General features: G+C 68.2%; 105 protein-coding genes, 5 tRNA genes and 1 rRNA gene. 62 read left to right on the top strand and 49 right to left on the bottom strand.

What is annotated here, in order from left to right:
* Nucleotides 1-230 precede the first annotated feature (230 nt).
* The gene (locus KQ304_RS13715; protein WP_399228650.1) at nucleotides 231-521 is read left to right on the top strand and encodes a PAS domain-containing protein; all 291 of its coding nucleotides are present in this window, start codon (nucleotides 231-233) and stop codon (nucleotides 519-521) included.
* Nucleotides 522-1,107: 586 nt separating this feature from the next.
* Complete coding sequence (locus KQ304_RS06225) at nucleotides 1,108-2,208, top strand: glycosyltransferase family 2 protein (protein WP_259736247.1); 1,101 nt, start codon at nucleotides 1,108-1,110, stop codon at nucleotides 2,206-2,208.
* A 361-nt stretch (nucleotides 2,209-2,569) separates the two neighbouring features.
* On the opposite strand, the gene KQ304_RS06230 is transcribed toward KQ304_RS06225, so the two are convergent.
* Both KQ304_RS06230 and KQ304_RS06235 read right to left on the bottom strand, forming a co-directional pair.
* Complete coding sequence (locus tag KQ304_RS06230) at nucleotides 2,570-3,796, bottom strand: IS256 family transposase (protein WP_259736248.1); 1,227 nt, start codon at nucleotides 3,794-3,796, stop codon at nucleotides 2,570-2,572.
* A gap of 61 nt (nucleotides 3,797-3,857) precedes the next feature.
* A complete protein-coding gene (locus tag KQ304_RS06235) occupies nucleotides 3,858-4,127 on the bottom strand; it encodes a hypothetical protein (protein ID WP_259736249.1) in 270 nt (89 codons plus the stop codon).
* A 52-nt stretch (nucleotides 4,128-4,179) separates the two neighbouring features.
* On the opposite strand from KQ304_RS06235, the gene pdxH reads away from it, so the two are divergent.
* Nucleotides 4,180-4,857 (top strand): pyridoxamine 5'-phosphate oxidase, encoded by a 678-nt coding sequence (gene pdxH, locus KQ304_RS06240; protein WP_259736250.1) that lies wholly within the window; start codon nucleotides 4,180-4,182, stop codon nucleotides 4,855-4,857.
* A gap of 26 nt (nucleotides 4,858-4,883) precedes the next feature.
* On the top strand, nucleotides 4,884-5,372 hold the full coding sequence (locus tag KQ304_RS06245; protein ID WP_259736251.1) for a rhodanese-like domain-containing protein: 489 nt from the start codon (nucleotides 4,884-4,886) through the stop codon (nucleotides 5,370-5,372).
* A gap of 3 nt (nucleotides 5,373-5,375) precedes the next feature.
* On the opposite strand, the gene KQ304_RS06250 is transcribed toward KQ304_RS06245, so the two are convergent.
* Nucleotides 5,376-5,882 carry a DUF3122 domain-containing protein gene (locus KQ304_RS06250; protein WP_259736252.1) on the bottom strand — a complete coding sequence of 169 codons (507 nt, stop codon included), beginning with the start codon at nucleotides 5,880-5,882 and terminating at the stop codon, nucleotides 5,376-5,378.
* 195 nt (nucleotides 5,883-6,077) lie between these two features.
* On the opposite strand from KQ304_RS06250, the gene KQ304_RS06255 reads away from it, so the two are divergent.
* The 5 genes from KQ304_RS06255 to KQ304_RS06275 all read left to right on the top strand — a co-directional run bounded on the left by KQ304_RS06255 (nucleotide 6,078) and on the right by KQ304_RS06275 (nucleotide 10,438).
* Entirely contained in the window at nucleotides 6,078-7,370 is a 1,293-nt protein-coding gene (locus KQ304_RS06255) for an FAD/NAD(P)-binding oxidoreductase (protein ID WP_259736253.1), read from the top strand.
* 82 nt (nucleotides 7,371-7,452) lie between these two features.
* Complete coding sequence (locus KQ304_RS06260; RefSeq protein WP_259736254.1) at nucleotides 7,453-8,580, top strand: rhodanese-like domain-containing protein; 1,128 nt, start codon at nucleotides 7,453-7,455, stop codon at nucleotides 8,578-8,580.
* 3 nt (nucleotides 8,581-8,583) lie between these two features.
* Nucleotides 8,584-9,147 carry a rhodanese-like domain-containing protein gene (locus KQ304_RS06265; protein ID WP_259736255.1) on the top strand — a complete coding sequence of 188 codons (564 nt, stop codon included), beginning with the start codon at nucleotides 8,584-8,586 and terminating at the stop codon, nucleotides 9,145-9,147.
* Nucleotides 9,144-9,995 carry a sulfite exporter TauE/SafE family protein gene (locus KQ304_RS06270; protein WP_259736256.1) on the top strand — a complete coding sequence of 284 codons (852 nt, stop codon included), beginning with the start codon at nucleotides 9,144-9,146 and terminating at the stop codon, nucleotides 9,993-9,995. The genes KQ304_RS06265 and KQ304_RS06270 overlap by 4 nt, the downstream gene beginning before the upstream one ends.
* A complete protein-coding gene (locus KQ304_RS06275) occupies nucleotides 9,992-10,438 on the top strand; it encodes a hypothetical protein (protein ID WP_259736257.1) in 447 nt (148 codons plus the stop codon). Before KQ304_RS06270 ends, KQ304_RS06275 begins: the two co-directional genes overlap by 4 nt.
* 3 nt (nucleotides 10,439-10,441) lie before the next feature.
* Here KQ304_RS06275 and KQ304_RS06280 read toward each other — a convergent pair whose 3' ends face one another.
* The 4 genes from KQ304_RS06280 to KQ304_RS06295 all read right to left on the bottom strand — a co-directional run bounded on the left by KQ304_RS06280 (nucleotide 10,442) and on the right by KQ304_RS06295 (nucleotide 13,906).
* A complete protein-coding gene (locus KQ304_RS06280; RefSeq protein WP_259736258.1) occupies nucleotides 10,442-11,005 on the bottom strand; it encodes an isoprenylcysteine carboxylmethyltransferase family protein in 564 nt (187 codons plus the stop codon).
* A 72-nt stretch (nucleotides 11,006-11,077) separates the two neighbouring features.
* The gene (locus KQ304_RS06285; protein ID WP_259736259.1) at nucleotides 11,078-11,422 is read right to left on the bottom strand and encodes a metalloregulator ArsR/SmtB family transcription factor; all 345 of its coding nucleotides are present in this window, start codon (nucleotides 11,420-11,422) and stop codon (nucleotides 11,078-11,080) included.
* Between the two features lie 69 nt (nucleotides 11,423-11,491).
* On the bottom strand, nucleotides 11,492-13,627 hold the full coding sequence (locus KQ304_RS06290) for a PhoX family phosphatase (RefSeq protein WP_259736260.1): 2,136 nt from the start codon (nucleotides 13,625-13,627) through the stop codon (nucleotides 11,492-11,494).
* 24 nt (nucleotides 13,628-13,651) lie between these two features.
* Nucleotides 13,652-13,906: a Nif11-like leader peptide family natural product precursor gene (locus KQ304_RS06295; protein WP_259736261.1), complete on the bottom strand. Its 255-nt coding sequence runs from the start codon at nucleotides 13,904-13,906 to the stop codon at nucleotides 13,652-13,654.
* A gap of 324 nt (nucleotides 13,907-14,230) precedes the next feature.
* Here KQ304_RS06295 and KQ304_RS06300 point away from each other — a divergent pair, with 324 nt between their 5' ends.
* Both KQ304_RS06300 and KQ304_RS06305 read left to right on the top strand, forming a co-directional pair.
* Nucleotides 14,231-14,752 (top strand): hypothetical protein, encoded by a 522-nt coding sequence (locus KQ304_RS06300; RefSeq protein ID WP_259736262.1) that lies wholly within the window; start codon nucleotides 14,231-14,233, stop codon nucleotides 14,750-14,752.
* 55 nt (nucleotides 14,753-14,807) lie between these two features.
* Nucleotides 14,808-16,538: a potassium/proton antiporter gene (locus tag KQ304_RS06305; RefSeq protein ID WP_259736263.1), complete on the top strand. Its 1,731-nt coding sequence runs from the start codon at nucleotides 14,808-14,810 to the stop codon at nucleotides 16,536-16,538.
* 15 nt (nucleotides 16,539-16,553) lie between these two features.
* On the opposite strand, the gene KQ304_RS06310 is transcribed toward KQ304_RS06305, so the two are convergent.
* The gene (locus tag KQ304_RS06310; protein ID WP_259736264.1) at nucleotides 16,554-17,615 is read right to left on the bottom strand and encodes a YbaY family lipoprotein; all 1,062 of its coding nucleotides are present in this window, start codon (nucleotides 17,613-17,615) and stop codon (nucleotides 16,554-16,556) included.
* 162 nt (nucleotides 17,616-17,777) lie between these two features.
* Nucleotides 17,778-17,862 (bottom strand) — tRNA-Ser (locus KQ304_RS06315).
* A gap of 401 nt (nucleotides 17,863-18,263) precedes the next feature.
* Here KQ304_RS06315 and KQ304_RS06320 point away from each other — a divergent pair.
* The 3 genes from KQ304_RS06320 to KQ304_RS06330 all read left to right on the top strand — a co-directional run bounded on the left by KQ304_RS06320 (nucleotide 18,264) and on the right by KQ304_RS06330 (nucleotide 21,553).
* On the top strand, nucleotides 18,264-18,518 hold the full coding sequence (locus tag KQ304_RS06320; protein ID WP_259736265.1) for a CsbD family protein: 255 nt from the start codon (nucleotides 18,264-18,266) through the stop codon (nucleotides 18,516-18,518).
* 122 nt (nucleotides 18,519-18,640) lie between these two features.
* Nucleotides 18,641-19,042, top strand: a complete 402-nt coding sequence (locus KQ304_RS06325; protein WP_259736266.1) for a DUF302 domain-containing protein — start codon at nucleotides 18,641-18,643, stop codon at nucleotides 19,040-19,042.
* Between the two features lie 81 nt (nucleotides 19,043-19,123).
* Nucleotides 19,124-21,553 (top strand): plasma-membrane proton-efflux P-type ATPase, encoded by a 2,430-nt coding sequence (locus tag KQ304_RS06330; protein WP_259736267.1) that lies wholly within the window; start codon nucleotides 19,124-19,126, stop codon nucleotides 21,551-21,553.
* On the opposite strand, the gene KQ304_RS06335 is transcribed toward KQ304_RS06330, so the two are convergent.
* The 6 genes from KQ304_RS06335 to hisF all read right to left on the bottom strand — a co-directional run bounded on the left by KQ304_RS06335 (nucleotide 21,550) and on the right by hisF (nucleotide 26,793).
* Entirely contained in the window at nucleotides 21,550-23,622 is a 2,073-nt protein-coding gene (locus KQ304_RS06335; protein WP_259736268.1) for a ComEC/Rec2 family competence protein, read from the bottom strand. The two genes, KQ304_RS06330 and KQ304_RS06335, sit on opposite strands and share 4 nt — an antisense overlap.
* A gap of 50 nt (nucleotides 23,623-23,672) precedes the next feature.
* Nucleotides 23,673-23,852 carry a hypothetical protein gene (locus KQ304_RS06340; protein WP_259736269.1) on the bottom strand — a complete coding sequence of 60 codons (180 nt, stop codon included), beginning with the start codon at nucleotides 23,850-23,852 and terminating at the stop codon, nucleotides 23,673-23,675.
* The gene (gene glyQ, locus KQ304_RS06345; RefSeq protein ID WP_259736270.1) at nucleotides 23,849-24,727 is read right to left on the bottom strand and encodes a glycine--tRNA ligase subunit alpha; all 879 of its coding nucleotides are present in this window, start codon (nucleotides 24,725-24,727) and stop codon (nucleotides 23,849-23,851) included. Before glyQ ends, KQ304_RS06340 begins: the two co-directional genes overlap by 4 nt.
* A gap of 79 nt (nucleotides 24,728-24,806) precedes the next feature.
* On the bottom strand, nucleotides 24,807-25,520 hold the full coding sequence (gene ubiE, locus KQ304_RS06350) for a bifunctional demethylmenaquinone methyltransferase/2-methoxy-6-polyprenyl-1,4-benzoquinol methylase UbiE (RefSeq protein WP_259736271.1): 714 nt from the start codon (nucleotides 25,518-25,520) through the stop codon (nucleotides 24,807-24,809).
* 24 nt (nucleotides 25,521-25,544) lie between these two features.
* On the bottom strand, nucleotides 25,545-25,889 hold the full coding sequence (locus KQ304_RS06355) for a hypothetical protein (protein WP_259736272.1): 345 nt from the start codon (nucleotides 25,887-25,889) through the stop codon (nucleotides 25,545-25,547).
* Between the two features lie 115 nt (nucleotides 25,890-26,004).
* On the bottom strand, nucleotides 26,005-26,793 hold the full coding sequence (gene hisF / locus KQ304_RS06360; protein ID WP_259736273.1) for an imidazole glycerol phosphate synthase subunit HisF: 789 nt from the start codon (nucleotides 26,791-26,793) through the stop codon (nucleotides 26,005-26,007).
* A gap of 45 nt (nucleotides 26,794-26,838) precedes the next feature.
* Here hisF and KQ304_RS06365 point away from each other — a divergent pair, with 45 nt between their 5' ends.
* Genes KQ304_RS06365 through KQ304_RS06375 form a run of 3 tightly spaced genes read left to right on the top strand, consistent with a single transcriptional unit; the run spans nucleotide 26,839 to nucleotide 30,240 of the window.
* Nucleotides 26,839-27,072, top strand: a complete 234-nt coding sequence (locus KQ304_RS06365) for a DUF2862 domain-containing protein (protein WP_259736274.1) — start codon at nucleotides 26,839-26,841, stop codon at nucleotides 27,070-27,072.
* 2 nt (nucleotides 27,073-27,074) lie between these two features.
* The gene (gene chlG / locus KQ304_RS06370; RefSeq protein ID WP_259736275.1) at nucleotides 27,075-28,058 is read left to right on the top strand and encodes a chlorophyll synthase ChlG; all 984 of its coding nucleotides are present in this window, start codon (nucleotides 27,075-27,077) and stop codon (nucleotides 28,056-28,058) included.
* Nucleotides 28,059-28,065: 7 nt separating this feature from the next.
* Nucleotides 28,066-30,240 (top strand): transglycosylase domain-containing protein, encoded by a 2,175-nt coding sequence (locus KQ304_RS06375; protein ID WP_259736276.1) that lies wholly within the window; start codon nucleotides 28,066-28,068, stop codon nucleotides 30,238-30,240.
* A 21-nt stretch (nucleotides 30,241-30,261) separates the two neighbouring features.
* On the opposite strand, the gene KQ304_RS06380 is transcribed toward KQ304_RS06375, so the two are convergent.
* A complete protein-coding gene (locus KQ304_RS06380; RefSeq protein ID WP_259736277.1) occupies nucleotides 30,262-31,644 on the bottom strand; it encodes a 16S rRNA (cytosine(967)-C(5))-methyltransferase in 1,383 nt (460 codons plus the stop codon).
* Nucleotides 31,641-31,979, bottom strand: coding sequence for an MGMT family protein (locus KQ304_RS06385; RefSeq protein ID WP_259736278.1), 339 nt, complete (start codon nucleotides 31,977-31,979; stop codon nucleotides 31,641-31,643). The genes KQ304_RS06380 and KQ304_RS06385 overlap by 4 nt, the downstream gene beginning before the upstream one ends.
* A gap of 129 nt (nucleotides 31,980-32,108) precedes the next feature.
* Here KQ304_RS06385 and KQ304_RS06390 point away from each other — a divergent pair, with 129 nt between their 5' ends.
* Entirely contained in the window at nucleotides 32,109-33,209 is a 1,101-nt protein-coding gene (locus tag KQ304_RS06390; protein ID WP_259736279.1) for a S1C family serine protease, read from the top strand.
* Between the two features lie 24 nt (nucleotides 33,210-33,233).
* Complete coding sequence (gene trmH / locus KQ304_RS06395; RefSeq protein WP_259736280.1) at nucleotides 33,234-33,923, top strand: tRNA (guanosine(18)-2'-O)-methyltransferase TrmH; 690 nt, start codon at nucleotides 33,234-33,236, stop codon at nucleotides 33,921-33,923.
* Nucleotides 33,924-33,951: 28 nt separating this feature from the next.
* Here trmH and KQ304_RS06400 read toward each other — a convergent pair whose 3' ends face one another.
* Nucleotides 33,952-34,212 carry a hypothetical protein gene (locus KQ304_RS06400; protein WP_259736281.1) on the bottom strand — a complete coding sequence of 87 codons (261 nt, stop codon included), beginning with the start codon at nucleotides 34,210-34,212 and terminating at the stop codon, nucleotides 33,952-33,954.
* A gap of 469 nt (nucleotides 34,213-34,681) precedes the next feature.
* On the opposite strand from KQ304_RS06400, the gene KQ304_RS13680 reads away from it, so the two are divergent.
* Complete coding sequence (locus tag KQ304_RS13680; RefSeq protein WP_311133888.1) at nucleotides 34,682-35,125, top strand: type II secretion system protein; 444 nt, start codon at nucleotides 34,682-34,684, stop codon at nucleotides 35,123-35,125.
* A gap of 16 nt (nucleotides 35,126-35,141) precedes the next feature.
* Here the strand turns inward: KQ304_RS13680 and KQ304_RS06410 are convergent, their stop codons facing one another.
* Nucleotides 35,142-35,960 (bottom strand): ABC transporter permease, encoded by an 819-nt coding sequence (locus KQ304_RS06410; RefSeq protein WP_399228652.1) that lies wholly within the window; start codon nucleotides 35,958-35,960, stop codon nucleotides 35,142-35,144.
* Nucleotides 35,961-36,304: 344 nt separating this feature from the next.
* Between KQ304_RS06410 and KQ304_RS06415 the strand changes: the two genes are divergently transcribed.
* The gene (locus tag KQ304_RS06415; protein WP_259736283.1) at nucleotides 36,305-36,988 is read left to right on the top strand and encodes a response regulator transcription factor; all 684 of its coding nucleotides are present in this window, start codon (nucleotides 36,305-36,307) and stop codon (nucleotides 36,986-36,988) included.
* Here KQ304_RS06415 and KQ304_RS06420 read toward each other — a convergent pair.
* From KQ304_RS06420 to KQ304_RS06440, 5 genes are all read right to left on the bottom strand, one after another.
* On the bottom strand, nucleotides 36,963-38,384 hold the full coding sequence (locus tag KQ304_RS06420) for a sensor histidine kinase KdpD (RefSeq protein WP_259736284.1): 1,422 nt from the start codon (nucleotides 38,382-38,384) through the stop codon (nucleotides 36,963-36,965). The genes KQ304_RS06415 and KQ304_RS06420 overlap by 26 nt on opposite strands.
* 172 nt (nucleotides 38,385-38,556) lie before the next feature.
* Complete coding sequence (locus KQ304_RS06425) at nucleotides 38,557-39,300, bottom strand: type II secretion system protein J (RefSeq protein ID WP_259736285.1); 744 nt, start codon at nucleotides 39,298-39,300, stop codon at nucleotides 38,557-38,559.
* Nucleotides 39,239-39,775, bottom strand: coding sequence for a GspH/FimT family protein (locus KQ304_RS06430; protein WP_259736286.1), 537 nt, complete (start codon nucleotides 39,773-39,775; stop codon nucleotides 39,239-39,241). The genes KQ304_RS06425 and KQ304_RS06430 overlap by 62 nt, the downstream gene beginning before the upstream one ends.
* Nucleotides 39,772-40,227 (bottom strand): hypothetical protein, encoded by a 456-nt coding sequence (locus tag KQ304_RS06435; RefSeq protein ID WP_259736287.1) that lies wholly within the window; start codon nucleotides 40,225-40,227, stop codon nucleotides 39,772-39,774. Before KQ304_RS06435 ends, KQ304_RS06430 begins: the two co-directional genes overlap by 4 nt.
* Complete coding sequence (locus KQ304_RS06440; RefSeq protein WP_259736288.1) at nucleotides 40,224-40,727, bottom strand: hypothetical protein; 504 nt, start codon at nucleotides 40,725-40,727, stop codon at nucleotides 40,224-40,226. Before KQ304_RS06440 ends, KQ304_RS06435 begins: the two co-directional genes overlap by 4 nt.
* A 184-nt stretch (nucleotides 40,728-40,911) precedes the next feature.
* Between KQ304_RS06440 and KQ304_RS06445 the strand changes: the two genes are divergently transcribed.
* Nucleotides 40,912-41,106, top strand: a complete 195-nt coding sequence (locus tag KQ304_RS06445; protein WP_259736289.1) for a type II toxin-antitoxin system VapB family antitoxin — start codon at nucleotides 40,912-40,914, stop codon at nucleotides 41,104-41,106.
* On the opposite strand, the gene lepA is transcribed toward KQ304_RS06445, so the two are convergent.
* On the bottom strand, nucleotides 41,100-42,908 hold the full coding sequence (gene lepA / locus KQ304_RS06450) for a translation elongation factor 4 (RefSeq protein WP_259736290.1): 1,809 nt from the start codon (nucleotides 42,906-42,908) through the stop codon (nucleotides 41,100-41,102). The genes KQ304_RS06445 and lepA overlap by 7 nt on opposite strands.
* 125 nt (nucleotides 42,909-43,033) lie before the next feature.
* Here lepA and KQ304_RS06455 point away from each other — a divergent pair, with 125 nt between their 5' ends.
* From KQ304_RS06455 to KQ304_RS06480, 6 genes are all read left to right on the top strand, one after another.
* Nucleotides 43,034-43,333 (top strand): NifU family protein, encoded by a 300-nt coding sequence (locus KQ304_RS06455; RefSeq protein ID WP_259736291.1) that lies wholly within the window; start codon nucleotides 43,034-43,036, stop codon nucleotides 43,331-43,333.
* A gap of 65 nt (nucleotides 43,334-43,398) precedes the next feature.
* On the top strand, nucleotides 43,399-44,691 hold the full coding sequence (gene serS / locus KQ304_RS06460) for a serine--tRNA ligase (protein ID WP_259736292.1): 1,293 nt from the start codon (nucleotides 43,399-43,401) through the stop codon (nucleotides 44,689-44,691).
* 57 nt (nucleotides 44,692-44,748) lie between these two features.
* On the top strand, nucleotides 44,749-45,837 hold the full coding sequence (gene rseP, locus KQ304_RS06465; protein WP_259736293.1) for an RIP metalloprotease RseP: 1,089 nt from the start codon (nucleotides 44,749-44,751) through the stop codon (nucleotides 45,835-45,837).
* Between the two features lies 1 nt (nucleotide 45,838).
* Nucleotides 45,839-46,525 (top strand): endonuclease III, encoded by a 687-nt coding sequence (gene nth / locus KQ304_RS06470; protein ID WP_259736294.1) that lies wholly within the window; start codon nucleotides 45,839-45,841, stop codon nucleotides 46,523-46,525.
* 34 nt (nucleotides 46,526-46,559) lie between these two features.
* Complete coding sequence (gene rpsN, locus KQ304_RS06475; RefSeq protein WP_255108342.1) at nucleotides 46,560-46,862, top strand: 30S ribosomal protein S14; 303 nt, start codon at nucleotides 46,560-46,562, stop codon at nucleotides 46,860-46,862.
* Nucleotides 46,863-47,008: 146 nt separating this feature from the next.
* Nucleotides 47,009-49,132: a polyribonucleotide nucleotidyltransferase gene (locus tag KQ304_RS06480; RefSeq protein ID WP_259736295.1), complete on the top strand. Its 2,124-nt coding sequence runs from the start codon at nucleotides 47,009-47,011 to the stop codon at nucleotides 49,130-49,132.
* Between the two features lie 140 nt (nucleotides 49,133-49,272).
* Here KQ304_RS06480 and KQ304_RS06485 read toward each other — a convergent pair whose 3' ends face one another.
* The gene (locus KQ304_RS06485) at nucleotides 49,273-50,208 is read right to left on the bottom strand and encodes a 3'(2'),5'-bisphosphate nucleotidase CysQ (RefSeq protein WP_259736296.1); all 936 of its coding nucleotides are present in this window, start codon (nucleotides 50,206-50,208) and stop codon (nucleotides 49,273-49,275) included.
* Between KQ304_RS06485 and rsmI the strand changes: the two genes are divergently transcribed.
* Both rsmI and KQ304_RS06495 read left to right on the top strand, forming a co-directional pair.
* Nucleotides 50,207-51,091 (top strand): 16S rRNA (cytidine(1402)-2'-O)-methyltransferase, encoded by an 885-nt coding sequence (rsmI, locus tag KQ304_RS06490; protein ID WP_259736297.1) that lies wholly within the window; start codon nucleotides 50,207-50,209, stop codon nucleotides 51,089-51,091. The two genes, KQ304_RS06485 and rsmI, sit on opposite strands and share 2 nt — an antisense overlap.
* A gap of 64 nt (nucleotides 51,092-51,155) precedes the next feature.
* Nucleotides 51,156-51,380: a hypothetical protein gene (locus KQ304_RS06495; protein WP_259736340.1), complete on the top strand. Its 225-nt coding sequence runs from the start codon at nucleotides 51,156-51,158 to the stop codon at nucleotides 51,378-51,380.
* A gap of 9 nt (nucleotides 51,381-51,389) precedes the next feature.
* Here the strand turns inward: KQ304_RS06495 and KQ304_RS06500 are convergent, their stop codons facing one another.
* Complete coding sequence (locus KQ304_RS06500; protein WP_259736298.1) at nucleotides 51,390-52,265, bottom strand: helix-turn-helix domain-containing protein; 876 nt, start codon at nucleotides 52,263-52,265, stop codon at nucleotides 51,390-51,392.
* 40 nt (nucleotides 52,266-52,305) lie between these two features.
* Between KQ304_RS06500 and KQ304_RS06505 the strand changes: the two genes are divergently transcribed.
* Together KQ304_RS06505 and KQ304_RS06510 are read left to right on the top strand one after the other, a co-directional pair.
* Nucleotides 52,306-52,379 (top strand) — tRNA-Arg (locus tag KQ304_RS06505).
* Nucleotides 52,380-52,521: 142 nt separating this feature from the next.
* Nucleotides 52,522-53,010 carry a cupin domain-containing protein gene (locus KQ304_RS06510; protein WP_259736299.1) on the top strand — a complete coding sequence of 163 codons (489 nt, stop codon included), beginning with the start codon at nucleotides 52,522-52,524 and terminating at the stop codon, nucleotides 53,008-53,010.
* Here KQ304_RS06510 and KQ304_RS06515 read toward each other — a convergent pair.
* On the bottom strand, nucleotides 52,925-53,803 hold the full coding sequence (locus tag KQ304_RS06515) for an acyl-CoA desaturase (protein ID WP_259736300.1): 879 nt from the start codon (nucleotides 53,801-53,803) through the stop codon (nucleotides 52,925-52,927). The genes KQ304_RS06510 and KQ304_RS06515 overlap by 86 nt on opposite strands.
* A 66-nt stretch (nucleotides 53,804-53,869) precedes the next feature.
* On the opposite strand from KQ304_RS06515, the gene KQ304_RS06520 reads away from it, so the two are divergent.
* The 7 genes from KQ304_RS06520 to hypA are packed head-to-tail and all read left to right on the top strand — an operon-like array spanning nucleotide 53,870 to nucleotide 59,500.
* Nucleotides 53,870-54,340 carry an NAD(P)H-dependent oxidoreductase subunit E gene (locus tag KQ304_RS06520; RefSeq protein ID WP_259736301.1) on the top strand — a complete coding sequence of 157 codons (471 nt, stop codon included), beginning with the start codon at nucleotides 53,870-53,872 and terminating at the stop codon, nucleotides 54,338-54,340.
* Nucleotides 54,337-55,917, top strand: coding sequence for a NuoF family protein (locus tag KQ304_RS06525; protein ID WP_259736302.1), 1,581 nt, complete (start codon nucleotides 54,337-54,339; stop codon nucleotides 55,915-55,917). Before KQ304_RS06520 ends, KQ304_RS06525 begins: the two co-directional genes overlap by 4 nt.
* A complete protein-coding gene (gene hoxU / locus KQ304_RS06530) occupies nucleotides 55,914-56,630 on the top strand; it encodes a bidirectional hydrogenase complex protein HoxU (RefSeq protein ID WP_259736303.1) in 717 nt (238 codons plus the stop codon). The genes KQ304_RS06525 and hoxU overlap by 4 nt, the downstream gene beginning before the upstream one ends.
* Nucleotides 56,627-57,193 carry an oxidoreductase gene (locus tag KQ304_RS06535; RefSeq protein ID WP_259736304.1) on the top strand — a complete coding sequence of 189 codons (567 nt, stop codon included), beginning with the start codon at nucleotides 56,627-56,629 and terminating at the stop codon, nucleotides 57,191-57,193. Before hoxU ends, KQ304_RS06535 begins: the two co-directional genes overlap by 4 nt.
* A gap of 3 nt (nucleotides 57,194-57,196) precedes the next feature.
* The gene (locus KQ304_RS06540; RefSeq protein WP_259736305.1) at nucleotides 57,197-58,675 is read left to right on the top strand and encodes a Ni/Fe hydrogenase subunit alpha; all 1,479 of its coding nucleotides are present in this window, start codon (nucleotides 57,197-57,199) and stop codon (nucleotides 58,673-58,675) included.
* Nucleotides 58,672-59,166, top strand: a complete 495-nt coding sequence (locus KQ304_RS06545; protein WP_259736306.1) for a hydrogenase maturation protease — start codon at nucleotides 58,672-58,674, stop codon at nucleotides 59,164-59,166. Before KQ304_RS06540 ends, KQ304_RS06545 begins: the two co-directional genes overlap by 4 nt.
* Nucleotides 59,159-59,500, top strand: coding sequence for a hydrogenase maturation nickel metallochaperone HypA (gene hypA / locus KQ304_RS06550; RefSeq protein ID WP_259736307.1), 342 nt, complete (start codon nucleotides 59,159-59,161; stop codon nucleotides 59,498-59,500). The genes KQ304_RS06545 and hypA overlap by 8 nt, the downstream gene beginning before the upstream one ends.
* Before the next feature lie 114 nt (nucleotides 59,501-59,614).
* On the opposite strand, the gene KQ304_RS06555 is transcribed toward hypA, so the two are convergent.
* Both KQ304_RS06555 and KQ304_RS06560 read right to left on the bottom strand, forming a co-directional pair.
* Nucleotides 59,615-60,370, bottom strand: coding sequence for an STAS/SEC14 domain-containing protein (locus KQ304_RS06555; protein WP_259736308.1), 756 nt, complete (start codon nucleotides 60,368-60,370; stop codon nucleotides 59,615-59,617).
* Nucleotides 60,371-60,662: 292 nt separating this feature from the next.
* A complete protein-coding gene (locus KQ304_RS06560) occupies nucleotides 60,663-61,193 on the bottom strand; it encodes a cytochrome b/b6 domain-containing protein (RefSeq protein ID WP_259736309.1) in 531 nt (176 codons plus the stop codon).
* An 89-nt stretch (nucleotides 61,194-61,282) separates the two neighbouring features.
* Between KQ304_RS06560 and hypB the strand changes: the two genes are divergently transcribed.
* The 7 genes from hypB to hypE are packed head-to-tail and all read left to right on the top strand — an operon-like array spanning nucleotide 61,283 to nucleotide 71,394.
* On the top strand, nucleotides 61,283-61,969 hold the full coding sequence (hypB, locus tag KQ304_RS06565) for a hydrogenase nickel incorporation protein HypB (RefSeq protein WP_259736310.1): 687 nt from the start codon (nucleotides 61,283-61,285) through the stop codon (nucleotides 61,967-61,969).
* Entirely contained in the window at nucleotides 61,966-64,329 is a 2,364-nt protein-coding gene (hypF, locus tag KQ304_RS06570) for a carbamoyltransferase HypF (RefSeq protein WP_259736311.1), read from the top strand. The genes hypB and hypF overlap by 4 nt, the downstream gene beginning before the upstream one ends.
* Before the next feature lie 59 nt (nucleotides 64,330-64,388).
* Nucleotides 64,389-64,586 (top strand): HypC/HybG/HupF family hydrogenase formation chaperone, encoded by a 198-nt coding sequence (locus tag KQ304_RS06575; RefSeq protein ID WP_259736312.1) that lies wholly within the window; start codon nucleotides 64,389-64,391, stop codon nucleotides 64,584-64,586.
* A gap of 30 nt (nucleotides 64,587-64,616) precedes the next feature.
* Nucleotides 64,617-68,237 (top strand): pyruvate:ferredoxin (flavodoxin) oxidoreductase, encoded by a 3,621-nt coding sequence (nifJ, locus tag KQ304_RS06580; RefSeq protein WP_259736313.1) that lies wholly within the window; start codon nucleotides 64,617-64,619, stop codon nucleotides 68,235-68,237.
* The gene (locus KQ304_RS06585; protein ID WP_259736314.1) at nucleotides 68,234-69,256 is read left to right on the top strand and encodes a dihydroorotate dehydrogenase-like protein; all 1,023 of its coding nucleotides are present in this window, start codon (nucleotides 68,234-68,236) and stop codon (nucleotides 69,254-69,256) included. Before nifJ ends, KQ304_RS06585 begins: the two co-directional genes overlap by 4 nt.
* Complete coding sequence (gene hypD, locus KQ304_RS06590; RefSeq protein WP_259736315.1) at nucleotides 69,253-70,359, top strand: hydrogenase formation protein HypD; 1,107 nt, start codon at nucleotides 69,253-69,255, stop codon at nucleotides 70,357-70,359. Before KQ304_RS06585 ends, hypD begins: the two co-directional genes overlap by 4 nt.
* A 3-nt stretch (nucleotides 70,360-70,362) precedes the next feature.
* Nucleotides 70,363-71,394, top strand: a complete 1,032-nt coding sequence (gene hypE, locus KQ304_RS06595; RefSeq protein ID WP_259736316.1) for a hydrogenase expression/formation protein HypE — start codon at nucleotides 70,363-70,365, stop codon at nucleotides 71,392-71,394.
* Nucleotides 71,395-71,550: 156 nt separating this feature from the next.
* Here the strand turns inward: hypE and KQ304_RS06600 are convergent, their stop codons facing one another.
* The 4 genes from KQ304_RS06600 to KQ304_RS06615 all read right to left on the bottom strand — a co-directional run bounded on the left by KQ304_RS06600 (nucleotide 71,551) and on the right by KQ304_RS06615 (nucleotide 74,113).
* Nucleotides 71,551-71,712 carry a hypothetical protein gene (locus KQ304_RS06600; protein WP_259736317.1) on the bottom strand — a complete coding sequence of 54 codons (162 nt, stop codon included), beginning with the start codon at nucleotides 71,710-71,712 and terminating at the stop codon, nucleotides 71,551-71,553.
* A gap of 273 nt (nucleotides 71,713-71,985) precedes the next feature.
* Entirely contained in the window at nucleotides 71,986-72,945 is a 960-nt protein-coding gene (gluQRS, locus tag KQ304_RS06605; RefSeq protein ID WP_399228655.1) for a tRNA glutamyl-Q(34) synthetase GluQRS, read from the bottom strand.
* 3 nt (nucleotides 72,946-72,948) lie between these two features.
* Nucleotides 72,949-73,224 (bottom strand): HU family DNA-binding protein, encoded by a 276-nt coding sequence (locus tag KQ304_RS06610; RefSeq protein ID WP_006170026.1) that lies wholly within the window; start codon nucleotides 73,222-73,224, stop codon nucleotides 72,949-72,951.
* A 193-nt stretch (nucleotides 73,225-73,417) separates the two neighbouring features.
* Nucleotides 73,418-74,113 (bottom strand): MBL fold metallo-hydrolase, encoded by a 696-nt coding sequence (locus KQ304_RS06615; protein ID WP_259736319.1) that lies wholly within the window; start codon nucleotides 74,111-74,113, stop codon nucleotides 73,418-73,420.
* 65 nt (nucleotides 74,114-74,178) lie between these two features.
* Between KQ304_RS06615 and KQ304_RS06620 the strand changes: the two genes are divergently transcribed.
* Complete coding sequence (locus KQ304_RS06620) at nucleotides 74,179-76,257, top strand: glycogen-debranching protein (RefSeq protein WP_259736320.1); 2,079 nt, start codon at nucleotides 74,179-74,181, stop codon at nucleotides 76,255-76,257.
* A gap of 7 nt (nucleotides 76,258-76,264) precedes the next feature.
* Here KQ304_RS06620 and KQ304_RS06625 read toward each other — a convergent pair.
* Nucleotides 76,265-76,335: transfer RNA gene (locus tag KQ304_RS06625), tRNA-Gly, on the bottom strand.
* Between the two features lie 110 nt (nucleotides 76,336-76,445).
* On the opposite strand from KQ304_RS06625, the gene KQ304_RS06630 reads away from it, so the two are divergent.
* From KQ304_RS06630 to plsY, 5 genes are read left to right on the top strand one after another with little or no spacing between them, the layout of a single operon-like run.
* Complete coding sequence (locus KQ304_RS06630; protein WP_259736321.1) at nucleotides 76,446-77,852, top strand: MFS transporter; 1,407 nt, start codon at nucleotides 76,446-76,448, stop codon at nucleotides 77,850-77,852.
* Nucleotides 77,849-78,598, top strand: a complete 750-nt coding sequence (locus tag KQ304_RS06635) for an ABC transporter permease (protein ID WP_259736322.1) — start codon at nucleotides 77,849-77,851, stop codon at nucleotides 78,596-78,598. The genes KQ304_RS06630 and KQ304_RS06635 overlap by 4 nt, the downstream gene beginning before the upstream one ends.
* A gap of 38 nt (nucleotides 78,599-78,636) precedes the next feature.
* Nucleotides 78,637-79,059, top strand: a complete 423-nt coding sequence (locus KQ304_RS06640; RefSeq protein ID WP_259736323.1) for a DUF3119 family protein — start codon at nucleotides 78,637-78,639, stop codon at nucleotides 79,057-79,059.
* Nucleotides 79,056-80,018, top strand: a complete 963-nt coding sequence (locus KQ304_RS06645; RefSeq protein WP_259736324.1) for a DUF3086 domain-containing protein — start codon at nucleotides 79,056-79,058, stop codon at nucleotides 80,016-80,018. Before KQ304_RS06640 ends, KQ304_RS06645 begins: the two co-directional genes overlap by 4 nt.
* Nucleotides 80,015-80,662: a glycerol-3-phosphate 1-O-acyltransferase PlsY gene (plsY, locus tag KQ304_RS06650; RefSeq protein ID WP_259736325.1), complete on the top strand. Its 648-nt coding sequence runs from the start codon at nucleotides 80,015-80,017 to the stop codon at nucleotides 80,660-80,662. The genes KQ304_RS06645 and plsY overlap by 4 nt, the downstream gene beginning before the upstream one ends.
* 6 nt (nucleotides 80,663-80,668) lie before the next feature.
* Here plsY and proC read toward each other — a convergent pair whose 3' ends face one another.
* From proC to KQ304_RS06685, 7 genes are all read right to left on the bottom strand, one after another.
* Nucleotides 80,669-81,481, bottom strand: a complete 813-nt coding sequence (proC, locus tag KQ304_RS06655; protein WP_259736341.1) for a pyrroline-5-carboxylate reductase — start codon at nucleotides 81,479-81,481, stop codon at nucleotides 80,669-80,671.
* Nucleotides 81,478-82,077: a cell division protein SepF gene (locus KQ304_RS06660; RefSeq protein WP_259736326.1), complete on the bottom strand. Its 600-nt coding sequence runs from the start codon at nucleotides 82,075-82,077 to the stop codon at nucleotides 81,478-81,480. Before KQ304_RS06660 ends, proC begins: the two co-directional genes overlap by 4 nt.
* Nucleotides 82,078-82,171: 94 nt before the next feature.
* The gene (locus tag KQ304_RS06665) at nucleotides 82,172-82,819 is read right to left on the bottom strand and encodes a YggS family pyridoxal phosphate-dependent enzyme (RefSeq protein ID WP_259736327.1); all 648 of its coding nucleotides are present in this window, start codon (nucleotides 82,817-82,819) and stop codon (nucleotides 82,172-82,174) included.
* Between the two features lie 15 nt (nucleotides 82,820-82,834).
* Nucleotides 82,835-83,113, bottom strand: coding sequence for a PipX family protein (locus KQ304_RS06670; RefSeq protein ID WP_197162320.1), 279 nt, complete (start codon nucleotides 83,111-83,113; stop codon nucleotides 82,835-82,837).
* A gap of 22 nt (nucleotides 83,114-83,135) precedes the next feature.
* Nucleotides 83,136-84,068, bottom strand: coding sequence for a CbiQ family ECF transporter T component (locus tag KQ304_RS06675; protein ID WP_259736328.1), 933 nt, complete (start codon nucleotides 84,066-84,068; stop codon nucleotides 83,136-83,138).
* Nucleotides 84,069-84,096: 28 nt separating this feature from the next.
* On the bottom strand, nucleotides 84,097-85,464 hold the full coding sequence (gene der / locus KQ304_RS06680; protein WP_259736329.1) for a ribosome biogenesis GTPase Der: 1,368 nt from the start codon (nucleotides 85,462-85,464) through the stop codon (nucleotides 84,097-84,099).
* A gap of 58 nt (nucleotides 85,465-85,522) precedes the next feature.
* Entirely contained in the window at nucleotides 85,523-86,014 is a 492-nt protein-coding gene (locus KQ304_RS06685; protein ID WP_259736342.1) for a DUF1823 family protein, read from the bottom strand.
* A 4-nt stretch (nucleotides 86,015-86,018) separates the two neighbouring features.
* On the opposite strand from KQ304_RS06685, the gene dusB reads away from it, so the two are divergent.
* Entirely contained in the window at nucleotides 86,019-87,038 is a 1,020-nt protein-coding gene (dusB, locus tag KQ304_RS06690; RefSeq protein ID WP_259736330.1) for a tRNA dihydrouridine synthase DusB, read from the top strand.
* On the opposite strand, the gene KQ304_RS06695 is transcribed toward dusB, so the two are convergent.
* Both KQ304_RS06695 and KQ304_RS06700 read right to left on the bottom strand, forming a co-directional pair.
* Nucleotides 86,951-87,694 carry a DUF4079 domain-containing protein gene (locus tag KQ304_RS06695; RefSeq protein WP_259736331.1) on the bottom strand — a complete coding sequence of 248 codons (744 nt, stop codon included), beginning with the start codon at nucleotides 87,692-87,694 and terminating at the stop codon, nucleotides 86,951-86,953. The genes dusB and KQ304_RS06695 overlap by 88 nt on opposite strands.
* A complete protein-coding gene (locus tag KQ304_RS06700) occupies nucleotides 87,691-88,488 on the bottom strand; it encodes a precorrin-2 C(20)-methyltransferase (protein ID WP_259736343.1) in 798 nt (265 codons plus the stop codon). Before KQ304_RS06700 ends, KQ304_RS06695 begins: the two co-directional genes overlap by 4 nt.
* A 135-nt stretch (nucleotides 88,489-88,623) precedes the next feature.
* Here KQ304_RS06700 and KQ304_RS06705 point away from each other — a divergent pair, with 135 nt between their 5' ends.
* Nucleotides 88,624-89,271: a 1,2-dihydroxy-3-keto-5-methylthiopentene dioxygenase gene (locus KQ304_RS06705; RefSeq protein ID WP_399228639.1), complete on the top strand. Its 648-nt coding sequence runs from the start codon at nucleotides 88,624-88,626 to the stop codon at nucleotides 89,269-89,271.
* Here KQ304_RS06705 and KQ304_RS06710 read toward each other — a convergent pair.
* Nucleotides 89,189-89,785 carry a tRNA-(ms[2]io[6]A)-hydroxylase gene (locus tag KQ304_RS06710; RefSeq protein WP_259736345.1) on the bottom strand — a complete coding sequence of 199 codons (597 nt, stop codon included), beginning with the start codon at nucleotides 89,783-89,785 and terminating at the stop codon, nucleotides 89,189-89,191. The two genes, KQ304_RS06705 and KQ304_RS06710, sit on opposite strands and share 83 nt — an antisense overlap.
* Nucleotides 89,786-89,802: 17 nt before the next feature.
* Entirely contained in the window at nucleotides 89,803-90,243 is a 441-nt protein-coding gene (aroQ, locus tag KQ304_RS06715; RefSeq protein WP_259736332.1) for a type II 3-dehydroquinate dehydratase, read from the bottom strand.
* 37 nt (nucleotides 90,244-90,280) lie between these two features.
* Here aroQ and KQ304_RS06720 point away from each other — a divergent pair.
* The 4 genes from KQ304_RS06720 (at nucleotide 90,281) to KQ304_RS06735 (ending at nucleotide 93,250) form a co-directional block, all read left to right on the top strand.
* Nucleotides 90,281-90,362: transfer RNA gene (locus KQ304_RS06720), tRNA-Tyr, on the top strand.
* An 11-nt stretch (nucleotides 90,363-90,373) separates the two neighbouring features.
* Nucleotides 90,374-90,445, top strand: a tRNA-Thr gene (locus KQ304_RS06725).
* 226 nt (nucleotides 90,446-90,671) lie between these two features.
* The gene (locus KQ304_RS06730; protein ID WP_259736333.1) at nucleotides 90,672-92,078 is read left to right on the top strand and encodes an aldehyde dehydrogenase family protein; all 1,407 of its coding nucleotides are present in this window, start codon (nucleotides 90,672-90,674) and stop codon (nucleotides 92,076-92,078) included.
* An 83-nt stretch (nucleotides 92,079-92,161) separates the two neighbouring features.
* Nucleotides 92,162-93,250 (top strand): LysM peptidoglycan-binding domain-containing protein, encoded by a 1,089-nt coding sequence (locus KQ304_RS06735; RefSeq protein WP_259736334.1) that lies wholly within the window; start codon nucleotides 92,162-92,164, stop codon nucleotides 93,248-93,250.
* A gap of 19 nt (nucleotides 93,251-93,269) precedes the next feature.
* Here the strand turns inward: KQ304_RS06735 and KQ304_RS06740 are convergent, their stop codons facing one another.
* Nucleotides 93,270-94,763: an ATP-dependent DNA helicase RecQ gene (locus KQ304_RS06740; protein WP_259736335.1), complete on the bottom strand. Its 1,494-nt coding sequence runs from the start codon at nucleotides 94,761-94,763 to the stop codon at nucleotides 93,270-93,272.
* A gap of 5 nt (nucleotides 94,764-94,768) precedes the next feature.
* The gene (locus tag KQ304_RS06745; protein ID WP_259736336.1) at nucleotides 94,769-95,791 is read right to left on the bottom strand and encodes a hypothetical protein; all 1,023 of its coding nucleotides are present in this window, start codon (nucleotides 95,789-95,791) and stop codon (nucleotides 94,769-94,771) included.
* 135 nt (nucleotides 95,792-95,926) lie between these two features.
* On the opposite strand from KQ304_RS06745, the gene KQ304_RS06750 reads away from it, so the two are divergent.
* The 4 genes from KQ304_RS06750 to mtnC all read left to right on the top strand — a co-directional run bounded on the left by KQ304_RS06750 (nucleotide 95,927) and on the right by mtnC (nucleotide 98,739).
* Nucleotides 95,927-96,136 carry a photosystem I reaction center subunit IV gene (locus KQ304_RS06750; RefSeq protein ID WP_259736337.1) on the top strand — a complete coding sequence of 70 codons (210 nt, stop codon included), beginning with the start codon at nucleotides 95,927-95,929 and terminating at the stop codon, nucleotides 96,134-96,136.
* A 162-nt stretch (nucleotides 96,137-96,298) separates the two neighbouring features.
* A complete protein-coding gene (locus KQ304_RS06755) occupies nucleotides 96,299-97,144 on the top strand; it encodes a DNA-formamidopyrimidine glycosylase (protein WP_259736338.1) in 846 nt (281 codons plus the stop codon).
* Nucleotides 97,145-97,261: 117 nt separating this feature from the next.
* On the top strand, nucleotides 97,262-97,927 hold the full coding sequence (mtnB, locus tag KQ304_RS06760; protein WP_399228646.1) for a methylthioribulose 1-phosphate dehydratase: 666 nt from the start codon (nucleotides 97,262-97,264) through the stop codon (nucleotides 97,925-97,927).
* Nucleotides 97,924-98,739, top strand: a complete 816-nt coding sequence (mtnC, locus tag KQ304_RS06765) for an acireductone synthase (RefSeq protein WP_259736339.1) — start codon at nucleotides 97,924-97,926, stop codon at nucleotides 98,737-98,739. Before mtnB ends, mtnC begins: the two co-directional genes overlap by 4 nt.
* Nucleotides 98,740-98,897: 158 nt before the next feature.
* Here mtnC and rrf read toward each other — a convergent pair.
* A 5S ribosomal RNA gene (gene rrf / locus KQ304_RS06770) occupies nucleotides 98,898-99,014 on the bottom strand.
* Between the last annotated feature and the right edge of the window lie 84 nt (nucleotides 99,015-99,098).

The following is a 99,098-nucleotide window of genomic DNA, read 5'->3' on the forward strand; positions in this document are numbered from 1 at the left end:
CTCACGATGCAGTCGGGTCTGGGGATCCACGGGGGATTGGATTGGTTTCGCAGCCCCAAGCTCCCATGGCTCCCCGCCCACCCAATGAGCTGAGACCCATGCTGTTGCAAGGGCTCTCAGAGATGTGTCGGTCAGTCAGCGCTTTGCGTCGTGCTGCCGAAGCATCGTTGCGGGAGTTCACCAGCCTTGCCGAAGGACTGGAACAGGCTGCTTGGAAGCGGGATCACACCATGGAGCAGATCCTCTACATAAGCCCTCAGGTCGAAAACTTGACAGGCTGGTCCCCAGCTGAGCACTTGCAGAATCCTGATCTCTTAGATGGCGCCATCCTTGCTGCGGATCGCGACGTTGTGACTGCGGCGCGCCATGCAGGCGTAGCCGGCTGGTCTGTGACCTACCGGCTAATAAGGCGTGATGGGCAGGAGCGGACTCTCAGGGAGATTGGCAGAATCGTTGAGGAGAACGACGACCACTACTTCGTGGGTACTCTTAGAGATGTAACGGAGGCCCCCCTGCATTAGAAAATATCCTGTTGCTCTGGTTAACGAATCCCTATCAAAGATGCCAGTTGGCACAGTACTCTTCCCAGTATTAGGGTTAACTGGCTAAGGCTTCTGCTCCAGCCGCTCAGCATGCTTGAACTTAAAGCTGATCAGTCTGTTATCAAATAGTTCAGGGTAAGATTGCTTGGTTTTCCCTACACTATATTCTGCTTTCCTGTGATCTTGAGATTGACCAGTGTTCGCTTTCTTTTTGAGAATAATTGAGAGTTTTTTGAGGTTCAGGGGTATACGCAGGCGCGCAGTGGGCCGCTGTATTCTATCCTGGAAATTCTTGCGTCCGGTGAAACGATCACCATAGTCTCAAGAGTTGCCTTCTCTCGCCGTCTCGACCAGCGCGTAGGAGTCGATCCCCTTACAGCGGAAGCGGCGACATCCAGGGGTGGTGCCATTAACGCCTACTCCCTCAGCAACTCTGAGATGTCTGTATGGTTTTAATCGGAAAAAATGGGATTGAGCTTTCCAGGGCAATATGCTGCAAATCTGAGCTAATAAGTGTTATTTTTACCCAGCCTTCCTATCCTAAAACTTCGCCTCAGGTCATCGAGTGTTAATTGGATGGCTGGAGGTCTCGCTGCTGGTGCGCTGGTTTCTGGGCTGGATTTTGGCCCTAAGTCTGCCTTCCCTTCCCGCCTGCATGCCGCTACGGCAGCGGACGGTGTCAGTGCTGATCCCTGCCCGTAATGAGGCCGCCACCCTGCCCAATCTGTTGGCAGCCCTCACCCGCCAGCTTCTCAGGCCGGATGAAGTGATCGTGGTCGACGATGACTCAAGCGACGGCACCGCCGCCATCGCCCGGGAGGTAGCCGGCACGCTTGCGATCAAGGTCATCCAGCCACCTCCCCTTCCCGAAGGTTGGTGCGGCAAGACCTGGGCTCTCCACCACGGTGTGCAGGCCAGCATGGGTGACGTGTTGGTCTTTCTTGACGCCGACACAGAGCCTGCTCCGCAGTTTCTGCAGCGGCTTCTCGCTCAACACGAGCAGCGAGGGGGGCTGGTTTCTGTACAGCCTTATCACCGAACCGAGAAGCCCTACGAGCAGCTCTCACTGCTCTTCAGCCTGTTGGGGCTGCTGGCGGTAAGGCTTGGGCCCGGCTGTGGGGTTGCCTTTGGGCCGGCGATGGTGAGCAGTCGGGCCGACTATCTGCGGGCTGGCGGCCATGAGGCAGTGGCTGACAAAGTGTTAGAGGATTGGTTCATGGCCCATCGCTACGAACAGGTCGGCCTGCCCGTGAGCGCTTGGCTTGGCACCAATTCGATCGCTTATCGCATGTATCCCGGCGGGTTGGCCGACTTGGTGGCAGGCTTCGATAAGAACTTTGCGACTGCCGCCGGAGAAGTGCGCTGGCCCTGGATGCTGGCGGTGCTGTTGTGGCTGTCAGGTCTTTTCTGGGCTGCCTGGTGCCTGCCTGCCGCCTTGCTGGGCTGGCCCCTGGTGGGGACTCACGCGATCGGCCCGAATGCATTGATTTATGGCGCCTTTGCCTTGCAGTTGCTGTTGCTCAGCCGCAGGGTAGGGCGCTTCCATTGGATCAACTTGATCTTTCCGATCCCGGTGCTTTTCTTTCTAGGGGTGTTCATCCTCGCGATCTTTAAGCTCGAGCACGGCCATGTTTACTGGAAGGGGCGGCGCTTCAAAACCCGCTAAGTGTGCGGGGTTGACGCGACCAGCCCTGTTGGGAGTAATGCTATGGCTCGTTACCAACTACATTCCGCTGGGCCGCGTCCCTTTGCGTGGTGTAAAACCCGAGGCCCGAATACCCTGATCAGAGGGTGAACAGGGTGGAATGACGGACTGTCATTCCGGAGGCACAGATGCACCTCGCTTATCCACCATGAATTGGGGCGATTGACTTGTCAAGTCTTTCGCCCAATCGCGGATGTGTTGTGATCTGGAGTAGCTGGCACCAGCCACAGGTTGTTGCCCCGGCCCCCAGGCGGCGATCAAGGCCGCTGCGCCCTGTGGAGCGCTGCAGCCTCGATCCCCTGGGGCCTGCGTTCTGCCTCTCTCAGGCGCTGAGGGTCTGCAGGCTGGGGATGTCGCCCAGTTCGGGGATGGTCGCCATGCTCTCGGCGGAGAACATGCGACGGCCCTCCAGCTGCCAGTGCTCGTGCTGCTCCAGCAGCACCGCCCCCACCAGGCGTGTGATCGAGGCGTCGTTGGAGAAGATTCCAACGACGCGAGTGCGGCGTTTGATCTCCTCGTTCACCCGCTCCAGCAGATTGGTGCTCCAGATCTTGCGCCAGTGGTCCTTGGGGAAGTGGCGGAAGGCCAGCACGTCCTCCTTGGCCTCGTGCATGAGTGCAGTGGCCTTGGAGAAGCGCTCGGCCAGCGAGGCCGCCAGATCATCCCAGCGCGACTCGATCTCCTCAGCGGTTTCTTGGGCGAACACGCTGCGCAGGGCAGCGGTGACCATGCCCTGGTGGGCTTTGGGAACGCACTGCAGCAGGTTGCGCGCAAAGTGGACCCGGCAGCGCTGCCACACGCTGCCCTGCAATTGCCTGCGGATCGCCTTGGTGAGGCCGCTGTGAGCGTCGGAGATAACCAGCTTGACGCCACTCAGGCCCCGCTCTTTGAGGTGGGCGATGAACTCCGCCCAGAAGGGCTCGCTCTCACTGTCGCCCACCTTGAGGCCCAGCAACTCCCGGCGGCCGTCCTCGTTCACCCCCATGGCGACGACGACAGCGCGGGAGCATACCTGCTGAGCCTTGCCCAGCCGGCCTTTGAGGTAGGTGGCATCCAGGTAGACGTAGGCGTAGCTGTTGCTCTCCAGAGACCGGCCCAGGAATGCCTGCACCTGCTGGTCGATCTCCTGACAGATACGGCTCACCTGGGACTTGGAGATGCCGCTCTGGGAGCCCAGCGCCGCCACCAGGGCATCCACCTTGCGGGTGGAGACGCCACCGATGTAGGCCTCCATGATCACCGCATACAGGGCCTGATCGACGCGGCGGCGGGGCTCAAGGATCGAGGGCAGGAAGCTGCCGGCCCGCAGTTTTGGGATCTGCAGCGCGAGATCCCCCACCTGGGTGGTCAGGGTGCGGGGCCGGTAACCGTTGCGGTGGCCGAGACGCTCTTCCGTGCGCTCGTGCCAGTCCGCACCGAGGAAGGCGGCAAGCTCCAGCTCGATCAGCTGCTGCAGGCCGCGTGTGGCCAGTTCAGGGATCAGTTCACCTGCACTGCTGCCATCAAGTAGCGGCGCCAGGGAAGACGCGTCAAACTGTTGCTTGGGCATGGTTCGTCTGGTTGAGGTGGTTCTCAAACCAGGGAAACGGGCCTGCCCACCCCTTGCAACGTCAGCCGTGGAGCCGATCGCCTGAGATGCGCGGCCCACCCCGGCTACGCCGGGGTGGGGATGCCGGGGGAATTACACCACTGCTGGGGACGCAGGCTCGCTGGCGGCCCCTTCCTCGCACCACGATTCCCTTGGCCACCAGCTCGGCCTTCACCCCCTCGTAGAGGGCCTCATCCCAGCCCAGCGCGTCACGCAGCGCGGGGTTCTTGGCGGGGCTGCCGGCCGATTCCAGGGCTTCAAGAAAGTCGTCCAGTTGCTCCTGATCGGGCATGGAGGAGCAAGATCGTCGACGCTTGGGCGAGTCTGCCTCAACTGTTCTGCCGATGCCGCTCCCGTCCCCGGCCGATCCCGCCCAGCTGCGCCGTAACTACCGCCAGGCGGCCCTGCGGCGCTCTGATCTGGCAGCCGATCCGCTGGAGCAGTTCCGCCACTGGTTCGATCAGGCCGTGGCGGCAGAGCTGAGCGAGCCCAACGCCATGGTGCTGGGCACCAGCAATGGCCGCCGTCCCAGCGCCCGCACCGTGCTGCTCAAGGCCTTCGATGCCCGGGGTTTCGTCTTCTTCACCCACTACCAGAGCCGCAAGGCCAGCGAGATCGCCACCCACCCCCAGGTGAGCCTGCTCTTTCCCTGGTATGGGCTGGAGCGCCAGGTGATGGTCCTGGGGCGGGCGGAGCGGATCAGCGCCGCCGAATCGCTGGCCTACTTCCTCTCGCGCCCCATCGGCAGCCGCCTGGGGGCCTGGGTGTCGCAGCAGAGTGCCGTGATCGGCTCGCGCTCGATCCTCGAAGCGCAGTGGCAGGCGATGCAGCGCCGCTTCGCCGGCGGTGAGGTGCCGCTGCCACCGGCCTGGGGCGGCTTCCGGGTGGTGCCGGCGGAATTCGAGTTCTGGCAGGGCCGCGAGAATCGCCTGCACGATCGCTTCCGTTACCGGCCCGGCGGTGAAGCTGCCGGGGGTAGTGCCGAGGCCCCAGGCTGGAGCATCGAGCGGCTGGCGCCCTGACCCTGACCCCACAACATAGCAGAACGATGAACAAGCTTGCCAAGGATCGCTTCGGTGCTCATCAGCTCTGGGCTTCGATCGCCTCAACCCTCGCTGGCCTCACGCTGGCGGCCTGCATCCTGCTGGGCCTCGGCTTCCTGCCGGTGGCAGGGGCCGCCGCTGCAGCCTCAGTGCAGACGGCCGTGGCTGACTACCTCGTGTCCATGCCGGGGGACTACTACGCGATCGGCTCTGTAGCCGCCCTGAAGGACCTGATCGCCAGCCAGAATCCCCTTCTGATTGATGTGCGCAGCCCGAAGGAGTATCAGCAGGGCCACATCCCGGCCGCCATCAACCTCCCCCTCAACACACTTGAGCAACACCTCAAGACCCTTTCAACCGAGCAGGACATCGTTGTCTATTGCTCGACCGGCTACAGGTCAGCCATGGCCGTGATGGCCCTGCGGCTGCAGGGATTCGAGCATGTCAAGGGCTTCCCGCCAGGCTTTGCCGGCTGGACAGCGGCGCAGCGCTGAAGCTCAGGCCTGGTCGCTGCGGGGCTGAGCCATGCCCAGGGCATGCAGCTCCATCACCTGCTCGGGCCTGAGATCGAAGTCCAGAACCCCCTTGCTGCTGGCGATGGACAGGTGCAGGGGCAGGGCCTCGCTGGGCCTTGGCAGCAGGGCATCGAGATCAAACTGGGCCGATGCGCCCGGAACAGGTTTGCCATCCCTGGGCACCAGCTCCTCACTGCGATTGGGCAACGACCACTCCTGACCCATCGAATCGCTCAGCAGCAGATCAGCCCCGTGATCGAGGCTCAAGTCGGCCTCCAGGGCGTTCAGGCGGATGCGCTGACCGGAGGGGTACTCCGGGAAGGGCTGCTCGAAAACCTGGGCGTTGAGGCGATGGCCGGCCCGATCACCGAGCGACCAGGGGTCTGCCGCCAAGGCCGGTGCGGCGGCCAGCAGGAACGCCAGCAGCAGCGGCAGCGCCCCAAGCAGGGATCGCCTCAGAAGCGCCGGAGGAGACTGATGGGATGACATGGCTAAATTGGCATTATGTCTTTTCAATACTAACGTGTCCATACGGCCATGGGGCGGGACGCGCCCGCTCTGACCGGATCCGCTGAGGTTGCTCGGCCTATTGGCCTATGGGTTTTCACGCATCAACAAATGTCGTGTTCGCTACCGAGCAGCGGCCAACAGACCCAGAGTGGGCTCTGAGACTGCGGGGGAGAGATGGGCGCAGACGCCTCCAGCGCAAGACATCACCAGGTGCTGATCGTGGGCGGAGGCTCCGCGGGGCTCACCGTGGCCGCCCAGCTGCTGCGGGCTCGCCCGGGCCTGGATGTGGCGATCCTCGAGCCCTCCAGCGTGCATGAGTACCAATCCGGCTGGATTCCGGCCGGCGCCGGGCTGCTGCCGATCGAGCAGACCCACCGCCCCGAGGCCAGCGTGATCCCGGCAGGCGCCCGCTGGATCCAGGACAGCGCCGCCCGCTTCGATCCAGCGGCCCAGCGGCTGATCACCGCCGCCGGTGACCAGCTCAGCTACGACGCGCTGGTGGTGGCCATGGGGCTCCAGCTCAACTGGAGCCGGATCAAGGGCCTGCCGGAGGCGCTCGGCAGCCACGGCATCGTCAGCAACTATTCCCATGCCCACATCGCCGCCACCTGGGCAGCGATCCGCGGCTTTCAAGGGGGGACCGCCCTGTTCACCCATCCCGCCACGCCGATCAAATGTGGCGGCGCGCCTCAGAAGGTGATGTACCTCGCCGACGACATCTTCCAGGCCACCAGCGGCGTGGGCGTGAACACCCGGGTGATCTTCTGCACCGCCATGGCTCAGCTCTATCCGGTCAAGGCCTACAACGCCACGGTCAAGCGCGTCGCGTCGCGCCGGGGGATCGAAACTCGGCTGCTCCACAACCTGATCGAGGTGCGCCCCGAGGAGCAGGTGGCGGTGTTTGAGGTCAGCGCCGAAGGTCAGCCGCCTCACACCGAGGAGATCCCCTTCGACCTGCTGCACGTGGTGCCGCCGATGGCAGCACCGGACGTGGTGGCCCGCAGCCCCCTGGCGATTGAGGGTCAGGGCGGCTGGGTGGAGGTGAACAAGCTCACCTGCCAGCACAAGCGTTTCGCTGATGTGTTCGCCCTCGGGGATGTGAGTTCTCTGCCCACCTCCAAAAGCCTGGCCGCCGTGCGTGGCCAGGCGCCGGTGCTAGTGGCCAACCTGCTGGCGAAGTTGGATGGACAACCGCTGCTGTCCCGCTACGACGGCTACACGGCCTGCCCGCTGATCACCGGCTTCGGCAGCGTGGTGATGGCGGAGTTCGACTACGACCTCAAGCCGGTCAGCTCATTCCTGGTGGATCCCACCAAGGAGCGCTGGAGCATGTGGCTGGTGGAAACCCGTGTGTTCCCCTGGATCTACTGGCACCGGGTGCTCAAGGGGCGGTTGCACGAAGCGCCCGCACTGAAACCGTTCGCGCCGCTGGTGCGCTGGCTGGGGCTGGCGCTCAGGCAGGAGTGATCAGGCCCGCGCCCGGCCTGATCACCCGTTGCCGATCCTCCCTATGCGGCTATGCTCATAGCAGTTATCGATCGAGGCCCCCATGGTCGTCGCTCCTGCCAGTTCCTTCTGCCTCGCCGCCGCCGCCGGCGGAGCGCCGCTGCTCTTCCGCCAGCTCTTCGATGCCGACACCGGCACCTTCACCTACCTGATCGCCGAGGTGAGCAGCGGCCAGGCCCTGCTGATCGATTCGGTCTATGAGCAGCACGAGCGTGATCTCGCCCTGATCCAGGAACTGGGCCTCCAGCTGGTGGCCTGCCTCGACACCCACGCCCACGCCGACCACGTCACCGGCAGCTGGCTGATGCATGCCGCCAGCGGCAGTGCCATCGCCCTGGCCGCCAGCGTCGGCGCCGAGAACGTGACCCTGCCCCTGCGGCACGGCGATCGGGTGGACTTCGGCGGCCGGGCGCTGGAGGTGCGCGCCACCCCCGGCCACACCGATGGCTGCCTCACCTTTGTGCTCGACGACCACAGCCTCGCCTTCAGCGGTGATGCCCTGCTGGTGCGGGGCTGCGGCCGCTGCGACTTCCAGCAGGGCAATGCCCGGACCCTCTACCACTCGATCACCGAGCAGATCCTGTCGCTGCCCGAGGGCTGCCTGCTCTATCCCGGCCACGACTACACCGGCCGCAGCGTCACCTCCGTGACCGAAGAGAAGGCCTACAACGCCCGCCTCGGCGGCCGCGCCATCGAACGCGATTTCGTGATCTACATGCAGACCATGAAGCTGCCCCACCCCCACCGGATCGCCGAGGCCCTGCCGGCCAACATGCGCAGCGGCAAGCCCCGGGAGGGCGATGGCCATGGGGGGGCGGCCTGGGCACCCACCCGCCGCAGCTACGCCGGTCTGCCGGAGCTGGCCCCGGCCTGGGTGGCCGCCCACCGCGAGGAGATCAACCTGGTGGATGTGCGCTCGCCCCAGGAGTTTCAGGGACCCGATGGCCACATCCCCGGCAGCCTGCTGATTCCGCTGCCCGAGCTGGAGCAGCGGGCCGGCGAGATCCCATCAGACAGGCCCACCGTGGTGCTCTGCCATTCGGGCAGCCGCTCAGCCCTGGCCACCCAGCAACTGCTGCGGGCGGGTCACCGGCAGGTGGCCAACCTCCACGGCGGGCTGCTGAGCTGGCAGGCCGCCGGATATCCCCTGGTCAGCGTCACCCCCCTCTGAGCCATGACATCCACCACCAACACCGGCCCCAGCAACACCAGCCTCACCAGTGCCGGCCTCAGCCTCAGCCCTGAGCAACTCGCCGCCGAAATCGAGAGCGGCCGCATCAGCGTCATCGATGTGCGGGAGCCGATGGAATACGTGGGCGGCCACATTGCCGGCAGCCACAACATTCCCCTCTCCCGCCTGGGCAGCAGCAGCCTCCCCGAGGGGCCCCTGGTGCTGGTCTGCCAGAGCGGCAACCGCAGCGAGCGGGGCCTGGCCACCCTGCTGCGTGGAGGCCACCCCCATCCCCTCGCCGACCTCGAAGGCGGCATGGGCGCCTGGCAGCAGGCGGGCCTGCCGATGAAGCGCCGCCAGGGCGCCCCCCTGCCGCTGATGCGTCAGGTGCAGATCGCCGCCGGCAGCCTGGTGCTGCTCGGGGTCTTCCTCAGCCAAACCGTGGCCCCGGGCTGGATCTGGCTGGCCGGCTTCGTGGGGGCCGGCCTCACCTTTGCCGGTGTCAGTGGCTTCTGCGGCATGGCCCGCCTCCTGGCGGTGATGCCCTGGAACCGGGTGCGGGCGTGATCATCGGCCTCAGCCTCGGCACGGCGGTGCTGCTGCTGGTCGGCGGTCTCCTGATCGGCGCTCTGCTGGCGGTGCTGGGGGCCGGTGGCTCGATCCTGCTGTTGCCCCTGCTGGTGAGCGGAGCGGGTCTGCCCACCCGCGAGGCCGTGCCGCTCTCTCTGCTGGTGGTGACCCTGCTGGCCCTGGGCAATGTGGGGCCCTACGTCCGCCGGGGCCAGGTGGCCCTGCGACCGGCGCTGATCCTGGGGGTGCCGGCCCTGGCGGGCGCCTGGGTGGGCGGCAGCCTGGTGAAGGCCGATCTGATCCCTGAGGCGATGCAGCTGGGGGTGTTCACCGTGGCGGCCCTGGTGGCCTCCTGGCTGCTGACGCGGCCGCCGCAGCCGGCCCAGAGCCACCAGGCTCAGCCCAGCCCAAAGCCGGCTGGATCGCCCCAGGCCCTCGCAGCCCAGGGGGTGCTGGTGGGCCTGCTCACCGGCATTGCCGGCGTGGGCGGCGGCTTTGCGATCGTGCCCGCCCTGGTGCTGCTGGCCGGCCTGCCGATGCACCTGGCCAGCGGCACCAGCCTGCTGCTGATCAGCACCAACAGCCTGGTGGCCCTGCTGGCGCTGGGCCACTGGCCCGCCGCCAGCCTCGAGTTGATGCTGCCCCTGGTGGCCGGCGGCGCGGCCGGTGCCGTGCTGGGTCAGCGGCTGGCCCCCCACCTGAGCGAACGCCACCTGCGGCGCGGCTTCGCCGGCCTGCTGATCGGCTCGGCGCTGCTCACCGGCTTCGAGGGTCTGCGGCGCCAGCACCCAACCCCCATCAACCAGCACTCACCCCGTCCCCTGAGCAGCGAGCAGCAGCAATGAGCCAACGCAGCTTCCAGTTCCGGCTGCACAGCAGCCACGCCGATCCCGACCGCGCCACCGGGGCCCTGGTGGTGGAGTTCCTGGCTGAATCAGGCCAGTGGCAGCCCCAGCATCCCAGCCTCAGCACGCCGGGGTTCCGGCTCTACCTGCTGTCGTTGCTGCTCTGTCAGCACACCTATCTGGTGGCCAATGCTCTGGAGCGCTCCATTCCTCTCCAGCGGGTGGAGGGATCCTTCACCGTGCTCACCAGCACTGAGTGGATCATCGAGCAGCTCGAGGGCACCTTCGTGATGCACCTGGATCCGGCCGCAGCGGTGGCCGAGCGCTCGCGGGCCGACGCGGACGCCATCGCGTTCATCAGCGAGCGGATGAAGCTCTGTCCGGTGTCACGCAACCTGCCGGCCACGGTGATCAAAACGATCGGTCTGCGCCTGGGCGCCTGAGCCTCAGAGCGGCTCTGGATCGCTGGGGCCGCGGCGCCAGTCGAGCCAGATCAGGTGGGGCACGATCGCCGACGTCACCCTGCGGTAGGCGGGGTAATCGGAGTGGGCGGCGCAGAGGCGCACCTCCTCGCGGCGGGCCTTGCCGCCCAGCACCAGCGCCAGGGCCAGCAGCAGGGCCAGGTGCAGCAGGCTGCCCCGCGCCAGGGCCACCCCCAGGGAGCAGATCAGCAGCGATTGATAGAGAGGGTGACGGCAGCGGCCGTAGGCCCCGGCCGTCACCAGGGGCGCACCGGGCATGGGCTCAGGCAGGGGGCTGAGGCTGCCGCCCAGGTTGAGCGCGCCCTGGCCGGCCAGCAGCAGACCGGCGGCGAAGAGGCTCAGGCCCAGCACCCGACACAGGGGCGGCCAGCTGAGACCAAAAGCGGCGGGACTGGGGAAGGCCGGCAGCAGATGGGCGCTGATCAGGACCATCTGGGCCATCAGCCACCATTCGCCATGGCGGTTGTCGAGCAGACCAGCCCAGCTGAAACCCCAGGCCTGAAGGCGTTGCGGCAACGACCTGTCCATGGGCTGCGGTGCGATGGATGGGCCCAGTCTGGCCACGGCAGAGCACGGCGACCGCCGACCACGATCAGCGGCTCAGGCGGCCTGCAGCTGCAGAAGCTGGGCTTCGAGCCGCTGCCTCAGGCGCCCCTGCACCAGGGTGCAGAGCTCCTCCACCAGCTCGTCATCGGCGGTGTAGATCAGGCGGGAGCCTTCGCGCTGGCAGTGCACCAGACCGGCCCGCTGCAGCTGCCCCAGCTGGCGGCTGATGTGCGACTGGCTGAACCCGGTGGCCTGAATCAGGCTGGTGACATCAAGGGGCTCCGAGCGCAGCAGGCAGAGCAGCTGCAACCGGGCCGGTTCGCTCAGCAGCCGGAAGAAGCGACTGATTTCCTCCATCAGCTCAGGGCTAGGCCTGGCCCCATCTGCGGAAGCGCCCATGTCAGACCTTGAACAATCCTGTAATTATGCCGCCTCACGCATGACCCTGGGGCGGCCCTGGCGGCGGGCTCAGAGCAGTGGGGCGCCCGAGCTGCGGCGGATCGCCACCACGGCCGGGCGGGGGCTGCGGCCGGGCACGCCCGAGGGCCAGTTCGAGCCCAGCGGCACCCAGCGCCGCTGCTCGAAGGCCTGGCCCCTGCGGTCACGCAGGGGGATGGTCTGCCATTCACCGGCCTGATCAGAACGGGTGCCGTTGCTCTCGCCGGGATGCTGCACCGCCAGGAACAGGCTGGTTTCGGCGGCATCGAAGCAGGGGCCGGTGAGCTCACACTCCATCGGCCCAGTGGCGAAGCAGTAGGCCCCACCCGCCCCGGGCCCCTGGCTGGGCAGCACCCAGCAGGAGTTGTTGCCGAACAGGTTGAGATCAGAGCTGCCGCCGCCCCGGTCGGTCACCATCCAGACGTTGCCGGAGCGATCGACGGCGAGGTTGTCGGGACCGGAGAAACCCAGGCCTCCCTGCCAGGGGGCGCCGCCGCTGGCCAGCATCCGCCAGCGAAAACCGCCGGCCCTGGCTGGGCCTTGGTCGCTCAGGCGCATGATCCAGCCGTGGGGCCAGCGGCTTTCGCCGTTGGGGCCATGAAAGATCGCCGGATCGGACCGCCCGCCGCCATCGGAGCCAGCGGCGGTGAAGGCCACCAGCAGATCCCCACTGCTGGGATCGATCACCGTGTCCTCCGGCCTGGCGGCGGCAGTGGCACCCACGGCATTGGCGGCCAGGTGGGCGTCGATCAGGATCGCGCCGAGTCGCTCCTCGCCCGCGCCGGGATAGAGGTCAGCGAGGGTGCTGTAGCGCTGGCGGTAGGCCTCCACCGCCTCGTCGCTGGCGAGGGCCTCAGCGCCGGCCTGACTGCGGTCGCTGTGGGGCACCAGGGTGGGTTGCTGCAGGCCAAAAGCCGCGTAGTGGCTGGGCCGTTGCGGGTTCAGCCGAGTGCTGGGATCGAGCGGGATCCAGCGGCCGCTGCCATCGGGCTCGAAGCGGGCCACCTCCAGGCGACCGGCCTCCAGCAGCACTGAATTGGCCGGATCGGTCGGATCCGTGATCCGCCCCTCACTGACGAAGCGGTAGAGGTGTCCGCCATGGCGATCGCAGCCGGAGTACACCAGCAGCGGCTCGCCGGCCCGGGCCGCCACCGCCACGGCCTCATGGCGATAGCGACCCAGCCAGCTGTGCTTGATCGCCGGTCGCTGGGGCTGACGCGGATCGATCTCCACCATCCAGCCGTACTTGTTGCCCGCCAGGGCAAAGGCATTGCCGAGACCATCGAGCCTGCGGCCATCGCAGCGCAGGGGCAGCGCGGCCGGCGCCGGCGAGGAGCCATCGGCATAAACCGCCTCCACCACCTGGCTCTGGACGTTTTCCTCAGCCGAGAGCACCGTTCCCCAGGGGGTCTCGCCGCCGGCGCAGTTGGCGAAGGTGCCGATCACCCGGTCCCCGAGGCCATCGTTGCTGCCGAGACGCACTGGATTGCGGAACACGGCGGCCGCCGGACCGCTCACCCGCAGGCGCCTGGCGGGATCGTCGAGGCCTTCGAGGCCGCTGAGGCGTCGATCGAAGCGCCCCCGAAGCCGACGCCACTGCCCCGAGGGCTCCTGGCGCAGCTCGATCACACCGATGCCCTGATCACGCAGGGCGGCGCCGGCCACGGCGCGGGCCAGGGCCCGCAGGGGATCAGCGGCCTCGAGGGCCGTGACATCCACCACACCGGAGCGGGGCCTGATGGCTTCGATCAGCTCATCCCAGGGCAGCGTTTCGCCGGTGGCCTCGCTGTAACCCTCGCTCCAGGGCCTGGGGCTGATGTACTCGAAGTTGACCGTGAGCAGGGCCCTGCCCTCACCCAGATCCGTGAAAGAAAGGTGATCGTTGTTGTAGCCGAAGCGGCCATCGGCCAGCGGCTCTCCCCAGACCGCCAGCAGATCAAACCGGTACCCCGGAGGCAGCACCAAGCGATCGAGCACGGACACTCGCCGTTGCGCGCGCTGTTGTTCAGCGGCACTCAGGCCATCCCCGGGCAGCGGCAGGGGCACCGGCACAGGGATGAAGGGTGCACTGGCTGATCGCAGCGGCAGGGCCTTCAGGGGCAGCCCCGAAGCAAGCGCCACCGACCCCCCAAGACCGAAGAGGGCAAAGAGATCGCGGCGGTGCATTGTTCAGAGCAGCCCCGCCGGAGATTAGCCGCGCCAGGCGGGCAGGCCGTGGCGACCGCGGTTGCGCCAGAGGGCTTCAGCGCTCACCTGCAGACCATGGCGGCGCGCCAGGCTGGCGGCGGCCTGGGTGGAGCCGGTGCGCTTCAGCGCCTGGGCGAAGGAAGGATCACGGCTGGCCAGGTCCTGCAGGGCATGGAGCGCATCCATCGCCCCCTGAACCGTTCCTGATGCGACCGTCATGGTGACGGCCCCGGCGGCAATCATGGAGGTGGCATTCATGGTGGTGACCTGAATCTGAAACTGCCTAAAGCCTAACCAGAAAGGAATGCAATCTGCGCAGTATTTATACCTAAAATCAGGAGAAAGTGCGGCGCCTCGGGCAGCATCGACCCAAGGCCACAGACCTGAATCAAGCCATCGCCCTCTCGGCTTGATTCAGGCAAATCTGACGAGCCAGATTTTCCACTTAAACATTAATCGAAACCATTGTGATCATCTCCTGAAAGCCTCATTTCTTGACCTCTCACCACGCCGAAACCACGGCCTGCTGGCCGCTGCCCCAGGGATGCAGCAAACTGGATCTCACTGGATCAGACCGCCGCGATGACCCGCGAACGCGACCCCTTCCGCATTCCCCGCGCCGGCTGGGAAGCCGCTCCCTTGGCGGGGCTGGCCTCGATCGACCTCAACCAGAACGGTGGGGCCTTCACGGGCCGTGAGTTCTTCTCCGAATCCACCGTGGGTGGGGTGGTCTGTTTTGCGGCCTACCAGGCGCTGCTCACGGCCCTGCGCACCGAAGCCCTGCGCAAGCGCGGCGAACTGGACCGGGCCACCCAGGTGCGGCTGGTGCTCAGCACCAGCCTGGAATCCGCCAAGACCGGCGTGGCTGTGGGCGCCGTGCTCTCCGTAGTGCTGCTGGTGTTCCCCTGGCTGACGCTGCCCCTGTCCGTGCTGGGGGTGGTGGGCAGCGCCAAGGCCTCCCTCGATCTCTTCCATGCCTTCTGGGATGGCCTCGACGACGAGCAGAAACTGGCGGTCACCGTGGCCGCCCACGAAGCCGGCGTGAACCTGAGCGCCTTCTTCCGCAACGACGGCGAGGGACTGGGCCGCTCGGCGCTGGGCTGAGCCGCTCAGGGCTGGGCCATCCTCGTAGGGGCTCTGTTCTGCCGGGAGACCGATCGTGTCGATCAACGCCGCTGTGCTGCTGGCCGGCGTGCTCCTGTTGCTGGGCATCGCCTCAAGCAAGTTCTCGGCCCGGCTCGGGGTGCCGGTGCTGGTGTTGTTTCTCAGCGTGGGGATGCTGGCGGGATCGGAGGGCCTGGGCCGCATCTCCTTTGGCAGCTATGGCCTGGCCAGCAGCATCGGCAGCGTGGCCCTGGCCCTGATCCTCTTCGACGGCGGCCTGCGCACATCGATGGAGGCGGTGCGCCTGGTCTGGCGTCCAGCCCTGGCGCTCTCCACGATCGGCGTGCTGCTCACCTCACTGCTCACGGGACTGGCGGCGGCCTGGGTGCTGCAGATGCCCCTGCTGCAGGGCTTGCTGCTGGGCAGCATCGTTGGCTCAACCGATGCTGCGGCCGTGTTTTCGGTGCTGCGCACCAGCGGCCTCAAGTTGCCGGAGCGGCTCACGGCCACCCTCGAGGTGGAGAGCGGCTCGAACGATCCCATGGCGATCTTCCTCACGCTCAGCTTGATCGGTGTGATCACGGGCACCACCGAGTCAGCCCAGGAGATGGCGCTGCTGCTGCTGATGCAGATCGGTATCGGCGGCCTGGTGGGGGTCGGTGTGGGCCGGCTGGCCCCCTGGGCTGTGAACCGGATCAACCTCGACTACCCCGGCCTCTATCCGCTGCTGGTTCTCGCCTTTGGCCTGGTGGCCTTTGGCCTGGTGGCCTTTGGTCTGGCGGCGGTGCTGGGGGGCAGTGGCTTTCTGGCGGTGTACATCGCCGGCATCGTGCTGGGCAGCAGTTCGATCGTGTTTCGTCGTGGGATCTTCTCCTTCCACGACGCCACCGCCTGGCTGGGCCAGATCGTGCTGTTCGTGATGCTCGGGCTGCTGAGTTTTCCCAGCCGGCTGCTGGCGGTGGCGGGCCAGGGGTTGTTGATCGCCCTGGTGCTGATCGTGGTGGCGCGACCGATGGCGGTGGCCCTGACGACACTGCCCTTTCACTTTCGCCGGCGCGAACTCACCTTTCTCTCCTGGGTGGGCCTCAAGGGCGCCGTACCGATCACCCTGGCCATCTTCCCACTGCTGGCCGGAGTTCCACAGAGCCAGCTGATCTTCGATGCCGTGTTTTTTGTGGTGCTGATTTCAGCGATCAGCCAGGGCTGGTCACTGCCGCTGGTGGCCCGCTGGCTGCACATCGGCCGCCCGGCGGATCCCACTCCGGCGCTGTCGATGGAAATCAACGCCCTGCGTCAGATCGACGGCGAAGTCGTCGACTACACCCTCAAGGCCAAGGCCCAGGTGGCGGGCCGGCAGCTGCGCGACCTGGCCCTGCCTGACGGCGTGCTGGTCACGTTGATCCTGCGCGGCAAGCACGTGGTGATGCCGAAAGGGAGCACAGCGCTGGAACCTGGCGACCATGTGTTTGTGGCAATGCGAACCAGTCTTCAGCCCTTGATCGATCGGCTGTTCGATCCCGACCCAGAGCCGCCCTCGCTGCCGGCGAATCTGCTGCTGGCGTTTAACGCGACCATCAGCGTGGAGCAGCTGCACCAGTTTTTCGGCTTACCCCTGCCAGGGGAAAGCGGCCCGTCCACCACCAGGCAGAGCCTCGGCTCCCTCCTGGCCGATGCCGCCCCCTCCCGAGAGGTTCACGTGGGCGCCTTTGACATCCAGGCCGGAGACGATGACGACCATGTGAACGTGCGCTGTCACACCGAGTGGGCAGCCCTGAAACCCGGCTGATGCGGGGGTTGGGGATCAGCCCTGAGGCGATTGTGGCGGCGGCAGCTCGCAGCTCTTCTTCGGCCAGGCCGCCACGAACCGCTCCACCACCAGGCTGGCCTGGGCAGGCTGACCGGGCTCCAGCGACGGCCGGGTGGTGATCAGGCCCTCCACGCCCACCAGCATCGGTTCACCGGGTTGGCGCCGGGTTCTGAGGTACTGGGCTTCCAAGGCCTTGTAGTCAGCCTCCATCGCCACCGGCAGCCGCTGACCGGTGAGGCAGAGGCTGATGGAGGCTGAGTCGGCCAGATAGGTGAACAGGCCATTGAGGAAGAGGCGGGGCTCAATCGGCTCGGGCTGACTCAGGCGCGTGATCCGGTCGTTGTGGTTCGAGCGGATCGGCTCACCCTTGAGATCCAGTTTGCGCAGCGCTCTGCCCCCATCCACCACCTGCAGGAACACCGGCGCCTCGCGTCCACCGCGCAGCACCAGGCGGCCACTGCCGCGCTCCAGCCTCCAGAGGCCGATGTCGTCGAAGCGGTTGGGTTCCGCCTGGTTCAGATCGGTGAGCCGCAGCTGGTAGCGGGAGCCGGAGAGCAGATCGAGCTGCCAGCGGATCGGTCCGCCCGCACCGGGCAGATCACCCCGATAGCTGGCGGGCAGTGAGAAGCCGGCGGGCAGCGAGCTGAGGCGAGGGGCCGGAACGGCCACGAGCTGGAGCTGCAGAGGACCGGTGCTGCCGGCACCGGTGAGCACCGGCACCATCTGATCCGTCGTGAACAGCAACCGGCCCTGATGGTGGATGGTGGCCCTCACGGTGTAGCGGCGTCCGGGCCGAATGGCGGCATCGTCATAGGTGAGAGCAAAGGGCAGGGGCACCTGTCCCGCAGGCGACACGACCGTGCGAGCCAGCACCTCAGCGGCGGCATCGGCACGCGACACGTCCTGCAGTTCCACCTTGAGGCTGGCGCCAGCCGGCAGGGCAATACGTTCGCGATAGCTCGCCGTGCCCTCGATCACTCCGGCCTGGGCCGAAGCCCATGGCCACCAGCCGAGCGGCACCAGAGCCAGCGCCATCACCACCTTGGACCATCCCATCGGGACCCCCTCAACGACCGGTCTCGACCCATGCTGACAGCCGTAGAAGCAGCGACGAATCAACCCGTCAGCAGGGCCGTGGATCTTCAGCTGTAGTCCGTAGCGATCCAGAGCTCCAGCAAGGCCGGGATCAGCCTGGGCTCTCCGGGGATGTGCCAGAAACGGAGAGGGTGGGATTCGAACCCACGGAAGGTTTCCCTTCAAACGATTTCGAGTCGTTCGCTTTCGACCACTCAGCCACCTCTCCAGGGTCAACCACCGGTGCCCGCGGACATCGAGGGTTCAGCCAACCGCCACTTTACGGAGCCGCCGGTCGGGGCCGAAGCCTGGAGACCCGAAGATCTCAGCGGCCAGACGATCAGCGTCGATATGGGCGGGACGAGTGACGGTTGCAGGTGGACGTGGAGATGACACCCGCGTCCCAACGGTCGGGCAAGCGAACAAAGGCCCGGCAGAAGCCAGCCACAGCATGACGGGAAATCTTCATGAATCGTTATTGCAAGGACATGCCCAGTGACGATAGGCCAATCCGCAGGGCGAAGACGTGAAAAACGCAAACGGACAATCACCCAGATTCCCTATCTGAACGCGTGACTAGCCTTGACTCAGAGAGGTGCCGGTACAGATGCCACGAACTTTCACCCAAACATGTCGATTGCCTCGCTGATGGCGCTGGCCGTCATGCGCTTCACCATGCTGATTCCATTGACTGGCCCAGCCATGGCCATCACACCTCTTCCTCACCCCATCGCATTCGCCACCATGTCAAGCAAAATGGACGCCGCCTCCAAAGACGCAGAAGGCAAGGCCAAGCAGGTTCAAGCTTCTGCCATGAACACAGCAGAGAGCTTGAAGAAAGGCGCACAATCGGTCGCCAAGGATATTCGTGATGCCGCCGGATAGGTGGCAGATGATCTCAGCTGAATCACATTCCTCCAACCCTCCTGCTGATCAGTACACTGAGTGCTATCTTGGTACGCATGATCAGCGGGCGTCGACTCTGATCATTCGATGAATCTGATCCCATGAGTCCATACTTCGTTGTTGACACAGAGAAATCGTTCGAGCAGGCAAGCAACGATCTTCAAGTCGCTGTAGCAGCCCATGGGTTCGGCGTTCTGACGGTGCTTGATCTTGGCGAGAGCCTGCGAAGCAAGGGCATCAACTTCTCCGATAACTGTCGAGTCTTTGAGGTCTGCAACCCGAAGCAAGCCGCCAAGGTGCTGATGACCGACATGAAGCTGACTATGGCCCTGCCCTGCCGGATCTCCGTCTATACCGAGGCTGGCCAGACCCGGATCGGCATGATCCGGCCCGAGGGCATGTTGCTCAACCTCTCCTCGGAACCAGACCTGGCGGAGGTGGCACGGGAGGTCGAATCCTCCGCCACAGCCATCATCCAGGCAGCAGCGTCCCACAGCACCTGAGGATGCTGTGGGACGCTGCTGCCGTAGCCCCAGGGAAGGACCATGAATCCAGCAGATCAACGCCCTGGGCTGAATGGGATATTGGACGATCTGAACATTCAGCAACTGCAGGACAAGCTGAAGTCTTCAGCGGAAGGGCTCAGCCAGAGTGAGGCTGTGCGGCGCTTGACAGAGTATGGCAGAAACGAGCTTGCCGACAAGAAGACGAATCAGATTCTGAAGTTTTTTACCTATTTCTGGGGTCCAATTCCCTGGATGATTGAAGCAGCCGTAATTCTTTCTGCGCTGGCCCAGCATTGGCCCGACTTCGCCATCATCCTGGTGCTGCTGCTTGCCAACGCCGTGGTTGGTTTCTGGGAAGAGCACCAGGCTGGCAATGCCATCGCTGCACTGAAAGCCAAGCTAGCCATGAAGGCACAGGTCAAACGCGATGGCCAGTGGACCACTGTGGAGTCACGCGAACTGGTGCCCGGCGACGTGATCCATGTCCGCCTCGGTGACATCGTGCCGGCGGATGCGCGGCTGCTGGATGGTGATCCGCTGCAAGTGGATCAGTCGGCCCTGACGGGTGAATCGTTGCCGGCCACGCGCCGATGCGGTGAAGCACTGTTCTCGGGATCGATCATTCGCCGGGGTGAGATCGATGCGATGGTCTATGCCACAGGCGCGAACACGTTCTTCGGCAAAACAGCGGAGTTGGTGCAGGTTGCTCACAGCGTCAGCCATTTCCAACAAGCCGTTCTGAAGATCGGAAATGTGCTGATCCTCCTGGCGCTTGCGTTAGTCACGGTGATCATTGCCGTGGCGCTGCTGCGCGGCGACCCCCTGCTCACCACTCTTCAGTTTGCCCTGGTGTTGACCGTTGCCGCGATTCCCGTGGCGATGCCCACGGTGCTCTCAGTGACCATGGCTGTGGGGGCACGCCAGTTGACGAGAAAAGGGGCCATCGTGACGCGGTTGGCGGCGATCGAGGAATTGGCTGGAGTGGATGTGCTCTGCTCGGACAAAACCGGCACACTGACCCAAAACACTCTGACACTTGGCGATCCCTTCAGCGTGGATTCATCGGGCGATGACAGTGGTCAGGGTCGGGTGATCTTTGCTGCAGCCCTGGCGTCGCGAGCTGACAACAAGGATCCGATCGACCGGGCTGTGCTTGACGGCCTGAGTGATGGCCAGAGCCTTGATGGCTACCAAGTGGTTCATTTCCAGCCCTTTGACCCGGTGCATAAGCGAACCGAAGCCACCGTCAGGGGACTGGACGGACTGGACTTCAAGGTCACTAAGGGTGCTCCGCAAGTGATTGTGGCGTTGTCGGCCAATGGTGCCCAGGTGAAGACCGCCGTCGAGAGCGCGATCAACGGGTTTGCTGCCCGGGGCTTTCGCTCCCTGGGAGTGGCCCGCATGGATGCAGAAGACCACTGGCAGTTTCTTGGTGTCTTGCCCCTGTTTGATCCTCCCCGCGAGGAAGCCAAAACGACCATCGCAACAGCTCGCGAGATGGGCGTGAAGGTCAAGATGGTGACAGGTGATCAATTACCGATCGCTCAGGAAACAGCCAAGAAACTGGGGATGGGCTCTTTGATCCTCGATGCCAGTGGCTTCGGGACCACGACGACCCAGCCGTCGGAGCTGTTGGCGGAGTCCATCGAGAAGGCGGATGGCTTTGCCCAGGTGTTTCCTGAGCACAAGTATCAGATTGTGGATGTCCTCCAGCGGCACGGCCACATCGTCGGCATGACCGGGGATGGGGTCAATGATGCTCCAGCGCTGAAAAAGGCAGACTGCGGCATCGCCGTTGCGGAGGCAACGGATGCGGCGCGTAGCGCGGCCTCCATCGTCTTGATGGAGCCGGGTCTATCCGTGATCATTCATGCGATCAAGACAAGTCGCAAAATCTTCCAACGAATGAACAGCTATGCGATCTATCGCATAGCTGAAACGCTGCGCGTCTTACTGTTCATGGCAGGGTCGATTCTGGCCTTCAACTTCTACCCGGTGACAGCGGCCATGATCGTGATGCTGGCGCTGCTCAATGATGGCGCCATCCTATCAATCGCTTATGACAATGTGCATTATAACAACGAACCAGAGCGCTGGAACATGCGTGTCGTAATGGGAGTTGCCGGCGTACTGGGCGTCATCGGAGTTATCTCAGCATTTGGCTTGTTTCTTCTCGGAGAACGCATCTTCCAGCTGGACCGCTCTCATATTCAGACATTGATGTATCTGAAGCTCTCCGTGGCAGGCCATCTGACCATCTTCCTGACACGGACCCGTGGGCCCTTCTGGTCGATACGGCCATCACGGGTTCTGCTGTTGGCGGTCTGCGGAACGCAACTGCTGGCGACCTTGATCGCGGTCTACGGGTGGTTCATGCCCCCGCTGGGATGGGGTTGGGCCCTATTTGTCTGGGGTTATGCCCTGGCCTGGTTCCTGATCAACGACCGACTGAAAGTCTTGACCTACTGGATCCTGCAGCCGAAGCGAGCCGATGGCGGGAATCCCTAGCCGGCAGCCCCCTGCAGCGAACCATTGGTACCGCTGGCGCTCCAGCCCGGGGGCAACCCGGGGGGTGGACCACCGCTGAGCCACACCCGCCGGGGCGCAGAAGCCTTGAGGATCTCCTGCTGCCGGCGGCTGGGGGAGAAGCCCAGCCAGATCCCCCCCACCGGTTCACGGTGGGTTGGGCCCTGGTGGCTCCAGGCCTCAAGCGACTGGGGGTCGGGCAGCAGCCACCAGCGGTGGCGGCCGATGCCGAGGGCCAGGGCCTGGCTGTCGCCGCTGAGGGGAGCAAGGCTGAGGCCGGGGCTTTCCAGGCGCTGGCCCGGCTGCAGGCTGCTCCGGCCATCGCTGCTGGAAACCAGCAAGGAAGTCTGGGCGCTCCAGCAGGCCGGATCATCCGGGGCGACCGGATCGAGCAGGGTGATCCAGTCGTAACGCTCCAGGCCCAGGCCGCTCGCGAGCCTGCGGGCATCGGAGCAGCTGAGGCCATCGCCCTTGCCACTGACCAGCCCACCGCGGCCCCCGTGGCGAGCCACCAGCAGATCGCCGCTCCAGCGGTGCACCAGCAGCAGCGCATCGCCGCTCAGCAGGGCCAGGTGCAGGGCCAGCACCAGCGCCAGCCCCGCCGCCCCCAGCCGCCGCGGCCAGGCCCCCGTGCCCGGCAACAACCAGGGCAGCAGCGAGAGACCGAAGAGCAGCACCAGCAGAGGGACGGGCCGCCCCAGCTGCCACTGGGCCATGGGCAGGGCCGCGATGGTGCGGGTGATCGCCAGCAGCAGACCGCTCAGGGGCAGCAGCGGCCAGGCCAGCAGGGGCACCAGCGGCGGCAGCAGCACCGTCGAGAGGGCCAGCGCCATGGCACCGAGGGTGAGCGGGCTGAGCAGCGGCGCCACCAGCAGATTGGCCGGCACCGCATAGAGGGGCACGATGCCGAAGTGGTGCAACTGCAGCGGCAGGGTCCAGAGCGAGGCGGCCACCGGCACCGCCAGCCCCGCCGCCGCCCAGCCCGGCAAACGCCCCGCCAGGGTCGACTCCAGGGGGCGGGCGGTGAGGATCAGCCCGGCGGTGGCCGCCACCGAGAGCTGGAAGCCCACGTCCTGGAGCCACCAGGGCTGCACCAGCAGCATCAGCAACACGCTCAGCAGCAGCACCCCCAGGGGCCGGCTGCGGCCACCGCTCTCCAGCACCGCGAAGGCCACGCCACCCATCAGCACCGCCCGCACCACCGAGGGCTGGGGGCCCGCCAGCAGCAGGAACAGCAGCATCGCCCCCAGGGCCAGGCCGCAGCGGGGCAGTCGCGGCAGCCGCCGCCCCAGGGCCATCACGGCACCGAGCAGCACCGAGAGGTGGAAGCCGGAGGCGGCCAGGGCATGGGAGAGCCCGGCGGCGCGGAAGCTGGCGCCCACATCCGCCGGCAGGGGCACCACGGCACTGCCGAGCACGAGGGCCGCCAGGATTCCTCCCCGGCGCTCGCCGCCCTGCTGGATCAGGCTGGCGGCCATGCGGCGGCGCAGGTCGGCGATGGGGGTGGCCGGGCGCGCCAGCACCGTCAGGTCGGTGCTGGCCGCCAGGCGCAGCTGGCTCCAGATGCCGCGGCGGGCCAGCCGCTCCGCCGCACCACTCAGCAGCGGATGGGGCCCTGTGGCCGGCCGCCGCAGGGTTCCGCGGGCCTCCACCAGCCAGCCCTGGCGCAGGGGCGGGCAGGGCTCCATCAACAGCTCCGTGGTGCCGCCCGCCGTGCGCAGGGGCACCGAGCAGCCCCCCGCATCGCCGCGCAGGCGGGGATCACGGCTGAGCTCACCGCGCAGCACCAGCTCCTGCCCGCCCGCGCCCTGCAGCTGCCGCACCGGATCCAGGGGGCCAGGCTGGGGCTGACGCCAGAGCGCCCAGAGCAGCAGCGACGGGGCGATCAGCAGCAGCGTCAGCGCCGGCAGCGGCCGTGCCCCCAGCCGCCGTGCCCGCCACCAGCCGGCGGCGCCCAGCAGCAGCAGCAGAGCCAGGCGGGGCGCGGCGGCCAGGGGCACGGTGCCCAGGGCCAGCCCCGCCAGGGCCAACGACACCACCAGAAAGGGCATGGAACCACCACCAACCCCGCCAGGGTTCCCCCCTCAGGGGCCCCTGGTCGTCAGCCGGGCAGGTGGAGCATCAGCTCACAGAGCTGGGGGCTGGGCAACTCCTGACCCAGCAAAGGCGCCATCAGGGCCGCCAGCGGCCGCAGCCGGCAGGGCCAGATCGCCCGTTCGGTGAGCCGGCCCGCCTGGAAGCTGCCGGCGATCAACACCGCCGCCAGCAGGGTGCGTTTCACCCGAGGGGCGCCGCCAGCAGGGGAAAGCCCAGGGCGCGGCGCTCCTCCAGCCAGGCCTCAGCCACCTGCCGCGCCAGATGGCGGATGCGGCCGATGGTGGCGGTGCGCTCGGTCACGGAGATCACGCCGCGGGCCTCCAGCAGATTGAAGGTGTGGCTGCACTTGAGCACGTAATCGAGGGCCGGCGCCGGCAGGCCCGCCTGCACCAGATCAGCGGCTTCCGCTTCGTAGAGGGCGAAGAGCTGCTGCAGGCGCTCCGGGTTGGAGGCCTCGAAGTTGTAGGTGCAGTGGCCCTTCTCGGAGGCCAGCCAGAGATCGCCGTAGCTGCGCTCGCCGTTCCAGCTCAGGTCCCAGATGCTCTCCACGTCCTGGAGATACATGGCCAGGCGCTCGAGGCCGTAGGTGATCTCGATCGACACCGGCCGGCAGTCGAGGCCGCCGCACTGCTGGAAATAGGTGAACTGGGTGACCTCCATGCCGTCGAGCCACACCTCCCAGCCCACCCCCCAGGCGCCGAGGGTGGGCGATTCCCAGTTGTCTTCGACGAAACGGATGTCGTGATCACGCTGGCGGATGCCCAGGGCTTCGAGCGAGGCCAGGTAGGTCTCCTGAATGCCGTCGGGAGAGGGCTTGATCAGCACCTGGTACTGGAAGTAGTGCTGGGCGCGGTTGGGGTTGTCGCCGTAGCGGCCGTCGCTGGGGCGGCGGCAGGGTTCGGGATAGGCCACGGCCCAGGGCTCGGGGCCGATCGCCCGCAGCACCGTGTGCGGACTCATCGTGCCGGCGCCCTTTTCGGTGTCGTAGGGCTGCAGCAGCAGGCAGCCCTGGTGAGCCCAGAAGCTGTTCAAGGTGGCGATGATGTCCTGAAAATGCATGGGGGAGGAGGAGTCGCCACCGTCGGCGGGCATTCTCCCGTGTGGCAGTTCCAGCTGACGGCGCCGTGGGCCACTGCCCTCAGGCCAGCAGCTGCAGCAGACCCATCTGGCCGACGGCCAGTGTCCGGTGGCGCGCCCAGCCGAAGCCCGCCCGGCGCGCCAGCTGCTCCTGCTCGGCGCCGGTGGGGAAGCGCTCCAAGCTGGCTTCCAGATAGGCGTATTGCTCGGGCAGATCGAACAGTCGGGCGGTGGGCACCACCAGCCGGCGCAGGTAGAGGCGCTGGAAGGACGCAGCCAGCGCACCGGCCGGAGCGCTGGGGTCGGGGCGGTTGAAATCCAGCACCGCCGCCCGGCCGCCGGGGCGCAGCAGGCGGTGCAACTCCCTCAGCCCCTCAGCCGGATCAGCCAGGTTGCGCAGCCCGTAGGCCATCACCGCCGCATCGAACGACTGGGACGGCAGCCCGGTGGAAAGGGCATCCCCCTGGCGCCACTGCAGCGGCAGCCAGGGCTGGCGGGCGGCGCGGGCCGCCGCCACCTGCAGGGGAGCCGCGGCGGCATCGAGGCCGAGCACCTGGCCGCCGGGTCGCACCTTTGCAGCCAGCACCAGGGCCAGATCACCGGTGCCGCAGCAGAGATCGATCAGGCGCTGGCCCGGCCGGGGCCGCAACCACAGGACCGCCTGGCGCTTCCAGAGGCGGTGCAGGCCGAAGGAGAGCCAGTCGTTGAGCTGGTCGTAGCGGGGGGCGATGGCCTCGAACAGCTCACGCACCGCCTGGGGATCACCGGGCTTCAACGGCGGGAAGGGAGCGGGGAACGCTCAGGACAATCGCAGGTCGGGGCAGCGAGTGGGATCCACCAGACAATCGAGGGAGCCCTCCCAGGGCAGGTTGATCGCATCGAGGCTCACGCCCGGTTCCTCGATCGGCTGGGGCAACCAGAGGGCGCGGCTGGCGATGCGATTGGGGCCGGTGAGGGTGAGCACCATCACGGTGGCCAGGCCCACGGCAGCGGAGCAGACCATGCAGCCGGCCAGCATCAACGAGAACTCGCGGCGGTCGTTGGCGGCCTGCATCAGCTGCAGGGCCCAGGCCACCAGCGCCACCACGAAAACCACCATCAACAGGCCAAGGGCAGTGGAGAGAGGCGGCTGCAGGGCCGGCACGGCGGGGGAGAGCGGTGGGAAGCCCGATGAAGGCCTGGCAATCAATGTAACGAGCCGTTGCGAACTGTCGCGATCAGGGGCCGGCCCCAGGCAACCATCGGCCTGCCAGCAACCCTCAGGCCGCGAGCAACGATTCAGCCTCCAGGGGCCGCAGCTCCAGGCCCCGCGCCAGCAGATCCGCCTTGATGGCCTGCACCGTCAGCACACCGTCGTGGAGCAGGGAGGCCAGCAGCGCCGCTGAAGCCTGGCCCTGGCCGAGGGCGGCGGCGATGTGGTCGATGCTGCCGGCACCGCCGGAGGCGATCACGGGCACCTCCACCGCCTCGGCCACGGCGCGGGTGAGCTCCAGGTCGTAGCCGGCCTGGGTGCCGTCGCCATCCATGGAGGTGAGCAGGATCTCGCCGCAACCGAGGGCCACCGCCTGCTTGGCCCAGGCCACGGCATCGAGGCCGGTGTTCTGGCGGCCTCCTTTGACGAACACGTCCCAGCCGGAACCATCGGCGCGGCGGCGGGCGTCGATGGCCACGACGATGCACTGGCAGCCGAAGCGGCGGGCACCCTCACCGATCAGCTCCGGCCGCGCCACCGCCGAAGAGTTGAGGCTCACCTTGTCGGCACCGGCCCGCAGCAGCTCGGTGACACCCTCCACGGCACTGATGCCGCCGCCCACGGTGAAGGGGATGGTGACGGCCTCGGCGGTGCGACGCACCAGGTGCACCAGGGTGCCGCGCCCCTGGTGGCTGGCGGCGATGTCGAGGAAGACCAGCTCATCGGCGCCGGCGGCGTCGTAGCGGCAGGCGAGCTCCACGGGATCACCGGCATCACGCAGGCCAACGAAATTGACCCCCTTGACCACCCGGCCGTCGGCCACGTCGAGGCAGGGAATGATGCGCCTGGCCACCATGGTCTCGCTGTTAAGGTTGCGCTACCCGATCCAGTCGCGCCGGTCATGTCCCAGGCTGCCACCTCAGGCCCCTCGAGCGCCGTAACGATCGGTTCGAAGGTGCGGATCACGCGGGTGCGTGATCAGATTCCAGCTGAACTGGTCGAAACGCTGCAGAGCGATGCCATCGGCACCGTTCGCGACTTCAAGATGACCGACGGCAGCGGCATCGGTGTGGTGGTGGAACTGGCGAACGGCAGCACCGGCTGGTTCTTCGACGACGAAATCGCCGCAGTCTGAATTTGAGCGACGCTCCCGACCCCAGCACCAGCGGCGGCGGCGCCCGTCAGCTGCTTGGCATGAAGGGTGCCAGCGGCACCTCCTCCATCTGGAAGCTGCGCCTGCAGCTGATGAAGCCTGTCACCTGGATCCCTCTGATCTGGGGCGTGATCTGCGGGGCTGCGGCGTCCGGCAACTTCCAATGGACCCTGCCCCAGGTGGGCGCCTCACTGGCCTGCATGGTGATGAGTGGTCCGCTGCTGGCCGGCTACACCCAGACCATCAACGACTACTACGACCGCGAGATCGACGCGATCAACGAGCCGTATCGACCGATCCCCTCCGGTGCCATCTCCCTGCCCCAGGTGAAGGTGCAGATCTGGGTGCTGCTGATCGCCGGCCTGGCGGTGGCCTGGGGGCTCGACCTCTGGGCGGGCCACAGCACACCGGTGCTGCTGCTGCTGGCCCTGGGGGGGTCGTTCGTGAGCTTCATCTATTCAGCACCGCCGCTGAAGCTGAAGCAGAACGGCTGGCTGGGCAACTACGCCCTCGGCGCCAGCTACATCGCCCTGCCCTGGTGGGCCGGTCAGGCCCTGTTCGGCCAGCTCACCTGGATCACCGCCCTGCTCACCCTGGCCTACAGCCTGGCGGGCCTGGGCATCGCCGTGGTCAATGATTTCAAGAGCGTGGAAGGCGATCGGGCCCTGGGGCTGCAGAGCCTGCCGGTGGTGTTCGGGATCCAGAGAGCCAGCTGGATCAGTGCCGGCATGATCGACCTGTTTCAGCTGGCGATGGTGGCCGTGCTGATCGCCATCGGCCAGAACTTCGCGGCGGTGCTGCTGGTGCTGCTGATCATTCCCCAGATCACCTTCCAGGACATCTGGCTGCTGCGCGATCCGGTGGCCTTTGATGTGAAGTACCAAGCGAGTGCTCAGCCCTTCCTGGTGCTGGGCATGCTGGTCACGGCGCTGGCGATCGGTCACAGCAGCCTGACCGTGGGCATGTGAGGGCGCTGTGAGCAAACGCCGGCTGCGGTTGCTGCTGGTCGTGGGCGTCGCCCTGGCCGCGGGAGGGGGAGCAGCCCTTGGAGTCAACACCCTGGTGAAGGGGGTGGACAGCCTGCTGCCGGATGCCCGCCGGATCACCACCTTCAACCGACCAGGCACGGTGACGATCCTCTCCGCCGACGGGGAAGTGCTCCAGAAGCTGGGCCCGGCCACCCGCGAAAAAGTGGCAAGCGGCGAGATGCCGGAGCTGGTGAAAGAGGCCTTCGTGGCCGCCGAAGACCGCCGCTTCTATCAGCACAGCGGCGTGGATCCCACCGGCATCGCCCGGGCCATGGTGCGCAACCTCAGCCGGGGCTCGGTGGAGGAGGGGGCGAGCACGATCACCCAGCAGCTGGCGCGCACGGTGTTCCTCAGCCAGGACCGCACGCTGATCCGCAAACTCAAGGAAGCGGCCCTGGCCGGAAAGCTCGAGCGCCAGCTGAGCAAGCAGCAGATCCTTGAGCAATACCTCAATTACGTGTACCTGGGCTCCAGCGCCTACGGCGTGGCCGATGCCGCCTGGATCTACTTCTCCAAGACCCCTGACCAGCTGACCGTGCCGGAAGCGGCTCTGATCGCAGGGTTGCCGCCGGCCCCTTCGGTCTATTCACCGCTGGTGAACCCGGAGCTGGCGCTGCAGCGGCGCGGCATCGTGCTGGAGCGCATGGCCCAGGCCGGGTTCATCGATTCCGGGGAGCTGGCTGACGCCAAGGCCTCGCCGCTGCAGCTCAAACCCGCCCTGCCGAAGTTCTGGAACAGCCGCGCTCCCTACTTCACCGGTTGGGTGGCGCAGGAGCTACCGAAGGTGCTGAGCGCGGAGCAGCTGGAAGTGGGTGGTCTGACGATCCGCAGCAGCCTCAATCAGGCCTGGCAGGACGAGGGCCAGAAGGTGATCGCCGCCAGCGCCTCCGGCGGGCTGGAGGGGGCCCTGGTGACGGTGGAGCCTGGCACCGGTCTGGTGCGGACGATGGTCGGCGGCAAGGACTACAGCAAGAGCCAGTTCAACCGCGCCACCCAGGCCCTGCGCTCCCCCGGCTCCACCTTCAAGCTTTTTGTCTATCTGGCCGCCCTGAAGGCCGGCATGAAGCCAGAAGACACAGTCCTGGATGCCAAGCGCTGCTTCGCGGGCTACTGCCCCAAAAACTTTGGTGATCGCTACCTGGGGCGGGTGTCGCTGGCCACAGCCCTGCAGAACTCGCTCAACATCGTGGCGGTGAGCCTGCTGCAGCAGGTGGGCTTCGACAAGGTGATCGCCATGGCCCGCAGCCTGGGGATCACGCGGGAGCTGGGGCGCTTCTACCCCATGGCCCTCGGCGCCTACGAGCAGACGGTGCTGGACATGACCACGGCCTATGCGGGGGTGATCAACCGCGGGGTGTTTGTACCGGCCACGCCATTCGAGGAGATCAGCGGGCCGAATGGCGAGCTGCTCTGGAGCCGGCGTGTGGATGGAGACAAGGGTCGTCGCGTGGTGGACAGTGCCATCGCCGATGCCATGGTCTGGATGCTGCAGCGGGTGGTGAGCGGCGGCACCGGCGGTGCCGCCTCCCTGGCCAACCGGCCGGTGGCAGGGAAAACGGGCACCTCGGAGGGGGCACGGGACCTCTGGTTCATCGGCGGCATTCCCCAGCTCACCACCGGCGTCTGGCTGGGTTACGACAACAACCGCAAAACCGGCAGCGACAGCGGTGCCGCCGCCGCCGCCTGGGGGCGCTACATGGCGGTGGTGGTGAAGGATCTGCCGGTGCGTCAGTTCCCGCCCAAACCGGTTCTCACCGGCACCTTCAAGCCCACCAAGCAGGCCAACACCACCGTTCAACCAGGGCGACCGAGCACCCTCCCCAACCCTGGCGAAGACCGCAACCGGCCGGAGCCATCGCAGGAGCCGCCCCCGAGCGATCGCGGACAGGATCTGCCTCCGCTGCCCGATCTGCCCGATCTGCCCGATCTGCCCGATCTGCCGCCCCCAAGCGCTCCTCCCCGTGGCGGTGGCAGCCGCCCTGAGCCTCCCCCGCGCCGGCCGGCTCCCCCCCAACCGGCACGAGCCCCGGTGGCGCCTCCACCACAGGTGAATCCCTCGTTCCCGGTGGCCCCGCCGCCTCTGACTCCCCCACCACCGGTGGCACCGCCGCCCGTTCCCTGAGCCGCGCGGTTCCCGCCAGGGTCAGGTGGGGGCTTGCAGCACCGCCGCATAGAAGCCATCACCGCTGTGGGCGGCCGGCCAGTGCTGCTGCTGCGATAACAACCGCCAGCCCGGATGCTGCGCCAGAACAGCCGCGATCAGGGCGCTGTTCTCGCTGGGGTGCACGGTGCAGGTGGCATACACCAGGCGGCCACCTGGGGCCAGCAGCGGCAGCATCGCCTCCAGCAGGGAGCGCTGCAGGGCCACCAGCTCCGTGATGCTGGACGGGTTGATGCGCCAGCGGGCATCGGGGTGGCGGGCCAGGGTGCCAAGGCCCGAGCAGGGGGCATCCAGCAGGATGCGATCAAAGGGCGGGCCAGCGGTGGCGCCGGCGAGGGCGCCAGGGATAGCGGCATCGGCGGTGAGGGGCTCGATGGCCTGCAGCCCCAGGCGCTGGGCGTTGTCGCGCAGACGGCGCAGGCGGCCTTCGGAGCGATCCACCGCCAGCACGCTGCCGGCATCCCCGATCAGCTCCGCCAGATGGGTGCTCTTGCCACCGGGGGCGGCACAGGCATCGAGCAGGCGCTCGCCGGGCTGGGGATCGAGCAGGGGGGCGATCGATTGGGCGGTGCGGTCCTGCACGCTCCAGTGACCTTCGGCGTAGCCGGGCAGGGCGCGCAGATCACCGCTGCGGCCGGTGAGGCTGAGGGCCCAGGGCAGGTCCGGCAGCGCTGTGGCGCTGATGCCGGCGGCGGCGAGGGCCTCGATCACCCCCTCGCGGCTGGCGCGCAGGCGGTTCACGCGCAGATCCAGGGCGGGGGGCTGGTTGGCCGCCACAGCAAAGGCCTCGGCCCCCTCCTGGGGCAGCCACTCCAGCAGGCCGGCGGCCAGCCAGGCGGGCAGGGAGCCGCGCAGGGCCAGTGAGGCGACGGGATCGACGGGCAGCGGCAGCGGCTCCCAGGGGGCGGCGCCCGCCGCCAGGGGTTGGCGGCGCCGCAGGCAGGCCCGCAGCAGGCCATTGACCACCGGCGCCAGGCGGGCGAGACCATCGCGCTTGGCGATTTCAACGGTGGTGCTCACCGCCGCCGAGGGGGGCACCCGGGCGGTGAACAGCAGCTGGTAAAGGCCGAGGTGCAGCAGCCAGCGGAGCGGCGGCGGCTGGCGCTCGGCGCTCACCTTGCCTAGGGCATCGATCCAGCCATCCAGCAGGGCCCGCTGGCGGATGGCGCCGCAGGCCAGCTCCGTGGCCAGGCCGCGATCGGCGGCGGCCAGGGGGGAGCGGCGCAGCTCCCGCTCCAGGGCCAGGTCGGTGTAGGCGCCGGCGGCCACGGCCTGCAGCACCCGCCAGGCCACGCGCCGGGCGTCGAGTCCGATGGCGGCGGGATCTGGAGACGGCGGGGCGGGGGCAGCTGAGGTGGCGCTCAAACGGCGAGGGGCGGCGGCCTCCAGAGATAGCGCCGCAGGGGCAGACGGCCCTGTTCATCCACAGGAATGCCTTCGTTGATCAGCAGCTCCCGCTGCATCCAGTCGCTGCCTTGGCGGGAGAGGCTGAGGCTGATGCAGCCGCGGGCATTGACGATCCGGTGCCAGGGCACCTCAGAGGGCAGCGACAGGCGGCGCAGGGCCCAACCCACCTGGCGGGCGCAGCCGTAGGCACCGATCCACTCGGCGATCTGGCCGTAGGTGGCGAGCCGGCCGGCGGGCACCAGGGCCACGGCCGCCCACACCCGCTGATCAAAGCCCGGGGAGTCATCAACCATGACAAGGGCTGACCGGGATGAGCGACGGGAAGATCCTGTCATCAGCGACGGCGGGCGGGCGCTTGGTGCGCACGGCCAGCGGCCATAGAACGGAATCCAAGCGTTCTCCAGCCCCCACGAGTCACCACGATGCAGAGCAACAGCAGGATCCGCCGCAGCGCCTGGGGGCTGCAGTTGGGGGCCGCCGGTCTGGCCTTCGCGCTCTCGGGCTGCGGCCTGATGCGTGCCACCGCCGAGGTGCCGGCGGCGCGGGCGGCAGCGGCCTCACGGCCTGCAGCCGCCGCAAAAGCCCCCCCAGCGGCGGGGATTGAAGCCAGCAGCTGTGCCACGGGCCGCCAGAGCGCCGAGGAGGTGTTCCGCTCGGCCCGGGAGGGCGTGGCGGTGGTGTCGAGCGGCAACAGCCTGGGCAGTGCCTTCGTGGTGGCCCAACAGGACGGCATGACCTACCTGGCCACCAATGCCCATGTGGTGGGCGGCAGCGAGGTGATGCGACTCAAGTGGGTGGATGGCAGCAGCGACCGGGCGCGGGTGGTGGCGCGCGGATCGGGCAAGGCGCCCACCAGCGACCTGGCCCTGCTGGCGGTGGAGGGCCAGCGCGGCAAGGTGCTGCGCCTGCGTGATCAGACCTCGGCGGTGGGCCAGGAGGTGTTCGTGATCGGCGCCCCGAAGGGGCTGGAATTCAGCCTCAGCCGTGGGGTGGTGAGCAGCCTGCGCGGCAATGAGCAGATCCTGCAGATCGATGCGGCGGTGAACCCGGGCAATTCCGGCGGCCCGGTGCTGGATGCGGGCAACTGTGTGGCGGGCATCGCCACCTTCAAATACGGCGACAGCGAGGGGCTGAACTTCGCGGTGTCGTCGAAGGTGGTGCGCGAGTTCCTGGCGCAGCTGCCCACTGGCGGCAGCACAACGCGCCAGCCTGAGACCGCCAGCAACGACGACACCCTGTGCCTGTTCCGCGCCTCCGGCGGCGAAGAGGAGCAGATCCCCTGCCGCATCAGCCGGGTGAGCGCCCGCAACGGCGGCACCCTCTACGACCTGGCCTGGGCCGATGGCTCCCGCAACGCCTATGCCTTCTTCCGTGATGGGCGGGTGGCGATCCGCGCCAACGACGGCAGCGGCCGGGCCCAAAGCGACGAGGGCACCTTCCGCCGCCTCCAGGGTGGTGTGGCGGTGCGCGGCAGTGGCGACAGCCTCGCCTTCATTCCCGGGTTGGATCCGGTGCTGAACTGAGCGCAGTCAGTCTGCGCTGTGCCCATGCCCCTGCTGCCCCGCCGCTTCGAGCGGATCCGCGCCGTGCTCGACCGGCGCATGGCCGATCTCACCGTGGTGCTGGAGGCGGTGGACAAGCCCCACAACCTCTCGGCGATCCTGCGCAGCTGCGATGCGGTGGGGGTGCTGGAGGCCCATGTGGTGAGCCTGAAGGGCCGGCCGCGCACGTTCAACAGCACCGCCCAGGGCAGCCAGAAGTGGGTGCCCCTGCGCCCGCACGAACGGGTGGAGGAGGTGCTGGGGCAACTGAAGCAGCAGGGCTTCCGCCTCTACGGCACCCAGCTGGGCACCAACGCCGTGGACTACCGCCAGTGCGACTTCCGTGGCCCCACGGCCTTCCTGCTGGGGGCGGAGAAGTGGGGCCTGAGCGAAGCCGCGGCGGCGATGGTGGATCAGCCGCTGTTCATCCCCACCGGCGGCATGGTGCAGTCGCTGAATGTGTCAGTGGCGGCGGCGGTGCTGCTGTTCGAAGCGCTGCGGCAGCGCCAGGCGGCGGGCCTGGTGCCCGAGGCCGGCGAAGGGCTGCCGCCTGGGGCGCGCCAGGATCTGCTGTTCGAGTGGGCCTACCCCCAGGTGGCGGAGTGGTGCCGGCGCCAGGGGCGCCCCTACCCCCCGCTCACGCCAGATGGTGAGATCAGCGAGCAGCTGCCCCGCACCCTGAAGCTGCGCCACTGACGTTGATCCTGCGCAGCCTGGGGACAGATCAGAGGAACGGGATCAGCACGTCGTTGTGATCGGGCGGTGGTGGGGCCGCCTGACCGCTGTGGGCCCTGGGCAGCCACAGGGCCACGGCCACACCGACGATCTCCAGCAGCAGCGGCCGCGCCACAAACAGAACCACCGCCAGGGCACCGAGGGCGAGCAGACGCTCCAGCAAGCCGATGACGTCGTCGCCGTTGGCCGTGCCCAGCAACCAGAGCAGCGCCGAGGCGGCCAGCAGGCCGAGGGTGACCCAGAGGGGCATCAACACAGTGGCCAACACATCGCTGTTTTACTCGGCTGCAGCCGCCCATGTCTGTCGATGCTGAGCGCAGGCCGGCCCAATCGCCGCTGGAGCGCACTTTGCCCTGGGACCTGGACGTAGCTGAGGCCGCCCTCAACGCCAGGGCACAACGAGCCTGGGGCAACCAGGAGGCCATGAACGGGAGACAACAAGCCACAAGCCCCTGCCAGAGGACTGGTTTTCCTGAAGAAAAGCTGAGAAGTAGCCAATAACTTGCCGTAAGAGTCATGAAAGTCTTGATCAATCCGCCATCGATTTCAGGAAGCGGCTCTTCTCCCCCGCCAGGCGCCAGCAGCCCAACCGATGGCCCTGAGCGGAGTTGGCCATCAAGCCCACGGCCTGGATTCGCTCAGGCCATCAGTGGCATCCCGATGGCCCAGGCCCCTCGAGGTGGGGAACTCTGATCGGCGTCCCCTTGAGACCTGCCACCATGCGCACCCACACGAGCCTCGCCGTTCTCCGTCAACTCCAGCAACGCCGGGCCAGTTCCAACCCGCTCACCAAGGGATTCACCCTGGTGGAGCTGATGATTGTGGTGGCCGTCATCGGCATTCTCTCCGCTGCGGCTCTGCCGCAATATCTGCAGGCCCGCAATGCGGCCCAGGCCGGTGCGGCCATCGGTGAAGCCCTTGGCCTCGCCAAGGAATGCGCGACGTTTGCCGCCTCTGACATCGGCGGAGCTCCCACAGCGCCGACCACTGGCCCCGTGCAGAATCCAACCCCCTGTACTACCGATGCAGGCGGCACCTACACCGCCACCTGGACAGAAGGTCCAGTCGGTGTTCGCTGTCTCACGCAAACTTCAAACGCAGGGAACAAAACAGCCACGATCACGATCGATGGCAATGGCTCCATGAGCTGTGCCCTGTCCTGATTCGATCACGTCAGCATCACGTTCCCCGCCCTCCATCCCCCCCGCTCACCCAGGCCTCCAGGCCCTCGCCGAGGAACGAGAGACCGAGCACCAGCACGAACATCGCCAGGCCGGGGTAGAGGGCGGTCCACCAGATGCCGGTGGGCAGAGCGGTGAGGGCCTGCTGGAGATCACCACCCCACTCGGGAATGGTTTCCGGCAGGCCGAGGCCCAGAAACCCCAGACCGCCCAGCACCAGCACCGCATCGGCGGCGTTGAGGGTGAGCAGCACCGGCACCGAGGTGATCACGTTGCGGAACAGATAGCGGCGCAGGATCCAGACCGGACCGGCCCCCAGGGTGCGGGCGGCCTCCACGTAGAGCTCGGCCTTCACCTGGGCCGTCTGGTTGCGCACCACACGGAAATACTGCGGGATATAGACCACGCACAGGGCGGCGGCCGCATTGGGCAGGCCCCGGCCCAGCAGGAAGGCCAGCACCACTGAGAGCAGCAGCACCGGCAGGGTGTAGAGCGTGTCCATCAGCAGCACCAGCACCCGGTCGAACCAGCCGCCCAGGTAACCGCTGAGCATCCCCAGGGGCACACCGATCACCAGGGCCACCACCAGCGCCAGCAGCACCACCTGCAGGGCCACGGCGGCACCGGAGAGCGTGCGCACGCAGACGTCGCGACCGAGCCGGTCGGTGCCGCACCAGTGCTGCAGCGACGGGGTGGCATAGATGGGATTGTCGAGGCCGGCATTGGGATCCGCCAGCACCCCCAGGTGGATCATCAGCGGCGTCAGCAGCGCGATCAGCCCGTAGATCAGCACGATCACCAGGCCCCAGCGGGCCATCCGGCCGGAGAGATCGCGCGGCCGCCAGCGGCGCAGCAGAGCGGTGCTCGGCGGGGTGGTCATCGGGCAACGGTCCGGGGCAGGGCCAGTCTGGGGCAGGGGCAGGAGGCTGACCCCTGATGCTCTGCGGCCGAGCACCAGCGGAGCGGAGAGGAGCCTGGCCAGGGCCTCAACAGTGGTGATCCTGTCGTCTGCCGGCCTGTTGCCGGCCCCTGGCCAGCAGATGAAGCTCTCAATCGCCAGCGTGAGGGATGACGGCCAGGCTGCGATCGAAGCCCAGAGCTGTGCTGTGTTCAGGCATTCTGGAATCGGCCCAAGGAAGTTCCATATCCCACCAGCAGCGGGTGCTGATCGTTGACGACGACCCCGAGCAGCGCCGGTTTCTCGCCGCTGAACTGGCCGTGGAGAGCTATGCGGTGGAGGCGGTGGGCACGGGCCAGCAGGCACTGATCCGCCTGCGCGAAGCCCGCTGGGATCTGGTGCTGCTCGACTGGACCCTGCCCGATTTCAGCGGTGTGGAGGTGTGCCGGCGCTTGAGGGCCACGGAGATCACCACGCCGGTGCTGATGCTCACAGCCCGAGATGCGGTGACCGAGCGGGTGGAAGCCCTCGATGCCGGGGCCGACGACTACCTCACCAAACCCTTTTCGATCGAGGAGCTGCTGGCGCGGGTGCGGGCCCGGCTGCGTCGCAGTGGATCCAGCAACGGCGACGAGACGGTGCTGAGCTTCGCTGACCTGCAGGTGAACATGGCCAGCCATGAAGTAAGCCGTGGCGGAGAAGAGATCCAGCTCACGGTGAGGGAGTACGGCCTGCTGCTGGCCCTGCTCAGAGAACCCAACAGGGTGCAGGAACGCCAGACGTTGCTGCACAACGTCTGGGGTGAGCACTTCGTGGGCGATGCCAACCTGCTCGATGTCTACATTCGCTATCTGCGTAAGAAGATCGAACGCCCCGGGTTGCCTACCTTGATCCAGACCGTACGCGGCGTGGGCTTCATCCTCAAAGCGGGGGAATCGAAGACCTGAGCCCTACCCGCTCCAGCACCAGCTGAAAATCAGCACCGCCGCCTGGAGCGGAGGCCACCCGCACATCACCGCCCATGCGCCGCATCAGCAAGCGCACCATCGCCAGGCCGATGCCGCTCCCACTGGTGTCGGCCTGGGAGGTTCCGCGCACAAAGCGCTCAAAGATACGCTCCTGTTCCGCCAGCGGCACCCCTGGCCCGTTGTCGCGCACATGCAGAACCACCTCAGTAGCACCAGCTGAGCTGTAGAGCTCAATGGGGGACCCTTTGGGCGTGTATTTGAGAGCATTTTCCACCAGGTTGGTCAGACACTGCTGAAGGCGCTCCCCATCGCCCAGACCCCAGGGCGGCGAACCTTCCTGGGGCAAGCGCAGCCGCAGACGATCGGGGGCCAGAGGCTGAAGCCTTTCGAAAGCCACGAGCAGGGCATCATCGAGATCGAGGGGATCCCGGCCCAGCCGCAGGCGGCCGGCCTCCTCCCGGGCAATGTCCAGCAACTCACTGACCATCCGTCCCATCCGTTCGGCCTCCCTGGTGATGCCCTGCACTGCTTTATTGGCAGCGCATGCACCGGATTGGCGTTTCAAGCTCTGGGAGTAGCCACTGATCAAGGTGATCGGCGTGCGCAATTCGTGGGCCACTCCATCCACAAAAGTTTGCTGGCGCCCGCGGGCAGCCGCCAGACGATCCAGCAAGGCATTGAAGGAGGCCACGATCATCTCAATCTCCGGCGGCTGGTTCTGGATCGACAGACGCATCTGCTCGAGGCTCTCGGAGTCGATCTGACCCAGTTCGGTACAGAGCCGAGTCAGCGGGCGCAGCGTCCACCGAAACAACAGCCAGAGTGCGCCTGTGGTGAGAAGGCAGGCCGCAGAAGCATGCGCCAGCAGCAGCAGAAACAGCAGACGACGGCGCTCCACATCGCTGCTGATGTCCTCAACGACCCGCAACACAGCTGGCCTGCCAGAGAAGTTGATCTGCTTGCTGCTGCAGAGATAACGTCGCTCTGCTATCGCGAACCCCACCAGATGATCGTCACCGACACAGCGGCGCTCGACGGTGGCCACCAGCTGGGGAAATGGCACCGGTAGCGGCAGCGCGCCGCTCAGGCGAGGTTGGCGGTAGGGGCGGCCTGGCTCCAGCTCCAGCCACAACAATCGGCCTGGGGAGAGGATCTGATCCAGTTTGGAGTGGAACTCAGTGGGAGTGGCACTGGAGGAACGGGCCAGCAGCTCCCGAACCACCAGATCCGTGGCCTGGCGATGACGTCTGGCGCGGGAGAGATCGAGCAGATTCTGATTCGCCAGGATCAGCAACCCGAACCCGGCGAGTACGGCCAGCAGGCTGTAGGGCCGGAGGCGGCGATACAACGACAGGCAAGCCAACGCTGGCTTCATCGGCTCAGAAACCGCATCAATGCTCCAGCCAATCCGTCCATCACCCAACCGAGAACCATTGTGCCGCCAACAGGCCAGTGTGGGGTCATGGCCGGGCCGGGGATTGCATCCCTTGAGTTCAGTGACCCAGCAGCTGTCGTCCTCGTCAGCTGAGCGGCCAGATCCCCTTCATTCAGCCCGCCCCGGCAACCCCTTCACTGCTCACCCACTGCAGCGGGCCGCCGCCAGCGCTGAAGCTCTGCACCAGGCGCAGGCTCACCAGCTGGGTCGCCGGATCCAGGCAGGCGGAGAACGGTGCGCTCTCGGACCTGTTCAACACCCTGGCAGCGCTCAAACCGCCGCAGGTGGCCCAGGTGGGGGGCTTGGCGGCCAGGCCATCGAGCACCACATGGCTCTGGGCGTTGGTGCCGGGGTTGACGCGTCCCTCCAGTCCATAGGCAGGTCCGCAGCGCGCCAGCACCTGGCCGCGCCAGATCCCGCTCGGGGCGGCCCCAACCGAATAGGTGATCAGCCCGTCACCCCTCCTGATCTGCAGCACCACCTTGCGGCTGGACACTCCACAGCTCACGGCGAGGGGCGTGGCGGCATCCACCACCTCGCTGGCCCCCTCCAGATCAGCCCGGATCAGCGCCAGGGCCCGCCGCTGGTGGGCACGCTCCCGCACCAGCCGAGAGAAGTTCTGTGCCGAGCGGCCCTCCCCCAGCAGCGCCTGCACCACCACACCGCACACCATCAGGCCCAGACCCATGGCCACCAGCAGCTCCACCAGGCCAAAGCCAGCGCTGGCCAGGCGGCCCCTGGTCTGGACTTTGAGGATCGGTGCTGTCTTCATCACGTTGGTGGCCTGCTCGGGCTCAGAGGGTCGGATCAGGGCGGCAGGCGGCGCTGTCGGGGTGGCCCCCGGGCGCGCCGCCATAGCGGCCGAGGCGCACCACCCCCAGCGGCGGGGCCATCACCAGACAGCGACGCAGCTCGGTGCCAGCGCTGCTGAGCACCACCGTGCCGCCATCCAGCACCAGACCATTGCTGCTGAAGCGCAGGGTGTCGGGCAGGTTGTGGCTCAGCTGGATCGAGCCGTTCTCCACCCCTTCAGCCAAGGGCAGCGCCGCCCGCTCACAGCCGGCCAGCGAGCCCTTCAACGGCTCCTGCCATCCGGCGGGCGCCAGGCTCAGGCCACAGGGCCGGCCCAGTCGCTCCGCCGCGGCACGGCCCCGCTCCAGGCCCAGCACCAGCCGCCGAGTGGCCACCTCCAGCCGCTGTCTGGCCATCGACTCGGCACCCACCTGGACCGCCAGGCCCGCAAGCAGCAACAGCACCGACACCCCCACCAGCAGCTCGGTGAGCGAAGAGCCCTGGGAGGACTCGCGGGGCCTGGCGAGGGAGCGGATCACGGTCGGCACAGCCCATGGGCCGCCGGGGCGAACAGCCGCCGGCGCTCGATCCCCTCCCCTGAAGCTGTCAACCAGAGGGCGGGAGGGTCTTCTGCGCTGGCGGCCTCCGAAACCGCCTCCAGGGCAGGGGCCGGGGGAAGAGCCGTGGCCAGGCTCACCTCCTGCGGCAACGGCGAGCGGGCGATGGCCAACTGCTCGTCCATCCATGCCAGCGCCTCGTCGCAGCTCATCGGTACCTCCGCTCCCGCGTCCCCTGCCGCCTTCACCTGGGCGGCGGCCGCCAGCCGCAGAGCCCGCTCCCGCTGCAGCAGTTCCAGGTCGATGCGGTGCAACGCCTCCTGGCGCTGCTCAGCGCGCTGGTTCCAGCTGAGGGCCGATCCCCACAGCTGCGCCGAGGAATTCGCCGCCAGGGCGAACACCAGCGTCGACATCAGCACTTCCGCCAGTGTCATCGGCCGATCCCGCGCAGGCCCACCACACGCAGGGGCCAGGGGGCAGCGCCGGCCACGTCAAGGGCAAACAGCCGTTGCACCTTGCCTTGGCTCAGTTCCAGCCGCAGTTCACCCGGGCGGGCGGCCGCGCCCGGCACCCCAGGCGTCCAGGACACCAGCCGCCAGGCGGCCGCATCCACCTGCCCGCTCAGCACAGGCGCCGCGCTCAGGCCTGGCGCACACCCCCCAGCGGCCGACTCCCAGAGCTCGGAAGCCAGCGGCAACAGGCAGGCATGGGAGCCACTGAGCCTTGCAGCCACCTGCTCCGCCGCCGAAGCCAGAGCATCATCCAGCCGGCGCTGCTCCAGCTCCGCCGCCGCCAGCCGACTGCCCTGCAGCGCCATCGTCTGCACCGAGAGCGCGCTCAGCAGCAGCACCAGGGACACGCCAAACGACAGTGGCAGCAGAAACCCGGCTTCAGCGCCTCGGCTGGGCACAGGCAGAACACGTGGCAGCGCCATCGGCGGCCTCCTTTGCAATCACGCCCCCAGGGTTCCCAGCCAGCGAGGGGTCGGCCTTCCCTTGAGCGGAAGCGGCCCGCGAGCTTCAACAACCGTTGCAGATGCAGCCTCTGGAGCCAGAACCAGCAGACCCCCCCAGCACCTGAGAGAGTGGCCGTCAACCCACACCCGGGCCGAATCGGGCATGCGCACCACCCTCAACCTCGACGACGATCTGCTCGCTCAGGCCGGAGAACTCAGCGGCATCAAGGAGCGCAGCCGGCTGATCCGCGAGGCTCTACAGGCGCTGATCGAGCGGGAACGCTCCCGCCGGGTGGTCAGCATGGGAAGCTCCGAACCCCAGCTCGGACCGGCCCCCCGCCACCGCCAGCCCTACTGATTCAGCTTGAGCACGGCCATGAAGGCTTCCTGGGGCACGTCCACCTTGCCCATGGCCTTCATGCGCTTCTTGCCCTTGGCCTGCTTTTTGAGCAGCTTCTTCTTGCGGGAGATATCACCGCCGTAGCACTTGGCGAGCACATCCTTGCGGATAGCGCTGATGCTTTCGCTGGCGATGATGCGGCTGCCGATCGAGGCCTGGATCGGAATCTTGAACTGCTGCCTGGGGATCAATTCCTTGAGCTTCTCCACCAGGCCCTTACCGACGTTGTAGGCCTTGTCGCGGTGCACGATCGTGGTGAGCGGATCGGCTTTTTCGCTGTTGATCAGCACATCCAGGCGCACCAGTTCGTTGCGGCGGTAGCCGATCAGGCTGTACTCCATCGAGGCGTAGCCTTTGGTGCGGCTCTTCATCTGATCGAAGAAATCCGTCACCACTTCCGCCAGAGGCATCTCGTAGTGCAGCGTTACCCGATCGGTGGTGATGAACTTCATGTCAATGAACTCCCCGCGCCGCTCCTGGCACAGCTCCATCAGGGCACCATTGTAGGTGTTGGGGGTATAAATCTCCAGCTTTACATAGGGCTCTTCGATTGATTCGCGCTTCTGCGGATCCGGCAGCGTGGCTGGATTATCCACCATCTCCGTGCTGCCATCGACCATGTTCACCCGGTAGATCACCGAGGGGGCGGTCACGATCAGATCGAGATCGTATTCACGCTCCAGCCGCTCCTGCACGATCTCCATGTGCAGCAGGCCCAGGAAGCCGCAGCGGAAGCCGAAACCCATGGCGCTGCTGGTTTCCGGCTCGTATTTGAGGGCCGCATCGGAGAGCTTGAGCTTGTCGAGGGCATCGCGCAGATCGGGATACTGATCGGCATCGGTGGGGAACAGCCCGCAGAACACCATCGGCTTGGCCTCGGTGTAGCCCGGCAGGGGCTCACTCACCGGATCGGCCATCAGCGTGACCGTGTCGCCCACCCGCGCATCGGCCACGGCCTTGATCGAGGCGGAGAAATAGCCCACCTCACCGGCATGGAGGCTGTCCACCTGGCGCTGATCCGGCGCCATCACCCCCACTTCATCGAGCTCGTAGCTGGTCTTGCTGGCCATCAGCAGCACTTTGTCTTTGCGCGCCACCCGGCCGCTGATCACCCGGAAATAGACGATCACGCCCCGGTAGGGGTCGTAGTACGAGTCGAAGATCAGGGCGCGCAGCTGCTCGGCCACCCGATCCGGCGGCGGCGGCACCCGCTCCACGATCGCCTCGAGGATTTCGGGGATGCCCAGGCCAGTCTTGGCGGAGCAATCGATCGCCTTGGAGGTGTCGAGCCCGATGATCGCCTCGATCTCCTCCTTGATGCGCTCGGGATCAGCGCCGGGCAGATCGATCTTGTTGAGCACCGGAATGATCTCCAGATCATTCTCCAGAGCCAGATACACATTCGCCAGCGTCTGCGCCTCCACCCCCTGGCTGGCATCCACCACCAGCAGCGCCCCCTCACAGGCCTGCAGGCTGCGGCTCACCTCATAGGAGAAGTCCACATGACCTGGGGTGTCGATCAGGTTGAGGATGTAGGTCTCGCCGTCGGCCGCGGTGTACTCCATCCGCGCGGCCTGGAGCTTGATCGTGATCCCCCGCTCCCGCTCCAGCTCCATGTTGTCGAGGAACTGGGCCTGCATGTCGCGCACCGCGACCGTTCCGGTGTCCTGCAGCAGCCGGTCCGCCAGGGTCGACTTGCCGTGGTCGATGTGGGCAATGATGCAGAAATTACGGATCCGCTGAACGGGAACGTCGGTCATGGTCCCGTTCAAAGGGCAATCTTCAGAGCCAATCCTAGGGAAGGAGCGGTGGAACCTCGCCAGCGACGAGGCAGCCTTCCAGCCCGGTTCCTAAGCTCAGCCCAGACCCCGAACGCCGCTGAGCCATGACCACCGACACCGTCAGCCCGGACACCAGCACCACCGCCAGTGCCGAAGCCGCCGTCAACGATCCCCGCGCCCTCACCGTCGAGAATGTGGAGCGCGTGCTCGATGAGCTCCGTCCTTATCTGATGGCCGATGGCGGCAACGTCGAGATCGTCGAGATCGATGGCCCCACCGTGAAGGTGCGCCTGCAGGGCGCCTGCGGCAGCTGCCCCAGCAGCACCATGACCCTGAAGATGGGCATCGAGCGTAAGCTGCGTGAGGCGATCCCCGAGGTCAACGAAGTGGTGCAGGTGCTCTGAGGCCCTCCCAGGCGGCCTACTCCAGCACCGGCCCGTAGGCTTCACCTGCCTTTGCTTCTGTTGCCGTGCTGGATCAGCGCCTGCTGCGCGACAACCCCGAGCTGATCGTCGAGCAGCTCGGGCGTCGGGGCATGACGCTCGATCTCACGGCCCTGCAGCTGATCGCCCGCCAGGAGCGTGATCTTGAGCAGCAACGCAGTGATCTGCAGGCCGAGGGCAACCGCATCGGCCGCCAGGTGGGCGAGCTGATCCGTGGCGGCGCAGCGCCCCACAGCCCCGAGGTGCAGGCCCTGCGCGATCGGGGCAACACCGTCAAGCAGCAGGTGGCAGTGCTGGAGGAGGAGGAGAAAGCCCTCGAGGCCCGCCTGCGCGATCAGCTGCTGGCCTTCCCCAACCTGCCCTCGCCCCACTGCCCCGATGGGGCCGGCGAAGCGCAGAACGTGGAGCGGCGCCGCTGGGGCACACCGCGCCAACCTCTGGCAGGCGAAGCCCCCCTCGAAGAGCACTGGCAGATCGCCGAACGCCTCGGCCTGATCGACAGCGAGCGCTCGGTGCGCATCGCCCAGAGCCGCTTCGTCACCCTGCTCGGAGCGGGTGCCCGCCTGGAGCGGGCCCTGATCAGCTTCATGCTCGATCAGCACGCCAGCCGTGGCTACCGCGAGGTGCTGCCGCCGATCCTGGTGAACAGCGCCAGCCTCACCGCCTCCGGCCAGCTGCCCAAATTCGCCGAGGAGAGCTTTCGCTGCGCCGACGACGACCTCTGGCTCACCCCCACCGCGGAGGTGCCGATCACCTCGTTCCACCGCGACGAGATTCTTGCGGCCGAGCAACTGCCGCTCAAGTACGCCGCCTACACCCCCTGCTTCCGCCGCGAGGCCGGCTCCTACGGCCGCGACACCCGCGGCCTGATCCGCCTGCACCAGTTCAACAAAGTCGAGTTGTACTGGTTCTGCCATCCGGAGGAGTCCGAAGCAGCCCACGCCCAGCTCACCGCCGACGCCGAAGCGGTGCTGCAGGCCCTCGACCTGCCCTACCGGGTGCTGGATCTCTGCACCGGTGACCTCGGCTTCTCCGCCGCCCGCACCTTTGATCTGGAGGTGTGGCTGCCTGGCGCCGGGGCGTACCGCGAGATCTCCAGCTGCAGCACCTGCTCTGAGTTCCAGGCCCGGCGCGCCTCGATCCGCTTCAAGGACGGCAAGAAAACCCGCCTGCTGCACACCCTCAACGGCAGTGGCCTGGCGGTGGGGCGCACCATGGCCGCCCTGCTGGAAACAGGCCAGCACGCCGATGGCAGCGTGCGCCTGCCCCCGGCCCTGGTGCCCTACATGGGCTGCGATCGCCTGCTGCCGGAAGCCTGAAGGGAACGCCCCAGGTCTGAAACCCCCAGAATGGCTGTCTTGCGCAACACAGCCTGAATGGGCGTTCTCACAGCACTGGCGATTCTGGCGGGCCTGATCGTGGTGCATGAAGCCGGCCATTTCTTTGCCGCCACCTGGCAGGGCATCCGCGTCAGCGGCTTCTCGATCGGCTTCGGTCCGGCCCTGCTGCAGCGGCAGCGCCGCGGCGTGCAGTTCGCCCTGCGGGCCATCCCTCTGGGCGGCTACGTCGCCTTCCCCGACGACGAGGACGACAGCGAGATCCCCAGCGATGATCCCGACCTGCTGCGCAACCGCCCCCTGCCCCAGCGGGCCTTGGTGATCGCCGCCGGCGTGATCGCCAACCTGCTGCTGGCCTGGGTCGTGCTCTTCGGCCAGGGGGTGATGGTGGGCGTACCCGCCGGCTTCAGTGCCACCCCTGGTGTGCTGGTGGCGGCGGTGCAGCCGGGCCAGCCCGCGGCCGCCTCGGGTCTGATGGCCGGAGATCGCATCCTCAGCCTGGGCGGTGTGGCCGTGGGTGGTGGCTCCAAGGCCGTGGTCGATCTGGTGGCCGACATCCAGGGGGCCCCCGAGCGCACCCTGCAGATCGAAGCGGTGCGCGCCGGTGAAACCGTCAGCCTGCGGCTCACCCCCAGCGATCGCGATGGCATCGGCCGCATCGGCGCCCAGCTCCAGCCCAACGGCAGCGAGGTGTTCCGCCCCGCCAAGGGTCCGCTGGAGCTGATCGGCCAGACCAACCGCGTCTTCGTGCAGCTGATCCGCCGCACGGTCGATGGCTTCGTGGCTCTAGTCACCCACTTCGGTGAAACCGCTCCGCAGGTGTCGGGCCCGGTGAAGATCGTCGAGATGGGCGCCAGCCTGGCCCGCCAGGGCGGCGGCAGCCTGTTTGTGTTCGCCGCGCTGATTTCGATCAACCTGGCGGTGCTCAACGCCCTGCCCCTGCCCCTGCTCGATGGCGGTCAGTTCGCCCTGCTGCTGCTGGAGGGCCTGCGCGGCAAGCCCCTGCCCGATCGGCTGCAGATGGCCTTCATGCAGTCGGGCTTCCTGCTGCTGGTGGGACTGAGCGTGGTGCTGATCGTCAAGGACACCAGCCAGCTCTCGGTGGTGCAGCAACTGCTCGGCCGCTGAGGTGCCCCGCTTTGCCACGGCCCGGCAGCGGGCGCCGCTGATCCAGGAGCGCCTGGCGCTCCACTACCCCCACGCCACCTGCTCCCTCGATTGGCGCACGCCCTGGGAGCTGCTGGTGGCCACCATGCTCTCGGCCCAGTGCACCGACGAGAGGGTGAACCTGGTCACCCCGGCCCTGTTCGAGCGCTTCGCCGATGCTGCCGCCGCGGCTGCGGTGAGCTCCAGCGAGGTGGAGCCCTACGTGAAGTCCACCGGCTTCTTTCGCAACAAGGCCAAGAACATCGTGGCCGCCTCCCAGCTGCTGATGGAGCGCCATGGCGGTGCGGTGCCGGCCTCGATGGAGGAGTTGCTGGAGCTGCCGGGGGTGGCGCGCAAGACCGCCAACGTGGTGCTGGCCCATGCCTTCGGCATCAATGCCGGTTTCACCGTCGACACCCACGTGCGGCGGCTGAGCAACCGGCTCGGGCTCACGCGCCAGAGCGAACCGCCACGGATCGAGCCCGATCTGATGAAGCTCTTCCCCCAGCCGGAATGGGAGAACCTCTCGATCCGGCTGATCTTCCATGGCCGCGCCGTCTGCAACGCCCGCAAGCCCCTCTGCGCCGGCTGCCCCCTCGCCGATCTCTGCCCCAGCCACCCCGACCACGGCCCCAGCGGCCGCAGGGTTCAGCAGCAGGCCACGCGCTAGGCTCGGCCTCCACTGAACGAATTGCAGCAGCCGCATGGCGAAGAAGTCGATGATTGCGCGCGACGTCAAGCGCAAGAAAATTGTGGAACGCTTCGCCGTCAAGCGCGCCGAGCTGAAGGCTTCGTTCGAGGCCGCCGCTGATCCGATGCAGCGCCTGGAGATCCACCGCAAGATCCAGAACCTGCCCCGCAACAGCGCCCCCAACCGGGTGCGCAACCGCTGCTGGGCCACCGGCAAACCCCGCGGTTACTACCGCGATTTCGGTCTCTGCCGCAACCAGCTGCGCGAGCGCGCCCACAAGGGTCTGCTGCCCGGCGTGGTCAAGTCAAGCTGGTAAGCGGCTTCAGGCCCTGGCTGCGCATCAGCGGCGGGCCGCCAATCAAGGGCGTGAGGGTGGCCAGGTGCCACCCTTTTTTGCGCCGTCAGGCCCTCGCGGGCCCGAATGCGAGAATGGGACGTGAATAAAAACGGACATAAGACGACGTGCCAGCAAAGATTCAGACGGTCTCCTTCGATGGTCGGGAGATCCGGCTGACCACGGGCTTGTATGCCCCCCAGGCCGGGGGTTCTGTGTTGATCGAATGCGGGGACACCGCCGTGCTGGTCACGGCCACCCGCGCCAAGGGCCGCGAAGGGATCGATTTTCTCCCACTCACCTGTGACTACGAAGAGCGCCTCTACGCCGCCGGCCGCATCCCCGGCAGCTTCTTCCGCCGTGAAGGCCGCCCCCCCGAGCGGGCGATCCTCACCACCCGCCTGATCGATCGGCCCCTGCGGCCCCTCTTCCCCTCCTGGCTGCGCGACGACCTGCAGGTGGTCGCCACCACCCTCTCGCTTGATGAGCGGGTCCCGCCCGATGTGCTGGCGGTCACCGGCGCTTCAATCGCCACCCTGCTGGCGAAAATCCCCTTCAACGGCCCCATGGCCGCCGTGCGCGTCGGCCTGCTCGGCGACGACTTCGTGCTCAACCCCAGCTACCGCGAGATCGAGCGCAGCGAGCTGGATCTGATCGTGGCCGGCACCCCCTCCGGTGTGGTGATGGTGGAAGCGGGCGCCAACCAGCTGCCCGAACAAGACGTGATCGAGGCGATCGACTTCGGCTACGAAGCCGTGGGTGAATTGATCAAGGCCCAGCAGACCCTGCTGGCCGAACTCGGCATCGAGCAGGTGTTCCCCGAAGCCCAGGTCCAGGACCCCGCCCTGCCGGCGTTCCTGGAGCAGGAATGCGGCGCCGGCATCGGTGAGGTGCTCAAACAGTTCAGCCTCACCAAGGCCGAGCGCGACGCCCAGCTTGATGGCATCAAGGCGGGCGTGGCCCAGAAGATCGCCGGCCTCTCCGACGACGATCCGATCCGCGTGGCCGCTGCGGGCAAGGCCCTCGGCAACACCTACAAGGGCATCACCAAGAAGCTGATGCGCGCCCAGATCCTCAGCGAGGGCAAGCGGGTGGATGGCCGCAACCTCGATGAGGTGCGTCCGATCAGCGCCGCCGTGGGTGTGCTGCCCAAGCGGGTCCACGGCTCGGGCCTGTTCCAGCGCGGGCTCACCCAGGTGCTCTCCACCGCCACCCTCGGCACCCCCAGCGATGCCCAGGAGATGGACGACCTCAACCCCATGGGTGAGAAGACCTACCTGCACCACTACAACTTCCCGCCCTATTCGGTGGGCGAAACCCGGCCGATGCGCTCCCCCGGCCGCCGCGAGGTGGGCCACGGCGCCCTGGCCGAGCGGGCGATCATGCCCGTGCTTCCCCCCAAGGAGAGCTTTCCCTACGTGCTGCGGGTGGTCTCGGAGTGCCTCAGCTCCAACGGCTCCACCTCCATGGGCTCGGTCTGCGGCAGCACCCTCGCCCTGATGGATGCCGGCGTGCCCCTCAAGGCGCCCGTGAGCGGCGCCGCCATGGGCCTGATCAAGGAGGGCGATGAGGTGCGCATCCTCACCGACATCCAGGGCATCGAGGATTTCCTCGGCGACATGGACTTCAAGGTGGCTGGCACCGAGAAGGGCATCACCGCCCTGCAGATGGACATGAAGATCAGCGGTCTGGCGGTGAGCACCATCGCTGAGGCCGTCAACCAGGCCCGCCCGGCCCGGCTGCACATCCTCGAGAAGATGCTCGAAGCGATCGCCAAGCCCCGCGATGTGCTCTCCCCCCATGCCCCTCGCCTGCTCAGCTTCCGCATCGACCCGGAACTGATCGGCACCGTGATCGGCCCCGGCGGCCGCACGATCAAGGGCATCACCGAGCGCACCAACACCAAGATCGACATCGAAGACGGTGGCATCGTCACGATCGCCAGCCACGACGGCGCCGCCGCCGAGGAAGCCCAGCGGATCATCGAGGGGCTCACCCGTCGCGTCAGCGAAGGGGAGATGTTCAACGGCTCCGTCACGCGGATCATCCCGATCGGTGCCTTCGTGGAGATCCTCCCGGGCAAGGAAGGCATGATCCATATCTCCCAGCTCTCCGAAGCACGGGTGGAGAAAGTGGAAGATGTGATCAAGGTGGGCGATGCCGTCACCGTGCGGGTGCGCGAAATCGACAACCGCGGCCGCATCAACCTCACCCTCCGCGGTGTGGCCCAGGAAGCTGTGCCGGTGGCTTGATCGAGCCCCCGATCTCAACTGTCAGCTCTCTGATCAGCCTGGCCTGATCAAACCCCAGAGCTTCTGATCACTGAAGACCTCTCAACCGCTTTCACCCCAGGGTGGAGGCGGTTTTTTCTGGATCTCCGCCAGCCCCCGGATCAGAGCGCGAAGCCTGGATCGATTCGCGCCATGGCGGCGGCGGCCCGCTCACACAGTTCGGCATGGGCCAGGCCATGGCTGGCGATCAGACAACCGGCCTGCAGTCCGTCGCCGTTGTTGTAGCTGAGGGGGCGGCCATCGGCGTGGCTGAAGGCCCCGCCCGCCGCCCGCAGCACCGCCTCCGGCGCCGCCATGTCCCAATCCTTGGGGGCACTGCGGCCCGAGAGGGAGAGGTAAAGGTCGGTTTCGCCGCGCAGGATCGTGGCCACCTTGCAGCCCACGCTGCCCACCGCCAGCGACGATCCCAGCCCCAGAGCCCCCACCAGCTGCTCCAGCCGCTGGTCGCGGTGGTTGCGGCTGGCCACCAGCACCAGCTCCGCCGGCGCGCGGCGCCCGCTCAGCTGGGGCGCAAAACGCTCGCCGGCCGGATTCTCCCGCCAGGCGCCCCCGATCAAGTCCTCAGCCGCAGGCCCCACCAGACCGAACCAGAGCTCCTGCTTCTCCGGCAACAGCACCACCCCGAGCACCGGCTGGCCCCTGTGAACCAAAGCCAGATGCACCGCGTACTCACCGGTGCCCTGGAGGAAATCCTTGGTGCCATCGAGCGGATCGAGGATCCAGAGCCAGTCGGCCTCCAGGGGCACGCCGGCGCTGAGCTGCTCCTTGGCGGTCTCCTCGCTGAGCAGGGTCCAGGGGGCGTCGGGGAAGGCCCCAGCGAGGCCCTCCAGCAGGTGCTGGTTCACCGCCAGATCAGCCGCCGTCACCGGTCCCTCGCCACCCTCATCGACGCTCAGGGCGGCCCCATAGCCGAAGGGAGGCTGCTCGCCGCGGGCATAGGCCCTCAGAATCGCCGCCGACTCCCAGCACAGGCGCCGCAACAGCGCCAGCAGCTCCTCGAGATCCAGGTCGGCTGGCAGGCAGGGGGACGCCATCATGGGCAGGGCCAGGGTCGAGCAGAGCCTCATTGTGGAGCAAGCCAGCGAACCCGCCGCCGGGGTGCTGTATCTGGTGGGAACACCGATCGGCAACCTGGGCGATCTCTCCCCCCGGGCCCGGCGGGTGCTGGAGGGAGTGGATCGCATCGCCTGCGAGGACACCCGCCACAGCGGCCAGCTGCTGGCCGGCCTGGGCATCCGCAGCCGTCTGCTCAGCTTTCACCAGCACAACCAGACCGCCCGCATCCCGGAACTGCTCGCGGCCCTGGCGGCGGGCGAAAGCCTGGCGGTGATCAGCGACGCGGGCCTGCCGGGCATCTCCGACCCCGGCGAGGCGCTGGTGGCGGCCGCCCGCGCCGGCGACCATCCAGTGATCTGCGTGCCCGGCCCCTGCGCCGTGACCACAGCCCTGGTGAGCAGCGGTCTGCCCTGTGGTCGCTTCTGCTTCGAGGGGTTCCTGCCGGCCAAGGCCAGCCTGCGCCGCCAGCGGCTGCAGGAGCTGGCCACCGAGGAGCGCACCCTGGTGCTCTTCGAGGCCCCCCACCGGCTGATCGAGCTGCTCGACGACCTGCTCACCACCCTCGGTGAGCGGCCGCTGCAGGTGATGCGGGAGCTGACCAAACGCCATGAGCAGCAGATCGGCCCCAGCGTGGGCGCCGCCCTGGAGCACTTCCGGCGGGTGCCGCCCCGGGGGGAGTTCACCCTGGTGCTCGGCGGGGCCACACCGGAGCAGGCCCCCCTGCGCAGTGACGCTGATCTGACCGTGGAACTGCGCCAGAAGGTGGCCTCAGGTCTGAGCGCCAGTGATGCGGCCCGCCAGCTGGCGGCCGAGACCGGCCTCTCCCGCCGCAGCCTCTACGCCCTGCTGCACCAGGCGGAGTGAGGGCCGCCCGCGCTGGATGGGCCATGCTGAGGGCTGAGCTGCTCCACTCCCCTCCGCCTTGGCCATGCTGCTGCGCCTGCGCCTGTTGCTCACCAGCTTCGGCGGCGGCCTGCTGCTGCTGGTGATCCTCTGCCTCGGTGCCCAGAACCTGGAGGATCGTCCCAGCCTGCGGCTGGGCTTCGGCCGCAGTGCGCCCCTGCCCAGCGGCTTCCTGGTGGGGCTGGCCCTGGCGGCGGGGGTGATCAGCGGCGGCAGCGCCACGGCTCTGCTGCTGCCCCGCCGGGACTGACCGGCGGGATCAGCCGCCGGGGAGGGCGTAGAGCGCCCCCTCCAGCACCACGCGGGTGATGCCCTGGCCCACCAGATAGGTGGCGGTGCGCTGGATCACCTGGCTGTCGGGCATCTTGATCACCCGCTGGGTGCGGCCGCACTGGCGCTTGGCCTGACGCGGATTGGCGAACACCACCAGGGCCTGACGCGCCTGCTCATCGTCGGGGAGGGCACCGAGTTCGGGGAAATCACTCAGGGGCCTGGCCTGCAGCTCCACCGTCTTATCCACCAGCATGTAGAGGCTGGCGGGCAGGGGAGCGCTCTCCAGCGGCTGACAGACCACCGCCGAGCGCTCCTGGAGCCCCGCCGCCGCAGCGCTGAAGTGGGCACCCGCCACCACGGGCACCATCGTGAAGACATTGCCCTCAGCGTCGGTGTCATCACCGTCATCACCGTCGTCGCCTTCACCGTCGTCGCTGTCGCTGTCGTCGCCGAAGTCATCGGCGTCATCAATCGCCAGCACACCGGGGCCGGAGCCGTCCTCGTCGCTGTCGGCATCGAGCTCGCTGACCGCCTCGAGATTGAGATTGAGATCGAGATCGCCGGCGGGACTGGCCGCAGAGGCGGATTCGGGTTGGGGATCGGCCGGGCCGGGATCTGATGCCGGTGGTGCGAGTGCGGCCGCAAGGGCCACCTCCAGGGGGGCTTCCAGCTGAGCCACGGGGCGGCCGCGCTCCTTCTTGAGCTGCTCGTAAAGCTCGGGGTCGAGGGCGACTTTCACCACCCGCGTCACCGTGTTGGGGCTGCAGCCATAGCTGTCAGCGAGGGCCGCGCTGGATTCACCGGCCCGCCACCGCTGCACCAGCTCCTGTTTCTGGGCATCACTGAGCCGGGAGGCCACCATGGAACAAGTCGCGCAGCGGACCAATCTAGGCTGATGCGATGGGCCGTTAGCTCAGCTGGATAGAGCATGCGACTTCTAATCGCACGGTCGCTGGTTCGAATCCAGCACGGCCCGTTCCCCCATCCCCGGCTGCTGGTGCGCCAGCAGCCCCACCAGCATTCCCTGACTGGAGCCTTATTCGGTAGCAGAAGCGCCGCCCGCTCTGGTGATTTGCCAACAGCGTTGATAAATCTTTTAACTCCGAGTGGCCCATTCCATGGCCCTGACACGACGCGTCGAACTGGTGCCGCTGGAGCGCACCGCCTCAGGCAATGCCCTCTTCAGCCTCGCCCAGCCCAGCGACGAAACCCTGATCGCTGATCTTGCCCCCCATCAGCCCGCCTCGATCTTCTGCCACCGCCGCCAGACCGACCAACTCATCCTGCTGCGCGGTTCGCTCGAACTGGTGGTGCTGGAGGACGGCCGGCTGCTGCGCATCCCCCTGCGCGAAGACGAACCAATGCTGGTGCGCATCCCTCCCGGCGTTCCCCACGGGGCGATCAACACCAGCCGCCACTACGCCACGGTGGTGAATGCCGTGTTGCGCCATGGCCCCCCTGACCCCCGCGATTACAAGCCGCGGCCCCTGCCCCACAGCCTGAGGGCCCAGTGGCAGGAGCTCATGGGCGAGCCCGCTCCAGCAGGTCCTCCGCGGCCGGCAGACGCAGACGATCGGCCCAGCCACAGCGCTCCAGGCCGCGGATGAAGAGATAGGTGGGGTCGGGCAACCGGCGCAGGCGCCCCCCGCGCACGCTGTAGCCCTGCCGCACCGACCACTGGAAGGCGTGGTGCAGGTTATGCCAGCCCTCGCCGAGGGTGATCAGCGCCACCCAGCCGTTGTTGCGGCTCATGTCGTCGGTGAGGAACGGCCGCTCACCGGAGAGGTGGGCCACGGAATTCACCGTGGCCACCCCGTGGAAAAGCAGGGTGGTGCTGAGGAAGAAGGCCGCCAGCCACTCCAGACCACCCAGCGCATACGACAGGCCGCCCAGGGCCACCAGCGGCAGGAAATGCAGCCGATCGATCAGGCGCATCACCGGATCGGCCTCCACATCGGCGGGCAGCCGCTCGGGGAAAAACGACGGCACCAGCAGCCAGCCCACCTGCGAGTGCCAGAACCCGCTCAGGCCCGACCGGGGCGCCAGGGGGGAGTGGGGGTCAAGGCCGGTGTCGACATGGCGGTGGTGGGCCAGGTGGTGGGCCTTCCACCAGCTCGGACCCATCTGCCCCGACGAAGCCCCCACCAATGAGCCGATCCAGTGCACCGCCCTGGGGGCCCTGTAGCTGCCATGAGTGATCAGGCGGTGATAGATCGCGGTGGTGGCCAGCATCCGGATCAGGTAGAGGGCCAGAGCCCAACCGGCGGCCGCCAGGCTCAGCCCGGTGACCAGCAGCAGCAGGCAACCGATGTGCGACACCAGGATGAAGACCGGACCCAGCGAGTAGAGAAATCGAGTGAGACCGGTGTTCAGGGCGAAGCTCTGTGAAGAGAAGTTCACGTTAGGTGCTGGTCCTGGGGGGGCGAGCCCGCCCTTCCTAGTCTTGAAGTCTGGGTTCGGGTCCCCATGGCCACCGCCAGTGCCCCCTTTGCGGCCCTCGAGCCCCTGCTGCGGCGTCACCACGGCCGCGCCGATGCCCTGATCGAGGTGCTCCACGGCGCCCAGCAGTGCTACGGCCACCTCAGCGATCCGCTGCTGCGTCACGTGGCGGCGCGTCTGCAGCTGCCCCTCAGCCGGGTGAAGGGAACCGCCAGCTTTTACCACCTCTTCCGCTTCCAGCCGCCGGCCCGCCACCGCTGCGTGGTCTGCACCGGTACCGCCTGCCAGATCCAAGGGGCCCCGGCCCTGGTCGCCGCCATGGAGGAGGGCCTGGGGCTGAAGCTGGGCGCCAGGCGCGGGGATGGCTGGGCGAGCCTCTCGGAGGTGCGCTGCCTGGGCACCTGCAGCGACGCGCCCCTGGTGCAGATCGATGACAGCATCGGCCGCCAGCAGACCGTCGCCGGCCTGCGCCGCTGGCTGCAGGAGCTGGAGCCATGACCGGCCTGCGCTGCTGCGCTTCAGCGGGCTGCCTGGCCCGAGGCTCCGGCGCCTTGATGGGGGTCCTCGAAACGGCCATCTCCAGAGGCGAACTGGGGGACCAGATCCAGCTGCGACCGGTGGGCTGCCTGGGCCCCTGCAGCCAGGGCCCCCTGCTTGCCCTCGATCCCGATGGCGATCTCTATGCCGGTGTGGACCCGCAGGACGCCGAAACCCTGGTGGCCGCTCTGGCCCGGCGGCTGCATCAGAGCTCTGACCAGGCGACGCCCCTGGAGTGGGCCCCCGCCAGAGGCGAGCGCCTGGATCTCAGAGCGCCGTTCTTCCAGCGGCAACGGCGAATCGTGCTGGAGCACTGCGGTCTGATCGATCCCACCGACCTGGAGCAGGCGATCGCCGTGGGGGCCTACGGCCAGCTGGAGCGGGTGCTGCAGAGCTGGAGCCCGGAGCAGGTGGTGACGGAACTGCAGCGCAGCGGCCTGCGCGGCCGTGGCGGCGCCGGCTATCCCACCGGTCTGAAATGGGCCACCGTGGCCCGCATGCCCGGGGCCCGCAAGGTGGTGGTCTGCAACGCCGATGAAGGCGATCCCGGCGCCTTCATGGACCGCGCCGTGCTGGAAGGCGATCCCCATCGGGTGCTGGAGGGAATGGCGATCGCCGCTTATGCGGTGGGGGCCGACCACGGGTTCATCTACATCCGCGCCGAATACGAGCTGGCGATCGAGAGGCTGCGCCTGGCGATCGAGCAGGCCGTAGACCGGGGCCGGCTCGGGGCGGCGCTGTTCGGCACGGGTTTCGGCTTCACGCTGGAGCTGCGGGTGGGGGCCGGCGCCTATGTCTGCGGCGAGGAAACGGCACTGATCGCCTCGATCGAGGGCAAACGTGGCACGCCGCGCCCCAGGCCCCCCTATCCCGCTGAGCTCGGCGTGGGCGGGAGACCCACCCTGATCAACAACGTCGAGACCTTCGCCAACGTGGCGCCGATCCTGCGGGAAGGCGCCGACTGGTTCGCCGCCATCGGCACCGCCGGCAGCAGCGGCACCAAGGTGTTCAGCCTCACCGGCCACGTGCGCCGCGGCGGCCTGGTGGAAGTGCCGATGGGCACCAGCCTGGCCACGGTCGTGCTGGAGATGGGCGAGGGCAGCCCGCACGGCTCCGCCGTCAAAGCGGTGCAGACCGGCGGACCGTCCGGGGGCTGCGTGCCGGCCGATCGGCTCGACACCCGACTCGACTACGAAAGCCTCCAGTCCCTGGGCACGATCATGGGTTCCGGCGGCATGGTGGTGCTGGATCAGAACACCGACATGGTGGCTCTGGCCGCCTATTTCATGGCCTTCTGCCGTGAGGAGTCGTGCGGCAAGTGCGTGCCGTGCCGCGCCGGCACCGTGCAGCTCCACGGGCTGCTGGAGAAGATCCTGGCTGGCCAAGCCAGCCAGGCCGACCTCGATCAGCTCGAAACCCTCGGGGCGATGGTGATGGACACCAGCCTCTGCGGCCTGGGCCAGAGCGCTCCCAAGCCGATGCTGAGCACCCTGCGCTACTTCCGTGGCGACTACCTCGCCCGGCTGGGGGCGCCATGAGCGTGCGCACCCTGCGCATCGACGGCCGCGACGTGGCCAGCGCCGATGGCGCCACGGTGCTGGAGGCCGCGCGCGTCGCCGGCGTGGCCATCCCCACCCTCTGCCACCTGGAGGGGCTCTCGCCCGTGGCCGCCTGCCGCCTCTGCCTGGTGGAGATCGAGGGCAGCCCCAAACTCCAGCCGGCCTGCATCACCCCGGTGAGCGAGGGCCTGGTGGTGCACACCGCCACTCCCCGCCTCAGGGAGATCCGGCGGACCGTGATCGAGCTGCTGTTCACCGAGGGCAACCATGTCTGCTCGGTCTGCGTAGCCAACGGCCATTGCGAACTGCAGGACCGCGCCGTGGAAGTGGGCATGGACCACGCCCGCCTGCCCTACCGCTTCCCTGATCGCCCCGTCGACCTCTCCCACCCGCGCTTCGGGCTCGACCACAACCGCTGCATCCTCTGCAGCCGCTGCGTGCGCGTCTGCGACGAGGTGGAGGGAGCCCACGTCTGGGACGTGGCCTGGCGGGGGGAGCACTGCCGGATCATCGCCGGACTCGATCAGCCCTGGGGCTCCGTGGATGCCTGCACCGACTGCGGCAAGTGCGTCATGGTCTGCCCCACCGGCGCCCTGTTCCACAAGGGCGACAGCGAGGGGGAGAAGCACGAGGATCCCAGCCGGCTGGCGGCCCTGCAGAGGGCCCGCCATGCCCGCCAGGAGGCCCCATGAGCCAACCCGCGAAGCTGCCGAAGCTGCGTCTGGCCACGGTCTGGCTGGCGGGTTGCTCCGGCTGCCACATGTCGTTCCTGGATCTCGACGAGTGGCTGATCGAGCTGGCGCCGCGCATCGAGATGGTCTTCTCGCCGATCGCCTCCGACACCAAGACCTACCCCGAAGACGTGGATGTGGCCCTGGTGGAGGGGGGCGTGGGCAACAGCGACAACCTGGCCCTGATCCACCAGGTGCGCCAGCGCACCCGCCTGCTGGTGTCCTTCGGCGACTGCGCCATCACCGCCAACGTGCCGGGCCTGCGCAACCCGCTCGCAGGTCCGGCCGCCGTACTGGATCGCTCCTACCTGGAGCTGGCCGACGGCAGCGCCCAGTGGCCCCACGCTCCGGGCCTGGTGCCCGAGCTGCTGGAGCGGGTGCTGCCGGTGCACGAGCTGGTGCCGGTGGATCTGTTTCTGCCGGGTTGCCCCCCGCCGGCCGAGCGCATCCGCGCCGTGCTGGAGGCCCTGCTGCGGGGCGAGCAGCCGCTGATGGAGGGGGCGGAGATGATCCGCTTCGGCTGAACCATGACCCGCACGATCCTGATCGATCCGGTCACCCGCATCGAAGGCCACGCCAAGATCTCCATCCACCTCGATGCCGGCGGCGCTGTGACCGGCGCCCACTTCCATGTGGGTGAATTCCGCGGCTTCGAGGCCTTTTGCGTCGGGCGGCCCTTCAGCGAGATGGCCGCGATCACGGCGCGCATCTGTGGCATCTGCCCGGTGAGCCACCTGCTGGCCGCGGCCAAGACCGGCGACCAGCTGCTGGTGGTCACGATTCCGCCGGCGGCGGAGCGGCTGCGGAGGCTGATGAACCTGGCCCAGATCATCCAGTCGCACGCGCTCTCCTTCTTTCACCTCAGCAGCCCCGATTTCCTGCTGGGCTGGGACAGCGACCCGGCCCAGCACAATGTCTTCGGGCTGATCGCCGCCAATCCCGAGCTGGCCCGCGGCGGCATCCGTCTGCGCCAGTTCGGCCAGGCGGTGATCGAGCGGCTGGGGGGGCGCAAGATCCATCCGGCCTGGGCGGTGCCCGGAGGCGTGCGCAGCCCGCTGCAGCCCGATGACCGCGACTGGATCCGCTCACGCCTGAGCGAGGCCGTCGCCACCACCCGCGGCGCCCTCGATCTGTTCAAACGCCTGCTGGATGGGCCGCTGGCGGCGGAAGCCTCTGTGTTCGGCGACTTTCCCTCCCTGTTCATGGGGCTGGTGGGGCCGGATGGCCTGTGGGAGCATTACGGCGGCCGCCTGCGCCTGATCGACAGCACAGGCGCACTGGTGACGGCCGAGCTGCCGGCCGATGGTCTCAGCGCCGAGCAGCTGGGCGGCCTGCTGGCCGAAGCGGTGGACCCCTCCACCTACCTGAAGTTCCCCTATTACAAACCGCTGGGCCCTGAAGCGGGCAGCTACCGGGTGGGGCCGCTGGCCCGCCTCAACGTCTGCGAGCGCATCGGCCACGAGCAGGCCGACCGGGAGCTGCTGGAGCTGCGCCAGCGCGGCGGCCGGGTGGTCACCAGCTCATTTCTGTATCACCAGGCCCGGCTGATCGAGATCCTCGCCGCCCTCGAAGCGATCGAAGCCCTGCTCGACGATCCCGCCCTGTGCGACCCCCATGTGCGCGCCCACGCCGGGGTGAATGCCCGCGAAGCGGTGGGCGTGAGCGAAGCGCCGCGCGGCACGCTTTTTCACCACTACCGCGTCGATTCAGACGGCCTGATCGAAGCGGTGAACCTGATCATCGCCACCGGCCAGAACAACCGGGCGATGAACCGCACGATCACCCAGATCGCCCGCCACTTCATCCAGGCGGGTCCTGCCGAAGGCAGGGGCGCCGCAGCCGATCTGCCGGAGATCAGCGAGGGTCTGCTCAACCGGGTGGAGGCGGGCATCCGCTGCTTCGATCCCTGCCTGTCGTGCTCCACCCATGCCGCCGGCCAGATGCCCTTGCATGTGCAGTTGATCGGCCCTGAGGGGGAGCTGCTGCGCGAGCGCTGGCGGGATTGAGCCCTTCAGCGCGGCAGCGGCGGCAGCGGCACCTCGATCTGCTGATCGGCTGGGGCAACAGCCTCAGGCAGGACGACGGAGTGGGCCTCGCCATTGCCGAGCAGGTGCAGGGTTGGGGCCGGCCAGGGCTCAAAGTGCTGGCCATCCCCCAGCTCACGCCGGAGCTGGCACCACAGCTGGCGGCCGCGGACAGGGTCCTGTTCGTGGACGCGGTCCTGGCACCGGCCTGCCCGTCCCCAGGCTGGCGGCTGGAGCCGCTGGACACCTCAACGCAGGCCGTCAGGGCTGCTGGCGCCGGGCCTCTGAGCCACCACGCCAGCCCCGGCGCCCTGCTGCAGCTGAGCGGCTGCCTCTACGGCCGCACTCCTCCCGCCTGGCAGCTGCTGGTGCGCGCCCACTGCTGTGAGCTGGGGACGGAGCTCAGTGCCGCCACTGCCGCCCTGCTGCCCGAGGTGCTGGTGGCGGTGGGGCTCTGGTGCGGTGATGCATGAGCTGGCGCTGATGCAGGAGCTGCAGCGCATCGCCCTGGAGGCGGCGGCGGCCGAGGGAGCCCAGCGGATTCACAGCCTGCGGCTGCGGCTGGGGCGGCTCTGCGGAGTGGACCCGGACGCCCTGCGCTTCGCCTTTGAGGTGGTGATGGCCGATGAAGTGGCCGCAGGCGCCCGCCTGGAGCTGGAGTTGGTGCCCACCCTCTGCAGATGCGGGCCCTGCGGGGCGCCATTTGAACCGGAGGATGTGATCCTGGCCTGCCCGCGCTGCGGCTCCCTGGCGGCAGAGGTGCTGGCGGGGCGGGAACTGGAGCTGATCGCGCTGGAGGTGTCGTGATGGCAACGTTCCCAGCCATGAGGCAGTGCAGCTGGCGACTGGAGCCTGAGGGCACAGATTCAGTTTCTGTTCCCCCGCTGATTCTGCACTTTCAAGGGACTGCAACCAAGCACGTCAGGACTTCAGCCAGGCCCAAGCTTCGCCCTCAGCTTCTTCGTCATAAAAACGAATGGCGATTAGCAGTAGTGAACCAACTACCCCAAACATCTGCTTCATCCAGGCTGGTGCACCCACGACGGCGTATCGCCGTACGTGGGTGATCGCCGAGAGTTTCACCGAAAGCAGTGAGCTGTCCGTCAGGATTACTGGATCAAAACCAGCAAAGTTCTTGATTCTTGCGAACAGATCAATCGTTTCATTGCGCTCAAATGCAGCCTCAAGCAAGGGAACCACCGCCTCGACATCTCGCTCCATGAGGGTGCCATCGATCTCGTAGGCAATCAGAGCGGGACGACCCGTGTCGATGAACTTCAAGCTGGGTTGTGGAGCGGGCTTGGGCGCGGGTAGCTCCGAGGCGAAGGCAAGAGCCTGGTCGTAGTTCTCTGGGGCGAATGCCTTGATCTCGATCATGGGCATCGCCGTGCGCACCATCGTGGCTATGGCAAGCATGAATTGCTTCTCTGAAATGAAGGCCACACGTGACACCTGGCTCAACCTCCTCAGCTGAGCCAACTCGAACTTTGCATCCTCAATCATTGCCGGGCCTGTGATATCAGCCCAAGAGCTCATGTCCACGACAAGATTGACGCGGTCATTGTCCAGGACTTTCTGCTCGAACGCCCCAGCCAGGACTTTTATATCGTTCTGCTCCACCGTTCCCGCAAGGCGCATTGCCAGAACGTGCTGAGGGCTGGCTTCAATGGTGATCATTTTCTGCTCTCCGCATCATTGTGATTATGTCGAGCAACAACAGTGAACCAAGCGATGGATCGGCGCTGTGCCTACCGCTCCGCTGACGCGAACCTGACTACCCCATCAGGCGGCTTCAGCGGAGCTTACTACCATGAAAGCATAGATTCGTGCTCAGTGGCCGCAACAGTTCAAGATTCGATAGAGCGATACGAACTGAGATGAATTGGCGCGGTCACCAGCACAAAAAAGACGTACTCAATCAGTGAGTTCGACCTCGCATCACTGCGGATGAACAACAACGGGCTGGGGATCAGCTGCTGCTGCGGAAATGGCGTCGAATCTGGCCCGGCCAGTCGCGCGGCTGATCGCCAGACCGCTGGCGCAGGCTGAACATCGAGCGGGCCAGGGGACGGCCACCCCTGGCCAGCACCGCCGCCAGGTGAGCGAGCACCGCGGCGCCGATCACCAGCCAGGCCAGCAGGTGCAGGCCATAGGCCAGATGCTGGAGCTGGCCCTGCCGCAGCCAGTCTTCCTGCATCAACTTGCCTGTGCCGACGGCCAGCCCCAGCGCCAGCAGGGCAGCGGCGTTGGCTGGCTGGCGCAATCGACGCACACCAAGGCTGAGGCTGTAGAGGCCAAACAGCAGCGCCAGGGGCCACAGCGCCACGCCGAGGCTGCCGTGCAGATCAATCCAGTCACCGCCCAGCTCGAACGGCAGCCGCCCCCAGCGGCCGTCATAGCGGCTGTACACCACCAGACCACTGCCCCAGCAGGCCAGCACCAGCAGGGCCGTGATGCCGTGCAGGCCGCGCAGCAGTGAAGGTTGATAGGGCCGGGCCATGGCCGTGGGAGCAACGACGGAGTCACAATGCACCCCCATCCAAGGGCGTCCTGCGTCTCCAGACTGGAGGCAACGCCACCGGCAGCGCCATGTGCTCCCACTGCTCCTGCGGTCAGCCCAGCCGCACCCTCCAGCTGCACCACAACCTGCTGGAGCGCAACGACGGCCATGCCGGGCGCAACCGGGAGCGCTTCGCCGCCGCCGGGCTGCTGGTGGTGAACGTGCTCTCGGGGCCCGGCGCCGGCAAGACCGCCCTTCTGGAGCGCCTCGCCCGCCAGTGGGTCCATGGCCCGGTGGGGGTGATCGTGGGTGATCTGGCCACCGACAACGACGCCCGCCGCCTGCGCTCCGCCGGCGCCCGCGCCATTCAGATCCAGACCGGTGACCTCTGCCATCTGGAGGCCTCGCTGGTGGATCGAGCCTTCGATCAGCTCGACACCACGGCCATGCAGCTGCTGCTGATCGAGAACGTCGGCAATCTGGTCTGCCCCACTGCCTTCGACCTGGGCGAACGCCTCCGCCTGGTGCTGCTCTCGGTCACCGAAGGCGAGGACAAGCCGCTCAAGTACCCGGCCCTGTTCCAGTCGGCCGATGGGGTGGTGATCAACAAAATTGACCTGGCTGAAGCCGTGGGCTTCGATCGCCCCCAGGCCCTGGCGGCCATTGCCGGGGTGGCGCCCCAGGCGAGGATTTTTGAACTCTCGGCCCGCAGCGGCGAGGGGATGGAGCCATTGCTGCACTGGCTGAGCCACCAGCGCCAGCGGACGCCGGTGTGATCCGCCGCCAGCGGCTGGAGATCGAGGGGCTGGTGCAGGGGGTGGGCTTCCGGCCCCTGGTGGCACGGCTGGCACGGGAGCTGGACCTCTCCGGCCAGGTCTGCAACACCGGCGCCGGGGTGCGGCTGGAGCTGCAGGGCCCCGCTGAGGCCCTCGGCACCCTGCTGCAACGGCTGCAACAGCAGCTGCCCCCCCAGGGCCGCATCGACCGGATCAGCCGCCAGGAGCTGGCCCTAGAGCAAGGGGCGGCGGGCTTCACCATTCAGCCGGCTCCGGCGCCGGAGCCGGCTGGCAAGGGTGATCCAGTCCCGGTGCGCTGGGCGCTGATCCAACCGGATCTGGCCCCCTGTGCCGCCTGCCGCGCCGAGCTGCGCGACCCCAGCGACCGCCGCTGTGGCTACCCCTTCATCAGCTGCGTGAACTGCGGCCCGCGCTACAGCCTGCTGGGGGCGCTGCCCTTCGAGCGGCAGAACACCAGTCTGGCGGCCTTCCCGCTCTGCTCCGCCTGCCAGGGCGACTACGACGATCCAGCCAATCGCCGCTGCCACGGCCAGACCATCGCCTGCCCCCGCTGCGGACCGCGGCTGCGCTGGTGGGCCAGGGGCGGCCTCGAGACCCTCAGCGATCCCCGTGAGCCAGACCCAAGGCGACTCAGCCCCTGCCTGCGGGCGGCGGCGGCGGCGCTGATGGCGGATCAGATCCTTGCCCTCAAGGGCGTCGGTGGCTTCCAGCTGCTGGCGCGGGCCCGCTCAAAGGCGGCGGTGACGGAGCTGCGGCGGCGCAAGGACCGCCCCGAGAAGCCCCTGGCGCTGATGGTCCCGGGCCTGGCCTGGGTGCGGCACCACTGCCAGCTGAGTCCGGCGGAAGCCCAGCTGCTGGGATCAGCCGCCGCACCGATCCTGCTGCTGCGCCGCCGAGGGCAGGGGGGAGTGTGCAGCGCCGTGGCCCCGGCCAACCCCTGGCTAGGGGTGATGCTGCCCAGCAGTCCCCTGCACCTGCTGCTGCTGGAGCTAGTGGGTGAACCCCTCGTGGCCACCAGCGGCAACCGCAGCGGGAACCCGCTCTGCCACGACGACAGCACCGCCCTGCGCGAACTGGCGGACCTGGCCGATGGCCTCCTACTGCACGACAGAGCGATCCTCAACCCCGTGGATGACTCCATCGCCCAGGTGGTCTGCGGCGAGCCGATGCTGCTGCGCCACGCCCGTGGCTACGCCCCCAGCGCCGTGGAGCTGCCGGCCCCCGCCACGGCGGTGGCCATGGGCGGCCAGCTCAAGGGGTCCCTGGCCATCGGCTGGGGCCGGCGGGCCCTGCTCGGCCCCCATCTCGGTGATCTCAGCACCGAGGCGGGCGAGCGCCACTACCGCCGCAGCCTGGAGGCCGCCCTCGGGCGCCACCGGCTGGATCCCGCCAGCTACGCCGTGGATCTGCACCCCGGCTACCGCTCCCAGCAGATCGGCCTGGAGCTGGCTGCGGCCGGCGGTCACGCCGCGCCGCTGGGGGTGCAGCACCACCACGCCCACCTGCTGGCCTGCCTGGCGGAGCACGGGCTGACACCACCCCAGGTGGGGGCCGCCTGGGACGGGGCCGGCCAGGGCAGCGACGGCACGGTCTGGGGCGGCGAAGTGCTGCGCCTGGAGCAGGCCGGCTTCAGCGTGGTGGCGCGGCTGCGGCCCTTTCCCCTGCCGGGGGCGGAGCGGGCGATGCGCGAGCCGCGGCGGGCGGCCCTGGGTCTGCTCTTCGCCGCCGGGGGAGCGGCGGGCCTGGATCAGGCAGCGGGACTGGCGCCGCTGGAGGCCTTCACGGCCGAGCAGCGACTGGTGCTCACGCGCCTGCTGGAGCGAGGCCTGCAGAGTCCGTGGTGCTCCAGCATCGGTCGCCTGTTCGATGCCGTGGCCTCCCTGCTGGGCCTGCAGCAGCGCTGCAGCTTCGAAGGCCAGGCGGCCCTGGCCCTCGAGGCCGCCGCCAGCCAGGCCGCCGAGCGCTCCACGGCCCCCAGGCCCTATGTCCTGCCCCTGCTGGACGGAGGGCTGGAAGGAGGCGAGCCCTGGCTGCTCGACTGGCAGCCCCTGCTGATGCACTTGCTCGACGATCTGCGCCGGGGGGTGGCCGCAGGGCCCATCGCCCTGGGCTTCCACCACGCCCTCGCCGAGGCGCTGGTGGCCCTCGCCGAGCGGCTGGAGCTGGAGCGGCTGTTGCTGGGCGGCGGCTGCTTCCAGAACCGCCTGTTGCTCAGCCTGACGGTGGAAGGACTGCGTCGCGCCGGCATCGAGCCGCTCTGGCCCCGGCGGATTCCCTGCAACGATGGCGGCCTCGCCCTCGGCCAGCTGATGGCGGTCAGCCTCGGCGCCTCTGGCTAGAACCGAAGCAGGCCCGGCAGGGCCCTGCTGGCGTGAGGTGGGCTCCAATGTGTCTGGCCATGGCTGGAGAACTGATCGGGATCGAGGATCGCCGCCCGGCGGATCGCCCCGAGGAGGATCCAGCCCTCTGGCGCATGGGCCTGGTGGAGTTCTCCGGCGTGCGCCGGGAGGTGAGCCTGGCCTGCGTGCCCGAAGCAGTGATCGGCGATCGGCTGCTGGTGCACGTGGGCTTTGCCCTGAGCATTGTCCAACCCTGAGGAGGTTCCAGCCATGACGGAGAGGAGCGCATGACCCGGGCAACGCTTGATGGCAACGAGGCGGTGGCGCGGGTCGCCTACCGGCTCAACGAGGTGATGGCGATCTACCCGATCACGCCGGCCTCGCCGATGGGGGAATGGGCCGATGCCTGGGCCGCCGAGGGCCGCCCCAACCTCTGGGGAACGGTGCCCCGGGTGGTGGAGATGCAGAGCGAGGGTGGGGCGGCTGGCGTGCTGCACGGCGCCCTGCAGGCCGGGGCGCTCACCACCACCTTCACCGCCTCCCAGGGGTTGCTGCTGATGCTCCCCAACCTCTACAAGATCGCCGGCGAACTCACCGCCACGGTGGTGCACGTGGCCTCCCGCGCCCTCGCCGGCCAGGCCCTCTCGATCTTCGGGGACCACAGCGACGTGATGGCCGTGCGCGGCACGGGCTGCGTCCTGCTCTGTTCCTCTTCGGTGCAGGAGACCGGTGATTTCGCCGCCATCGCCAGCCTGGCCAGCCTGGCCAGCCGCCTGCCCGTGGTGCACTTCTTCGATGGCTTCCGCACCTCCCACGAACTGCAGACCGTGGAGCTGATCGACGATGACCTGCTGCGTGCGCTGATCCCCGCAGAGCTGATCGCCGCCCACCGGGAGCGTGGGCTCAGCCCCGATCACCCGGTGATCCGCGGCAGCAGCCAGAACCCGGATGTGGCCTTCCAGGCCCGCGAGGCCGCCAACCCCTTCCACGACGCGGCGCCCGGCCTGGTGCAGGAGGCGATGGACGCCTTCGCCACCCTGAGCGGCCGTGCCTATCAGCCTTACGAGTACCACGGGCACCCACAGGCCGAGCGGGTGCTGGTGCTGATGGGTTCGGGCTGCGAAACGGCCCATGAAACCGTCGATGCCCTCCTCGGCGGCGGCGCCCGGGTGGGGGTGCTGAAGGTGCGGCTCTATCGGCCCTTCGCGGCCGAGCGCCTGCTGCGAGCCCTGCCTCTCACCACCCGGGCGATCGCGGTGCTCGATCGCTGCAAGGAGCCGGGCAGCGGCGGCGAACCCCTCTACCTCGATGTCTCCAACGCCCTGCGCGAAGGCTGGGGCTCACGGGTGGGCAGCGATGGCCACACCGCGCCCACCCTGCTGCCGCGGCTGCTGGGCGGTCGCTACGGCCTGGCCTCCAAGGAGTTCACCCCGGCCATGGTGCGGGCGGTGTTCGCGGCCCTGGAGCGGCCCGACACCCCCAACCCCTTCACGGTCGGCATCAACGACGATGTGACCCACCGCTCCCTGCCGCTGGAGAGCGGGCACGACCCAGCCCCCGACCCCGGCTCGGCCTACGCCGCGATCCTCTACGGCCTCGGCTCGGACGGCACGGTGGGGGCCTGCAAGAACACCATCAAGATCATCGGCACGGGCACCGCCCTGCACGCCCAGGGCTACTTCGTCTACGACTCCAAGAAGTCGGGGGCAGTCACGGTCTCCCACCTGCGCTTCGGGCCGGAGCCGATCCGCTCCACCCATCTGGTGCGCCAGGCCCGGCTGGTGGCCTGCCACCACTGGGACTTTCTCGAGCGCTTTGATCTGTTGGCCGAGGCCCTGCCTGGAGCCACCCTGCTGCTGAACAGCCCCTGGCCGGCGGAGCAGCTGTGGCCGCGGCTGCCGCTGGCGGTGCAGAAGCGGATCGTGGAGCTCGATCTCAAGGTGCTGGCGATCGAGGCCTCGGCGATTGCCCGGGAGCTCGGCCTGGGCGGACGAATCAACACCGTGATGCAGGTGGGGTTCTTCGCCGCCGCCGGCGTGATGCCCCTGGATCAGGCCCTTGAGGCGATCCGCGGCGCAATTCGCCACAGCTACGGCGGCAAGGGCGAGCGGGTGGTGCGCAGCAACCTGGCCGCCATCGACAGGGCCCTCAGCCGCCTGGGGCCGGTGCCGATCGGTGCTGTGGGCGCCGGCACGGCAGGGGCCGAGCGGCCGGTGCCAGCGGACCCCCTGGCCTCTGCGCCGGCCTGGGTGCGGGACCTGATCGGGCCGCAGCTGGCACGCCAGGGGGATCGCCTGCCCGTCAGCGCCCTGCCCGCCGATGGCACCTTCCCGTGCGGCACCGCCCGCTGGGAGAAGCGCAACATCGCCGAATCAGTCCCGGTGTGGGAGGCCGACCTCTGCGTGCAGTGCGGCAAGTGCGTGATGGTCTGCCCCCATGCCGCAATCCGGGCCAAGGTGGTGGAGCCGTCGGCCCTGACGGATGCGCCCGAGGACTTCGCCAGCACAGCCGCCCGCGACCCCCACTGGAGCGGCCTCAGCTTCACCCTCCAGGTGGCCGGCGAAGACTGCACTGGCTGCGGCCTCTGCGTGGAGATCTGCCCCGCCCGCGACCGCATCGAGCCCCGGCGCAAGGCGATCAACATGGCCCCCCAGCGCCCCCTGCGCCAGAAGCTGCGCAGCCACTGGGACTACGCCCTGGCACTGCCCAGCCCCGACCGGCGCGACATCGACCGGCGTCACATCCGCCAGCAGCAGCTCCAGGAGCCCCTGTTCGAGTTCTCCGGAGCCTGCGCCGGCTGCGGTGAAACCCCCTACATCAAGCTCGCCAGCCAGCTGTTCGGCGACCGCATGGTGGTGGCCAACGCCACCGGCTGCTCCTCGATCTACGGCGGCAACCTGCCCACCACCCCCTGGAGCGCCAACGGCGAGGGCCGCGGCCCCGCCTGGAGCAACTCCCTGTTCGAGGACAACGCCGAGTTCGGCCTCGGCTTCCGCCTCGCCTTCGACCAGCGCCGCACCATCGCCGAGCACCAGCTGCGGCAGCTCGCCGCCCCAGCCGCTGCCTGGCTGCCAGCGCCCCTCGTCGAGGCCCTGATCGGCGCGGATCAGACGGACGAGGCGGGCATCCACGAACAGCGGCAGCGGGTGCTGGAGCTGCGCGCGCTGCTGCAGCGGCGCCTCGAAGTGGACCGCTCAGCCCGCGCCATGGGCCCTGACGCCGAGGCCGCCCGCACCCTGCTCTGCCTCGCCGACGATCTGGTGAAGCGCAGCGTCTGGCTGATCGGCGGCGACGGCTGGGCCTACGACATCGGCTCCTCCGGCATCGACCACGTGCTGGCCAGCGGCGCCGACGTCAACATCCTGGTGCTCGACACCGAGGTGTACTCCAACACCGGCGGCCAGATGTCGAAGGCCACCCCCATGGGAGCCGTGGCCAAATTTGCCAGCGGCGGCAAGGCCAGCGCCAAGAAGGATCTGGGGCTGATGGCGATGTCCTATGGCCAGGTCTATGTGGCCAGCGTGGCCATGGGTGCCCGCGACGAGCACACCCTCAGGGCGTTCCTGGAGGCGGAATCCTTCCCAGGGCCCTCCTTGATCCTGGCCTACTCCCACTGCATCGCCCACGGCATCGACATGGCCCAGGGCATGACGCAGCAGCAGCGGGCGGTGGACTCCGGTCGCTGGTTGCTCTACCGCCACGACCCGCGCCGGAGCGAACGGGGTGAGCCACCGCTGGTGCTGGATTCGCACGCCCCCTCACTGCCGATGGCGGAGGCCATGGCCAGCGAGAACCGCTTCCGGGTGCTGGCCTCCAGCCATCCACAGCAGGCTCGGGCCCTCACCCAGCAGGCCCAGCAGGACGCCCGGCAGCGCTGGGAGCGCTATCAGCGGATGGCCCAGCCATGAGCGGACCCGACCTCAGCAGCGACTACCTCGGCCTCTCCCTGGATTCACCTCTGGTGGTGGGGGCCGCCGCCCCCCTCAGCGCTGATCCAGACCGGATCCCCCGCCTGGCGGAGGCCGGCGCCGCCGCGGTGGTGCTCCACTCCCTCTTCCTGGAGCAGATCGAACGCGACTGGCACGACTGGCACCACCACCGTCATCTGGGCAGCGAGAGCTACGCCGAAGCCCTCAGCTACCTGCCCAGCCTCGAGCCCCGCCACCTCGGCATCGAGGGCTATCTCCACGAGATCGAGACCGCCAGCCAGCGGGTGAACATTCCGATCATCGCCAGCCTCAACGGCTGCGAGGAAGGCCACTGGGAAGGGATCGCCCGGGCCGTGGCGCAGGCCGGTGCGGCGGCCATCGAGCTCAATCTCTATGCGGTGCCCACCGACAGCCGTCTGGGGGCCGACGCCCTGGAGGCGGCCCAGGTGGAGATCGTGCGCAGCGTCTGCGCCGCCACGGACCTGCCAGTGGCCGTGAAGCTCAGCCCCTATTACACCAATCTCACTCACCTGGCCAAGGCGCTGCAGGGCGCCGGCGCCCACGCCTTGGTGCTCTTCAACCGCTTCTACCAGCCCGACATCGACATCGAGACCCTCGAGCCCTGCTCCAACCTGCTGCTGAGCTCAGCGGCGGATCAGCGGCTGCCCCTGCGCTGGATCGCCCTGCTGCAGGGCCGGGTTCCCCTCCAGTTCGCCGCCAGCGGCGGCATCAGCTGCGGCGCCGATGTGGTGCGGATGCTGATGGTGGGAGCCAGCGCCACCCTGGTGGTCTCGGCGCTGCTGCGCCACGGGCCCCAGCACCTGCGGACGCTGCGCGCCGAGCTGAGCCACTGGCTGGAGGAGCATGGTCACAGCAGTGCCCGTGCGCTGGTGGGCTGCATGAACCAGCGCCGCTGCCCCGACCCCGCCAGCTACGAGCGGGCCCAGTACCTGCGTGCCATCGCCGTGGACCCCCTGGGGATGGACTGGGACCCATGAACGCGACCCCATCCAGCCGCCGGCGCGAGGCGGTGCAGCGCCGCCTCGATGCCCTGCACGCCGAGATCAGCCACCGCTGGACGCTGATGGAGGTCTGCGGCGGCCAGACCCACGCGATCCTGCGCCATGGCCTCGATCAGCTGCTCCCGCCGCAGCTGGAGCTGATCCATGGGCCCGGCTGTCCGGTCTGCGTCACGGCGGCGGAAACGATCGATCGCGCCCTGGAGCTGGCGGCCAGGCCGGAGCTGATCCTCTGCACCTACGGCGACATGCTGCGGGTGCCTGGCAGCGGATCCGAGCACCTGCTCCAGGCCCGCGCCGCCGGGGCCGATGTGCGCCTGGTGACCGCCCCCCTCGACGCCCTGACCCTGGCCAGGGCCCATCCCGAGCGGCAGGTGGTGTTCTTCGCGGTGGGCTTCGAGACCACGGCCCCGGCCACGGCCCTGCTGGCTCATCAGGCCTGGAGCAGCGGCACCGGCAACCTCAGCCTGCTGGTGGCCCACGTGCGCGTGCCGCCGGCGATCGAGGCGATCCTGGCCGCCCCCGGCTGCCGGGTTCAGGGCTTTCTGGCGGCGGGCCATGTCTGCGCGGTGATGGGCCGAGAGGAGTACGACCCCATCGCGGCGCGCCAGCGACTGCCGATCGTGATCACTGGCTTTGAGCCCGTCGATCTGCTGGAGGGGATGCTGCGGGCCGTGCGTCAGCTGGAGCGGGGCGAGGGCCGGGTGGAGGACGCCTACCCACAGGCCAGAGCCGGCGAGGGCAATGCCGCGGCCCGGGCCCTGATCGAACGGGTGTTCTGCCGCAGCGACCGACACTGGCGCGGCCTGGGAGTCCTGCCAGCCAGCGGCCTCAGCCTGCGCCCCCCCTACGACGCCCTCGACGCGGAGCGCCGCTTCCCGGCCGCCGCCCGCCCGGCCCCTAACGGCAACAGCAACGGCGACCAAGGCTGCATCAGCGGCCAGGTGCTGCAGGGCCTGGCCCGCCCGGATGCCTGTCCCCGCTTTGGCCGTGGCTGCAGCCCCGAGCGGCCCCTGGGGGCGCCGATGGTGTCGGCGGAGGGGGCCTGCGCCGCCTACTGGCGCTACCGCCAGCGGGCCTGAGCCATGGCTACACCGCTGGAGTTCCCCTGTCCGATCAGCCCCGACGACGGCGGAGTCGTGCTGCTGGGCCACGGCGGCGGCGGCCTGCTCAGCCAGCGGCTGCTGGAGCAGCTGATCCTGCCGGCCCTTGGCAGCGCGGGCGGTGTGCTGCTCGATGCCGCCACCCTGCCAGCCGAGGCCGGCGAGCTGGCCTTCAGCACCGACGGCCATGTGGTGCGGCCGCTGGAGTTTCCCGGCGGCGACATCGGCTCGATGGCAGTGATCGGCACCGTCAACGACCTGGCGATGGTGGGGGCCATGCCCCTGGCCCTCAGCCTCGGCCTGATCCTGGAGGAGGGACTGCCCCTGGACACCCTCAGGCGGGTGCTGCGCTCGGCCGCCGCCGCCGCCCGGCGCTGCGGCGTCTCGATCGTCACCGGCGACACCAAGGTGGTGGAGCGGGGCAAGGCCGATGGCCTGTTCATGACCAGCGCCGGCGTGGGCCGGATCCCAGCGGGAGTGGCGATCGGGCCGACGTCCATCCGCCCTGGCGACGCCATCCTGGTGAGCGGCGACCTGGGCCGCCACGGCGTGGCCATCCTGGCGGCCCGGGAGGAACTGGGCTTCAGCAGCAGCCTGGAGAGCGACCTGGCCCCGCTCCACGCCAGCATCCAGGCACTGCTGGCGGCCGGACTGGAGCTCCATGCCCTGCGCGATCTCACCCGCGGCGGCCTGGCGGCGGCCCTGCATGAGCTCTGCCGCGATGCCGGCCTGGGGGCCCTGGTGCAGGAGCCACTGGTGCCGATCCATGGCGCCGTGGCCGCAGCCTGCGAGCTGCTGGGCCTCGACCCGCTCACCATGGCCAGCGAGGGGCGCTTCGTGCTGATGCTGCCGGCGGCTCAGGCTCAGGAGGCCCTGCGCCTGCTGAGCCGCGAGCAGCCCAGTGCCGCGATCATCGGCCGCATCGGCGGCGAGGCGGTGCGGCTGGAAACCTCCCTGGGGGTGTGCCGCCCGCTGGAACTGGGCCGTGGTGAGTTACTGCCCCGCATCTGCTGAGGTCCTGGGGCCCCTGAGGGCTGGAATGATGGGGTCTGTTCCCCTGAGCAGTCATGTACACCGACTGGACCGCCGTGATCGTGCTGCTGCTCACCGCCGTGCCCCTGGGGGTGGTGGTGGCCACGACGGTCTTCTTCATCTGGCGTCAGAACAAACTCAAGCAGCGCTGATGTCGCGCTGGTCAGCCCTGGGATCCACCAGGCTGCCCTGCCCGAGGCAGTCAAGGCAGGTGCGGAAGCTGCAGCCGCCCAGGCGCAGCACTCCGCTGCCACCACAGTGGCTGCAGCGCATGGTGGCCTTCTGTGCGGAGCCCCTCACCAAAGGCGCTGAATGGGCTGGATGAGTGACAACCTGTGAAAACGACTTCGTGGTACCGAACTCACGATCGGTTTCAAGGGCGCCAGGAAACGACAGCACCACCCGTGAAGCCGTTCCATCGCGGGCCAGGTAGTCAGGGCTGGTCAGACGTTCCGGCCTCGATGTGGACACGAGCAAAAGCTCCGAGACGCAATGAGTCATTCTGGGCTCAAACCAGGTCGCTGAACCCGAAACCTTTCTTAAGTATTTTCAGTTTCCAGTTCTCCTGAGCCCTCAGGTTGCGCGTTGCAGCTGAGCCTGCAGGCGGAGCAAATCCAGGTCCTGCAGCAGTTCCGCCGCACTCAGGCGGCTGCCGGAGGGCACCAGGTCCAGGCTGGCCGCCATTCGCCCGATCACGGCCGCCGCATCAAGGCCGGCCTTCCTCAGGGGCTCCAGCCCCTGATCCCCCTGCCGCTTGGCCAGGCGCTCGCCGGCCCCATCCAGCCAGAGGGGCACGTGCCAGGTGGTGGGGAATGGTCGCCCCAGGCATGCGCTCACGGCCACCTGCGGCGCCGTGGAACGCCAGAGGTCAGCGCCGCGCACCACCGTGGTCACCGCCAGCAGCAGATCATCCACCGCTGAGCTGAGGTGGTAAGCCAGCAAGCCATCGGCGCGGCGCAGCACCACATCGCCCACCTCGGTGGCCGCCTCCAGGCAGCCCTTCGCAGCGATCTCCTCGCGCCAGTGCAGGGTCCCGGGCTCCAGCCTCAGCCGCCAGCTGGGCAGCCTGCCGTCCAGGGGACCCCAGCCCACGGCCCGAGTCCGGCAGGTGCCCGGATAGAGCGGCCAGCCGCCGTGGGGGGCGGAGAGATCCGCCAGCATCCGACGGCTGCAGCGGCAGGGATAGAGAGCCCCGCCGCGGCGCAACGCCGAGAGCACCGTGGCGTACAGACCGGTGCGCTCGCTCTGGAGAACGGGTGGTCCATCCCAGCTGAGGCCCAGCCAGGCCAGGTCGGCCTCAATGGCTTCGATCGCCCCCGCCCGCAGGCGCGGTCGATCGAGGTCGTCGTGGCGCAAGAGGAAGCGACCTCCACTGAGCCGCGCCTGCAGCCAGGCCAGCAGGGCCGTGCGCAGGTTGCCCAGATGCAACGGGCCACTCGGTGATGGGGCAAATCGCCCGGTGGGTCCCTGCAGGCGGCGGCGATCAGCCGCCTCAATCAGACCGTCGAGCCTGGACGGGAGAGCAAACCCCAGGGCTCAGCTCTGGACCTTGTCCTTGAACTGCTTGCCGGCGGTGAACGCAGGCACGCGCTTGGCTGGGATCTTGATCTTTTCGCCGGTCTTGGGGTTGAGACCCTGGCGGGCGGAGCGCTCGCGGGCCTCAAAGGAGCCGAAGCCCAGGATCGACACTTTCTTGCCTTCGACAACGGAGTCGACGATCGTCTCGATCGCGGCATCGACGACCTTGGACACTTCGGTCTTGGTCAACTCGGTGCGAACCGCAACGAGGTTGACGAGATCAGCTTTGTTCATCGGAGGCGAAAACCTTCAGGAGAGTGCGGAAGCCTGGCAGATCGGAAGAACACCGTCTCGCCGGCGCCGGAACGGTAGAGCGCGCCAATCGTATGGGGGAAGGGCGGTCTGAGCAACCAAAAAGCCCGTCTGACCAATGGTTTGGCGCCGAATCAACGCTGAACGACACTGATCCACCTGCCCACGGTCCCGCTCACTCTTCCAAGAGGCGATCCAGCAGGGCGCGGCCGCCGGCGATCAGCTTGTCGCCCTGCAGGGCCCCCAGGCCGGCGCCGCTGGCGATCCAGCGGGGGGAGGCCGGCGGCAGCCAGCGGCCCAGCGCGGCAAGGCTCTGCTGTTGCCGGCCCCAGTGAAAGGTGCGGGCGGTGCGCAGCGGACGGGCCTGGCCTGGGGCGGTCGGCACCAGCAGGCGACCACAGAAGAGCACGTCGAGATCCCCGGCCGCATGGACCACACAGGCCCCCGGCGTGGTCCCGGGCGTCCAGAGCGCCCGCACCCCTCCGCCCAGATCAAGGGCCTCAGCGAAGGGGGCCAGGCCCGCCACTCCGGGCAGCAGATAGGCCTCCTGCTCCTGCAGCCGCACCGGCCAGCCCAGCGCCTGCTGCCAGCGGCGGCAACGCCCATGGCCCTCGCGGCTGGTGAGCAGAATCGTGCCGCCAGGGGCAGCGGCAGCCCGCAGAGCCGTCAGATTGGCGGCGGTGTAGGCCGGCAGGTCGATCAGCAGCGGCTCCCGGTCCGGAGGCGCCAGCAGCCAGGAGGTGCCCCCGAGGCTGTCGCGGTTGGGAGCGAACACCCACAGGCCGGGGCGCACCGACGTGGGTGGCCGTCCCGCCTCGATGGCAGCCTCGCTGGCCACGCTGGCCACGCTGGCCCTGTCCTGCTCCGGCATGGCCGCTTCCCGAGGACCATGGCCCCTGCACACATCTAGTTTGAGGCGTCAGGTCACTCGGGTCTTTGTCTTCGATCCAGCTCGGACATCCCTGGCCCCTCGGGGCGGCGCTCACCGCCCGGGGGGTGAACTTCTCCCTGGTGGCCCCATCAGCCACGCGGGTGGAGCTGCTGCTGTTCGCCCGCGGCAGCTCGCCTGAACCCTTCCGGGTCATTGCCCTGGACCTGCGCCATCGCTCCGGCGACCACTGGCACGTGGAGGTGGAGGGGATCGGCGCTGGCACCTGCTACGGCTACCGCGTCTATGGGCCCCTGCTGCCGGGGGGGCACGGCTTCAACCCGTCGAAGGTGCTGCTGGATCCCTGCGCCCGGGCGATCAGCGGCTGGGATGTCTACCGCCGCAATGACGCCATCGGCGCCATCCCCAACACCGCCACCTGCCTCAAAGGGGTGGTGACGGAGCGGGATCGCTTCGATTTCGTGGCGGCGCCAAGGCCCCGCCACAGCTGGCAGAGCACAGTCATCTATGAGCTGCACGTGGGTGGGCTCAGCCGCGGCCAGGGCAGCCCCGTGGCCCCCGAGCGCCAGGGCAGCCTGCTGGGCGTGATCGACTCCCTGCCCTACCTGCGCAACCTGGGCGTCACCGCCCTGGAGCTGCTGCCGGTGATGGCCTTCGATCCCCAGGATGCCCCCCACGGGCGCCAGAACTACTGGGGCTACAGCCCCCTGAGCTGGATGGCCCCCCACCAGGGTTATCTGGTGGGCGACGACCCGCTGGCGGGGCGCCAGCAGGTGCGGCAGCTGGTCACCGCCTGCCACCAGGCCGGAATGGAAGTGCTGCTCGATGTGGTCTACAACCACACCAGCGAAGGCAACCAGTACGGGCCGACCCTGAGCTGGCGTGGACTCGCGGACCGCCTCTATTACCACCAGAACGGCCGAGGGGATTACCTCGATGTCACCGGCTGCGGCAACACCATCGCCGCCAACCGCCCCCTGGCGCGGCGGCTGTTGCTGGAATCCATGCGCTGCTGGGCCCTGGAGCTGGGCATCGACGGCTTCCGCTTCGATCTCGGCATCGCCCTCAGCCGCGGTGAGGAGCTGACCCCGCTCGACCACCCCCCCCTGTTCGAGGAGATCGAGGCCGACCCCGAACTGAGCGACCTCAAGCTGGTGAGCGAACCCTGGGATTGCGGCGGCCTCTACCGGCTCCATGACTTTCCGGCACGGCGCATGGGCACCTGGAACGGCCGCTTCCGCGACGATGTGCGCCGCTTCTGGAAAGGGGATGACAACGGCAGCTGGTTGATGGCCCAGAGGCTCTCCGGCAGCCCTGACCTCTATGGCGGCAAGCCGGCCACACCAGGCCGCAGCATCACCTTCATCACCGCCCACGACGGCTTCACCCTCGCCGATCTGGTCAGCTACGACCGCAAGCAAAACCTGGCCAATGGCGAGGACAACCGCGACGGCGATAACCACAACAACAGCTGGAACCACGGAGTGGAGGGTCCCAGCAGCGATCCACAGGTCAACGAGCTGCGCAACCGCCAGATCCGTAACCTGCTGGCCACCATGCTGCTGGCGCCCGGGGTGCCGATGCTGCTGATGGGCGATGAGGTGCGCCGCAGCCAGGGGGGCAACAACAACACCTGGTGCCAGAACAATCCCCTGGGCTGGATGCACTGGCGCCCCGACGAGGACGACCAGCGCCTGCATCGCTACGTGAGCCGGCTGGTGCGCCTGCGCCGCCGGCTCGAAGGCCTGCTCAACCCCGAGACCCCCCATGCCGACAGCCCCCCCTCCGGGCCCAGCGAGCGGCATCTGATCTGGCGCGAGTGGCATGGGGTGGAGCTGCTCCAACCCGACTGGGGCAGCTGGTCCCACAGCCTGGCCTGGAGCCTGCACGACATGCGCCACGGCCCCCTGCTCTGGTGCGGCATGAATGCCTACTACCAGCCGATGGTCTTCAAGCTGCCCGAGGCCAGTGGCGGCTGGCTGCGGGCCATCGACACCGGCGAGGTCGATGGCGAGCGGCTGGCCGAGAAACCCCAGCCCTGGGCCTCCGCCAGCGAGGCCCCGCTGATGGGCCGCAGCCTGATGCTGCTGCTGGCCCCCCACCTGATCGAGGCAACGGGGCTCTGAAGAAACAAGCGGGCGGCGGGAATCGAACCCGCATCATCAGCTTGGAAGGCTGAGGTTTTACCACTAAACTACGCCCGCAGCAGTACATGCGTACCGATGCCGGGTGCCCGTCTCGGCCCCGTGGCCGCACAGAGCGCTGGCCTGCAGCATTATGACCTGCGCTACGACCTGAGCCTGGTACAGCCCCTTTGACCTCCCCTGAGACCACGCTGAGCCCCCAGGACACCAGGCCCGTCAGCGATGCCTCCAGCCTCAGCGGCGCAGCCCGCCAGCGGATGCTCTGGTCTTACAGCCTCGGCGACGCCGGCACCGGCATGGCCGCCACCCTGCTGGGCTTCTACCTCTTCGTGTTTTACACCGGGGTGGCAGGGCTGCCGGCCTGGATGGCGGGGCTGGTGCTGATGGTGATCAAGGTCTGGGACGGCATCAACGACCCGATCGTGGGCTTCCTCAGCGATCACACCAAGAGCCGCTGGGGACCGCGCATTCCCTGGATCGCCTTCAGCGCCTTGCCCCTCGGGTTGAGCATGGCGGCGATGTGGTGGGTGCCGCCCGGCGACGACTGGCAGAAATTCGCCGTCTTCGTGCTGATCCAGCTGGTGGCGATGGGTCTGTACACCTGCGTGAACCTGCCCTATTCGGCCCTGGCCTGCGAGCTCACCACCGACACGCCCCTGCGCACCCGGCTCAACGCCCTGCGCTTCACCGGCTCGATCGTCGCCGGGCTGAGCGGCCTGGTGCTGGGGGCCCTGCTGGTGGGCGGCGGCGCCGACGGCTACCTGCGCATGGGAATGATTTCCGGGGTGCTGATCACCGTCACCAGCCTGGTCTGCGCCTGGGGGCTGGCTCCCTTCGCCCGCCACTGCCAGCGCCCCAGCGGCCATCCCGAGCCAATCGGCAAGCAGCTCAGACGGATCAGCCGCAACGGTCGCTTCCTGCGGGTGCTGGGGCTCTATCTGCTGCTGTGGTGCGCCCTGCAACTGATGCAGCCGGTGTCGCTGATCTTCCTGACGGTGGTGATGCGCATCCCCGAGAGCTGGAGCACCTGGATCCTGATCCCCTTCCAGGTCAGTGCCCTGGCGGGCCTGCAGCTCTGGAGCTGGGTGGCCTACTGGCACGGCCGGGTCCATGCCCTGCGCTGGGGCGTGGGCCTCTGGGTGGTGGGCTGCATGGCGGCGATGGTGCTGGCGCCGCTCAACCCGGAGGTCTCGCCGATCGGTTCGGCCGGCAACCTGCTGAATCTCACGTTGCTGGTGGGCACGATCATGCTGGTGGGCCTGGGTGCCGCCACGGCCTACCTGATCCCCTGGGCCCTGCTTCCCGATGCCATCGATGCCGATCCCGACAAACCCGCCGGCCTCTACACCGCCTGGATGGTGATCACCCAGAAACTGGGCATCGGCGTGGCGGTGTTCGTGCTCGGCAACGTTCTCAGCTTCAGCGGCTACAAGGCCGCCCAGGGGCTGCTCCAGCCCGACTCGGCCCTGCTCACGATCCGGCTGTGCATGGGCATCATCCCGGTGGTGCTGATCATGGTGGGGCTGGTGGTGATGCGCCGCTGGCCGGAGCGGCGCCGCCCGGCGCTGCAACCGTGAGGCTTCCCCGCTATCTCCAGCGGCTGGGCAGCAGTGTCCTGATCGGCGGCCAGGCCATCTCCGCCCTGGCCAAGGGCCGCATCAATCTCAACGACCTGTTCGAGCAGATGCTCGAAGCCGGACCAGGCAGCTTCCTGATCGTGGTCATCACCGCCCTGGCCGCCGGCACGGTGTTCAACATTCAGGTGGCGGCGGAGCTGACCCGCCAGGGGGCCGGATTCTCCGTGGGCGGCATCCTCGCCGTGGGGCTGGCGCGGGAAATCGCCCCGCTGCTCACCGCCACCCTGCTCACCGGGAAGGTGGCCACGGCCTATGCCGCCCAGCTGGGCACGATGCAGGTGACCGAGCAGATCGACGCCATCACGATGCTGCGCACCGATCCGGTGCAGTACCTGGTGGTGCCCCGCGTGCTGGCGATGGTGATTATGGCGCCGGTGCAGTGCCTGCTGTTCTTCGTGGTGGGGATCTGGTCGGGCCAGGTGAGCAGCACCTTTCTCTATTCAATTCCCCCCTCGGTGTTCTGGAACTCCGTGCGCACCTGGATGGAGCCCTCCGACCTGCCCTCGATGCTGGTGAAGGCCCTGGTGTTCGGCCTGCAGATCGCCGTGATCGCCTGCGGCTGGGGCCTCAGCACCAGGGGCGGCCCCAAGGAAGTGGGCACCAGCACCACCGGCGCCGTGGTGATGATCCTGGTGACCGTGAGCCTGATGGATGTGGTGCTCACCAAGGTGCTCTTCGGGACCTGAGCTGGTCAACGGGGGGGCGGGCGCTGCAGCATGGGGCGATGACTCCTCCAACCAGTCCAGCGTCGAGCGGTCCTGATCCAGCCGCCGGAGTGATCCTGGCGCCGCGGCCCTGGCTGCCCCTGGGGATCCTTGCCCTGGGGCTGGCGCTGCTGCCCCTCCAGCGCCTCTGGGGTGGGGCAGCGATCGCCGCTGGGGTGGTGGGCCTGCTGGGGCTGTTCCTGCTGCTGCAGACCCTGCTGCTGCGCCTGCAGTTCAGCGACGAGGCCCTGCTGGTGTGGAGCCGCTCCAGGCTGCTGCGCCGCTTCCCTTACAGCGACTGGCTCGGCTGGACCGTGTTCTGGGGCCCCCTGCCGGTGCTGTTTTATTTCCGTGAACGCCAGAGTCCCCACCTGCTGCCGGTGATCTTTGATGCCACCGCCCTGCGTCAACAGCTGGAGCTCCACCTCAGCGCCCTGCCATGAGCGACACCACACCCCCCACTGAACCCAGCCCCGAGCCCCAGACCGAGCCGCCAGCTCGCGAGGAGCTGCTGGAGCTGGCTCTCCTCGACCTGCGGGAGCGCCGGGCGACGCTGCTGGGCGAGATCAAGGTCCTGGAGCAGCGGCGGCAGCAGCTGGACGCCGATCTCAACGGCAGCCCCAGCGGCCGCGCCGATGGCATCGCCCGCCGGCTCAAGGGCTTCCAGGACTACCTGGTGGTGGCCCTGCAGGACCTGGCCAGCCAGGCGGAGCTGATGGACCTGGTGGTGCAGCCCCTGCAGCTGCAGCCCTCCCCCCTGGACACGGCCCCCGCAGTTTCGGCGGCGGCAGCGGCTGCTGGGGCCGGTGTTCAGCAGATCCCACCGGCCGGTGTTCAGCAGATCCCACCGGCGGCGGCGGGCCAGTTCAGCCAGGACGCGGAGCTGATCCGCGATCGCCTCTCCAGCTTCCAGGGCCAGCCCGATTTTTATGCCGATCCCTGGAAGCTGCGCCGCAGCCTGGAGCCCACCGCCGCCGCCCTGCTCGACGACTGGTTCCTCAGCCAGGGCGGGCGGGGGGCCCAGGCCAGCAGCGGCAGCCGCAACCGCAATGCCCTGATCACCGCTGGAGCCGTGGCGATCCTGGGCGACCTCTACGGCGAACGCTTCCAGACCCTGGTGCTGGCCGGCGAGCCCGAGCGGCTCGGGGAGTGGCGCCGCGGCCTGCAGGATTGCCTGGGCCTGGCCCGGGAAGACTTCGGCCCCAACAGCGGCATCGTGCTGTTCGAGCGGCCCGATGCCCTGATCGAGCGCGCCGACCGGCTGGAGGAGCGCGGCGAGCTGCCCTTCATCGTCGTGGATGCCGCCGAACAGGTGGTCGACATCCCGGTGCTGCAGTTCCCCCTCTGGCTGGCCTTCGCCGCCACCGCCAACGAGCTGGCCCTGGAGCAGGACCTGTCATGAGCCAGATGCTCCTGCCCCTGCTGGTGCTGACGGCGGGATACCTGCTGGGCTCGCTGCCCACGGGCTGGCTGGCGGGCCGCTGGCTGGCCGGCATCGACCTGCGCCAGCTGGGCTCCGGCTCCACCGGGGCCACGAACGTGCTGCGTCAGCTGGGCAAGGGCCCCGCCCTGGTGGTGTTCCTGGTGGATGTGCTCAAGGGCAGCACCGCGGTGCTGCTGGCCAAGGCCCTGCTGCAGCCCAGCGGCTTCACCCCACTCACCGACTGGTGGGTGGTGGGGGCCGGTCTGGCAGCCCTGGCGGGTCACATCTGGCCGGTGTGGCTGGGCGGCAAAGGGGGCAAGGCCGTGGCCACGGGGCTGGGCATGCTGCTGGGCCTGGTGCCGGCGGTGGGCCTGGCCTGCTTCGGCACCTTTCTGGCCTGCCTCACCATCAGCCGCATCGTCTCGCTCTCCAGCATCGTGGCGGCCCTGAGCCTGCCGCTGCTGATGCTGGGGGCCTTCGCCGGAGCCGGCACCGGCCTGCGGCCCGCCTACCTGGCCCTGGCGGTGCTCACCACCGTGCTGGTGGTGTGGAGGCACCGCAGCAACCTCAAGCGGCTGCTGGCTGGCGAGGAGCCGCGCCTGGGGCAGAAGCAGAAGGCCTGAGAACGCCTAGCCGGCGTTCAGCGCCCGGCTGCGCTCTGCCGCGGCCAGCACCGCCTCGATCAGGGCACTGCGCACGCCCGCCTGCTCCAGCTGCCGCAGGGCCGCGATCGTGGTGCCGGCCGGACTGGCCACCATGTCCTTGAGCTGAGCGGGGTGCAGGCCCTGCTCCTGCAGCAGCTTGATCGACCCCTTCATCATTCCCAGGGCCAGCTCCAGGGCCAGCGGCCGGGGCAGGCCGGCAGCCACGCCACCATCGGCGAGCGCCTCCAGCAGCACCGCCGCCAGGGCGGGGCCGGAGGAGGCCACAGCCAGCAGGCCATCCAGCTGGGCCTCGGGCAACTCCTTGACCACACCGACGCGGGCGAAGAGATCCAGCACCCACTGGCGCTGCTGGGCCGGCAGGTCGTCGCCCCAGGCCAGCCCGGTGATGCCCGCACCCACCAGGCAGGGGGTGTTGGGCACGGTCCGCACGCAGCGCCAGCCCGGGAACGAGCGCTGCAGCCGCTCCAGGCTCACTCCGGCCAGCACTGAAATCAGCAGGGGGGGATCGCTCCCAGGCACTGGTGCCGGCGCACCCGCAGAAACCTTGTCGAGGAGCTGGGGCTTCACCGCCAGCAACACCACGGGGGCCGCCCAGGCGGGGGCCGCATCCAGACCCACAGCCACTCCGAGCTCGGCCTGCAGACGGCGGGCCGACTCCTCGCTGGCCACCACCGCCTGCACCTGATCACGGGCGATCGCCCCCTGATCCAGCAGCGGCAGCACAAGGGCCCGGGCCATGCGACCCAGGCCGATCACACCAAGACGGGAGGGGTTCAGAGGCTGAAGCCAGTGGCGGAATCCTGGCGGCCCCAGGCCGGGCTGGGGGCCGCTGGATCGCTCTCGTCGGAAGCGGGCTCGCGGCTGGAGACGATCGTGGGCGACGAGGCCTCTTCACCGCTGGCGGTGGTGACCGTGACACAGCTGGGAGCGAACAGGAAAATGCTCTCGCCCACCCGCTCCTGGTGGCCATCGATGGCGAAGGTACCGCCCGCCACGAAATCCACCGCCCGCTGGGCCTGATCCGGCTCCATCATCGTGAGGTTGAGGATCACGGTCTTGCGGTCCCGCAGGGCCTGGATCGCCCGGGGCATCTCGTCGAAGCTCCTCGGCTCCATCAAGGTGACCTCCGCCGCGGTGGAGGACAGCCCCGGCATGCCGATGACGTTGCTCGAGGAGCCCACGGAGCCGAAGGGGTCGTCGCTGCTGAAGTCGCTGGTCAGGGCGAGGGCACTGCCACTGGAGAGGGCCGGGTGGCTGGAAGATGCCGTGCTGGCTGGCGTCTCGCCGGGGTCGTAGTCCAGCTCGTCGTCGTAGTCACCCTCGAGGTAGTCGTCTCCGGAGACAACGGCACGCAGACGGGAGAACAACGACACCGTGAGGCCCTGTGGATGGAGATGTACTTACTTAGCGTCCCACGCCTTTGGTTGCAACTGGACACAACCTCGATACCGATTTCCGAAACAGAGTTCAGGCCCTCGGGCCGAACAGGGCAGAGCCGATCCGCACCCAGGTGCTGCCCGCCCGCACCGCCTCTGGCCAGTCGTTGCTCATGCCCATCGAGAGCTCCGCGAGGCCCAGGGACGCCGCCAGCGCCGCGCAGTCGCGGAAGAGGCTGAAGCGTTGATCAGCCTCCAGCCCCAGGGGCGCGATCGTCATCAGACCCACGGGCCGCAGGGGCTCCAGCGCCAGCAGGCGGGGCCAGAGCCGCTCCAGCTCCAGGGGCTCGAATCCCGCCTTGCCGGGGTCGGGCCGCAGTTTCACCTGAAAGAACAGCCGGGGGCTGAGCTGCTCCTCAGCGGCGATGCGCTGCAAGCGCTCGGCCAGGGAGAAGCGATCGACGGAATGGATCGTGCCGAAATGACGCAGCACCCCCCGGGCCTTGTTGGCCTGCAGCTGGCCGATGAAATGCCAGTCGAGCGGTTCGAGATCGGCCAGATCATCCTGTTTGGCCTGGGCCTCCTGCAGGCGGCTCTCGCCGAAACTGCGCAGCCCCAGGCCCACCGCCTCCCGCAGACGGGCCGCCGGCTGCCCCTTGCTGACCGCCAGCAGGCGGGCCCGGGGCGGCAGCTGCCCCTGCAGGGCCTGCAGCCGCCGGGCGAGGCCATCAGCGGACATGGCAGTGATCACAGCTCAGATGAAGGTCTGATCGAAGAGCTGGCGCCAGCGGGGCAGCTGGGCACTGCCGTCGCGCCGGGCCCGGGCCAGGTTCTGCTCCGCCACATGGCGGGCATCCATCAGCGGAATCACTTCAAACTGGGCCCCGCGTGGCTGCAGGGTCACCAGAAAGAACATCCGCTGGGCGTAGAGGGTGGCGAACAGATCACGACCTTCACCCGCTGGTGCCACCCGGTAGAGCAGACCAAATGTCGGATGGTTGAGATAACGCTCTGTGGTGGCGTCGACGCTCACTAGCGGCTGCAATGGCTACCAATTACAGCGCACCGTACTGCCAGCGCAGCCCAAGAAACAGAAAAAGTGCGCCGGCCGCCGCAAGATTCAGCCAACGGGCCGCCTGCCGGGCCAGGCGCATCTGGGCCGGAGGCACCCAGTGCCCCCCGCGGGCCATCAGCGCTTCGGCCCCCTGCTCCGAGCGCAGCAGCAGGTTGGCGAGCAGCCGCTCCGCCACCGAGAGCATCAGGCCGAGCCCACCCTTCCAGCCCAGGCTTTTGATGTTCACGGCCCGGGTGGCGATGGAGCGCAGCAGGTTCTGGAACTCCTCCTGCACCAGCGGCAGGAAGCGCAGGGAGAGCAGCAGCGTGAAGCCCAGCCGCTCCACCGGCAGCCCCAGAGCACCGAGCGGCGTGATCACCCAGCTCAGGGCCCACACCAGTTCCTCCGGCGGGGTGGAGAGCAGCAGCAGGTTGGCGCTGTGCAGCAGGGTGAACAGCAGCGTGGCGCTGTTCAGGCCCAGTTCGGCGGAGCGGCGATTCACCACCAGCGGCCCGACCGGCAGGGGTCCGAGCTGGATGGGCCCCCAGCGCAGCACTTCCCAGCGCAGGCCGAGGCGCTGGGGCGCTGGCTGGCCGGCGGGGGCCGGGGCCAGCAGCAGCTCCTGCGGGGAGCGCATGACGCTGGCGGAGGCCACCACCCTCACCGGCACCAGCGAGGCCAGCAGGCCCACCAGCAGCGAGAGGGCCAGCAGCAGCGGCAGATTGCGCTGCCACAGGCGCCAGGGCAGACCACAGACGGCCGTGATCAGCAGCAGCAGAGCCACCAGAGACAGACGCCACCCGGGTCCGGCCAGCACCGGGGTGGCCAGGAAGGCCAGGGTCCAGCCCAGCTTGAGGCGGGCATCGAGCCGGCGCAGCCAGCCCCGCTGACCGTCGACGTACTGGCCGATGGGCAGCTGACGCAGCCAGTCCATCAGGGGCGCACCATCGAGAGGCCGGGCATCAGGAGGCTGAGCGGCTCTGCTGCCGGGACAGTTCCTTCTCGGCGTCGCGCTGCTGCTTGCCGCGCCAGAACAACCGGATCGGTGAGCCATCGAAGCCCAGACCTTCGCGGATCTGGCGCTCCACATAGCGGCGGTAGGTTTCGCCGAACAGCTTCGGGTCGTTGACGAACAGGGTGAAACTGGGGGGGCGGGTCGCCACCTGGGTGCCGTAGTAGATGCGGCCCTGGCGGCCACCGCGGCTGGTGGGGGGCGAACGCCAGCTCACCGCCTCCTGCAGCACCTCATTCACCACCGAGGTGGTGACCCGGCGGCGGTGCTGCTCCACCGCCAGCAGCGCCGAGGCGAAGATGCTCTCCACCCGCTGGCCGGTGAGGGCGGAGGTGAACAGCATCGGCGCCCAGTCGAGGAAGTAGAGCTTGGCGCGCAGCTCCTTCTCCATCGCCGCCATGGTGTGGCTGTCCTTTTCGATGGCGTCCCACTTGTTCACCACGATCACGCAGGCGCGGCCGTCCTCCTCGATGCGGCCGGCCACCCGCTGATCCTGTTCGGTGACGCCATCGAGGGCATCGATCACCATCACGCAGACATCGCTGCGCTCCACCGCCTTGAAGCTGCGGGTGATGCCGAAGTATTCCGGGCCATAGCTGACGCTGCGGCGGCGGCGGATGCCGGCGGTGTCGAGCAGTTTCCAGGTTTTGCCTTCGCGCTCGATCGTGGTGTCGATCGTGTCGCGGGTGGTGCCGCGGATCGGGCTGACGATCGCCCGTGCTTCACCGCAGATGGAGTTGAGCAGGCTGGATTTGCCCACGTTGGGGCGGCCGATGATCGCCAGCTGGATCGGCTCCTCCGTGTCCTCTTCGGGGGTGGTGGGCAGAAAGCCGATCACCTGATCGAGCAGATCCCCGGTGCCGGCGCCGTGGATGGCTGAAACGGGATGGGGCTCCCCCAGACCCAGACCCCAGAAATCGGCCGCCATGGCCAGGCCCTGGTCCGGCGATTCGCACTTGTTCACCGCCAGCAGCACCGGCACCTTCTGACCGCGCAACCAGTCGGCGATCGATTGATCAGCCGCAGTGAGTCCCTGCTGGCCATCGACGATGACCACCGCCACCGACGCTTCGGCCAGGGCCAGGTTGGCCTGCTCGCGGATCTCCGGCAGGAATTCACTGTCGTCATCGAAGACGAGGCCGCCGGTGTCCACCACCCGAAAGCGCCGATCCCCCCAGAAGCCTTCCTGGTAGGTGCGATCACGGGTGACGCCGGGCTGATCGTGCACGATCGCCTCACGGCTGCGGCAGAGCCGATTCACCAGGGTGGATTTACCTACATTGGGCCGCCCAATGATGGCGACGACTGGAAGCGCCAAGAACTTTTATCTCAACAACGATGTCTTGCTTCAACCCTACAGAGTGAAGCTGCTTCCATCATCCGCCTTGATCCGCGGGCGACGTCGCCTGGCGGGGCTCCGGCAGCGGCCCCTCCTGCGGCAGCTCCTCGCCGCGGCTGGCCAGATCAGCCAGCAGCCAGCTCACGGCCGTGGCCCGGCGGGTGCGGCGCGGCACCAGCTCATCGATGCGGTAGCCAGCGAAGCCCAGCTGGGTTTTGAGCAGCTGCTTGTGCTCGGCGGGGATGGAGCGGGTGAGGCGCACGCTGGGGGGACGCTCAGCGATCAGCTCCGGCGCCTGGGGAAAGGCTTCGGCCCAGGCGGGCGGCGTGGAGGGCCCCGCCAGCCAGATCGCCCCCTGCTGCGGCTCGCCCTGCTGGGGCCCATAGCCCAGCCGGCGCCAGATCAGCTCACAGACGCAACGATCGCTGAGACGGTCGTCGAGGATCATCATCAACAGGGCCCGGCTGAGCGGCTGGGGATCCGCTGCGCCCTGCGGCTGCGACGCTGACGACGCTGACGACGCTGACATGGTCATGGCTTCCAGCTCCCTCCACGATGCACCCCTGAGCCTGCCGGGTCGCGGCACGCCGAGGAGCCTGCGCTGCCGCGTGCTGCAGTCACCCCTGGCGGGGGTGAGCGACCGAATTTTTCGTGGCTTCGTGCGCCGCTGGGCGCCCGATGCCCTGCTCTTCACCGAGATGGTGAATGCCACCAGCCTGGAGCTGGGCCATGGCGGCGACAAGCTGGCGGGACTGGAGGCGGAGCGCGGCCCGATCGCCGTTCAGCTCTTCGACCACCGACCCCAGGCGATGGCGGAGGCCGCCCGGCGGGCCGAGGGGGCCGGTGCCTTCCTGATCGACATCAACATGGGCTGCCCGGTGCGCAAGATCGCCCGCAAGGGCGGCGGCAGTGGCCTGCTGCGCGACCCGGCCCTGGCCTGCCGCATCGTCGAGACCGTGAGTGGGGCTGTGTCGCTGCCGGTCACGGTCAAGACGCGGCTGGGCTGGTGCGGCGACTCCTCCGATCCGGTGGGCTTCGCCCTGGCCCTGCAGGGGGCCGGAGCCCAGGCCCTCACCCTGCATGGCCGCACCCGAGAGCAGGGCTTCACCGGTTCAGCCGACTGGGACGCCATCGCCCGGGTGAAGCGGGCCCTCTCCATTCCCCTGATCGCCAACGGCGACATCAGCGGCCCCGAGCAGGCCATCGCGTGCCTAGAGCGCACCGGCGCCGACGGCGTGATGGTGGGCCGGGGCACGCTGGGGGCCCCCTGGCTGGTGGGCCGCATCGATGCTGCCCTCAGCGGTCAGCCGATCCCGCCGCTGCCCGGCACCCCCGAGCGGCTGGCCCTGGCGCGGGAGCACCTGGAGGCCCTGGTGGCAGCCCGGGGCGAGCAGGGGCTGCTGATCGCCCGCAAACACCTGGGCTGGACCTGCCAGGGGTTTGCCGGCGCCGCCAGCCTGCGCCATCAGCTGATGCGCGCCCCCAGCCCTGAGGCGGCACTGGCGCTGCTAGCCGGGGCCGGGCAGACGCGCTTCTCGAAGTCGCAGGAGTAGATCGCCGGCTTCTGCCAGCTCACCGGGATCTCCAGCAGGTCGCGGCTGCCGGTGATCGCCTGAACCGCCAGCAGCACCGACACCAGAATGTTCACACTCACATGCAGGCGGCGCATCTTCAGGGAACGGAAGATCTCCGGCTTGGCCGACATCGAGAACAGCATCAGGCCGGTGAGCAGCACACCGCTCCAGTAGTGAGACGCCCAGAAGGCCCCCTCGAAGGGGTTGTCGCTCAGGCGCCAGATCTCCGGCTGGCTGCCCAGCCCCAACAGACCCACCCAGGTGAGCAGCGCGAAGCTGGCCCGCAGGCTGCTGGTTTTCACCCGCCAGAGGGCCACCAGGCTGGCGAAGGTGCCCGCGCTCACCAGCAGCAGCAGGGCCAGGCGCTGGACGCCCCCCTCGAAGGCGGGCTCGGGGGTGATGAATTTGTTGGTGAAGGAATAGATCAGGGCCACCAGCACCGCCACCACCATTCCGCCGGTGAGCCAGCGGCCGTGGTCGGCATGCTCCACCCCCACCGTGGGCGGCTGGGGGTGAATCTTCAGCCGGCGCTCCCGGGCCAGCATTCCCAGGCGAACAGTGGCTCCCACCACCGGATACACAAACAGGATCACCAGCACCGGGTGAAGCAGGGAGAACCAGTCGATTGGATTCATAGGCCTTCAGGCGGTGCCTTCAGGCAAGCACCTTGACCCTGATCCGTACAGGCCGCCGCCGGCTCGGGGAGCACCTCAGGCCAACCGCAGCGCACCAGCAGCAGCGAGAAATAGGTGGCGGAGCCATCGCCTTCGGGCGGCAGCGCCGAGGCCGGCGCCAGCTGCTGCTCGGGCCAGCCCACGCGCCGGGCGAAGAGGGCCCCCTCCAGCAGCCCGAAGCGCTCCAGCAGGGGCCGCACCCAGCTCCAGCGCTGGCCCAGCTTGAGCAGGGCCAGCACCGGCCTCTGGCCCTCCGGGCAGGCCAGGGCCGTCTGCAGCAGCGCCTCCAGCTCAGCGGGCTGATCGGGGGTGGGCAGCACCTGCAGGGTCTGGCGCTGCAGGGCCAGGGGCCAGGCGCCCGCCGCCGCCGCCGCCGAGGCCGCCGTGATCCCGGGGATCAGGCGCAGCGGGCAGTGGGGGTGGTGCTCCTGCAGGGCCAGCAGCACGTAGGAGGCACTGGCGAACAGCGACACATCGCCCTCACAGAGCAGCACCACCCGCCGGCCGGCCGCCACCTCCAGGGCCAGGGCGGCGGCGGCCTGGCGCCAGGCCAGGCGCCGCGGTGGCGCCTCGGCCACCATCGGAAAGAGCAAGGGCAGCCGCCGCTGCTGCGGCCTCAGCCAGGGAGCGGCGATCCTGACGGCCATCCCCTCCGCCTCCAGCCGCGCCACCGGGTACGCCACCACTTCAGCCGCCTGGATCGCCCGCACCGCCGCCACGGTGAGCAGATCGGGATCCCCGGGGCCCACCCCCACCAGCACCAGGCCCGCTGCGGCGGCGGACTCCTGCGGCGAGCTTGCATCAACGCGATCGATCACTGGGGTGCTTCCGGCGGCGCCTGCCAGCACGCTTTCTAGGCTGGAACACGATCCCGTCGCCCCTGCGCCGCCGTGAGCCGCCTGCAGATCCACTCCGTTCATTCGCCCGCGCCGGGCCCGCTCGCCCCGTGCGAGCCCCTGCTCAGCAGCGACGACGGCGCAGTGATCGCCGCCGAGCTGGCCGCCCGCGGCCTGAGTTTCGAGCGCTGGCCGACCAACAACGAGCTGGCGGAGGACGCCGACCAGGAGGCCATCCTCAGCGCCTACGCCAGCGAGATCGTCCGCATCCAGGGCCAGAGCCGCTACCCCAGCGTCGATGCGATCCGGCTGGGCCCTGACCACCCGGACCGCCAGGCCCTGCGCTTGAAGTTCCTGGCCGAGCACACCCACGCCGAAGACGAGGTGCGCTTCTTCGTGGAGGGTCAGGGCCTGTTCTGCCTGCACATCGGCGAGGAGGTGCTGCAGGTGCTCTGCACCAGGGGCGATCTGATCGCTGTTCCCGCCGGCACCCGCCACTGGTTCGACATGGGAGCTGCGCCCCGGTTCACGGCCCTGCGCTTCTTCGAGAATCCCGAGGGCTGGGTGGCCCAGTTCACGGGCGACAGCATCGCCAGCCGCTTCCCCCTGCTCGACCCGCTCAGCTGTGCATCCGCGGCTGGGGATGCAACCGGGCCAGCAGCTGGGCTTCCTCCGCGGCCAGCTGCTCCAGCCGCTCGCTGACCACGGGGCGGGGCCAACGCCGCTCGCAGAGCACCCAGTAGAGGCCGAAATGACGGGCCTCACTGGCCAGCAGATCCCCATAGAGCTCGCGCAGCTCCGGATCGGGGCTGTGGGCGGCCAGCAGGGCCATGCGCTCGTGGCTGCGGGCCTCGATCAGGCCGGCCACCAGAAAGCTGTCGAGCATGCGCCCGGGTTCCTGGCGCCGCACCAGCTTGGAGAGGGCGGCGCCGTAGGGGGGAGCCGCCAGGGGGCGCAGGGCCTGCCCCCGCCGCCCCAGCAGAGCCAGCACCCGCTCGAAATGCTCCAGTTCCTCCCGCGCCAGGGGGCTGATGACCTCCGAGAGGGCCTCGTCGGAGGGGTAGCGGAACATCAGCTGCAGGGCCGCTCCGGCCGCCTTGCGCTCGCAGTGGGCGTGATCGATCAGCAGCTCCAGCGGATGGGCCAGGGCCTGCTCCAGCCATTGCGTAGAGCTGGGCGCCGCCAGCCAGCGCACCCGGGCCACCGGCGTTGCCATCGACGCCACTGGGGTACTCACGGGCGGCTGCGCAGGTGATCCACCAGGCCTTCGAGCGCCAGCCGGTAGCTGGTAGCCCCGAAGCCACAGATCACGCCCACGGCCCGGTCGGCGAGAAGGGAGTGATGGCGGAAGGGTTCGCGGGCATGGGTGTTGCTCAGGTGCAGTTCCACGTAGGGGATGGCCACGGCCAGCAGGGCATCGCGCAGGGCGATGGAGGTGTGGGTGTAGGCGGCGGCATTGATCAGGATGCCGGAGCTCTGGCCGCGGGCCGCCTGGATCCGGTCCACCAGGGCTCCTTCGTGGTTGCTCTGGAACCAGGCCAGCTCCACCCCCAGGGCGGCGGAGCGCTCGCTGAGGTCGTGGTGGATGGCCTCCAGGGTCCAGCTGCCGTAGAGCCCGGGCTCGCGGCTGCCCAGCAGGTTCAAGTTGGGGCCATGGAGAGCGAGCAGCTGCATGAGGGGGGTCGGCTGGTAAGTTGTCGAGGTGTGGTTCGGGTCGGTGCCCGAGTGGTTAATGGGGGCGGACTGTAAATCCGCTGGCTCTGCCTACGTTGGTTCAAATCCAACCCGGCCCACCTTTCCACATGCCCTTGTAGCTCAGTGGTAGAGCACTCCCTTGGTAAGGGAGAGGTCACGAGTTCAAATCTCGTCAAGGGCTTTTCAACCCACTGTCTTTTATATATTTTCTCAGCTGATTTTTTGCAGGCTCACAGCCCGTCAGATAGCTGTATCTTTATTCACTGCAAAGGCTGATTCAGCGGAAACTGTTGAGATCAAGCCAGGCCAAGTCTCCCGGTCGGGCACTCCATTTGGCCACAATGGATGCGGTTGCCAGCATGGGTCTGCCCCTCTGCGCTTCCCCTGCCGCCCTCGCCACCCTGTCGATGAGTCCGACCTCCCTCTCGATCGCTGTCCTGCGGGCAGCGGTGATCTCGGGCACCACCCGCCCGATCGCCTGGAGGAGGGCCCAGCTCCAGCGCCTCGACACCCTGCTGGCTGAGAACGAGCCCGCTATCCTTGGAGCACTGGCTGCCGATCTCGGCAAGCCGCCTGTGGAGGCCTACTTCGAGGTGGTGGCGGTGCGCCAGGAGCTCCGCCTGGCCCAGCAGAAGCTGAAGCGCTGGATGGCGCCGCGACCCGTTCCCCTGCCCCTCTCCCAGCGCCCCGGCCGCGCCGAGCTGGTGGCTGAACCGCTCGGCTGCGTGCTGATCATCGGGCCCTGGAACTATCCCTTTTCGCTCACGCTCCAGCCTTTGGTGAGCGCCCTGGCGGCGGGCAACACCGCGGTGCTCAAGCCCTCAGAGCAGGCGCCCCACACCTCCGCCCTGATCGCTCGGCTGGTGGCCCGCCACCTGGATCCCGAGGTGGTGCTGGTGCGCGAGGGCGCCGCCGAGGTGGCCAGCGAGCTGCTGGAGATCCCCTTCGATCACATCTTCTTCACCGGTGGTGGCCGCGTCGGCCGACTGGTGATGGCGGCCGCGGCCCGGCATCTCACCCCCGTCACCCTGGAGCTGGGGGGGCGCAGCCCCGCGATCGTGCTGGCCGATGCCGATCTGGGGGTCTCCGCCCGGCGGCTGGCCTGGGGCAAGGGCCTCAACGCCGGTCAGACCTGCATCGCCCCGGACCACCTGCTGGTTATGGAGACGGTGAAACCGGCCCTGATCGAGCGCCTGCGGGGCGAGTTCCAGCGGGCCTACGGCGACGATCCTCTCGGCTCCCCCGACCTGGCCCGCATCGTCAACCAGGCCCAGTTCGATCGCCTGCTGGCCCTGCTGGAGGTCGCCCGCCGTGCTGGCCGGGTGCTCAGCGGCGGCCAGGTGGATCCCCACACACGCCGGATCGCGCCCACCCTGATCGCCTGCCAATCGGCCAGCGAACTCCTCGGTGGCCGCGGCGGCGACGATCCGCTCCTGGCCGGCGAGCTGTTCGGCCCTTTGCTGCCGGTGGTGGGCGTGTCCGACCTGCCTGAAGCCATGGAGCTGATTCGCCGGGGAGCCAAACCCCTGGCCCTCTATCTGTTCAGCCGCAACTCAGCGGCCCAGGAGCAGGTGCTGGCCGGCACCAGTTCCGGCGGGGTCTGCATGAACGATGTGGTCATGCAGGTGGGGGTGCCGCAGCTGCCCTTCGGCGGCGTCGGCGAGAGCGGCATGGGCCGCTACCACGGCCAGGCCGGCTTCGACACGTTCTCGCATCTGCGCAGCGTGCTGCGCAGGCCCTTCCGCCTCGACCTTCCCTTCCGCTACCCGCCCTATGGCGAGCGGCTGGGCCTGATCAAACGGCTGCTGGGCTGAGAGTCAAACAGCGCCGTCCGGCTGGGCCAGGGGCTGGCGTTCCGGGAGGTTCTCCGTAAGGTTCCATCAGCTGACCGCCGTTTATGCACAGCCCGCAGCCGTTGCGCCGCGCCCTGGCCGCTCTGGCCCTGGCCCTGGTGCTGCCCATTCCCGCCCTGGCGGCCCCCCAGCACGTGGTCAAGTCAGGGGAAACGCTCTCGGAGATCGGCGAGCGCTACGGGGTGTCGGTGCAGCGATTGCTTCAGCTCAACGGCCTCAAGGACCCCAACCTGGTGGAGGCCGGCACCCGCCTGAAACTGCCTGCAGGGGCTGCGGCCAGAACCGGCGGGACCCGATCAGGGCCATCCCCCCAGGCCAGCCACAGCGTGGCCTCCGGCGAAACCCTCTCTGAGATCGCCGATCGCTACGGCCTCTCCGTGCAGAAGCTGATGGAGCTCAATGGCCTCAAGGATGCCGACCTGCTGCAGGTGGGGCAGCGCCTGAAGGTGGGGCAGGCGAAAAGCGCGTCAAAACCAGCCAAGCCCGTCGCCCCAGCCAAGCCAGAGTCCCCCTCAGCGGCGCGCGCGAAGGCCGGGGGAGTGCACGTGGTCAAGGCCGGCGAAACCCTCTCGGGACTCTCCGAGCGCTACGACGTGCCGGTGGCACGCCTCGTGAGCCTCAACAAGCTGGAGAGCCCCGACAACCTGCAGGTGGGCACCAGGCTCAACCTGGGAACGGCCAGCGGAACCCCAGCCTCCAAGCCGGCACCGGCCAAACCAGCCGCTCAACCAGCGGCCAAACCAGCACCGCCCACAGCAGCCCCCAAACCAGCGCCGAATCCCCCGACGCAAACCGAGCAGCCCGAGCAAGCCCAGCAGCCCGCCCCGGCCGTTGTCGCCCCGACCCCGGCCGCCAAACCCCAGCCAAAACCTGATCCCAGCAACACCGCCCCGCCCGACTGGCGCACCTACGGCCCCCTGCAGGTGGACTTCTCCAACTGGCGCTCCCTGGGCGGCAGCCAGGTGGCTCCGGCCCTCAACAGCAGCGGGCAGCCGGTGTTCGTGTCCATCAACTGCGCCGCCGGCAAGATCAATGCCACCGGCGAAGCGGGCGGCTGGGGCAGCTGGGAGGACCCCAGCGCCGACTACGAGGAGCAGCTGATCAAAGACACTTGCAACCTCAACGCGGGTTGAGCCACGCCGCAGGCTGAAGTCAGGCCGCCCAGCGCAGGGGCCAGGGCTGGTTGAGGTAGTGGCGTCCGGCGCTGCGCAGCCAGAGCCGCTGGCTGCCGTCGTCGCTTTCACTGATCAGCTCCTCCTGCACCAGACGGCGGGTCAGCCAGCCCCAGCGCTGCCCATCGCCGGCATGGGCCTGCTCCAGGGCCTCGGCCAGCCGGCGCAGATCCACCCCGTCCTTCTGGGCCAGGGCCTCCAGCACCCGCGCCGCATCCAGCGACCAGTCGCTGATGGTGCCGGGCCGCTGGCAGACATCGCAGCGGCCGCAGGGCGGCACCAGTTCCCCCACCGCCAGCAGCAGGGCCTGCTCGCGGCAGCCACTGCCCTCCGCCACCGCCTCCATCCGCCGCAGCTGCTGCTGGGCGATGTCGCGGCGCGGGCGCTCCTGGTCCTGCAGTTCCGGGCTCATCTGCCGGGCCGAGGCACGCATCGCCCAGCCCAGCGACAGTCGATCGGCCGGATCGAACAGCACCTGACAGCGGGCGGGTAGCCCGTCCCGGCCCGCCCGCCCCGACTCCTGCAGATAACCCTCGGCGCTGGCAGGCAGGTCGAGGTGCAGCACCAGGCCCACATCCGCGCGGTCCACCCCCATCCCGAAGGCCACGGTGGCCACCAGCACCGGCTGAGGGCTGTCCTGGAAGTGCTCCAGGGCCAGGCGGCGGCTCTCGGGATCCATGCCCGCGTGGTACGCGATCGCCTCACGACCCGTGGCGGTGAGACGGGCGGCCCAGTGCTCCACCGAGCGGCGGGTGCGCGCATAGATCAGCACCGCCCCCCGGGCCTGATCCAGCGCCTCCAGCACCAGGTTCAGGGGGTCCTCAGGGCGCCGCTGCATCGCATAGGTGAGGTTGGAGCGACGGGCCGAGCGCACCTGCACCAGCGGGCGGCGCAACTGCAGCAGGCGGATGATGTCGGCCCGCACCCGGGGGGCCGCCGTGGCGCTGAGCGCCACCAGGGGCACTCCGGGGCAGAGGCTGCGCAACTGACCCAGCCGCCGGTAATCGGGGCGGAAGTCGTGGCCCCAGGCACTGATGCAATGGGCTTCATCCACGGCCAGGGCCACCAGGCGTCCCTGCTCCAGCACCTCCTCCAGCAGCTGGCGGGTGGCCTCGGCCTGCAGCCGCTCCGGCGCCAGATAGAGCAGCCGCAGGCGGTTCTCCTCCAATCGGCGCAGCAGGACGCGGCGGCTGGGCAGATCCAGTCCCTGGTGCAGGCTGGCCGCCGGGATACCCCGCCGCTGCAGCTGAATCACCTGGTCCTGCATCAGGGCCACCAGGGGAGACACCACCAGCACCAGGCCCTGTCGCACCAGTGCCGGCAACTGAAAGCACAACGACTTGCCGGCTCCGGTGGGCATCACCGCCAGACAGTCCTGGCCGGCGAGCAGCGCCTCCACCACCGGCCGCTGCCCGGGGCGGAAGGCACTCCAACCGAAATGGCGCTGCAGCTCTGCGTCGAGCGGGTCCGTCATGGCGCTCAGGGCAGGGGCGGAGGCGTCAGCTGGTCGGGGCTCTCCTCCACCAGTTGCAGGCGGAGGCGCTTCCCACCAGAGAGCTCCCCGAGGGACACCCGCAGGGTGGTGCCGCTGAGGCTCTGCAGGGCGGTGAGCAGTTCGCGCAGATGGGGGGTGCTGCTGCCGCTCTCCACCCAGAGGCGTTCCTGCAACCCCCCCAGGCGCCGCCAGCTGGTGTGCAGCTTGAGCACGGCGCTCTCCAGCTGCTGGGCCTGGGCCACGGCATCGGCGAACAGGCCGAGGGCATCGAGCCGCTGAGCCTCCTGCAGGGCCTTCTCCAGGTTGAGATCCCCATGCTGGAAGGCGCGCACGGCGAGGCCGGCCTCGGCGGCCTTGCTCAACCAGCGGGCGGTGCTGGTCACGTCCTTGATCCGCTCCAGCTCCGGTTCCTCGCGCAGGGCGCGGCGCAGATCGTCCTGCTGGGGTTCGGGCAACTTGGCCAGCTCCCGCACCAGAGGAGCCACCACCCGGGGGGGCAGCAGGTTCTCCTGGGTGCGCTGACGGATCTCCTCGGGCAGCAGCGGGCTGGTGGCGGCCGTGAATTCATCGCTGAGACGCCGCACCTGCTTGCGGCTGATCTGTTGGCCGTCGTTGGCGGCTTCACTGATCATCAGCTGCACCTCGGGATCAGCCAGGGCTGTATCGAGGAAGGCGCGTTTGGAGAAGTTATTCACGCTCTCCTGCTGCAGAAGCCCGTCACCCACCAGGTTGTCGGCGGAATCGGCGAGCTGGATCAGGCTGTAGGCGCGGGTCTTGCTGATTTCCCGCTCCCGGAGCCACTGCAGGAAACCGGTGCCGCGGCCCTCTCCCCCCCGCTTCTCCCGGTCGCGCACCGCCCGCAGGATGCGCCCCCGCCAGATCTCCGTCTGTAGATCGAAGCGGTCACAGACAGCCCAGGCCTCCTCCAGACGGGAGAGGAACTCCATGGTGCTGATGTCGTCGCGCTCCGGATCGGGCAGCTCCAGGCTGAGGGCGGGTGCCTCCATCGACGATCCATGGCGCAATCGCCGATGCTGCCACGCAGGGCCATGGCGGCGAACGACGAAACATGACACCCGCGGTTCAGCCCCCCTCCGGGGAAGGTATCTTCCGTCTGACAGTCACCCCACAACAGCGCAGCGATGGCGATCTCCCGCGGCGACAAGGTGCGCATCAAGCGGCCCGAGTCCTACTGGTTCAACGAAGTCGGCACTGTGGCGTCGATCGACACCACCGGCATCCGCTACCCCGTGGTGGTGCGCTTCGAGAAGGTCAACTACAGCGGCTACAGCGGCTCCGAAGGCGGCATCAACACCAACAACTTCGCCGAACGCGAACTCGAAACGGCCTGACCTCCCGGCCGGATCATCCAGCACTGATCGGCCCATTCGTCCGCCCAGTCATCCACCCACTCTCTCGCCATCCGCCTGGAGCTGAGCTTCAGGCGGTTTTTTTATGCCGGAGCGCTCCACCCTGCCTGCCAGGCTGCCTGGGCCTGGATCGATGCTGAGCGGATGCCCGAGCTGCCTGAGGTGGAAACCGTGCGGCGCGGCCTGGAGCGCCAGCTCACGGCCTTCGAGATCGAGCAGGTGGAGGTGCTCAGGCCACGGGCCATCGCCGCTCCCGAGGATGTGGATCAGTTCCGGGCCGGCCTGATCGGTTGCCGGGTGGGGAGCTGGAGCCGCCGGGGCAAATATCTGATGGCTGAGCTGAGCCGCGGCGGCCAGGCTGCAGGTCACTGGGGCGTTCATCTGCGCATGACCGGGCAGTTCCTCTGGCTGGAGGAGCCCCGTGACCCCTGCCGCCACACGCGCGTGCGCTGCTGGAGCCCCCAGGGGCAGGAACTGCGCTTCATCGATGTGCGCAGCTTCGGGCAGATGTGGTTCATACCCCCAGGGAACGAGTGCTCCAGCGTGATGACAGGCCTGCAGAAGCTGGGCCCTGAACCCTTCAGCGCAGCCTTCTGCCCCACCTACCTGCAGCAGAAACTGAAGGGCTCCGTGCGGCCGATCAAGGCAGCTCTGCTGGATCAGTCGCTGCTGGCTGGGGTGGGCAACATCTACGCCGATGAATCCCTGTTCACCGCCGGGGTGGCTCCACAGCGCCGCAGCGGCAGCCTCAGCCTCGCGGAGCTGGAACGCCTGCGTGAAGCCTTGATCGAGGTGCTCGAGATCAGCATCGGATCAGGCGGCACCACCTTCAGCGACTTCCGTGATCTCAGCGGCACCAACGGCAACTACGGAGGCGTCGCCTGGGTCTACCGCCGTGGTGGTCAGCCCTGCCGGCGCTGCGGCCAACCGATCCAGCGCGAACGCCTGGGCGGGCGCAGCAGCCACTGGTGCCCCACCTGCCAGCACTGAACCTGTGGGGTGCGCATGGACAGGGTCGTGTGGGCAAGGAAATCATGGGCAAGGGGGCCGTGGAGGGGGGGGTGGGCCGTGGAGGTGCGGGAAGATGGAACGATGCCGCTGTCATTGATGGATCCTTTGGCCACATCCACGCCTGGGGGGCTGGCCATGGCCCTGAGTGGTGTCATCGCAGCGATCCATGCCAGAGGCTGGTGCGACGGCACGGGCGGTAATTTCAGCTGCGTGAGCCGCAAGGAGCCCCTGGAACTGCTGATGGCCCCCAGCGGAGTTGACAAGGGCTCGATCCAGCCCCACGACCTGATCCTGGTGAATGGCGAAGCCCAGGTGATCGAGGGCAGCGGAGCCGCCAGTGCCGAGACTCTGCTGCACCTGGAGATCGTGAAGCGCACCGGAGCCGGAGCCGTGCTGCACACCCACTCCCAGGCTGCCACCCTGCTCTCCCGTCGCGCCCTGAAGGGTGCAGAAGGCATGGACACAGACGCAGCCGTGCAGATTCAAGGATTGGAAATGCTCAAAGGCCTCGCGGGTCTGCGCAGCCACGACTGCTCCATCGCCATTCCGGTGCTGGCCAACGACCAGGATCTGCGTCGTCTCAGCCAGACCGCCTCACCACGCCTCGAAGAGGCGCCCCACGGGCTGCTGATTGCCGGTCACGGCCTCTACGCCTGGGGCCACGACCTCTTCAGCGCACGCCGCCATCTGGAAATTCTCGAGTTCCTGCTGGAGCAGAGCTGGAGAGAACTCCTGCTGCCACCGCTCGCCACCAGGCCATGACGCAGCCCACATCCACACCAGAAGCGGCCGCGGCAGAAGACAGCGCCGCTGTCAGTCAACTGACGCCTGATGCTGATCTCAGCCATGTGCTGCTGGATATCGAAGGCACCACGTGCCCGGTGAGCTTCGTGGCCGACACACTCTTTCCCTATGCAAGAACGCGGCTGGAATCCTTTCTGCTGGAGCACAGGCAGGATCCCCACCTCCAGCCCCTGCTGGCTGAACTCAACAAGGCCTATCGCAACGACTGCCACAACACTGACAGCGAAGCCATCGAGCCAGAGCCCATCGAGCCCGAGCCCCCCGATCTCCATCAACTCAGTCGTTTCCTGCGCCAGCTGATCGATGAAGACCGCAAGCTCACAGCCCTCAAGGATCTGCAGGGCTTGATCTGGAAGGAGGGTTATCACTCAGGGATTTTGCAGGCTCCCCTGTTTGCCGATGTGGCGCCGGCTCTGGAGCGATGGCAGGCCGCTGGTCTGCGCCTGGCGGTCTACTCCTCAGGGTCGGTCGCTGCACAGCAACTGCTCTATGGCTACAGCGCGGCCGGAGATCTGCGAGAGCTGTTCTGCGGCTGGTTTGACACCCGCATCGGCCGCAAACAGGATCCAGCCAGCTACTTGAAGATCGCCGAGTCCCTTGCCTCTCCACCAGCCAGGATTCTGTTTGTAAGTGACTCACTTGCCGAACTGGACGCAGCCCATAGCAGCGGGCTGAGCGTCATCTTCAGCAACAGACCAGGCAATCCAGAGCACGATCCGGGACTCTATTCCCAGCTCACTTCTTTCGGGCAGATTCAGCTGGCAGTATGAGCACAGCTCAGCAGAGGCAACCAGCGGCCCGTGGAGCAGACACAAGGTCCACTACACAAAAGGGCGGCCCTTAGGCACAAAAAAAGCCACTCAAAGGTGGCCTTTCTCGCCTCACCCCAACGCTGTTGGGGTGAGGCTTGAGCGTTCAGATTGTTTTATCCTGGCATCGAGCTATTTTTGCAGGAAGCTACCCTCCAACTATCGTCGCCGCTACTGCGTTTCACAACCGAGTTCGAGATGGATCGGAGTGGGTCCACAGTGCCATGAACACCAGGAAAGAATCTGTTCGCTCTCAGGTGATCCCTGAGAACTACATAGGTAATTGAGTGGGCTTACGCTTCCTCTGTCTGTAAACTCAG

The organism is Synechococcus sp. CS-1329, assembly GCF_025128055.1.
Classification (GTDB): domain Bacteria; phylum Cyanobacteriota; class Cyanobacteriia; order PCC-6307; family Cyanobiaceae; genus Regnicoccus_A.

Excerpts from the sequence above, each read along its gene's own strand:
- KQ304_RS06575 (WP_259736312.1), top strand. The coding sequence starts at position 64,389 with ATGGCTGGAGAACTGATCGGGATCGAGGATCGCCGCCCGGCGGATCGC.
- KQ304_RS06300 (WP_259736262.1), top strand. The coding sequence starts at position 14,231 with ATGACCCGCGAACGCGACCCCTTCCGCATTCCCCGCGCCGGCTGGGAA.
- KQ304_RS06540 (WP_259736305.1), top strand. The coding sequence starts at position 57,197 with ATGACCCGCACGATCCTGATCGATCCGGTCACCCGCATCGAAGGCCAC.
- KQ304_RS06710 (WP_259736345.1), bottom strand. The coding sequence starts at position 89,785 with ATGGCAACGCCGGTGGCCCGGGTGCGCTGGCTGGCGGCGCCCAGCTCT.
- dusB (WP_259736330.1), top strand. The coding sequence starts at position 86,019 with ATGGCTTCCAGCTCCCTCCACGATGCACCCCTGAGCCTGCCGGGTCGC.
- mtnB (WP_399228646.1), top strand. The coding sequence starts at position 97,262 with ATGGATCCTTTGGCCACATCCACGCCTGGGGGGCTGGCCATGGCCCTG.
- hoxU (WP_259736303.1), top strand. The coding sequence starts at position 55,914 with ATGAGCGTGCGCACCCTGCGCATCGACGGCCGCGACGTGGCCAGCGCC.
- hypB (WP_259736310.1), top strand. The coding sequence starts at position 61,283 with ATGTGCTCCCACTGCTCCTGCGGTCAGCCCAGCCGCACCCTCCAGCTG.
- KQ304_RS06485 (WP_259736296.1), bottom strand. The coding sequence starts at position 50,208 with ATGATGGCGTCCCCCTGCCTGCCAGCCGACCTGGATCTCGAGGAGCTG.
- KQ304_RS06455 (WP_259736291.1), top strand. The coding sequence starts at position 43,034 with ATGACCACCGACACCGTCAGCCCGGACACCAGCACCACCGCCAGTGCC.
- KQ304_RS06435 (WP_259736287.1), bottom strand. The coding sequence starts at position 40,227 with ATGACACTGGCGGAAGTGCTGATGTCGACGCTGGTGTTCGCCCTGGCG.
- pdxH (WP_259736250.1), top strand. The coding sequence starts at position 4,180 with ATGCCGCTCCCGTCCCCGGCCGATCCCGCCCAGCTGCGCCGTAACTAC.
- KQ304_RS13715 (WP_399228650.1), top strand. The coding sequence starts at position 231 with ATGGAGCAGATCCTCTACATAAGCCCTCAGGTCGAAAACTTGACAGGC.
- KQ304_RS06280 (WP_259736258.1), bottom strand. The coding sequence starts at position 11,005 with ATGGACAGGTCGTTGCCGCAACGCCTTCAGGCCTGGGGTTTCAGCTGG.
- hypE (WP_259736316.1), top strand. The coding sequence starts at position 70,363 with ATGGCTACACCGCTGGAGTTCCCCTGTCCGATCAGCCCCGACGACGGC.
- KQ304_RS06535 (WP_259736304.1), top strand. The coding sequence starts at position 56,627 with ATGAGCCAACCCGCGAAGCTGCCGAAGCTGCGTCTGGCCACGGTCTGG.
- nifJ (WP_259736313.1), top strand. The coding sequence starts at position 64,617 with ATGACCCGGGCAACGCTTGATGGCAACGAGGCGGTGGCGCGGGTCGCC.
- KQ304_RS13680 (WP_311133888.1), top strand. The coding sequence starts at position 34,682 with ATGCGCACCCACACGAGCCTCGCCGTTCTCCGTCAACTCCAGCAACGC.
- KQ304_RS06495 (WP_259736340.1), top strand. The coding sequence starts at position 51,156 with ATGCTGCTGCGCCTGCGCCTGTTGCTCACCAGCTTCGGCGGCGGCCTG.
- KQ304_RS06685 (WP_259736342.1), bottom strand. The coding sequence starts at position 86,014 with ATGTCAGCGTCGTCAGCGTCGTCAGCGTCGCAGCCGCAGGGCGCAGCG.
- plsY (WP_259736325.1), top strand. The coding sequence starts at position 80,015 with ATGAGCCAGATGCTCCTGCCCCTGCTGGTGCTGACGGCGGGATACCTG.
- KQ304_RS06325 (WP_259736266.1), top strand. The coding sequence starts at position 18,641 with ATGAGTCCATACTTCGTTGTTGACACAGAGAAATCGTTCGAGCAGGCA.
- trmH (WP_259736280.1), top strand. The coding sequence starts at position 33,234 with ATGCCCCTGCTGCCCCGCCGCTTCGAGCGGATCCGCGCCGTGCTCGAC.
- KQ304_RS06560 (WP_259736309.1), bottom strand. The coding sequence starts at position 61,193 with ATGGCCCGGCCCTATCAACCTTCACTGCTGCGCGGCCTGCACGGCATC.
- KQ304_RS06410 (WP_399228652.1), bottom strand. The coding sequence starts at position 35,960 with ATGGCCCGCTGGGGCCTGGTGATCGTGCTGATCTACGGGCTGATCGCG.
- rsmI (WP_259736297.1), top strand. The coding sequence starts at position 50,207 with ATGGGCAGGGCCAGGGTCGAGCAGAGCCTCATTGTGGAGCAAGCCAGC.
- KQ304_RS06290 (WP_259736260.1), bottom strand. The coding sequence starts at position 13,627 with ATGCACCGCCGCGATCTCTTTGCCCTCTTCGGTCTTGGGGGGTCGGTG.
- KQ304_RS06745 (WP_259736336.1), bottom strand. The coding sequence starts at position 95,791 with ATGGAGGCACCCGCCCTCAGCCTGGAGCTGCCCGATCCGGAGCGCGAC.
- KQ304_RS06500 (WP_259736298.1), bottom strand. The coding sequence starts at position 52,265 with ATGGTGGCCTCCCGGCTCAGTGATGCCCAGAAACAGGAGCTGGTGCAG.
- KQ304_RS06295 (WP_259736261.1), bottom strand. The coding sequence starts at position 13,906 with ATGAATGCCACCTCCATGATTGCCGCCGGGGCCGTCACCATGACGGTC.
- hisF (WP_259736273.1), bottom strand. The coding sequence starts at position 26,793 with ATGGTGGCCAGGCGCATCATTCCCTGCCTCGACGTGGCCGACGGCCGG.
- KQ304_RS06250 (WP_259736252.1), bottom strand. The coding sequence starts at position 5,882 with ATGTCATCCCATCAGTCTCCTCCGGCGCTTCTGAGGCGATCCCTGCTT.
- KQ304_RS06420 (WP_259736284.1), bottom strand. The coding sequence starts at position 38,384 with ATGAAGCCAGCGTTGGCTTGCCTGTCGTTGTATCGCCGCCTCCGGCCC.
- KQ304_RS06260 (WP_259736254.1), top strand. The coding sequence starts at position 7,453 with ATGGTCGTCGCTCCTGCCAGTTCCTTCTGCCTCGCCGCCGCCGCCGGC.
- KQ304_RS06735 (WP_259736334.1), top strand. The coding sequence starts at position 92,162 with ATGCACAGCCCGCAGCCGTTGCGCCGCGCCCTGGCCGCTCTGGCCCTG.
- KQ304_RS06425 (WP_259736285.1), bottom strand. The coding sequence starts at position 39,300 with ATGGCGGCGCGCCCGGGGGCCACCCCGACAGCGCCGCCTGCCGCCCTG.
- KQ304_RS06335 (WP_259736268.1), bottom strand. The coding sequence starts at position 23,622 with ATGCCCTTTCTGGTGGTGTCGTTGGCCCTGGCGGGGCTGGCCCTGGGC.
- KQ304_RS06230 (WP_259736248.1), bottom strand. The coding sequence starts at position 3,796 with ATGCCCAAGCAACAGTTTGACGCGTCTTCCCTGGCGCCGCTACTTGAT.
- KQ304_RS06255 (WP_259736253.1), top strand. The coding sequence starts at position 6,078 with ATGGGCGCAGACGCCTCCAGCGCAAGACATCACCAGGTGCTGATCGTG.
- KQ304_RS06525 (WP_259736302.1), top strand. The coding sequence starts at position 54,337 with ATGACCGGCCTGCGCTGCTGCGCTTCAGCGGGCTGCCTGGCCCGAGGC.
- KQ304_RS06740 (WP_259736335.1), bottom strand. The coding sequence starts at position 94,763 with ATGACGGACCCGCTCGACGCAGAGCTGCAGCGCCATTTCGGTTGGAGT.
- KQ304_RS06440 (WP_259736288.1), bottom strand. The coding sequence starts at position 40,727 with ATGGCGCTGCCACGTGTTCTGCCTGTGCCCAGCCGAGGCGCTGAAGCC.
- KQ304_RS06275 (WP_259736257.1), top strand. The coding sequence starts at position 9,992 with ATGAGCCAACGCAGCTTCCAGTTCCGGCTGCACAGCAGCCACGCCGAT.
- glyQ (WP_259736270.1), bottom strand. The coding sequence starts at position 24,727 with ATGCATTTTCAGGACATCATCGCCACCTTGAACAGCTTCTGGGCTCAC.
- KQ304_RS06365 (WP_259736274.1), top strand. The coding sequence starts at position 26,839 with ATGTCCCAGGCTGCCACCTCAGGCCCCTCGAGCGCCGTAACGATCGGT.
- KQ304_RS06285 (WP_259736259.1), bottom strand. The coding sequence starts at position 11,422 with ATGGGCGCTTCCGCAGATGGGGCCAGGCCTAGCCCTGAGCTGATGGAG.
- KQ304_RS06640 (WP_259736323.1), top strand. The coding sequence starts at position 78,637 with ATGACTCCTCCAACCAGTCCAGCGTCGAGCGGTCCTGATCCAGCCGCC.
- KQ304_RS06235 (WP_259736249.1), bottom strand. The coding sequence starts at position 4,127 with ATGCCCGATCAGGAGCAACTGGACGACTTTCTTGAAGCCCTGGAATCG.
- KQ304_RS06675 (WP_259736328.1), bottom strand. The coding sequence starts at position 84,068 with ATGGACTGGCTGCGTCAGCTGCCCATCGGCCAGTACGTCGACGGTCAG.
- KQ304_RS06755 (WP_259736338.1), top strand. The coding sequence starts at position 96,299 with ATGCCCGAGCTGCCTGAGGTGGAAACCGTGCGGCGCGGCCTGGAGCGC.
- hypD (WP_259736315.1), top strand. The coding sequence starts at position 69,253 with ATGAACGCGACCCCATCCAGCCGCCGGCGCGAGGCGGTGCAGCGCCGC.
- KQ304_RS06265 (WP_259736255.1), top strand. The coding sequence starts at position 8,584 with ATGACATCCACCACCAACACCGGCCCCAGCAACACCAGCCTCACCAGT.
- KQ304_RS06520 (WP_259736301.1), top strand. The coding sequence starts at position 53,870 with ATGGCCACCGCCAGTGCCCCCTTTGCGGCCCTCGAGCCCCTGCTGCGG.
- KQ304_RS06385 (WP_259736278.1), bottom strand. The coding sequence starts at position 31,979 with ATGGTTGATGACTCCCCGGGCTTTGATCAGCGGGTGTGGGCGGCCGTG.
- KQ304_RS06390 (WP_259736279.1), top strand. The coding sequence starts at position 32,109 with ATGCAGAGCAACAGCAGGATCCGCCGCAGCGCCTGGGGGCTGCAGTTG.
- aroQ (WP_259736332.1), bottom strand. The coding sequence starts at position 90,243 with ATGCAGCTGCTCGCTCTCCATGGCCCCAACTTGAACCTGCTGGGCAGC.
- KQ304_RS06510 (WP_259736299.1), top strand. The coding sequence starts at position 52,522 with ATGGCCCTGACACGACGCGTCGAACTGGTGCCGCTGGAGCGCACCGCC.
- KQ304_RS06730 (WP_259736333.1), top strand. The coding sequence starts at position 90,672 with ATGAGTCCGACCTCCCTCTCGATCGCTGTCCTGCGGGCAGCGGTGATC.
- KQ304_RS06585 (WP_259736314.1), top strand. The coding sequence starts at position 68,234 with ATGAGCGGACCCGACCTCAGCAGCGACTACCTCGGCCTCTCCCTGGAT.
- KQ304_RS06615 (WP_259736319.1), bottom strand. The coding sequence starts at position 74,113 with ATGCCGGAGCAGGACAGGGCCAGCGTGGCCAGCGTGGCCAGCGAGGCT.
- KQ304_RS06555 (WP_259736308.1), bottom strand. The coding sequence starts at position 60,370 with ATGATCACCATTGAAGCCAGCCCTCAGCACGTTCTGGCAATGCGCCTT.
- KQ304_RS06645 (WP_259736324.1), top strand. The coding sequence starts at position 79,056 with ATGAGCGACACCACACCCCCCACTGAACCCAGCCCCGAGCCCCAGACC.
- rpsN (WP_255108342.1), top strand. The coding sequence starts at position 46,560 with ATGGCGAAGAAGTCGATGATTGCGCGCGACGTCAAGCGCAAGAAAATT.
- hypA (WP_259736307.1), top strand. The coding sequence starts at position 59,159 with ATGCATGAGCTGGCGCTGATGCAGGAGCTGCAGCGCATCGCCCTGGAG.
- KQ304_RS06245 (WP_259736251.1), top strand. The coding sequence starts at position 4,884 with ATGAACAAGCTTGCCAAGGATCGCTTCGGTGCTCATCAGCTCTGGGCT.
- KQ304_RS06400 (WP_259736281.1), bottom strand. The coding sequence starts at position 34,212 with ATGCCCCTCTGGGTCACCCTCGGCCTGCTGGCCGCCTCGGCGCTGCTC.
- KQ304_RS06320 (WP_259736265.1), top strand. The coding sequence starts at position 18,264 with ATGTCGATTGCCTCGCTGATGGCGCTGGCCGTCATGCGCTTCACCATG.
- mtnC (WP_259736339.1), top strand. The coding sequence starts at position 97,924 with ATGACGCAGCCCACATCCACACCAGAAGCGGCCGCGGCAGAAGACAGC.
- rseP (WP_259736293.1), top strand. The coding sequence starts at position 44,749 with ATGGGCGTTCTCACAGCACTGGCGATTCTGGCGGGCCTGATCGTGGTG.
- KQ304_RS06750 (WP_259736337.1), top strand. The coding sequence starts at position 95,927 with ATGGCGATCTCCCGCGGCGACAAGGTGCGCATCAAGCGGCCCGAGTCC.
- KQ304_RS06665 (WP_259736327.1), bottom strand. The coding sequence starts at position 82,819 with ATGTCCGCTGATGGCCTCGCCCGGCGGCTGCAGGCCCTGCAGGGGCAG.
- KQ304_RS06610 (WP_006170026.1), bottom strand. The coding sequence starts at position 73,224 with ATGAACAAAGCTGATCTCGTCAACCTCGTTGCGGTTCGCACCGAGTTG.
- KQ304_RS06310 (WP_259736264.1), bottom strand. The coding sequence starts at position 17,615 with ATGGGATGGTCCAAGGTGGTGATGGCGCTGGCTCTGGTGCCGCTCGGC.
- lepA (WP_259736290.1), bottom strand. The coding sequence starts at position 42,908 with ATGACCGACGTTCCCGTTCAGCGGATCCGTAATTTCTGCATCATTGCC.
- KQ304_RS06695 (WP_259736331.1), bottom strand. The coding sequence starts at position 87,694 with ATGAATCCAATCGACTGGTTCTCCCTGCTTCACCCGGTGCTGGTGATC.
- KQ304_RS06445 (WP_259736289.1), top strand. The coding sequence starts at position 40,912 with ATGCGCACCACCCTCAACCTCGACGACGATCTGCTCGCTCAGGCCGGA.